Origin of the sequence: Mucilaginibacter sp. KACC 22773, from assembly GCF_028736215.1 — a bacterium.
Lineage (GTDB): Bacteria > Bacteroidota > Bacteroidia > Sphingobacteriales > Sphingobacteriaceae > Mucilaginibacter.
The window spans coordinates 3,287,278-3,402,620 of sequence record NZ_CP117883.1 but is presented as its reverse complement, the minus strand read 5'-3'; the positions used below and the strand labels follow the sequence as shown (position 1 = coordinate 3,402,620).

Sequence of the window (115,343 nt, the reverse complement as noted above, 5' to 3'; positions counted from 1 at the left end):
CCTGGTTTTTAATTAACTCGCCCAGTACCAAAACAGCATGTACTCCATTCACGTAAGACACCTGCTGTCTTGAACCCGAAGCAAATATATTCCACTCGTCCATCGCAATGGGCTTTTGAGTGACACCAGCCTTTTGAACGGAATTATTAACCCAACTTAACATCGAAGCTGTAACTGCCGATGGTGTTGCCAGGATAACGTCGGGCGTTGAATTTTGATTAAAAGGCGTATAATAATTATGCACCACAAAAAAATCGGGCGATGAGCCGGCAGCAGATAATACGCCCGAATTCCAGTTTTGCACCCCTACCGAATTGTTTTGGTCATCTCCGTCGGTAAGTACAATACCTATTTTAATGGTGGTGCCTATATCGCTGGCAGCTTTACGCATCGAATCGGCAAAAATCTTAAAATGGGTTCCGTATAGCTGTCCTGTCAAAATTTCGGGCTGGCCATCCTTATTCTTTGATACATCAATGCGATACCCGGCTTCCCAGTTGCCAAAATTTTCGTTGCCAACCTCCCATAATTGGGTTCGCCCTTTATCATTCCTAACCCATTGGGCGGCGTAATGCGCGGCAGTTTCAACCGGGTTATCGCTTAACCCATAACGGGCGTACCCATAATTTACGGTGATTATATCGGTGCTATTGGTTTTTTGTAACAGCGAATAGTAATTGCTAAGACTTATCGACCAGCTATCGGCTACCATACCACTCCAATACCCACTGGTAGGATCGGCACTGCCATCGGCCTTTAATAGTTGGGCAGGCACATCTGCAGGTTTACCGCCCGCAGGCAGATCATAAAAATAAACATCAGATAAACTGCCCCCCGGCGCCCTGATAATATTAGGCGATAGATTAGTAATGTTTTTTACCAGGCCGGCATCAGTATATTGACCGGTAAATGGATTCATATTATTGCCAAACAAGTTTTTTGAAACTTTTGACACCACTTGTGCAAAATCCGCGGTTACAGTTATTGAAGATGCGGTTGGCTTAGCCACATTTTGCGTAGCCGGCTTTGTAAATGTTTTAGCTTGCCAGCTATCTAAAAAAAAACCTTGCGAAACCGCGATGCCAGGGTCGGTTGGTGATATAATTGGGCCTGTTGCCCCACCGTTTCCTGTATCAACAGCTGTTGTGTCAGTTTTTTTATCCTTTTTGCATGCCGTTAAAGTTATAAGGGCCAATAATATTGTAAATACACTATTTATTATTACTCTCATTTTCCTGTTTTTTACCATCGCGGTATTTATTGGGCCTTTTTTGTTTGCCTTTAGTTTTGTATAAATTAAGCTACTGATGCTTTTAAGCTAACGTGCGGACCATGCGTAAAGCTTGCAACCATATAGGTTGATCTGAACTCGTTGGGTGTAAATTGTTTTTTGCGTTTAAAAATCCTGTTAAAATTGGATATGTTGTTGAACCCACACTCATAGGCTATCTCGGCTACCGTAGTGGTGGAGTCAATGAGCATCCGCGTGGCATGTCCTAACCTTATTTCGTTTAAGCTATCGGTAAAAGTTTTGCCGGTACGCTTTTTTATAAACCTACTGAACGATGCTTCGGGCATGTGAACAACGCGGGCAACCTCGGCAAGGGAAACCTTGCGGTTGTAGTTGCTATTCATATGCTCAAATACTTTTTCGATACGACGGCTGTTATGGTAAAATTTCTGGTTAATAAAGCTCGGATCCGACAGGGTTTTCATATCTGCCGAAGTTGAGAGTTCGTGCAATATGGATAGCAATTCTAAAACCGATGTAAAGCCGCTTTGCTTATTCAGCGCCAGGAGCCGGTTTTTAACCGCCAGAATTGTTTTGGGCGAGAAAAGAACCCCCAGCGGCGCACGCTGCAGCATTCCCTTTAAAAAACTAAGCTGGTTACGCTGTAAAAACTTCTCGTCAAAAAGGTCTTTATGAAACTGGATAACAATCTCGGTTATCTGCTGGCTTTTGCACTCGTTGGTAAACCAGCCATGATAAAGGCCGGGGCCTACCATTACCAGTTCCAAATCGTCAATTACATCTATATGTCCGCCAACAACGCGTTTGGCCCCTTTAGCGTTTAAAACCAAATGAAGCTCATAATCGTCATGGTAATGAAGCTGGCCTTCAAAATTATTATCAACCTTCGCAAAAACAGTAAAGCAATCGCCTGCTGTCAGCGGGGTATTTTCGCGCATTACATTGCTTGTCGTCATAAAATAATCTGTATCACAAAATTCAAAAACAAGTTAGTTAGGCTAAGTAGCTATATAAGATGGTTACTTTATGGCAGGCTGTTCAATTAGCTCTTTAGCTGCAACATCATCTGCTATCATGGTACCCGAGGCGTTACCCATCGCAATCAAAACTTTAAAACTTACGGCCCTTTGGGGTATTTTAATCACTTTGGTGTAAAGCGTCCATTGCTGGTCGCCGGTTAGGCGGGCAATATTGTCGCCGCCATTTATTTCTTTATCATTGCTATCCAAAAAAGCAACGCTAAACAGGGCTCCTTCCCAATCATTTTTGCCTTTAACAACATTTAAGGTTTTTAGCCAGGCGCTAAATTCAATGGCTGTAGCTTTTTTAGGAATCCGGACGGTTTGGTCAATACCCACCCACTTATCGGTATTGGTGGTTACAATGGCGCAGCTGTTTTTGCCGCTTTTAATATTCCATGGGGTAACCTGCCCGCCACCATTATTCCAGCCGTAAAAATCATCTTCAAAGCCGCCGTTGGTTAACAGATTTTTTTGCGCGTTGGCTTTTAACATCAGCAATATCAAACCCATGCTGAATATTATTTTAATCGCTTTCATCAGTCAAATGAATTTAAAATATCGTCGCCAGGTTTATCCTGGCGACGATATTGATTAAGCCTGTTATTTTACATCTACAAGGCCAACATCATCCATACTGAAAGTAGATGAGTTGCCGCTGAATTCCTGGAAAACCAGGGCGGTGATACTTGAAGGTACCGGATTACCAGCGTCGGCCCAGTTAGCAATTGGAATTTGATAATCAGTCCATTTGCCTTCTGTCAGCGTTATCTGCACAGCGGTGTTAAAATTGTAATTGAGTACCAGGTGTATATTTTTACCTGTAGTGCCCTTGCCGCCAAATATTGAAAACTTAAGAGCAGTATTGGCACCAACACTGTTTCCGCTGCCAGGCTGTATTACATAACCATCGTACCCGCCGGTATAGCTGTACGTCCTGGATTTTGTCCCTCTCCTGAAATTGGTATTATCATCTTTCGGTCCGCCACCCCAGCCATAATCGCTCCAGCCGTTTTCGTACCCGTCTTCAAAAATTGCTGTGTTGAAACCAAATATTGAATTGGTTTGTTTGGCCGACGAAACGTTGTTGGATAATAAGCTTGTGCCCGAAGTTACAACCGGTCCTGTACCTACACCACCGCCTTTAGTAGCTGATGTGGTGACCAATAGATGTGCAGCAGTTACGCCTGATGGCACTTTTATGGTTATTACAGTAGGCGATTTGGTAAGTACCGTAGCCGGTACCGTACCAAATGCCACACTGGTAAGGCCATTGAATGTTGTACCTGTGATGGTGATAACATCGCCGGCGTTGCCTGCAAGCTGGCTAACCGAAGTTATGTCAGGGACAGGCTGTTCAATTATAAAAGGGGTACTAACTTTTCCGTGGGCAGTAACAACAGTAAGTACATTACTTGTGGTGTCGTTGCTAAACGGCACCGTGGCAGGTACTGAAAACTGAAGCGTGGTGTTTGATGAATAAGCTATGTTAAAGTATATAGAAACACCATTAATATAAATAGCTTTAGTTGTGCTTAAATTATCACCTATCACTGCATATAAGGTTCCTATACTCCCGTCGGTTGTAGTTGAGTCAAAAGCAGTAACGGTTTGCGAAGTTTGGGTGCTTTTATAAACCGTGCGTATCCTGGTTATAACCGGAGGGCCATCTCCACCGCTATCATGTTTTTTACAGGAACTGATACTGAATACCACCACGAGCGAAAGTATGCAGTAAGAAAATATCGATTTTAAATTTTTCATAGCTGTATTTATTTAAAAGTGTATGGTACTGCTGGTTCTAATAATTTAGGATCGGCGGTTGTTTCATTTATTGGTATAGGCAATAAAAAGTCGGTGCTTTTTGGTGTAACCGCGCTGTGGTAAACAGTTTTGCGGTCATTGGCATAAGTGCCTCGTTCCTGCTGGCTTATAAATTGAGTAGCAAGCGGGTGCGAGTTATTCAATATACCATTCCATCCATCAATGCGGCAAAGGTCAAACCAGTAGTCGTTTTCGATAGCAAATTCATGCCTTCTTTCAGTTAAAATATCATCCTGGATAATAGTTTTAGTAACAGCATTGTTAAACGTGGCATCATAATTAGGATTAGGAACTACGTGATTACGTTTTATTACCGTTAATGGCGCTAGATTTGCCCTTTTCCTGATTGTATTAATATAAGCCAGCGCCTGCGCATCTGTCGAGGTAGAGTTTTTGCCAACAATTGCTTCTGCTGCAATTAAATAAACTTCGGCATAACGCATTAAATAAGTGTTATTTGCCGCAGATTGCGACGCGCCAACACCGCCATTGTCTGCAGGTGTACCAACCACATATTTTTTAATAGCAGCATCAGTACCCTGGGAATTAATATTATCAGGCACGGTGTAACCTCCGGCCGCTGCCGTAATTTCGGGGTAAAAATCCTTGGCTTGCATAATAGTAGCATGCAGGCGTAAATCGCCCCCTTCGTAAGAGTTTTGTAAGTCGATAGTGGGGCCTAATACGCTATAGCCATCACCCGTGCCTGTAATAATACCACTTGCCGCAAAAAAAGCCTGAGCCGGGTTTCCGTGACCATAAGATGCACCGCCAGCCCATTGTATCTGGCAAATGCTTTCTTCGTTGTTATTATTGGCTGTTTTAAACAGATCGTTGTAAGTTTTATTAGGCAGATCTATCCCATATAATTTAAACTCTCCGCTGTTGATTACTTTTTGTGCCTCTGCAAGCGCATTAGGATAATCCTGCATATACAGGTATAATTTGGCCAGCATAGCCGAAGCTGAACCACTTGACACATGGCCTTGAGTGATAGCTCCTGTCCTGATCATCTTGGTACAATTTGCTTCAGCAAATTTCATATCCTTAACCATCAAGGTGTATATGTCTTCTATCCTGTTGCTATTTACCTGGAAATTGGTCAAAAAGTTACTGGCATCCTCAATAATAGGCACGGCTCCCCATAACCTCACAATATGAAAATAAGCCATGGCACGCATAAAATGTGCTTCGCCCAAAGCATTGTTTAAGACAGCTGGGGTTACGCCCGCGCCTGCTCTTGGGGGCATTAAATTGATCAGGGCATTAGCTTGCGCCACAACTGTCCATAATGATGACCACGCGGCATCATTTTGCGAATTGAGGTTGGTAACGGCGCCGTTCAGGTTACCAAAATCGGTAACATCTGATGAATAGCTGCGGCCGTTACCGCCGGTCATCTCGCATACTGCCCAGCCCGGTTTGGCGCAATAATTAAACCAGGGAGAATTATAAAGATTAAGTGTGCTTGATGCTACCTGGGCATCGGTTTTATAAAAATTGTCAATAGCTATCGCATTTTCAGGCGGCCTGTTGAAGAAATCTTTTTTACAGCCTGTCATGGTAACAAAACCAATAACCGTTGCGCTGATTATATATTTAATATTTGCTTTCATTTTAAATCTTTTATGGTCAAATTAAAATTCCGCGTTTATTCCAAAAGAAATAACCCTTGGCGAAGGATATCTTCCCAAATCCACATTGGTTAAAAACACGTTTTGGTTTTGCTGGCCAACTTCGGGGTCAAGGCCTTTATAACCTGTTATTACGAACAGGTTTTGTGCACTGCAATACACTTTTAAACCGCTAAGTGCAATACGTTTAGCCCAAGCTGCCGGTACATTATATCCTAAACGTACATTTTGAAACCTTAAAAAAGATGCGCTTTGCAAAAACCTGGTTGACATGTTGAGGTTTGGGTTAACGCCGCCCTTTGGAGCAGGAATAGTGGAATTAGGGTTAGATGGGCTCCAGTAATTTGCAGCTTCGGCAAGTTGATTGGTGTATAACCCATTCAGGCCTTCTATAGTGTAATCCAGGTAATTCAGCACTTTGCCACCATAAGATCCATAAAGGAATATAGACAGATCAATACCTTTATAACTGAAATTATTGGTAAAACCATAAGTAAAGGTTGGGTTAGGATTACCGATAGCACTCATATCGCTTGCATCAATCTTGCCATCATGATTGGTATCAACATATTGTATATCACCTAAAGTTGTTGCACCAGGGGCACCCAGCGTAGTGCTTGTTGGCTGGCCAAATTGTATTGGCGCATTTTGCAACTGGTCTTCAGTTTTAAATATTCCTTTAACGGTGTATCCGTAAAACTCGCCTATAGGGCCGCCAACTTGCGTACGTGTAACCGGGATCTGCAAAAAGCCCGAGGTAACGCTGGCATTAATTATACTATTGTTGTAGGTAGAAACAACTTTGTTAACGTAATGGCTAAATGTTACCGTAGTATTCCAGTTGAAATTCTTTGAAACAATGTTTTTTGAATTAATACTGAACTCAATACCCTTATTGCTAACCTCTCCTCCATTTACATAAAGCGGGCTGATCCCGCCAAGATAATTGGGGCCGCCGGTTAAAAACTCGGGTAAGGGTGCCTGGAAAAGGAATTTCTTCGAGGTTTTATTATACCAGTCGACAGTTGCGTTAACCCTGCCGAATAAAGTGAAATCCAAACCTATATCAGTTTGTATAGATGTTTGCCAGGTAAGGTTAGGATTGTTATAATTTGACACATTAAAACCTGTACCTAAGCCTGTGATTGTTGGATTAAGCGCAGAGCCGTATTGGTAGCCCGGTATGTTCTGATTACCTACCTCACCGTAACCAATTCTGAATTTCACATTATCAGCAACGCTTTTAATGCCGGCCATAAATGATTCGTTTGAGATCGTCCAGCCAAGGGCAGCAGATGGGAAATAACCTGTTTGGTGACCTTGTGCAAAGTTTGATGACCTATCCGACCGGATAGTTGCAGTTAGGCTATACCTGTTATCGTAGTCATAAATTGCACGGGCATAAAAGGACTGCAAGGTGTTAGACGACTTGTTTTCGCCAATTGTAGGTATTTTAGCACCCCCGAGGTTAAGTGTCGGTAAGTCGTTACTTAAAAAAGTATTAGTTCCGGCGCTCATGCTGTTGTAGTTGCTTTCATTCAATTCATAACCTGCTGTTGCAGTTATATTATGTTTTTGGGCAAACGTATGATTGTAGGTAATGTACTCCTTCCAGTTCCATCCTAAAGCCTGATCAGTATATTCACTCAAACTTGCTATAGGGTTGCCATATATAAGCGAAGGATTAGTAGGAGATGTTACGGTGTATGATGGGAAGAACAATACACTTTTTGAAAAATTATCATAGCCGCCAATTTCCGATCTTAACGTCAGATTTTTCAAAAAACGGATGTCGGCGTAAAAATTCGCATTTATTTGGCTCCGCACCAGGTTATTGGTATTTAAGGATGCCAATGCAACTGGGCTTATAAAAACACTGCTACCGTATGATGCGGGGGCAACAGTATAACTGCCATCCGGATTGCTGGCCGCCTGATCGGGAGCATTCAACAATGCCTGGTAAACGATACCACCGTTATCACTCGCACCTATATTTTGGTCGGTACGGTTTAATGTCATATTTGAACCAAGTTTAAACCAATCCTTCAATTTTCCCTCAACGTTTGTACGGAAAGAGTAGCGTTTGAAGTTTGACGCTATGATGGTACCGTTTTGTTTAAGGAAGCCGCCTGAAATATAGTAATTTACGTTTTCGTTACCACCGTTCATCGAAAGGTTATGGCTTTGCATTGGCGCGGTTCTGAACACCTCTTTTTGCCAATCGGTACCCGGACCAAGTACGGTGGGATCTGCAAACTCGCCCCTGCGGCCTATGCCGGTAATATCGGCTATCGCGTTTTGTATAGCGGCGTATTGAGGTAGGTTCATCATTTTAAGGAAATGTCCTTGCTGCTGAATGCCGTAATAACCATCGTAATTTAAATGAGCCGAACTGTTTTTACCCTTTTTTGTGGTAATAATGATAACACCATTTGAGCCACGGCTACCGTATATAGCTGTAGCGGATGCATCTTTCAAAATATCAATAGATGCAATATCATTTGGGTTAATATAGCTTAGAGGGCTAACTGTATTTTCGCCATTATTTTGATTTTGGGTGGTATAGGCAGAACCATCAATGTATACACCGTCAACTACATATAAAGGCTCATTTGAACCCGAAAGAGATGTTATCCCCCTGATGTGCACAGAGGCCGAACTACCCGGCGCGCCTGTACCGTTGGTAACGGTAACACCTGCGGCTTTACCCTGTAGCAATTGGTCGACGCTTGTTTGTGGGATATTCTGAATATCCTTGGCGGTTACCGATGATATGGCGCCATTTACGTCCTGGCGCTTTTGCTGGCCGTAACCAATTACTACCACATCGGTTAATGCGGTAGACATGTTGACTAATACAACATTAATAATAATTTTTTTGCCTATCACAACGTCTTGCGGTTTCATCCCGATAAACGAGAAAGTAAGTTCGGTACCGCCACTGGGTACGCTGATGCTGTAATTACCATCCTTATCTGTTATAGCCGAAGCCTGGCTATTTTTTACCCTGACAGAAGCCCCGGGCAAGGTTATGCCTTTGTCGTCTGTTACTGTTCCTTTGATTACTGTCGCCAGGTTTTGCGCCCCTGCCCGGAAGCATACAAAAAGAGACAAAAACAGCAATGCCATTCGTAGAATTTTTCGCATAATTGATTTACTTAGTTTATTTGGTTTTTATTTGATTTATTGGTTCTGTTACTATGATTGCCATCATCTTTTTTTAACACGTGCAGAGTTATTAATGAAAATCATCAATGTTTATGCGCCTGTTGTTCCCATCAATAAATGACAAACAATTGCTTTAATAAAATTGGTTATATACGCTTATCAGGTTTATACTAAACTGGGCAATATTATTGCCGGGCATTAATACATGTTTATAATGAGGGTAAAATTATATGCGAAACCAAACCCGGTTGTGGATAAATAGGGGTACAAATGTCAACCTTGTATATGATATTGATTATCAATTATTTAATTGATTAAACTAAAGATATTTATTGAAAATTGACGTGCAGAAGTTACAAATGTATCCCCATAAACGATTTAGCATTACATTTTGAACTGAAAAAATAGTATCACTTTAACGAGGTCAACAGGCTATTTTACGGGGCTTTCGGGATGACGCTTTGTTGCTGATGCGTAAAAAAAGTGTTACATTTTGACACGCGGTATCGCCTTTGAAAAGGTTTATGATTTGATTGTTTGAACTCACTTAGGGGCGATAATTAAAAAAGAGGGTTATTACGAGGCACGATCAGTTAAACCGGAAGAAATTGGGATGAGATGTTAATTTTAGAGCCTCACAACAACCATGGCATTGCACGGAGCAATCCCCGACATGCTAAGTCCCACATAGTTTGGGATTGCTTCGTGCCTCGCAATGACGGTAGTTTTGGACATTGGTTTAACTATATTTCGTTGCTCGTCATCCCCATTTTTTTCAGGATCATCCTGATGGATCCTCGACATATTAAAAACATGTCATTATAAGGCTTACACCACGCTAAGATTCTATCTCTTCAGCAGCCTCAGCGTACTTTGAAGGGATGGTATTGTACTCGGCTTTAAACATCTTTACAAAATATTTCTGGCTTTTGAAGCCTACTTTATGGCAAATCTGCGAGATGGTTAAATGGCCGGTTTCCAATAGCTGGGCGGCGCGTTTCAACCTCATCGACCGAACCAACTCGTTGGGGGTTTTGCCCGTCATGGCCAGGATTTTCTTGTATAGGGTATATCTGCTTACAAAAACTTCGTTGCTCAATTCCTCGACCGAGAAATTGGGGTTGGAGATATTACTATCAATCAAAATTAGTACCTTTTTCATAAACTGCTCGTCCGGCGAATCGATATGCATTTCAGTAGGGCTTACCTCTACCTGTTTGGTATAGGTTTTACGCATGCTTTCCTGCTGGCTCAGTATATTCCTGATTTTTGATTGTAGTATCTCGAAGTTAAAAGGCTTGGTAAGGTAATCTGTTGCACCGGTTTCTAATCCCTTTAATTGCTGGTCTTCGCCTGTTAAGGCCGTTAATAGTATTACCGGGATGTGCGAGGTTCGTTTATCATTTTTTATTTTTAAACAAAGGTCGATACCGTTCATCTCGGGCATGCTGATATCGCTTACAATCAGGTTAGGGTGTTGCGCCAGGGCCTTTTGCCAGCCCTTTTTTCCGTTTTCGGCCTCAATCACGTTGAATGCCGACTTTAAATTGTCTTTAATGTAAAACCTGAAATCGTCATTGTCTTCAACCAATAACACTGTTGGCCTTTTGCTATCCCTGTTGTCTTTTAGGGAGTCGATTTTGGGCAAACTATATAACGGAGAAAGTTCAGTGGAATGTTCAAACGGCATCATCGTATCTGTTAAAACACTGATATCCAATTGCACCAGCGGCAATAATACCGTAAAGCAACTGCCTTGGTTAAATTCGCTCTCAACATATATCTCCCCCTCGTGCAGCTTAACAAATTCTTTGGTTATAGATAGGCCTATGCCGCTGCCCTGGTTAAGCATTGATCCGGGTAGGTCGTTCTGAAAAAAGGGATCGAAGATCCGGTTCAGCTTATCGGCAGCAATGCCGATACCTGTGTCAATAACCCTTATTTCTAACAAATGCTCACCAGTATCCTTTTTATCAATCAGGTTAATTAAAACGCTTACCTGCCCTCCCTCATGGGTAAACTTATAGGCATTTGAGAGCAAATTGAACATGATCCGCTCTATTTTATCATGGTCAAAGCTTGTGTAGTAGGTATCTATTTCTGAATCGAAAATAAAACGGATACTTTTTTGATCGGCCACATCGGTAAATGCAAGCGAAAGGTCTTTTATAAAGCCAATAATGTCGCCGTTCATCTTATGCAGTTTTAATTCCTGGTACTCCATCTTCCTGAAATCAAGCAATTGATTTACCAGGTTTAGCAGGCGTTTGGCATTACGGTTTACCAGCATCAGCTGCCGTTGCACTTCAGGTTCGGCAATTTGTTTCAGGATCTTGTCCACCGGGGCCATAATAAGCGATAGGGGCGTGCGGAACTCATGGCTTACGTTGGTGAAAAATTTAATCTTCATTAAATCCAGCTCGTGCATCCGCTGCGCCTCTTCCCGCTCCTTCTCGATAGAAAATTGCGTACGTATTTTTTGGATGCCTCTTCTTCTTAGATATAACAATGAGCCTACCGCCAATAATGTATATAAGATGTAAGCCCAGGTGGTTTTCCAAAATGGCGGCGATATATTGATATTTAACGTAAGTTCCTTCCCGTTCCAGCTTTCGTTGTTGCCAGCGCGAACTCTGAACACATAGTCGCCCGGGTCCAGGTTGGTATAAGTGGCTTTGCGAACCTTGTTATCGGCGTTTATCCACCGCTTATCAAATCCATCCATTCGGTATTGGTAATTTATTTTATTGGGGTTAAAATAATTAAGAGCCGCAAATTCTATAGCAAAAACGTTGTCATTATATTTTAGCTTAAGGTCTTTTAAATCCACGATAGACTGCGTTAATATTACCGAACCGTTCACCTTATCACCAACCTTTACCGACTGGTTAAAGATTTGCAAATCGGTAAAGACCAAATTTGGCGGATTGGTGTTATTTAGGATATTTGAAGTTTTGAAAATATTAAACCCATTGCCGCCTCCAAACAGCAGCTCCCTTGTCTTGGTTTTGTACGATGAGTTTTCGGTAAACTCCCGCCCTTGTAGCCCTTCTGTTTCGTTATAGTTAACAAAACGAAACTTGAGCTTGCCTGCCGAACGATCGATAAAAATGCTTGATAAACCATTAGGAGTACTTACCCATATATTATTACGGCTAAACTCCTGCATATCAATCACTGTATTATCGGGCAAGCCATCAAGCTTATTAATATTGGTGAATTTTCCGGTTTTATAATCAAATATGCTGATGCCTTCGCGGGTGCTTATCCAAATCAGGCCATCTTTGTCTTCCAGTATATTATTGGTGTTGTTGTTAATGAGGCTGTTGGGGTCCTTTTCGTCATGTAAGTAATGCAAAAACTGGTGATCTTTTTTTACTAAAAGATCTAAGCCGTAGGCCGTAACAATCCATAAATTTTTACGCCTGTCTTCAATAACCGAACTGATGTAATTGGAGTGGATGGAACTTTTGTTCATGTCTCCGTCAAACCGGTATGCGGCAACCACATTCCTGTTTTTATCAAGCACATTTAAACCAGCCGATAAGGTACCCACCAACAAGTTATGGTCGCTATCCTCAGTTATGGCGCAAACCCTGTCTTCAGATATGCTGTTTGCGTTGGCATCGCTATGCCTGTAATGCTTAAATACCTTGCCATCAAAGCAATCAAGGCCGCCATAGTACGTGCCTATCCACAGCTTTTGTTCGTGATCAATAAATAGCTTTACTACAACATTATTGGTAAGGCTGTTTTTATCGGCAGCGTTGTGCAGGTATTGTTTAAAGCTACCTGTCTTCCTGTCCCAGTAAATCAGCCCTCCGCCGTTGGTGCCTATCCATATATTGCCCAGTTTATCTTCAGCAAAACTATTTACGTCGCTAAATGGCAGGCTGCTTTTATCCGACAGGTGATGCGTGTAGCTGGCAAATTTTATAATGTTTTGGTGATAATAACTTATCCCCCGCTTATAACTGCCGCACCAGATAATGCCTATATCATCCACATAAACACAGGTGATGCTGTTTTGACCTACCGTTTTATCATCATCTTCCCGATTAAGCAGGTATTGCGTTGTAAAATCCTGTTTGTTAAGTATGTTAATCCCCCCATGATCTGTGGCAATCCAAATCCTGTTTTTATCGTCCTGGATAACATCAGATATGACATCGGTATTTATACTGCCCGTCGCTTTTAAAATATGTTTAATTACTTTGGTTTTGGGGCTAATGAAAAATACACCCTTTGAATAACTGGGCACAAAGGCCCAGATATCATCCTGCTTATCAATAAAAATTTTATAAGTGGTACTTAATGCCGCCGGCAGTTGCTCAAGTTTCAATCGGTAATTAACCTTATAACTCTTAGGATCCAGCCGCTCCAATACGCCGGCGCTTGATATGAGCCATATATTTCCTTTTGAATCAACCGACAGATCGGTAACCAGGTTTGAATAAATAGATGTGTTATCACCTTGTTTATGAAGCAGGTTAATAGTTTCTTTTGTTACAGGGTCATACTTAAAGAGCCCCTGTGTTTTGTGATGCTCCAAAAACCAGAAATTGCCTAATCTGTCTTTTTTTATGGCTAAAATGTAGGTGTCGTATACCTTAATTTTGTACATGAAATCCTTCAGGTTTTTGCTGAACTTTTCGGTAGCGGGGTCATAAATATTAAAGCCCGTACGGGTTTCTATCCACAGCTTATTTTCGGGCCCTGGGTTTATGCTTACAATGTAATCATCATCTAACGTAGTAGTATCGCCGGCAACATGCTTAAAAGTTTTAAAACTGTAACCATCATACTTATTTAAGCCCGATAGGGTACCAAACCACATAAAACCCTTGTTATCCTTATAAATACAGTTTACCTGGTTGTGGGAGAGGCCTGCATTAATATCGAGATGGGAAAACCGAAACTGGTTATTTTGCGCGTTTACATAATTTAATGTAAACTTCATTAACAGGAGTGAAAATAAAGCCCTGAGCTTCATGGTGGTATTCGGCGTAAATATTGGTTTATGATTGCTGGTAAATAATCTTAAAGATATCATTAATAAATCCCTAAAAAGAAATTTAATTGTTTAAAATACAATTTATTAGCAATGCAGGTTCTGTTATTTAACCGCATTTTAGGAAACTAAACTTGGGCGGTTTGGGAAAAGAGTATTAGGAAATAGGCCAGAGATGGTAATAGTACCAACGACATTGAAAAACAGGGTAAATTGCTTCAACATGTTTACCGGTCACAAAAACTTCGTTTTAGACGTACTTCCTTTACCATTTAGGCACTCACCGAATTCGCCCCTTTTTTGTTGCGAATTGGTGCATAAAATGCTATTTTGATAAAAAAAATGCAATTTTTTGATTTTTAGGTTTTTAGAATCTTTCGATATTGTTTTTAGTAGCCCGATGTGTAATCCCCGGTTGGGGGGAAATTCAAACAAGTACTTCAAATTGTGAGGGGGGACCTTACGCCGCAATTTTTCATTATTCCAGACCCAATCGGAGAGGGCTCTTTGTAATTGTTCGTGAAATTTCCCGGCATAATACATTCCACAAAATGATGAATACATTTTAAAATACTAATATTTTTAGCATAAATTTGTAAGCATAATTGAGGGACTATGGCTGATCAGGTTTTAACAGCGGATAACAGGACGGTAATTGCGGACACCGATTCCGATCTTCGGATATCAGTGAATGACCGGAAAGAAGTAAAAATAGCGGAAGGAACCGCTTATTGTTTGGCAACGCTTTATCGTATCAAGGGCGGATTTATCTCCGATAAAGTTTACGTTTTCCAGGCAGTTGAGGTTGATCTCGTAACTTTAAAAAATGCGGTAGATTTCTTTTTTACCACTTTACTGGAAACGGAATTGTATGTGAAACAGGTGCCACAGGATCCAGCTTTATTTCCACAGGAGGCTGCCAGAATATACGGAACTGTTATTTTAGCGGCATGAACGAGACTTTTGTCATACGGGTTGCTTTTCAAGGCACGGAGCACGAGTTTAAAGCGCGCTTTGAGCGTTGGGGCTATACCCACCGGATTGCCGTATTGATTGATGAGACGACCTTTACTTTTGAGCCGGATGAAGAAGGCGGTTATCGGGCGCTGGCCGAAGGACCGGCAGCTACGGTCAATACAGGCCTGTTACAGGTTGTAGCTGAAAAGTTGGCCAAACTCCGTGACTGACACCGTCGGGCTGTAAACAGGATTCACAATTGAAGGGTAATTCATCTTAATACGATGCTATGAAAACAGCAAATGGTTTGACCTTATTAGGTCGTCTTTTAGACAAAGTATGCGCTGCTGATCTGCTTCACCGTGAACATCGGTTGGTTTTAGGTGCCCGTATAGATCATTTGTTTGCTGAAACCGGCTTGAACCGTTTGCAATTCGGCGACCGTATACGGGTGGAAATGAACGAACTGCTGGCCTGGTTGTCCGATACCCGCGACCTGACCCTGGAAACATTGACCGAGATCTGCGGGCTGTTCCACATCAGCATTGGTGACCTGGTAACTGAGCAGCCTTAGCTATGCATATTGGCGAGTTGCTCGACCAGTTCTTTAATATCTCCTTTGATCCGTTGATAATTCATTTGGATCTCGGTATTGGAAATCTTTCTGGCGTCAGGGATGGCCCGGTAGGTGCGTTCCTCCAGCGAAATGGCTTCGTGGTCATTTTGGATCTGACAATGAAAGGCTTTGAGGTCGATCTTGTTGGTGGGGTCATCAGCGACCATGCCGACAAATTCACCCGACGATAAACCTGCTATTTTGGAAGCGGGGATGGCATAATCTAATTGCGTCGACCGGCTCACCGAAGTGTCTGTGGCATTAATGGAGATACTTTCTTTAACCTGGTTGATCTTGCCAAATCTTTCCGAAAGTTGTTTGGCGGTATCACCGGTGACTTGGCCGCAAACAATATTGCCGACAATATTCATGATGACCTCTGCTTGTTCGCGGCCGTAGTCTTTTTTGAGCTGGCTATAATCTTGTACCGCCAAAGTCACCGCCACTTTATTTGACCTTGCAGTCGCGATCAGGTTATCGATACCGTTGAAATAGATGGTCGGGAACTCATCGAAGATCAGGCTGCATTTCTGCTGATTTTTTCTATTCACGAGTTTATTGATTCGGTTAATGTACAGCGACAATACCGCGCCATAGACCTGCGATTTCTGCGGGTTGTTCGCCAGACAAACGATCTTCGGGTCGTCCGGATTATTAATGTCCAACGAAAAATCATTACCGCTAAGCACATAATACAATTGCGGTGATGATAGCCGGGCCAAACTGATCTTGGCGCTGGCGATCTGTCCCTCCAACTGCTCGTAAGCTTCATTCTTCCAGGCCGAGATAAAGGGATTGATCAATACTTCTATTTCGGGTTGGCTCTGTAGCACTCCGAACAAGTGTTTGTATTCTACTAAGGATAACTCAATGACGTGCGGTAAAGTGCAATATTTACCGCCCTGGTATTTTTTAAGGAACCACATCAGCGCCGTAACGAAATTGATCGGTGATTCGACAAAAAAGTCACCCTGCTTCTTGATCCATTCCCGGTTCAAACCCAGCATGACCGTCCGGCTGGACTCTATGGCATCCGTAATATCCAGCATGGTATCCGGTTCCAGGGGATTGCTGCGGTGCATGATATTTTCAAAGTTAATCACATAAAATGAGCGGCCACCGTGTTGGCGTAACGCGTTATAAGCGATGCGGGACAAATCATCATACTTAAAGTCATAGATCAGCATACTAAAGCCCTTTTTGATATGCTGGGTGATGAGGTGCCGGATCACGAAATAGGATTTACCGGCACCAGGGCTGCCGCCGACCAATGTACCCCTGAACGGGTTAATGATATTGATCCAACTGTCCCGCTCTTTGCTTTTCAATTTGTATTTGGCCGGCAGATTGATGGAGTACTCGTTTTCGAGCAGCCTTTCTTCCTGTGGGAACGTTTCGTTCTCCTTATTGAAAATATCCCCGCCCAATTTGACTTTTAGCATCCGGAACAATAACCCGCCGCCCGTCATAAATAAGAGGTAACCAAATGCGGTGGCTCCGATATAAAGCCATGGCCAGCGGAGTAGATAGCTGCTGAAAAAATAAATAAGCAAGCCGGTCAGGCAATAGGTAACAATAGTTTTGGGCCTGATTTTTTCATCACGCTTGCCTTTGCTGCCGACCAGCGATACTATGAGCAATAACAACGCGCTAGCTTTGGCAATAAATGCTGTTTTGAATACGGCCATTTTGGATAGCGGCACCAGGATATGGTCGACGACCTTATGCGTTAATTTCAGTTCCTGAAATGCTGAATAACAGGATAGGTAAAAATGAATGATCAGTATGGCGATGCTTAGTAGCCTGGTAAAATCAATGATCTTGCGCAATGCCTGTTCGTTTTCTCCGGTTTGCATAGTTTTAGAGATTAAGTCCTTTACGTTTTTTGCGTTTGAATTTATTTAGCGCCGCCAGGTCTTCGCGCTCAGCGGCAAACAACACATCGATCAGTTCGTCGCCTGCGGATGTCTGGCTGGACTCATTGCTCTGCTGAGCTTCATGTTGATATGGGAATTTAGGTTTAACGGAATCGGGTAATAATAGTGCGCTGAGTTGATTGGCACTATACGCCTTACCTAAATCGCTGCCGTTGAATACCGCCTTGTTTTTCTGGTCGATAAAAGTTACGCCGTAGATACGCCCTTCCTCATTTTTACGAAGTATACACTGAACACCTTGTTCCCGCAACGCTTTTTGAAAATCACGCTGAATCAGCGGTTTAGTTAATGTCGTTGCCAGTATCTTGATGAGGTCGTCTTTAAAGGGCTTGCGCAGTTGCGCGTTGAGCCTGAATTTTTCCTCCAGTGTTTTCAGCGTCGGTTTACCATAGATCGTGCTGGCTTTGACCGGCACACCGATTTTGTTGCCCTGTTTATCCAGTATCCAATAAACTAATCCTGCATGCGCATACATGCGGGAATCTTTGCTGCCCCGACCTGCCTGGATGTTATATTGCCCGAGAACGGCATTGAGTTCGGGAACACTGGTGAACTTATAAGCCCTTAAGACGTAAGCCAGGATATTGGTGATCGTACGTTTGGTTTCAGTTTTGCCATATTCGGCAGCTGAAACATCAGCTTTCAGATCAGGCTTTGGTTTGGCCTGCTCTTCGGCCCGGATCAGCTCATATTTGACCTCGATGGCCCTGCGCGTTTTTTCCGATTCGTTCTGTCCCAGGTAATGCAGGCTGATGCGGTGGCCGTCGCTTTTGATATTGGTGGTCACGATATGACAATGCGGGTGCCCGGCATCCATGTGCCGGTAAACCAAATAGGGCTGGTTTTCAAAGCCGATCCCCTGCATATAATCTCTGGCAATCGCCTGCAGCTTTCCCGCGGGCAGCGCTTCACCATTAGCGAAGTTCAGCGAGATATGTACGGTGTTGGTTTTAGTACGTTCATTTCTTTCAGCGAGATCGGTCAGCCGCAGGAGTTTATCATAGAAGCTGAGGTCGGCCGGGTCTTTGATATAGCCCGCCGCATCGATCAGTTCGGCTTTATGCTGTTTTACTTTGTTCTCGTTATAGTTCAGCGCACCCATCAGGCTTTTACCGCTTTTAATTTTTGCGACCATAGATCCGCGTATTGGTTCATTCTTTCTTTGATCTGATTGATGGCCGGCTCGACCTGGCTATGAATGGTATGGAGCAGGCCGGCCCATAGCCGTCCGTCCGCATTGCCGTGCGCCGCATTGATCTGGTAAACAGCCTGGTTCAGGTTATTACCGATCGCATTCAGTTCGCGCCGCAGCAGGACGAGTTCTTCCAGCACCTCATCCATCGCTTTGTCCCGGTAATTGACGGTGACGGGTTTTTCCAAAAGCACGCTGCGCATATATTCGCTTAACTTGCGGAAGCGCGTCTTTTTGAACCGTGTTTCGAGCAATTGGTACTCTTCCGGTTTAAACCGCAGGTTCTTCCAGCGGATGCGTTTATCTTCCTGTTTATCCATTGTTTCCTGTTTTAAAAAGCCGACTCCGGAGGCTTTTTGCCTGGACCGTGGCCGACTGCGGAGGCCGGGGCAAGATTCAATTGTGACACAATTGTACATCTTGCTAACTGCTGCGAAGCGGGCAGTTTTATCCTGCTGTCAGTCTTTATAGGGCATCTTTTGTTGTTTCTTCCGGCTTCGCCTTATGGCTGAGATAAAGCTCAAGTGCACGGATATTGATATCTTTTAATGAGAGGTCATGCTCCACACCATATGTTTTGATCCGCTTTAACAGGCTCTTGGGTATCCAGTTATTAAACTGTACCTCGGCCACCTTAACATTCGCTATCGTCTTTACAGGCTGGACTTCCTGGATAGGCGTTCTCGGCTTTTCCTGTTTCAATTTGACCGCCAGGCCGCCTAATTTATTTTTATAGTTTTCCATCGCGTCGGGTTCTCTACTTATAGGATTCTATAGGATATCTATCACCTATAGAGTTGTAGAAGTATAGGTTTCTACCTTTTTAGATTGCTATATAGATAGAAAGCTAAAATGTTATAAATGCAGGTCTTTATAATTATAGCATGACAGCTAAATAAAAAGGTGGCGTTAAGCGCTGATCAATTCCACAACTTCTTCCGCCAGCGCGGTGATCTCAGCTTTCGCTTTCCGGTCACTGCTCTGCAAAATCCCGGAGGTCATGGTTGAGCGCGCGATACTCACCCGGTCATGGATAACCGTTTTCAATAATTGCACGTCCATGCTTTCGAGTAAGCCGCATACGTCCTGGGTAATACCTGAACGTGGTTTGATCATATTGAGCACAATACCGGCCCTGACGCCCGGCGTGGCGGCTATAGCCTCGCTGATCAGGGCAATGGTCGAGCGGATCGCCATCACATCAAAAAATCCTGCTTTGGTAGGCACCAGGATAAAATCAGAATGACGAAATAGCTCAGGTAAACGATTGGACAGGTAAGGCGGTGTATCGACAATAACCAGGTCATAGGCCAGTTTCTGAATATCGGTAAACTGATCTGCGCCGATGATCGCCAGGTCCGGGAAGTCTGCGCGCATCTGGTATAAACTTCCCTGAAGGTCGGTATCCACAAGCGCCACCGATAACTGATCCTGAAAACATAAAGCCAGGTTAATCGCTAATGTGCTTTTGCCTACGCCACCTTTTTGGTGGGCTATGGTGATGATCTTTGCCATGCTGATAGATTTATATAATTGTTGATTTTTGTAATTATAGAATGACAGTTAAATAGAAGGTCGGACGGTGCCGGCTAACATGTTCTCCCGCAGACGCTTCCTTAGTTTTTGTTCCTGTTCATAGCTAAAGATCCAATCTCCGGCCAGCAACTTCCAGTTGCGGTAGGGCGTACCCTTCGGACTACACCATTGGGCCATTTCATAGAAATCATAGAATGCGCCGGCCTGTCCCGGAAAACCTTTCTGATCGAAATAGATATCGACCAGGCATTTTTGCGGCGGCATCTCTGTGCCGAAACCTTTTTGAGTGATCCCTTCCGGCTGTGGAACGGTTCTGCGTTCAGCAGGTATCCTTTTTGCTTTACGTTTAAATAACATCGTATTGAATTTAAAAGCCGGTCTGCTATTTGCAGAACCGGCTGGTGGTCACTCAGGCGCTTTTGTTGGCCGACATCATAAAGGTGATATCCTCATAATCGTAATAAATGGAGCCGCCGATCTTAGTGAAAGGCAGCACACCGCTATCCCTTAATGATTGCAGGAAGCCGTGAGAAATCCCTAGGAGCTTTTTCACCTCAGCGGACTTGAGCCACTTTTTGCCGGGCGCACCGCTAACGCATTCTTTCATGATACGCTTAACCTCCTGCAGCATATCTTCCTTAAATTCTACGAGGTCACCGAGTGTGAGTATTTGGTTCCGGTTGGGAACCATAGCGGACATCTTTGCCCGTTCTTGTGTTGTTGTATCCATAACATTCTGATTTATCGGGCTTCAAAATTGCGATTAACCGAAATGATAAAATGACAACCTGAGCGGACGTTGTATTATTTAATTATAACAAAATTATTTTTCACCAGGCAGGCGTCTGTAACTCGTAGTTTGAGTGTAACTAAACTGCGTGAAGCAGACTAATAAGGGTGGGGTGCCGCATAAAAGAGGTGTGCAGAGGGATTCAAAAAACCGTTAAGAATAGATCTTGAGGACATGGCTTTTCATCAGGCTTTTTCAAATGCCCAGCCAACAATCTGGTCGATCGCACGCATAACCTCCGTCTGCGCACTTTGAGAACTGATATCGAGGTCACAGAATTGACCGCCGTTGGATTGAATATGCAATACTATATAATAAATTCCACCCACCAGTAGCGCTGCTATAGCCCGGAAATTTACCCGTTTGTCTTTAAAATGTTCATCTGTCATTTCCAACAGACCTTGCCCGGCCGCCTCGCGGGCATTGTGGATGCTTTTCATTAATGCACTGCTGGTAGATATTTCCCATAAAATTAACCTCTGCATCTCTTTTTCATTAAGGAAATAATTGAACTGGTTCTTTAGCAGATTCGCGATAAAAGTCTGCGTAGTGGGCGGCGCTTCCTTCTTTACCTGTTCAAGGAGTTTTTTGGAAAAGGTTAACCAGTAATCGTTTTCAATAACATAGGTTTCAATAAGATAATTAACATTACCAAAATATCTGTAAATTAATTTCTTGTTAACGCCGGCTTGTTTGGCGATGCGATTGACTCCCAATCCTTTATAGCCCTCAGATTTAAGTATTTCCCCGACGGCAATTACTAGTTTGCGCTTGGTAAGTTCTTTATTTTTTATATTATCATTGACAGTCATTGTGCGCATTAACGACAGTTCCTATTAAAAAAGATGTTAAATACAAGTGCTTTTAATAAAGGATTTGTATTAAATCCTTTATTAAAAGCACAATTACTTACACGGTATGTACTCTATAATAAAATTTTCTTCAGGGCTTCGTATTTTTAGATTTTACCGAGGCGTGTATTTACAAGTACTGGTCATAAAATTCATTCAGCTTTCCAATCGCCTGATCCACGTACTCCGGTGTATCGTACATTGAAATATGTGTTGCCCCATCAACTACGAATAATTCCTTCTGTCCCTTGGCAAGTTTATAGGCCTGGTCACTGAAAAGCTTGGTATCGGCCTTACTTCCGGCTATTAAAAGCATGGGTTGCGTAAGAAGTGTGCTTATTTGATCGAAGGCGGAAAAGGCAATCATCCGGTCTGTGCTGCTGAACAGATATTTATTCACTGAATTTGCATGCTGTCCGCGAGGGGTTTTATAGTAATCGTGTCCTTCCCGCCATAGGTCGGGCGTGTTTTCATTAATCACTTCTTTTGTCTCCGGTACCCAATGCATGTAAAGGGGTTCTGCGCCGTTAGCCTCGGCACTCCGTTGCTCACCCGTTTTTTTCAGCATATCCAACAACGTGGGTATCGGTGTTTCAATCCCAAGAAAATTCCGGAACCCTTCGCCCATGGGGGCAGCGCTGACTGTTGCTACTGCTTTAAAACGATGTTCAGTTTGTGCAACACTAATGGCGTAGCCGCCACCGGCACAAATCCCGAATACCCCCACGCGATTCATATCAATATAAGAAAGGGTCGATAAATAATCAGCGCCGGCGCGGGCGTCCTCCACTCTTGCTGTCGGCTCCTCTAAATACCGCGGTTCACCTTCGCTGGCGCCCTGGTACGAAGCGTCAAAGGTCAATACTACAAATCCACAATCGGCCAACCGCGAGGCATATAGCCCGATAGTTTGTTCCTTAACTCCGCCAGCCGGGTGAATGCAGACGATGGCCGGGTATTTTTGGCTCTCAGTGAAATTATCCGGAAGATGCAGTTCAGCTGCAAGTTTCAGGTCTTTGTTTTTAAATGAAGTGGGCTTTTTCATAATGTCAGGTTCTGTATTTTTAGCGTATGATCTAATTATTTCCGATTGTAAATGCGGCTACCCGTTCTCCAAATAACTCTCCTGAACGTAAATCTTCGGCATGGATCAGGTTCGTATCATCGTGGACAGATTGAGCCATACCACCGAGCCAGGTTCCGAGACGATTTATGCCGTTAGGCTGCATAGGCAGTTCGCCCGAACCGATCCAGATCATACCGTGCTGCATAGCCAGCGTCTGCAGGTATTGCAGGGTGCTCAATTTGTCACCGCTGGGCGTGCCCGATACGGTGAAACCAGCTGCAATTTTATTTCGCCATTTCTGCTGATACCAGCTTGCGACGGTCGCATCGGCAAAAGCTTTGAATTGAGCTGCGCATCCGCCCATATAAGTAGGCGTTCCAAAAATGATGGCACTGCTTTCGTCCAGATCATCAATTACCTGGTTGTTGGTGTAGCGGCCATTCACAATGTCGGCACTATCGATAGCAACTAATTTTACATCTGCACCCGAAACCGATGCCGCACCCCTGGCGACCGCTTCCGCGAATTTGGCCGTGCTGCCCGAACCCGTGAAATAAATAATGGATATGCGTTTCATTGCTATGTCTATTGGTTCAAAGCAGCTAATAGCGCCTTTCCTACACCCGAGGCCGATTGCGGATTTTGCCCCGTGATCAGGCGGCCATCAACAACGGTATTATTATTCCAATTTGGTGCATACTGGTATAATGCACCGTGGGATTCCAGGGCGTCAGCCAACAGAAAAGGAACGATGTTGGTAGATTGCACTTCCTCCTCTTCGTCATTGGTAAATGCGGCCAGCTTTTTACCATCGATCAGGTAGCTGCCATCGCTCAATTTCGCATTAACCAGTGCAGCGGGGCCATGACAAACAGCAGAAACGATCTTACCTGCTTCGTAAATCTCCCGAATCGCGTTCTGTACTGCCGGCGTTTCCGGGAAGTCCCACATCGTGCCGTGCCCACCGGCAAAGAATATGGCATCATAAGCTTTGGTCTCCACAGCCTCAAGTTTAAGTGTGTTTTCTATCCTGTTGTGAAAAGCCGGGTCTGCCCAATACTTGGCTATGATCGGATCATTAAAATCTTCCAGTCCATCCAATGGCGCATTCCCACCTTTAATAGACGCTATATCTACATGGACACCATCTTCTTCCAACACAGCCAATGGGTGGGTAACCTCGGCCAAATTATATCCTGTCGGAATTTTTGTATCCCCTTTTTCGTTACAACTCGTAACAACGAATAATACTTTTTTCATGATTTAGAATTGTTTTTCTAAAAGTGTGTATTCGGTTTTTTCAAAATGAGGGAACAGTGGCAATTGAGAGACCAGCGCTTGTACTTTGGCCAGATCAGTTTCGTTAAAAACCAATACCGCTCCACCCGCGGCTTCCTTAATAAAAAGATGTGCTAAAATGCCTTCTTCTTTCCATTTGGTCACTACGGCAAACTCTCTTGGTAAAATCTCCTCAATGTGCTCCACTTTACCTAAAGTGGAATTAACTAATATCGTGTTCATTATTTTATGCTATTTCTTGAAGCAAAACTACACCAGCCGGACATTGGAGTGTTAAGAGGATTCACACCAAAATTTATAAATTTCAAACCATTTTGCTTGAAATTTAAAACAATGATTCTTCCCGCTGTGGTTCCTGCGAATTTGGGGTGGTACTGATGATACTATCAGGTGGGTAATAATTCAATACCAATGTCTATTTGAATGTAAAAAACACCTGGTTACCGAACTGCTTTCGGGAATACAAACCATAACTACTATCTTTAAATATGGAAATTTTAGCCGATGGAAAATCTTGAGGATTTATATAAAACAATTGAAAAAGATACGAGTCTTGGCATGCACGAAATCTTGCCCGCTGATATTAATAAAGACATTGGTCATTTCAACGTCTTTTCTGTAAAGGAATTAATGCAAAGAACCAAGAAAAAACCAATCAGACCTTACGACAAGCGGACTTACTATAAGATTAATCTTATTAATGGACGCGTAAGGACCGAATACGCAGATAAGGTTATTGACATTGAGCATAAGGCGCTATTATTTGCGAGTCCCAAAATCCCTTACAGTTGGTGCCCGAAGGATTTGAATCAGGAAGGTTATTTCTGCGTTTTTACAAGCGATTTTTTAAACTCAAACAGGAATAACGTAGGTTTAGATAGCTTACCCATTTTTAAGCCCGGCGGTTATCCCGTTTTTTTCTTATCTGATGATGAAGCTGACGGTGTTGAATTAATATTCAAAAAAATGCAAGCGGAAATTGGGTCCTATTATCCTTACAAATATGATCTGATTCGGAATTACATGTTAGAATTAATTCATTTCGGACAAAAGCTACAACCGTCAACTACCTCGTATATACCGAATAAATCTCTGGAACGGGTATCATCTCTTTTTATTGAATTACTGGAACGCCAATTTCCTATAAATTCACGCAATCAGCAGCTGCAGTTGCGATCCGCAAAAGATTATGCAGAGAGATTATCCGTACATGTAAACTATTTAAATAAGGCTTTAAAAGAAAATACAGGCAAAACAACAACTGAGGTCATAGGCAACAGAGTAGTCCAGGAGGCTAAGATGCTATTGAAGCAAACCGATTGGAGTGTGTCTGAAATTGCCCATTGCCTGGGTTTTGAAGAAATATCCTATTTTTCCGGCTTTTTTAAAAAACAAGCCCTGTTAACACCACTTCAATTTCGATCTTAGTTTGAATTTTATAAAAAATGGATTCAAACTTATAAACAGCTAAGGTATATGACGTATCACCTTTGTACTATAAATGCTAAAAGAAATTATGGTACTGAGTGAAAATATAATTCTTATAACCGGTGGCTCCAGCGGAATAGGGTTTGAGTTGGCTTCAAGGCTGTCAAAACTTGGTAATACGGTAATTATCACCGGCCGCAATTTGGCAAAACTTGAACAGGTTAAACTACAATTTAATAAACTACACATTATTCAGAGTGATGTAAGTAATCCTGATGATATATTGAAACTTTATGAAACTATTGTAAAGGATTTTCCCGGGCTTAATATTATAATAAATAATGCGGGAATTATGCGAAACCTTAACCTGCATGACGAGAGTATTAATCTGCAAGATATCAATCGTGAGATAGTAACTAACCTTTCTGGCCCTGTGCGAATGGTGCAACAATTTCTTCCACTTTTAAAGACCCAACCATCAGCGGCTATAATCAACGTATCCTCCGGACTGGCGTTTGTCCATTTTCCAATATCGCCTGTATACAGCGCGACAAAAGCCGGCTTGCACGCATATACGCAAGCATTACGTGTTCAATTAAAGAATACCCGTATTAAGGTGTTTGAAATAGCACCACCCGGCACAGACACCCCGCTGCAGGACAACTTTGTAGGTTCGGCCGAAACCGGACCGATGATGAAAGTTGACAAATTGGTAGACGTCATACTGAAAGGGCTACAAAATGACAAAAAGGAGATACGGCCGGGACTAGCAAATCTTTTGAAAATAATTAGCAGAGTTGCACCTCAATTTGCTCTGAAGATGCTTAGTAAACCGGTAGATCAGATGTTATCAAATCAGTAGTCACGGGGAATACCTGAAGTCCAACTACCCAGCTAACAACTTAAGTTAATTAAATGAAGAAAATAATTTATGAACAATACGGCAGTGTAGATGTTTTACATTCCGTTTATATGAATAAGCCCATCCCAAACACTAACCAAATTTTGGTTAAGGTGAAGGCGGTTTCTATTAACCCCATTGACTGGAAAATTGTAATGGGTGAGGTTAAACTGATGTCGGGCAGAAAGTTCCCGAAATCCATTGGTTGTGATTTTTCCGGAACAATAGAAAGTATAGGGCAAAATATACAAAATTTTACAGTTGGAGATGATGTATTTGGCGTAATAAATCCTTTCAAAGAGGGGGCTCTTGCTGAATATGTAATAGTAAACGAAAAGCAACTTGCTAAGAAGCCTGATTATCTTTCATTTGCCCAGGCCGCCGCATTACCAACAGTTGGACTTACAGCTTTACAGGCACTCAATACAAGCGGTAAAAGCATTAAAGGGAAAGAAATTTTGATAAATGGTGCGTCTGGCGGGGTGGGCATGCTTGCTATACAGATTGCTAAAAGTCAGGGAGCTATTGTTACAGCTGTTTCAAGCGTCAAAGGGCATCATCTTTTAAAAAAATGGGGCAGTGATTTTATAATTGATTACAACAAAGAAGATGTGGCGAAAATAAACAAGCAATTTGATGTTATTATTGAACTCTCTGCAAAATTATCGTTCAGGCAAGCTAAAAAAATAATGAAGCCTGAATCAAACTATATTTCCGTAACCCCATCTTTATGGAATTTCGTACATTCATTTTCAAATAATATTATTTCTAAAAAGAAATATAAAATTCTCTTAATGCAATCAGACACAAATAGCTTAAATGAATTGGCCAATAATATATTAAAAGGTGCTGATATCTACATTAGCAAGACTTATCCCATGTCAGACTTTAAGGAAGCATACAACAGTATAATTAAACACGGCGCTTTGGGTAAGGTAGTTTTCTCTATACCATTTTAAAAGGTCAATGGCATCTGCCGTCACTCCTAAAATTTGAGCGGCCGTTTTTAAGACCTGATCCTTAATATTTTCGCTCTGTTTGATGCGTGACTCTGTTTGTTGGCTTACGCCTGATCCGGCCGACAGTGCTTCTTGTTTAATACCACACATTTCAAGAATGCGGCCAATTTTCCTGCCCACAGGACTTTTTAAGGGTTTAGCAGCAAGGTAAGGGATTTATGGTTGTTTGTTTAGAATTTTATTAGACACCTTAGGCTTTAGGTATTAATCATATGTTACAAACGTAATAATTTCTCTGCATTTTTATATGCGATTTTTTCTTTCGCTTCATTTGAAATCGATGCATTTTCGAGAAAGCTCTTCGTCCTTTTATCAATCAGAAATGGATAGTCGCCTGAATAGATGATCTGATCTGCTCCAACTTCAGAAATAGCAAATTGCAATTGTGATTCAGAGAAGAGCCCGCTTGGGGTTATGTAAATATTGCTTCGATAATAATCAGAGATTTTACGATCCAATTGTAAGGTTTTTCCTAACTGATCGTCTAACCGGTTTAAGAAAAAAGGCACCAGTTCCCCCCAATGACCTGAAATTATTTTAAGATCGGGTAATTTATCAAATATTGCCGAGGCTATTAATCTCAGAATACCGATCCCGGAGTCTAAATGCCATCCATATCCAGCTGAAGCAAACATAGCACCTGCAACAGCCGGCCAGTTTTCGCTTTGATAATAATGTTCGGCGATGGCTTTAGGAATAATCGCCGGATGCATATATATGGGCACACCGAGGACCTCGGCTTTTGAGAATATAGGAAAGAAAGCAGGCTCGTCAAAGAAACGGCCATTACAAGTTCCGGATATCATGGCCCCTCTTAGCCCCAATTCGTTTACAGCTCTTTCTAACTCTTCGCATGCAGCATTTACGTCCATCACTGGTAAAACAGCAAAGCCGCCAAACCTTGCAGGGCGCTGTTTTATAAAATCAGCTAACTCATTATTAGCTTCTTTGCATAATTCTATAGCCAATGCTATGTCAGCAACATTCTGAGGACTGCTGCCACCATACGATAGCAGCTGCATATCTATACCGCTTTCGTCCATAAATTTTATCCGGCGCTCACCAACATCTTCAATATCATCTGGTGTGGGCAACACCAGGGCCATTAACTCTTTTTGAATGCCGTTGGCGGAAGAATTTCCGCCAATTTGTTTAGTGTTAAAATCAATGACCCGTTTTGAGATTTCTCTCAAAGTAAAATGTTCCTCGATAGTGATTATTTTTTTTATCATAGCGTCGATGTTGCAGACATGCGCTTACCCTTGTGGTGGCTCATTGGTCTGGCTTTGGATATCAAAAATTTAATGCCCTTATTTACCCCCCTTGTTATTCAGTGCGCCCTGGTGCCAATAGATCATATAGCGCGCATCATGCAGTTTGTAAAAGGGTATCAGTTCCAGGTTTTTAAATTTGTCAGGACTGATCAGTTCAGGCGCAATAAAGGTTTGAGGTTTTCCGGTAACAGGTTTCAGATAGTTTTGAAGATTAGCCTCGTTGCTTGCCAATATAGGTGCCTCATTTAGCGGGTACATTTTGCCGCGTGCACGATAGCCGCCAAACTGGTCTCCATCTGCAATTAAGTTATCAAGATCCGTAGTATCAGTTTTGGCTGCCAATACGATAGGCCCATTCAAAAATGCTACATAGTGCGAACTATCCGGCAAAGCCTCTGTACTTAATTCCATTGGCAAACGCACTTCTATTGCGTCGCCTTTTTTCCATGCACGGTTAAGCTTTACGTAGGAGCCAGGCTGAGCATCAACAGGTACATTTGTTCCATTGATTTTGATTTGCAGTTTGCCGGTTTTTACCCAATGAGGATAACGGATGTTAATATCAAATTTGCCGGGTTTTACTGCCTCGACTGTAAGTTTGGTAGTTTCTGTATCCGGGAATTTGGTTTGCTGCGAAAGGACAAGTCCTTGCGCCGCCCAGTTTAGGCGGGAAGCAATAAACAGGTTTACATACAGGTTTTTTTGCTGATAGTTATAGATGAGCTCGCCATATTTGCCATGGTTTTCCATGCCCGAACCAACACAACACCACATATCAACCTGTGGCTGAGAATAAACGCGGTAGTGCCGCGGGCGCATGGAGGTATAATAAACAAAGCCGCCATGCCCCGGATGCTGGCTGGAAAGGATGTGGTTATACAATACCCGCTCATAAAAATCCATGTACTTAACGTCGGCCCCTTTTTCAAAAAGGTGGCGGGTTAGTTTAAGCATATTATAGGAGTTACAAGTTTCCGGGCCAGCAATATCCGTGATCATTTTAGTGAAATTGCCCGTTGGGTTAAAATGCTCATTTACACTGTTGCCGCCTATTACTACCGAACGGTTATTTACTACCGTTTCCCAGAAAAACTGAGCAGCCTTGCCATAATCGGCATCGCCGCCAACTTCGGAGATGCGCTGGAAACCTACGGCTTTCGGGATCTGCATATTGGCGTGCAGTCCATTGAGCTCGTCATGCCCCTGGATCAATGGGTTTAGGATATCTTTGTGCGAAAACCTTTTGGCTAATGTGAGATATTTATCCTGTCCGGTTATAACTGATACATCGGCAAATACTTCATTTAAGCCGCCCTGTTCTGATATGAGCATGGTTTGGATCTGCTCATCAGTCAGTTTGAGCGAAACACCATAGATATAATCTGTTAGCCGTACCAGGATCTCTTTTGCCTGATTTTTGCCGGCAATCACGTAAGCATCGCGCAAGCCGGCAAAAAGCTTGTGGATATTATAAAGCGGCACCCATTTTTTATTAAGGGCGAAGGTATCAGCTTCAATCTTACCTGCGGCTATATCCTTCCACATAGCGGTACCACCGGGAGTGCCTCCCAGGTAACCGCTGCCTGTTTTATCCTGGGCGCGTTTTAACTCGGCCAGCATATAATCCAGTCGCCTGTTTAACTCCGCATCATGGGTGGAGGCGTACATAAATGACAAGGCCGATAAATAATGCCCGCCGATGTGGCCATCTAATCCTGTATTTTCCCAGTTTGCGTAATTTTTCTTTTTGGGCTTAATTCCCGCTTCGGTGAGATAAGGGGCCAGTAAACGATCAGGATCTAAAGCCAGTATGTATGCCTTGTCTGTTAGCTGTGCATCTTTAAACACTCCGGAAAGCAGCGTAACCTGTTGCAGCTTAAATGAATGCAGTGAAGATTGCGCCCGCGTGTAAAAAGGAATACAAAAGCAAACTATTGCAATGAACAGATTAACGCAACGCCTGTCTCGGGATGAACTTCCGCCAATTTGTTTAGTATTAAAATCAAGGACCCGTTTTAAGGATTCTTTCGAAGTGAAATGTTCCCAGATAGTGATTATTTTCTTTATCATAGCGTTGATGTTGCAGATTGTCTGTAAGCAGATGTACCAATTTCTAAATTAAGGCCCGGAGTTCACCTATCGATGAAATGCTTTCTATTAATTCCGGTTTCCTGTAGCCATTCGGGTTTACACCTGTAATTTTTTTAAATACCTTATCGAAGTATGAAACATATTCAAAACCAAGGGCGTAGGAAATTTCGGATATGCTCCAGTCCGCATGATATAATAAGATCTTCGCTTCTGTGATGATTCGCTCGGTTATTATCTTTTGTATTGTTTTTCCGGTTTCCTTCTTAACTGCCCGGTTCAGATAGTTGGGGTGTACACCTAAGCGGTAGGCGAAGTCTGCCGTTGTCGTCAATCGAATCGGGGTAGTCTTATCATGAATTGGGAACTGCCTGTCAAGCAATGTCAGAAATTGGGAGTAGATTCTTTCGGATGCAATTTTGCCACCCGATAGTTTGGTACCGTTGGTAGCAGCATTCAATTTTAGTGCTTCATGTAACAGAATACTAATAAAACTCCTGATCATGTCATTTCTGTTAATATATTCGCCAATGCTCTCTTCGATGATCCGGCTAAAGAAGAATTCAATTTCGCCTATTTTCTTCTCGTCCGTCAACGTATAAACCGGAACATTCCATGCGTTAAAAATGGATTGAGATTGAATGCTTTCGGAATATTCTGTGCCCCTCAAAAAACTTTCTGTAAACAAACACCCGTACCCGCTTTGCTCTTTCGAAACGACCTCCCACGAATAGGGCGTGTTAATATTGCCAAAAAACAAACATACCCCATCTATATCGATAATTTTATCAGAAAAATAGAATCTGCTTTGACCTTTAACAAAACAGATTCTATACACGTCCTTCCTGGAAAAGGAAGGTTTGTAATTATCAAGACTTTCTATTTTAAACGCCCTAAATTCACCTGTTCTCATTAATTTTCGGCTTAGTATTAATTTGCAAAATAGTCTATTACAGGATGTTCATCATATAATTGCCTTTTCGAACCTATTGTGCAATGATTTTCACCGTTGCTTCAGCAGCCCGGGTGCTTACCATAGTTGCCAAATAAGGGCTGCCGTAATATTTTTTTTTATAGGCATCGCTGATTTTTGCATTGATGTCACCTGTCACCGGTTCAAAAGCCACTTCTTTGATCATTCCGGCTGCATGTATGCGGCCCGCTTTTTGTTCCAGGGCGGCCGTATACCATGTGGAACGGACGCCATGATAGGCTCTTACATACAACTCGCCGTCAACAACAACTGCCCAAATCCAGGTTGGAGTTCCGTATGTCTGACCGTTCTCACGAAAGGGAGATATATGAAGGTCGTCTGCCTGATCTATTTTATTTAATTCTTCTGTTTTCATGACTTTACAACGGTTATCATCGATTCGTCAACTTACTGCTTTCTAAATCTTCTGCAGAAAACTTTGCCCAAGTATTGGGTTAAACCATTAATTTCTCCCATGACCCGCGTGTATCGACTCCGGCCTTTGATGCCAATGTCTCAATTTCATCAATCTCATCCTTGCTTAACGAGATTTTTGAAGCGATCAGCGCCTCCTCAACTTGCGGGACCTTGGTCACGCCTATAATGGGTAATGTGTTTTTTGCGATTGCCCAGGCCATGGCTATTTGCGCTACGGATGCGTTTTTACTGTTGCCGATATCCCTCATGGCATTAGTCAGGTCTTCCAGCTGGGCAAGCACTTTATTATAGGTCTGCCCCCTGCCACTGCCTTCCGGAAGCGGATTCCGGCTATTGTATTTTCCGGATAAAGCACCTTGTTCTAAAACCATGTATGCAAAAAAATTGATATCATTTTCCTTGCAATAATCAAGGATACCAGCTTCTTCTGACGACCGGTAAAGTAGGCTATAGTGATTTTGAACGGCTGAAATTTTACAATCTGCCTCAGCCAGGATACTGTTTGCCAGCTTAATTTCTTCGAGGTTATGGTTGGATACGCCTACACTTTTTACTTTTCCGCCTTTTATGAGCGGAATTAATAGCGGTGTCCATTTTCTTACATCAGTCGGATTGTGAATCCAGTAAATATCGATATAGTTGGTGCCAAGACGTTCCAAACTACTATCTAACATTTCCTCAACAGCGTTATCAGAAGGACCGGCTACCTGTGGTGTAAATTTGGTTGACAACAGGATTTCCTCGCGTCGATATTGCTTGATGAATTTACCCAATATGGTTTCGGAGGATCCCATCCCATAAACTGCAGCAGTGTCCCATAAGTTAAGGCCTGCGTTCATCGCGGCGTCAAAGACAGGTTTTAGATTTTCAGCATTACTGTTATTTCCAAAAACCTGATCTCCTCCGGCCACACCTGCTCCCCACGACCAGGTACCTAATGCTATCGATGGCATATTTTTCATGTTATTCATTTTTTAAATTTTCGTCTATAGATTTATAACCCGGTCATTTTTTCAGCAGCTTCAGGGTAGCGTGCACCTTGTATCGTAATCCTGGCTGCGGCTTCTTGTATCTTTTGAAGATCTGTTGCTGTGAGTTCTATTGCTGCTGCTCCTATATTCTCTTCCAAACGTGGCAATTTAGTTGTACCCGGGATAGGCGCTATCCAGTCTTTTTGCGCCAGCAACCATGCTAGGGCAATTTGCGCCGGAGTTGCATTTTTTTCCAGACCAATGGTTTCCAATAAGGCAACCAGCGCCCTGTTAGCAATGCGGGCTTCAGCCGCAAAACGCGGTGTTATACTGCGTATATCACCGCTTTCAAAGCTGGTGTGCTCGTCAATCTTGCCCGTCAGGTAACCTTTTCCAAGCGGACTGAAAGGCACAAAACCGATACCCAATTCTTCCAGAGCAGGAATGATTTCGGTTTCCGGCGTTCTGGTCCACAGAGAATATTCACTTTGCAGAGCAGTAACCGGTTGCACGGCATGTGCACGGCGGATGGTATTAACGCCTGCTTCCGACAGACCGAAATGTTTGACCTTACCTTCCACAATCAATTCTTTTACGGTGCCCGCGACATCTTCTATTGGCACCTGCGGATCAACACGATGCTGGTACAGCAAATCAATCACATCCGTGCGCAATCGCTTTAGGGAACCTTCAACGGCTTTTTTTATATGCTGAGGTCTGCTGTCTAAAGCGTTCCACTTGCTATTGGATTCACTTTCACCAGCAGGTGCAAAACCAAATTTCGTAGCGATAACTACCCGGTTGCGAAGTGGTTCCAACGCTTCTCCAACCAATTCCTCATTATTATAAGGGCCATATACTTCTGCTGTATCAAAAAAAGTAACGCCCATGTCCACCGCCTTACGGATCAAAGTAATCATGTCCTTTCTCTCAGGAAATGGCGCGTACCCGAAGGTCATGCCCATACATCCCAGGCCCAAAGCGGAAACTTCGAGCCTGCTTTTTCCCAATTTTCTCGTTTCCATAATTTCGTTTAAATAATCTATAATCCTGGTTGCTTTGCGCTCCCGATGAAATTCAGGTCCACCAGTTCGAGCTTCTTTACCATGTGCTCCACGGTAGTCTTATACTTTTTGAAATGAGTTGTTGCGATGTGTCTTTTATAAGCCGCACTGTCGGCATAAATCTCCATAATCGTTATCTTCGACGGATCTTTTTTGTCTGCTACCGCATAATAGCTCAATACTCCCGGCTCTTTCCTGATGGCGGTATGCATCTGCTCCAGGAGCGCCGCATGATACGCCTCAAGTTGATTCGTATCTACTTCAATTTTGGCCATACGAATCATACGTTTATCTCTTTGCGCGTAAGCATCGTGAGTAAAAAAAAGTAACATTGCAATACAAAATAGTCTGCTTAATAATGCCCTGAAGATTGGTTTGTTAAAATGGTAGGTGGTTGCCATAGATGATGTAATTTATGCGTCAATTCGTTGTCTTTAACCTTACCAGTACAGATCGGGCTATGTCAGCCTGCTGTTTACCAATAGCCGCTTCGAGGCATTTAAATACCTGTTCCAATTTGGCTTCTGTAAGACCGGCGTTCATGCCCATGCCAAGGTGCGCCTGCAATTGCGCTTCCAGTCCGGGGAGGGTTGACAATGCAGCAATCGTAACCAGTTCGCGCTCAACATATGTAAGCACGCCCCTGCCGAAAATGTCTGCAAACAGGTGCTCTTTAAGGAAAGCGTCGATGCCTGGTGCAAAAGCGTTAGCTCCGGTCAAAGGGCCGTTCTGAGCCCGTCCTGTCAGGACTTCCAGCGTTTTCTTGCCGGTGTTATATCTGCTGTCATTTGTGCCGATAACGGGTGTCGGCGGCTCTCCTTCCTCATCCTTTAGACCCTTTGATTTTCGTTCTTCCAGCACTGACATTAACGTGGTTATGCCGTTCAGACTACGCGGAAAACCGCAGTAGGCGTATAACTGAACCAGTTCTTCCCTGATCTGGTTAATGGTTAATCCTGCATCAAGCCCCGCATACAGCGCGTTTTTCAGTGGTGCCAGATTGCCGCTTGCCGTATAAGAAGCTACTAATACGATATATTGTTCTTTGACATTCAATTCGGTAAGCTGTACTGTATTCATAATATCATTCAAAAAGGTATTGTAATAGCTGTTATATTATTCATAAGTGGCGGCGTGACCATGGTTTCCAGTAGAGAAAATATGCAATTCAATTGCCTGATACGTCTTCTTCTTTTCTATACAGTGTCTTTCACCGCCTGTGTAAAGACCCAATTTGTGAGAGTAAGCGCATTTAATAAAGGCAGCACAAAAAGTTTTATTGGCATGGCATTTTATTTAATTGTTCAAAGGTCTGGCTATTTTTTAACGCGGTACTTATACATATTCCTGAAATAGTTACCATTATTCCTGATTTGAGGGCAGTACACAGCCTTGAAAATATCATTGTAGTTTTGAATATTTAGAAATAAAGCGGTGGATTACGCAAAGGCTTCAGTACCTGACACGATTAATACGGAGCGGGGACAACAAACACTGTATCCGCTCGTCACAGCACTGGATCAGTCCAAATCAAAGCCGGTCACTAGCTGGAAATCCAGTTCAGTACTGTATCGTTTTTTAAGAAGAAAAATGTGTTGACCTGGATTTTGGGCGAGGCCAGGATGATTACCTGGGGGAATCGCTCATATTTATTGCGCCCGGACAACTAGCTTGCTTTAATGAAGATTGGGATATAACCATACAGCCCATTTAGCCACTTAGTGAAATTTTCTTCAAAAGCTTGTCGAGTGTGATCGGATAGTCGCGTACCCGCACGCCGGTCGCATTGTAGACTGCATTAGCAACAGCCGCAGCCACACCAACTAATCCCAACTCACCAATACCTTTCGCTTTCATAGGCGACATGGTCGGGTCAGTATCTTCCATAAGGATCACATCCAGGTGCGGAATATCTGCATGAACAGGCACTTCATAAGCCGCGAGATCATGATTGACAAAAAAGCCTGCTTTTTTATCCACTACCAGTTCTTCCATCAGTGCAGCGCCAACGCCCATGGTCATCGCGCCGATCATCTGGCTGCGGGCCGCTTTAGGATTTAAGATCCGGCCGGCGTGCGCGACTGCGAGCATTCTCCTTACCCGGATTTCGCAGGTATAAACATTAACCGCTACCTCAGCGAAATGCGCACCAAAAGTGTCCTGTGCATATTGTTTGGACAGGTCCCCATAGGTCATTTGATCCTCACCAACCAATTCGGCTGTACGTGCGGCATCACCGAGCGGAAAACTACGGCCGCCCGAACTCACACGGCCGCCCTCAAACTGGGTATCTTCAATTTTAAATTCAAATGTTTTGGCGACTTCCTCACGCAGCTTTACACATGCTGCATACACGCCGGATGTCGACGAGGCTGCGCCCCATTGACCACCAGAACCCGACGACTCAGGAAAATGGGAATCGCCCAGTTTTACGACAACTTTATCCAAACCTACACCGAGCATCTCCGCTGCAGTCTGTGCAATGATGGTATACGTGCCGGTGCCTATGTCAGTCATATCGGTTTCTACTGTAACCGTACCATTTTGATCAAGCCGCACTCTTGCAGCTGATTTAGTGATTGGGGCACCCCGGATAGCCGAAGCTACGCCGATCCCGATCAGCCAATGGCCATCGCGCACCGCTCCGGGCGTAGTGTTCCTTTGTTTCCATCCGAAACGCTCGGCCCCGGTTCGCAGGCATTCGACCAGCAGGCGGGTCGAAAAAGGGCGGCTAGGCTTTTCCGGATCGACCCGGGTATCATTTTTTATCCGGAATTCGATGGGATTCATTTGCAGTTTCTCCGCCATCTCATCCATAGCTATCTCCAACGCCATCATCCCTGATGCTTCTCCCGGGGCGCGCATTGCATTACCCTCTGCAAGGTCAAGTACAGCTAAACGCAGGTGGGTCATCCTGTTGGCACCCGCGTATAGCAGCTTTGTTGATGCGGTGGCGGCTTCAATCCGGCCGCCACGTAAATTTCCCGACCAGCTTTCATGGCCCATGGCGGTGATCTTACCGTCCGGGTTTGCGCCGATACGTATTCGCTGGATCGTTGCCGGGCGATGGGTGGTATTATTAAAAACCAGCGGTCTTTGCAGCGTCACTTTCACCGGACGGCCGGTAGCCCGTGCGCCGAGGGAAGCGGCCACAAGATCAGACAACACCGTGCCTTTACCGCCGAATCCGCCTCCAATGTAGCTTGAGATGAGCCGGATGTTTCCAGCTGGTATTCCCAGGATATTGGCCAGGTCGCGGACTCCCCAATTGATCTGCTGAACAGAACACCAGCAAGTCAGTTTATCGCCTTCCCACTTGGCGATAGCAGCATGCGGTTCCATCATGGCGTGTGACTGGTCTGGCGTTTTATAGGTTTCATCCAGTTTCACCGCTGCAATCGCGAAAGCACCCTCAAAATCACCGGTGGATGTTTGAGCAGGGGGGCGGAATTCTCTGGGTTCAGGAGATACTGCCGAATCTTTCGCCGCTTCCAGGTCAAAAGATCCTTTGGTCGCGATATAGTCAATTTTTAACAGTGATGCGGCCGCTCTTGCCTGCTCAAAAGTCTCCGCTACTACGATAGCAACCGCCTGGTGATAATGATCGATCTCCGGTCCCGCCAGCATCTTGTCCACATAAAACTTACCCGGCTGCAAGGGCCCGGCGTTAGCAGCGGTAACAATTGCCAAAACACCCGGAGCCATTTTAGCCTTCAATTGATGGATCGCCCCGATTCGTCCTTTACCTATAGCAGCGCCAACGATAAAACCGTAAGCAGGCCCCGATACCTCTTCATTATATTCATAGGCATATTTAGCCGTGCCTGTGGTTTTAAGCGGCCCCTCAATACGATCCGTGGCCCTACCGATAACTCTTTGCCGGTCAGTGGGATTTGGCCCTGCAGGTTTGTCAAATTTCATATTAGTTCCTCCCTTCTTTTAAAACACCCGCCAGCGTCCGTTCTACCAGTGCCAGCTTAAACTCATTTTCTTTTGTCGGGTTGGCGCCGGCCAAAAGTTTGGCCGTCACCGCTTTTGCGCCGTCCGGCAGCACTTTTTCTGCCTCCTGGTCTCGCCAGGGTCTTGCCGCCACTCCGCCCAGCGCTACACGCCCGGTGCCGTCTTTTTGCAGGATCATGCCTACTGAAACCAATGCAAAGGCATAAGACGCACGGTCGCGAACCTTATAATAAACATGTTTACCTCCAATTGGTGCAGGAAGGACTACGGAAGTGATCAATTCGTTTTTGGAGAGTGTAGTTTCAATATGTGGTGTATTTCCTGGCAAACGGTAAAACCCAGCGAGTGGGATTTTTCTGACCTTTCCTTTGGCGTTTATTGTTTCGACCACGGCGTCGAGCGCCATCATCGCTACTGCCATATCGCTGGGATGTGTGGCAATGCAGGCGTTACTCGAACCGATAACGGCAAGCGAGCGGCTGAAACCTCCGATCGCGGCACAGCCACTTCCGGGAGTGCGTTTATTGCAGGCCTGGTTGGTATCATAAAAATAAGGGCAACGTGTGCGCTGAAGCAAATTTCCGCCAGTAGTGGCTTTATTGCGCAGTTGTCCGGACGCGCCAGCCAACAGTGCGCGGGATAACAGCCCATAATCACGCCTGATATTTGTATCGGCAGCAAGGTTCGTGTTACTAACCATAGCGCCGATGCGTATGCCGCCATCAGGAGTGGGTTCAATATGATCTAATGGCAGCTTTCCGATATCGACGAGATGCATGGGTGTTTCGATCTGTAATTTCATCAGATCAAGCAAATTGGTTCCGCCGGCAATGAACTTGGCACCGGGCACACGGGCCGCTGCGGCCGCTGCTTCAGCAGGCGTGTGAACTCTTTCATAGGTGAACGCTTTCATAGTTTCCTTTTGATTAAAGCTTATTTTTGATAAACTGTTCAGGAGTTGCCGGCAACTTCTGCAAACGCTTCGGCAATATTGGAGTAGGCTCCGCAACGGCAGATGTTTCCGCTCATCCTTTCACGAAACTCCATGTTACTGATCACCGGCTGAGTATTCAAATCCAGGGTGACATGGCTTGGAATGCCCGCCTTAATCTCCTTCAATACACTCACAGCCGAACAAATTTGCCCCGGTGTACAATAACCGCATTGATATCCGTCATATTTGATAAAGGCGGCCTGCATAGGATGTAATCTATCCGGCGTCCCGAGCCCCTCTATAGTAGTAATGTCATCTCCCTCGTGCTGCAGCGCCAGGGACAGGCAAGAATTAATGCGCAGACCATTTACCAGCACAGTACATGCACCACATTGACCATGGTCACAGCCTTTTTTTGTACCCGTCAGGTTCAAATGTTCCCGTAATGTGTCCAGCAGCGTTGCCCGGGTATCCAGCATCAATTCAACCCTCTTCCCGTTTACACTGAATGTGACATCATGCTGCACCAACGTTGGTTCTGGCTTTCCTGCAACATCTGCAACCTTTTCTATTGTGCCGGATGTCAGCGTAACGGTCAGAACCGCAGCCGTCCCGACGATCATCTCCCGCCGTGTAATGTTCAATTTATTGGAGTCTTTCATGATCTTTATCAGATTTGCGGTAAATAAATGCACTTATGAATAAGCAAACATTTTTAAAATTGCGTTTAGGACCGATCGGGATGATTTGCTCTTTGAATTAACCGGTCCACAGCATATTTCCCGGGGCCTGTCAAAAAAAGGACGATATACACCAGCAAAAAATGCAATGCCGGCTCCATTCTGGCAAACGGTTCTCCGCGATGGATGACGACAAGTGCCACCAGCATGGTAGCGATCAGGGGTACCAGCGCCAACCTCGTCACGATGCCGAATAAAACCAGCGCAGAGCACACCACCTGGGCAAACAGGGTGAGCGTCAGTGAAACCGATGGAGACATGCCGAACACGGTAAAAAATTTTACAGGTCCGTTCAGCAGCATAGGTACCTTCGGAAGGCCGTGATTTAACATCATGCCGGCGATCACCACGCGGGCGATCAATAAGGCGGAATCAGTCAGTCTTTGCTGGTTAGCTTTCAATAACTCTTTCATAAGCTATATTTTAGCGTTTGGGTTTTTCACCGTTAGCATTACCAGTTGATGCCACTTTTCTATTTATCGTTATTTGGCGCTGCCTGAGCATCAGTATTTTCCAACAGCCGTAAATGATTGCTGGTAGTTGATTTAATTTGCAAGCTTCAGGTTGTACGGAAAGAACCAATGTTCAATTGCTTTTCCATTCAGATACTTGGTTACCTCCATGCCCTCGATGACATTTACCGGATCGGAACCGGTATAACGTATCCAGTCGGAGACATATTCGTCATCGGCAAATTGCCTGATCAATTCTGTTTTTACGGTTTTCATCCGGCCATGAAACTGACCGATACTTATTTTCAAGGCATCGATACCCCTTTGATTTCCAGTGTGATTATAAAAATCAGGTGAGATCACAGCATCGAGCTTACTTACATCCCCGGTTTCAAAAACGTTTATTAAAATGTTATCAGCTTCGATATTTTTTTGTCTTTCCCGGTCCTTATTATCGCTTGTCGAGCTCGTAATGGTCTGCGCATTCGCTTTCAATGCATCCGCGCAGGCGAATGTTATAAGGAGGACAATGGTCAAATAAAGCAGTTTTTTCATTGTCGTTGACTTGCTGTTTTAAAAGCATTATTTATTTGTTGATAGCTCCGGACAGAAAACCCTGATAGGAAAGCCAATTCTTGAATAAATCCATCCATTGATCTGATAATTTATTTTGATGTTTCGTTCCAAAGCCATGGCTTCCGCTTGAGAAAATATGCAATTCGACCGATTGCCCCAACTTATGCCAATCCTCGAAAAGCCTTGCCGACGATATTGGTGCTACGCTTTTATCATCGTTCGCAATCGCTATAAACAATGGCGGCACGTTTTGGGGAACAGGGCTTACAATTCTGTAACCTGCATAAATAGCCCCAATAAAATCAGGTCGGCTGAGGCTGTCAGACCGTAAACCAGCGTTAACCGAAATTCCCCCGCCGGCAGAAAAACCCATAGTGCCGATCTTATGAGGGTCTATTGAAAAATCCTTAGCGTGCTGACGTATAAATCTTATTGCCTGCCTGGCATCTTCCTCACCCCATAACCGTGCCTCTTCAGCGCCGGGATGGCTCATTGGCGGATAAATTTCCCCCATGCTGACCTTCGGCAATTCGCTGAAGGTTTTCGCCGCGAATTTTTGCCATTCGGCATCATCTGCAGGGGTATGCTGTACCCGGTATTTAAGTACGAAAGCGGTCATTCCTAATTTTGTAGCCCATCTTGCCATCGTATAACCTTCATTGTCCATCATCAATACGTGAAAAGCGCCCCCTGGCGCAATAACCAGTGCTGTTCCATTGGCAGTTCCTTCCTCAGGTCTAAATACAGTGACCGTCGGGATTACGACGTTCCTTACCATCTTGTCACCGGGAGTATGACTTGTCTGTTCATGTAAAGCCCATTTTTCGGAACCCGGCGGAACCCCGTTTGAGCCATAAATGGCAAATATGCCCGAAGCATCGGCAGGCTTTTCAATGTAGTCCGGTAGCTTGGGGGCATCGCGTATGGCAATTGGTTGGCTTTTATTGTCCTGGCCGAAAGCCATCATGCTGCACGTGAGCAGGCTTACAGTGGCAATTGTTTCAAATATTAAGCATCGCATAGCGGATAAATGGTTTACAATTAAAAATTGGGGTATATTCGAGATTCTCTAATTCTTTTTTAAGGACTTGAGCTTAAATGGCTCACCCGGTGCTAGCACTTTAATTCTCCCGGGATTGACCACGAGTTTCATCAGCTTTGCGGGATCTCCGTTGAACGGTGCAAAATCCGGCGCATCGACGAAGCCCCAGTGACCCAATAACACAATTGCGTTTGGATACGCATTCAGCAATTTAGCCGAGCCCTCCAATCCAAGATGCCATTGTGCGTCTTCTGAATAATCTAACAGAATAACATCGGGGGCGGGCATGTGCAGCTGTTCTTCCATTGGGCGCGAATCTCCCGTCGCGTAGATGGTACCATCAGGAGTAGCAAACCAGAAACCGCAGGCATCTCCAGGCTCGAAATGCCTGTTGCTTGCTCCCTTATACGAATTTTGCCAGGCATGGTCTGCCGGTATCAATTTACATACCGTGTTCCCAAACTTAAAGGTTCCTCCAATTTTATGTCCAAAAGAATGAAGCCCCTCATTTCTCATTAGGGAATCAACGTAGATGGTAGAATGGTATTCGCCTGTAACGGCCGACAAATCTTTGAAAGTTGCAACACTATAGTGGTCGTTATCACTATGTGTTGCCATAATTGCGTCCAAATGCGGAACGTCTTTGGGCAAGATCGGAAACTTCATTAATAATGGCATGTCATACCCTTCCAGCAAGGGATCTATCATAAAGGTTGTACCACGGCTGTTTACCAGAAAACCAGCCATGCCTAACCAACGTACCGTTGTGTTCTTTGAGGCAGCAAAAGCCTCCTTACCAAAGGGTATGGTTTCCGGCGCTTTTGCCTGGTACTTCTTCTTTTTTTTCTGTACAGTGTCTGTCACCGTCTGTGCAAAGACGTAGTTTGTGACGGCAAAGAGTATTAATACAGACAGTACAAAACGTTTTATTTGCATGGAATTTTAATTAATGATTCAAAGGTGAGGCTATTTTTTAACGCGGTACTTATACATATTCCTGAAATAAATACCATTATTCCTGATTTTGAGGGCGGTTACACAGGTGTTGAAAATCTTGTTGTAGTTTTGAATAAATAAAAAAACACAAAGCTGTGGAATTAGCCGAAAAGCTTCAAAGTGTGACACAATTTAATACGGAGCGGGGACACCAAACTCTGCATCCGCTCGTCACGGTGCTGGATCAGTCCAAATCGAAGCCGATTACTATCTCGAAATTCATCTCAGAGCTCTACATTGTTTTTTTAAAAGAAGAAAAATGCGCTGACCTGCGTTATGGGCGAAGCCACTATGACTACCAGGGGGAATCGCTCGTATTTATAGCGCCCGGGCAACTCGCCGGCTTTGATGAAGACCAGGGCATGACTATACAACCCAACGGCTGGGCACTAGCTTTTCACCCTGACCTCATCAGAGGAACTTCGCTTGGCAGAACAATTAATGATTATCATTATTTTTCCTATGATGTCAGGGAATCGCTTCACGTCTCGGGCCGCGAAAAAGAGTTATTGCTGGAATGCTTTGGCAAGATAAGTTATGAGTTGGCACATCCAATTGACAAACACAGCCGGAAATTAATTGTGAGCAGCATTGAATTATTGCTCAATTACTGCAACAGGTTTTACGACCGGCAATTTATTACACGCGAGCATCTGAACAAAGATGTCCTTACACGGTTCGAAGCCCTGCTGGATGATTACTTTACTTCAGAAAAACCTGGTCATATTGGTTTACCAACAGTTGCTTATTGTGCCCAAGAACTTCATTTGTCAGCCAAGTATTTCGGTGACCTGATCAAGAAAGAAACAGGGCAATCTGCCCAGGAATATATTCAAATGAAGCTGATTAACAAAGCGAAAGAGCAGATGGCCGGCACTGGCAAATCTATTAGCGAGATCGCCTACGATCTTGGATTTAAATATCCGCAGCACTTTACACGATTCTTTAAACAGAAGGTTGGACAATCACCGCACGATTACCGGTTGCTCAATTGATTGCTGAAAAGCGTATCCATTAGAAAGTCTTTCGGATGTTATTCCTGTGCATCGTTCCCCATTCGCTCAGCGCTTTCAATACATCATACAGCGTATCGCTGTAACCTGTCAGCCCGTATTCTACAACCACCGGGTTCCCCGGAATATTTGTTTTTTTGATAAAGCCATTGATTTCCAGTCCCTTTAACTCATTAGACAGCACTTTGGCCGATATATTAGTAACCGTTCTTTGCAGTTCGTTAAACCTTTTATTTCCCTCAGAAAGGCTGATGATAATCGGTAGCCGCCATTTTCCCCCAATTACATACAGAGCATCGGTAACGGCGGCCAAACTGGCGGTGCATTGTTGCGGCGAAGGTATAGTTACTCGTTCTGTTATTTGTGTTTCCATTTCATTTGCGGGCGCCTGCTAACCCCGACGTTAGTGCTTACGTTGAGGTAACCAGGGATTATTAAAGACTAAAGGTAAGTAATTTTGTGCCCTGTAATAGAACATAGTATATATGAATAAAATATTGATAACCGGTGCAACCGGGCAATTAGGCAAATTAGTTGTTGATGAATTGCTGAAGAAAGTAAGTGGAAATGATATCTCCATCCTGGTGCGCCAATTTGAAAAGGCCGATGATTGGAAAGATAAGGGAATACGGGTTCTGCAGGGTGATTATAACGACTATAGGTCCTTATTATCTGCTTTTCAAAATACCGAGAAATTGTATTTCATTTCTTCCAACGATAAGGAAGATCGCTTTGGACAACATACGAATGTGGTCAATGCAGCAGTCGAGGCCCGCGTGGGACACTTAATTTATACCAGCGCTCATCGTAAATCAGATAACATGGATTCTTTATTGACTGGCGACGCACATTGGCAAACTGATGCCCTGATCAAAAGTACCGGCATTACCTTTACTATCCTGAAGCATAGCTTATATACAGAATTGCTTCCTCTTTTTATGGGAAGCGAGGTGTTAAAAACCGGCTCGATCGTCCTTCCGGCTGGGAACGGCCGCTCGTCTTACGCCACCCGACCGGATTTAGCCGCTGCAGGCGCTATCGTGTTAACCTCCGCCGGTCATGAGAATAAAACATACGATTTGAGCAGCCCCGTTTCCATTTCATTTCAGGACGTTGCGGCGATCATGAGCGAATTATCCGGTAAAAATATGACGTATAAGGACGTCTCCTCAGAGGATTACCTGCGCCAAGTTCAGGCTCAGGGGGTTCCGGACAGATTTCTGAAGGGTGTAATGTTATTTTGTAACGCCTTGAAACGCGGTGAGTTCGACTTTCCATCATTAGATCTGAAACTTTTACTGTGCAGAGAGCCACAATCCGTAAAAATGTTCCTGAAGACGGCGTACAACTTGTAACAGAAGAAATATTATCGTTTTTGGGCCAATTTCAGGTATTTATAAGAGATTACGAATTGTGATATCTTGAATTTTCTTCGATTTTGATTTTTGCTTCAAATTGAGGTGTCGCAAAATGCGACACCTCATATGGGTTAATTACGATCACTCCTGAACGGTTAATTGCATTCGGCCACCCAGCACGGCCTCAATCAATTTTCTGATTACAGAGATCTTCACATTATCTGCCTCCGTTTCAATTTTATTGATTATGCCCCAGCCAGTTGTTCCTGCGTTGTTGCTTTATCCGGCCTCGCCCGGTGAATAATAGCACCGATATTATTTAAGTCAATGAGGACGGTGTCTTTCTTTGATGTTTCCATTTTATTCGATTTGTTTTTTGAGTTCCTCTTTGCTTGGCAGGTAGAGTTTATATTCCCGGCTGAATATCTGCTCGTTGTCCAGCGGCAGTGTGAATTCGACTACGGCGCGGTTATCCTCCTTACAAAGTATGATTCCTAAAGTCGGCTTTTCTTCCGGCTGTTTGATCTTACGGTCATAGTAATTGACATACATTTGCATTTGACCGATGTCCTGGTGCGTGAGTTTACCGATCTTCAGGTCAAAGAGGACAAAGCATTTTAATAACCTGTTGTAGAAAACCAGGTCTACCCAGAAATGGTCGCCGTCGAGTGTGATGCGCCGCTGACGTCCTTCGAACAAAAAGCCTTTACCCAATTCCAGCATAAAGTGCTCCAGTTTATTAATAATGGCAGTTTCCAGGTCATTCTCCGAATAACCACTGTCCTCCTTTAAGCCCAAAAACTCCAGTACGAACGGGCTTTTCAACGCCTGAACCGGCTCCTGGCTTGTTTGCCCTGCCTCCGCACCATCCAGTACGCTTTTTTTATCGCGGCTTAAGGCCAGCCGCTCGAACAGGGAGGAATTGTACTGGCGCTGCAATTCCCGGACGGACCAGTTATTCGTTACCGATTGCTGTTCATAAAATTCCCGCTCACCGGGATCGGAAATCTTCATTAACTGGATGTAATGTGTCCAGCTTATTTTGAACAAGCCAGAAAACGAAATCAGTGATTGCGGAATATTCACAGCGGTATCAGATTGCGCAATCAGTGATTGCGCAATTCGTTCCTGGTATAACAAGTAGAACTTTTTGAAATAGTCCAGATTACGATGCGAATAACCTTTGCCGTATTCACGCGTCAGCGCTTCGCTGAGGTCTTTGACGATGGTTTCCGCATAAGCGGCCCGCTGATTACCGGCCTGCTCTTCTTTGACGATCATTTCCCCTATATGATAGTAAGTGAAGACCATCACCGTATTCACGTTCCGGACGATCTCACTCCGTGATTTTTCGATCAGTTCCCGGACTGACCGGAAAAGTTTATCATTGGTTAACTGTTCCATTAGCTTATACGTTTAGTCCCCGGTTTAACATTTGATTTTCGTTCCGCCGGACGTTTGGGCTCCGGCTTCAATTTTTCTTTCAGCACGCTCATATCGTCGCTGATCTTTTTGAGCAGCACACGGGCATAGATCTGCGTCGTAGCGATCTTGGTATGGCCCATCATTTTGCTGACGGTTTCGATGGGGACGTTATTGGCTAAGGTGATGGTCGTCGCAAACGTGTGGCGGGCAACGCCGAAAGTGAGCGTTTTCCGGATACCGATGATTTTGGCTACTTCTTTCAGGTGCATGTTTACTTTCTGATTGGTAATAGTAGGAAATATCGTTCCCATTATGACTGACCTTGGGTTGTCCTTGTATTTATTCAGGATGGCCATAGCCGGCGGCAATAAGGGGATATTGGTTGGCTCGTTACTTTTTTGACGGAAGAGCTTTAACCATTTTTCGCCATCCTCGCCATTGACCACATTACGCTCCTGCAAATTCATGAGGTCGACAAAGGACAAGCCGGTATAACAGGCGAACAGAAAGTAATCGCGTATAGTGATCAATGATTCCGAGGCGAACTCATGTTTTTCAATCGCCTTCAATTCCGCGCTGGACAAGAAAGCGGTTTCCACCTTTTTATAACGGAACTTATAATTCTTAAACGGATCACGGTTGATCCATTGCAGTTTAAAAGCAAGCGTGGTCATCTTGCGTAAGCGGATGAGGTGTTTCATCACACCATTGTTATTGAGCGGCTGGTGATGATCAGCAGGTTTATAGTTCCGCAAAAAAGTTTCAAAGTCTATAATAAACTTATAATCGATGTCTTTGACGCGGATGTCAGTGGTCTTGTATTTGGCGACCAGGAATTTTTCCAGATAGCGCCGCGTTACCGCATAATGTTTAAGGGTGCTCCAGGTTAGTGCCGCCGAAGCGGTTTCATTATGGTAGTCCATCAGCGCGCTGAGGTTGTAGGTTTCTTCGGTATCTTCTCCCAGGAAGCAGGCTTTAAGTAATAATGGCGTGATTTCCTTTCCCTCCAGGCGCAATTGCTGATAATAGGTCGTGATAGTAAATTTGACCTCATCCAGGTAAGCGTTGGTTTCCTGGGCGTCAGGAGTCTTTGGTTTAAGGCCGCCATGACCCTTGTTCCAATGTTCTACCTGGACTTGCCGCTTGAGTGCAAAGAGGGTTTTGTCTTTATTGACCGTAATAACCACATAAATGCTGGCAATTCCTTCCTTTGCCCTTTCCTTTTTGACGGTGAAGTGTACACCAAATGACTGTGCTGTTCTCATTTTTAACAGTTTTTAGATGAATAAATGATTAATTACAGCTTGAATTCGCTAATTTTTACTCACCGGATCGTGCGCCACTTTCAGTATTTCTGAGTCCTTTTGAGTGCACATTTCACTGGGTTAAGTATCTGTAAAACAAATAATTAGCTCATAAAAGCGAACAAAAATAAAAAGCGAAATCCGTTGGTCGTTTTACTCGTTTAAGTGGTGTATTCAGAAGGATTGAGAAGGATTGCTAAAAAAGCAAAATCCCTGTAAATCAGCAATTTACAGGGATCATCATTGGGCAAAAATGCCGTTTTGTGCGCCCACCTGGGCTCGAACCAGGGACCAAAAGATTATGAGTCTTCTACTCTAACCGACTGAGCTATAGGCGCGGTTATTTGTGTTTATTTAACGGGTGCAATTTTACATATTTGCAGGCAAATAACAAAACCCTTTATGCAAAATATCAAAAATATCATCTTCGATTACGGTAACGTTATCTTTAATATCGATTTCAGAATGGCCCAGCAAGGCTGGAACCAGTTGGGTATCAGTAATGCTGCCGAGTTTTTTGGCCATAAGCAGCAGGACGAAATTTTTGATAAATTTGACAGGGGAGAGGTGTCTGCGGAGGAGTTTAGGGACTATATCAGGCAAAAATCGGGCAATCGCAGCCTTACCGACGACCAAATAAACGGCGCGTGGAATAGCATGTTGCTCGGAATTGAGCCGGGCAACCATGAATTGCTGCTGGATTTGAAAGCAAAATACCGCACATTTTTATTGAGTAATATTAATGAAATTCACTATGATCACATCATGGCATATCTTAAAAAAGATTTTGGTTTTGATGGAAACGGCCATCTTTTTGAAAAGGCATATTACTCGCATCTCATGGGCAAGCGCAAGCCCGAAGCCAGGATCTTCCAACTTGTGCTGGATGAAAATAATCTTAATCCGGCCGAAACTTTGTTTATTGATGATAGTCCGCAGCATCTGGCTGGCGCCGAAAAACTGGGCATTCAAACACTTTTAATGACCAGGCCGGATACTATTCAACAGTTTTTTAAAAGATCGGGCTTGTAAACAGAACTTTTCTAACATCCACAAGGGGTTGCAGAATAAGTTCAACAATCAGTTCAATGCGAATAGCTAAATGGCATTAAATGCAGAGGCCATCAGTTAGTTAGAATGCTGCCGCTGGTATTTATTCCTGTAATCAATAGGCGACAGGCCCGTAATGCGCTTAAATGTAGTGCGGAAAGCTTTATTATCTGTGTATCCAACGTTATACATAACCTCATTTACGTTATCGCGCGATGTTTCCAGACTTACTTTGGCCGCTTCAATTTTAACCCGCTGAATGTATTCGGCTACTGTATTGGATGTTGCTTTTTTGAAGCGACGCTCCAGGTTTCGCCTGCCTAAGGCAAACATAGATGCCAACTGTTCAACGCTTATCTTTTCTGAATAGTTTTTCTCAATAAATTCCTGGGCTTTCTTTATCGGATCGTCTGAATGATCCTTTTGTCCCTGGAAAATAATGAATGGCGATTGGTTGGTACGTTCCATTTCGATAGCAAATACTTTCGAACTTAAAATAGCCATATCCCGGCCGGCAAATTTCTCGATGAGATATAGTATCAGGTTAAGGTACGAGAATGCCCCACCGCTGGAGTAAATGCCTTGTTCATCGGTAATGATTTTTTCAGTCACCAGGTTTACGTCCGGAAACATGGTACGGAACTGGTTGGCAGCCATCCAATGGGTAGCACAGCTTTTACCTTTTAACAACCCTGTAGAAGCCAACAAAAAAGCCCCCATACACAAACTGGCAATTTCGGCGCCGTTTTTATATTGATCTATGATCCATGGAATAAATTCCTTATTATTTTCAATAGCACTCGTTATTTCGCCATCAAGTGCAGGGATAACGATCAGGTCGGTTTTTTTTACCCCCGTCATTAAAAGATGGGCATTTACAGTAAAGCAACCGCCGCTGATGGGCGTTTCAGCTTGCAGGCCAACCAACTCAACTTTAAAAATTGGCTCTTTTCCCATCGATAAAAAAAATTGGTTTACCTGGGTAAATAACTGGCGCGAGCCTTCCAGGCTACCTAAAATTGCCCCCTTTGGTATTAAGATAGATATATGCTTCATATTTCAAAAATATAATAAAGCAATAACGCAAGCAAGATTTAATGCAGGTTATTTGCTGCCGGGATATTTATTGAATATGCTTGTTAGTTAATTGTTTAAATACAATTGATAAATGCTTCGCGCAGTATTTATACTTATGCTATTATTGCCCGCCTGTATATTGTGCTCTGTTGTTTTGCCGTGCCTGGTTTAATGCCAAAACGACGGCCGGGGTTGTTTTGCCTATTATTGATACCGATCACATATAAACTGGTGCTTATTAGTTCCCCATCAAGTTTGTTTAAAATACCGACGGTTTTGCTCCGGATCAAAAAATAGTTTGGCATGGCCATAATTTAGATTGTAAGTCGTTATTTGATACAGAAAACTCTTGCCTGACAGCGTATTGGCAGGTTTTTTTAAGATTTTTTGTCAGTAAGATTGGTGATTGTCATGTGCGCTGACAAATTGACAAAAAAAATATTAAAATGCTAAAGAGGTAAAAATGGGATTCAATAAGCACTATTTTTCCTTTAATATTCAAAATTTGATCATTTTTTTCATCGTTAATATGCTTTTAGGGCTTATTTTTAAATTTTCATCGTTCAATATAGCCGTTTTTATGCTATGTCATGTTTTTAAACCATGATCTTTTAGTTTTTTTCTAATCCGGAATTTTACAATCAAAAAACAAGCCTTATTTTTTTCCGAATGCTCAAAGCATCTTTTTATTTTTCGAAATAACATCTCAATTTTTATAAAATATAAAATACGGCAAATTTTATTTTTGGCCTCTCACACCCTAAAAAACGAGGGTAGATTTATGGCATATTTTTAGTCGATGAATGCTCGGGAGACCGAAAAAGTTTATCACTTAAGTTCATATAAATAAAGGATTTACGCGATTAACAATATACTTCCTGAAGCTATATAATAATATATAAATTATATAAATCACTTAAAAAATTAAAACTATGTTAATCGTATTAGAAGTTGCAGCATTTTTAGCAGTTATCGTGTTACCATTAATTCCAGCTAAAAAAGTTGCGAAATAATAAGGTACCAAGCCCTATCAACAATTCAATCATCATTTAAAAAATTAAGATCATGTTAATCGTATTAGAAGTTGCCCTATTTTTAGCAGTTATCATTGTGCCTTTGATCCCAGCTAAAAAAGTTGCGAAATAATTAGAGGTTTACATTAAGTTGTAAATAAAAGATGGATAGCATTGAGCTACCCATCTTTTTTATTTTAAAAGGATTGCTTTTTTCTGCCGATGTAAATAGATATTAAGCTGCACTATAACTATTGTTGGTTGTTTGCCTGCAATACACTGAAATGGTAATGCGGAATGTTTGCAATTTCAAATTTTAGCGGAAGTAATTCGTATTTTTGTCGACTGATCAAAATCAATGCAAAAGAAAAGTAAGCTTACGCTGTATATTTTTATAGCCCTTATCGCCGGTGTAATAGTAGGTTATATTTATAACACCAATGTAATCAATAAAATTAATGCCAATATAAGTACAGCCGATGCGCATATTAAAGCCATCGATAAAAACTTGTTAGCATCGGCAGATACTACTACAGAAGCTTTTAAATCCATAAAAAAACTGAGGCAGACGGAAGTAAAAGCCCAGCAGGAAAACAGCACCTTAAGGGAGGATAAACTGGAAGGCTTTAATATTTTAAGCAAGATTTTCCTGAATTTGATAAAGATGATTGTGGCGCCGCTGGTGTTTACAACGCTGGTGGTTGGCGTGGCAAAAGTAGGCGATATTAAGGCAGTAGGCCGGATAGGCGGCAAAACGATGCTGTGGTTTGTTAGCGCTACATTAGTTTCTTTATTATTAGGAATGCTGCTGGTTAACTTATTTGAACCAGGTAAAACCATGCACCTGCCGTTGCCAGACAGCCATTTAAGTACCGGTATCAAGAAATCGGCACTGTCGCTAACCGAATTTATCGGGCATGTGTTCCCCTCAAGCTTTATCAAATCGATGGCCGATAACGAGATATTGCAGATTGTGGTGTTCTCCTTGTTTTTTGGTATAGCCACGGCGGCGGTAGGTGAGCAGGGTAAAATAGTTATCAAAGCTATGGATGCCATTGCCCATGTGATATTAAAAATAACCGGCTATGTAATGAAACTGGCCCCTGTTGCCGTGTTTGGCGCTATAACAGCGGTAATTGCCCGGCAGGGTTTAGGGGTACTATCAACCTATGGTATATTTATCGGCGAATTTTACTTTTCGTTAGTGTTGCTTTGGCTCATTATTATACTGGCCGGCTTTATTGTATTGCGCAAACCTGTTTTCAGATTAATAAGCAACATAAAAGATGCTATGCTTATTGCATTCAGTACATCAACCAGCGAGGCGGCTTACCCTAAAGTATTGCTGGAATTGGAGCGTTTTGGCTGCAGTAACAAAATTGTGAGTTTCGTATTACCATTGGGGTACTCATTTAATTTGGACGGCAGCATGATGTATATGACCTTTGCATCGTTGTTTTTGGCGCAGTCGTACGATATTCACTTATCGTTCGGGCACCAGTTGTCGATGCTGCTGGTGCTGATGCTTACAAGCAAGGGCGTAGCGGGCGTACCAAGGGCTTCATTAGTTGTTATTGCAGGAACATTATCAATGTTTAATATTCCGGAGGCGGGATTGTTCCTGTTGATAGGAATTGATCCGTTGCTGGATATGGGTAGATCGGCAACCAATGTTTTGGGCAATGCCATGGCTACTGCAGTTGTAAGCAAGTGGGAAGGGGAACTGGATAATTAGTGAATTAGCGATCTAGTGAATTCGTGATTTTTTAATCGCTGATTCAAATAATTACTCTTATGGCCGATATCCTATATTTTATAATTGATGATAAATAGTGAAAAAATTGATTTTGCAGAGGCATTTAGAATTCGCACAAAAAAGTTTGTTGTAGATAATATTAGATTTTACAAAACTTTACCAAAAACAGAGGAAGCTAAGATAATTGGAAGGCAGTTACTCAGATCGTCTTCATCTGTAGGAGCGAATTATAGAGCTGCCTGTCGGGCAAGGTCGCAAGCCGAATTTTATGCCAAGCTGTCGATAGTTGTTGAAGAAGCTGATGAATCGGCATTTTGGATGGAAGTACTAATTGAAGCTCAAATAGTTAATAAGTCGGATCTGATATTATTATTAGACGAAGCCAATCAAATCCTTAAAATAGTATCTGCGTCAAGAAAAACAGTGTCTACCAATAAAAAATGACAACCAATTTTAAATTCAATAATCACTAATTCACTAACTCGCTAACTCACTAATTAATATATGTCTTCAAAAACAAAAAAAATATTTCTCATCTCCACAATCGTTATTCCATTCCTTTTATACTGTTTTTACTACTACGGTATGATGATTAAAAACGCGCCTTACCGGTTTGCTGATTTTCAGTCCATATCGATCCAGTATGGCGAGAAGGATTCATTGGTTAATAAATTTAACTCAAGCACCGGCGACTACCAATACCTTAACAAGCGCGATTCGCTGGTTAAGGTAAACGTTAAGCTTACTGAGAATGACCTGCTCTATTTGCACCACAAGGCAGCCGGCCTGGGTTTCTGGGATTTTCCATCGAACGAGAGGGGAGATACTGTTAAAGAGAAACCGGTGCGTTATATCATCGAGTTTAAATATAAAACCAAAACCAAACGGGTTGTTTTTGATTCGAACTTTGCGGGCGACCCTAAATTGATAGATGCCAATAAACAGCTGATCAAAGAAATTGATCAAAGTTTAACAACCGCAGAAAGAAGGCTGAAAAAATAAAAGGCGGCGTTGTTGTTTATTAAATAACCAATCCCTATATTTGCACCTCGAATTTTAAAACAATAATTAACAAACATGTACGCAATAGTAAGTATAGCAGGACAGCAATTTAAGGTTGCAAAAGACCAGCAGATCTTTGTACACAGGTTACAAGGTGACGAGGGCGCTAGTATTGAATTTGACAGTGTATTGTTAGCAGAAAACGAAGGTTCATTCAAATTAGGTTCTGATTTGAAAGGCGCTAAAGTATCGGCTAAGATCTTGTCTCATTTAAAAGGTGATAAAGTAATCGTTTTCAAAAAGAAACGTAGAAAAGGTTACAAAAAGAAAAACGGTCACCGTCAACAATTTACCAAGATCGAGATCACTGGTATCACATTATAATTTAAAGTTTTAAACCGAGCCGATTTATCAGCTCATAAAAGATATAAACAATGGCACACAAAAAAGGGGCCGGTAGTTCCAGAAACGGCCGCGAGTCGCATAGCAAACGTTTAGGTATCAAAATTTTCGGTGGTCAGCCAGCAATTGCAGGTAACATCATCGTTCGTCAGCGTGGTACTAAACACAATCCAGGCGTTAACGTAGGTATCGGCAGAGATCATACCTTATTCGCTTTAGCCGAAGGTATCGTAGTTTTCCGCAAGAAGGCCGATAACCGTTCATACGTTTCAGTAGTTCCGGCTACAGAAGCAGTTACTGAAGTTGCAGCAGCGCCTGTAGCAGTAGCACCGGTAGCAACTGAAGAAGAAGCACCAAAAGCAAAAAAAGCAGCGGCCCCAAAAGCAAAAAAAGCTGATACTGAAGAAGCAGCAGCTGAGTAATTAGCAAACGCTTTATATAGACATAAGAGATCCTCGGTCAGTTTGATCGGGGATTTCTTGTTTTAGTGTGTCGCGTTAATCTTGCCAATGCTAAAACTTATTGGCACAGTAAAAAGGCATTTAACTGGCTGGCTATTTTGTATGCCAGGTTTCCAACGTGGAGAACTGCTTACAACCCTTATCGCTTCATCATCCAATTCTTTTGATACACTCCTGATGATCTTTGGGTGGGTTACTGTACCATCTGCCTCGATCATGATCTGTACGTAGACTTTCCCTTCGACACCCGCCTTAAGACTGTTCATTGGGTATCTCACGGTTCTGGCTATAAATTGAAGAAACCTATCATTCCCGCCGGGAAACTCTGGTTGTTGCTCAACAGAAATGAAATGTGCTTGGTCAGGCTGTGTCTTCTCTTCTAATTTAACCGAGTCTGTGGATTGCGCTTTGACGGCTAACGTACTTGTTATGCAAAAAGCAGTAACCAGTATCTTTTTCATTTATTCAATAATTAGTTTCTTTAAATAATAAGTATCCGGATCAATCACCGGCATAGTTTTACTTGTTAGCGTTATTCCTTTTTTATCCAACGTATACCTTTTAGTGACGCCATCGATAGTAATGTCAGTTGGTAATAGCATATCAATGTTTTGAAGCTGAATTAAATACTTATCACCGCGTTTTGCAGTTACATGAACTTCGAGCTTATTGACAGAATAAATATAGAGATCAAATAAGGGTTTTAAATTGATACCTGCGGCTTTGCTAAAATATTCCTGCACGTCGGCCGTAGTAACCATGTTATTGTAGGTGTATTTAGGGCTTGTAACGAAACTTTTAATAGTTGGGAAGAAAAGGCTATCGCCCATGACATATCTTAAAGTATGCATGAAAAAGGCACCTTTACCATAAATATCACCATTATAAGCAGCCTCTTCGTCGATATCTTTTCCTATTACCAAAGGAATTTTGTTGCCAAATGAAAGTGCAGCTTGCTGGAAGTGTTTAATATAGGCTTGTTCGCCTTCCAATTCCCGTATGGGCATGGCATCTCCAAAGGTGCAAATACCTTCGTGGATCCAGTAATCGGCCCAGTCTTTGGCTGTTACTTTGTTGCCCCACCATTCGTGGCCAAATTCGTGATGCATCAGCCAGTCAAAATCCTTTCCGCCGAGTTTACTGTACCTGAATTTGTTGCCATAGGCATTCATGGTTTGGTGCTCCATACCCAGGTGTGGCGTTTCGGCTATGCCTATTTTCTCTTTGGCCCATGGGTACTCGCCGAAATATTTTTCCTGTATGCTGATGGTTTGCTCAAAAATATCCAGGTGGCGGTTGGCCTTAGCGGCATCCTCTTTTAATACATAAAACTGGATGGGCACAGTTGTTCCATTAACGGTTTTATATGGCCTGCTTACCACGGTATAATCGCCGACATTAAACAGGATGCTATAGTTGTTGATGCTATAATTGGTTTTCCAATGGTAAGTAGCTTTATCACCGCTTTTGGTTACTTTTTGCAACAGGCCCGGCCCGGCAACTACCAGGTCTTTAGGTACGGTTATCATCATATCAACACCCTCATTTGGCTCATCCGAAGGGTGATCCTTGCAGGGGAAATAGAGTTTACCACCGGTGCCCTCGGCTGTAATGGCAACCCAGGCATGCCCGGTAGAATCTTTCGTCCAGGTAAACCCATCATCCCATGGCGGGCGACGGGCAACATGGGGTTTGCCTCCATATACTACTTTAACGCTTGCCTTGCCGGCAGGTAATTCTTTTGTTGTGTTTATAGTGATTAGGTTGTTTTGATAAGTGAATGGTTCCTTTTTTCCGTTTACCAAAACGTTGCTGATCTTTAAAGAGTCCAACAGGTCAAAAAGTAATACTTTGGCGGGCTGCGCCATGATTACATCAATGGTTGTATAACCATCTATCGTTTTCTGAACCGGATCAACATTCAAGGCGATGGTGTAATGGCGTATATCCATAATGGCTTGCTCTGGTTTAAGCTTGCCGCCGGATGTTAGGGTTTGGGCGCTGGATACTACTACAGCGAGCAGTGCCAATGTTGTGAGTAATGTTTTCTTCATTATTTGGCGTATTCACTTAATCTGAAATAAATTGTAGCTCTATGTCCATGGCCTCGAAACAAGTTTGATATTGCCTCCATTTTTACAATTTTTTGTAACGTTCAAGTCAACCATAAGAGTTCACTATTCAAGATACGCCAACAGGGTATATACAAATATTGTAGAAAATTGGGTTTCGACAACATTAATAATCGGCAATAAAGAATAGTTTGTTCTTATTCTTTATCGCCGATTCACATATTTCAAGAATAGCATTATATTCTTTTTGCGCATTTAATTCTTCTGTAATAACGAGAGATTTCATATGATCGTAGAATTATTCAAGTCGATCCACCTGCACCTCCCCGTTAAATTCATCACCCCAAGTGTCAAACTCATAGTCAGCAGACCAGCGATATTTGTATATGATACTTTCGCGCGGTAATTCTTGATAGTCAGGATAGAGATCTAAGATCATTCCGAAATATCCTGACCAAAGCACAACTTCAAATACTAACTCTCCAGATTCTGTACGCTCCCTGAAGTAAGCCTCTCGGATCTGTACGATCGATATTTTCTGAAAGTCAGATACAAGATCGATTTTTTTCATAGTTTGTCTTCTTTTGCCTAAGCCACTTAAATAAATAATTTTGGCAAAATTGTATTTTATGTTAGGATGCAACCGTCATATTCACCTTCTTCATTCCCTAAATATAATCAATACTCCCTCACCAACAAATTATCGGCAAACTGCCTTAAATACTGGCGGCGATCTTCCGACAGATTGATCTGATCCAGGGCATTAAAAGCCATTTCTGCATAGGTTTGCATCGCATCTTCTGCATAATTTCTGATGTTCAAACTGTCGTAAATAGCTGTTACCGCTGCAACCTTATCGGAGGCAGTAAATTCTTCAAGATTTAGCCACTTTTCAAGTTCGGTTGCCTGGCTGTCTTTTGCCAGTTCAAGCGCCTTTATCAGCAGATATGTTTTTTTATTGGATAGTATATCACCGCCAACCTGCTTACCAAATTTTTCCGGGTCGCCGTAAACATCCAGTATATCATCCTGTAACTGGAAAGCAATACCCAGGTTTACGCCAAAATCGTATAATAATTGCGCATCTCCTACTGTAGCGCCGCCTATGATAGAGCCTATTTTTAAAGTGCCGCCCAATAACACAGCGGTTTTAAGCCGAATCATATCCACGTATTCGTTTATCTGTACATTGTTGCGCTGCTCAAAGCTCATGTCAATTTGTTGGCCTTCGCATACACCTGTGGCTGTCTCGTTAAAAACATCCATTACCCGGCGCAAAATAGCATCGTCAACCTTCATCATGAATTTGTTAGCTTCTACCATCATGGCATCGCCGGATAGTATGGCTACATTGGCGTTCCATTTTTCGTGTACTGTAATTTTACCGCGGCGCAAGGGAGCTTTATCCATAATGTCATCGTGCATCAGCGTAAAATTGTGGAACACTTCAATTGCCAGCGCTGGCTCTATCGCTTTTTCAACATCGCCTCCAAACAGGTCGCATGCCATTAGCAGCAGGGCAGGGCGCAGGCGCTTACCGCCAAGCGAAAGTATGTAGCTTATAGGTTCGTAAAGATCGGTAGGATATGCCGGAAAAGTAAGTTCGTCTACAGCCTTGCTCACCATGGCATGTAGTTCTGTAAGTTGTTTCATTTTTGTAGTTAACAGTTGATTAAGTTGATTGAGTTGGATTAAGTTGATTGAGTTACCAAAACCCAATCAACTTAATCCAACTCAATCAACCAATCAACTCAATATCAATCCTGTACTAACGAAAAATCAATTTGCTTCTTGGTCAAATCAACATTTTTAACCCTGATCTTCACTTCATCGCCCAACTGGTAAATTTTCTTTTTCCGCTGACCGATGATACAATAGTTTTTTTCGTCCAAAGTATAAAAATCGTCGGATATATCGCGCAGACGAATCATGCCCTCACATTTATTTTCGATAATCTCTACATACATACCCCATTCGGTAACTCCCGAGATAATGCCGGTAAAGATGTTGCCAACCTGATCTCGTAGATATTCTGCCTGTTTGTATTTAACAGATGAACGTTCGGCGTCAGCTGCTTTCTTTTCCATTTGCGAACTGTGGGAACATAGCTTTTCGTAATGTTCTGCATTTACCGATTGTCCGCCGTTTAAATAATGGAATAGCAGGCGGTGTACCATTACATCCGGATACCTGCGAATAGGAGAGGTGAAGTGCGTATAATGGTCAAATGCCAGACCGTAGTGGCTGCTGGTTTTTGTGGTGTATATAGCTTTAGCCATCGACCTGATGGCCAGTTGGGTAAGTACATTTTGTTCTTTTTTGCCTTCCACATCTTCCATCAGGAAGTTTAACGATTTAGCAGTTTCTTTATCCGATTTAGTGTTTATCTTATAGCCAAACCTGGCAGCAAATTGCGCAAAATTGGCTAATGCATCTGGTTTAGGTGAATCATGTGCGCGATAAACAAAGGTATATTTGTGTTTTCCTTTGCCCATTTTACTTACATGCTCGGCAACCTTACGGTTAGCCAATAGCATAAAATCTTCTATCAGTTTATGGGCATCTTTACGTTCTTTTACATAAACACCGGTTGGTTTTCCTGCTGTATCAAGCTTAAATTTAACCTCGGTAGTTTCAAAGCTGATGGCGCCGTTTTTAAATTTACGGTCGCGTAGTTTATAAGCTAAGGCATTTAGTTTAAGGATCTCGTCTTTAAAATCGCCTTCTTTGTTTTCTATTACTTCCTGAACTTCTTCATACGTAAAACGCCTGTCTGAGTAAATGATGGTTTTGCCGTACCATTCGGTTTGGATAAATGCATTCGCGTCCAGTTCAAAAACTGCCGAAAAACATAGCTTTTCTTCTTTAGGGCGCAACGAGCACAGGCCATTTGAAAGGCGCTCGGGCAGCATAGGGATAACCCGATCAACCAGGTAAACAGAAGTAGCACGATCAAATGCTTCTTTATCGAGGGCAGAATCAGGAATGATATAATGCGATACATCGGCGATATGCACACCAACTTCGTAATTGCCATTCTCGAGTATTTTAAACGATAATGCATCGTCAAAATCCTTGGCATCAAATGGATCGATAGTAAACGTGGTGATATCTCTGAAGTCCCTTCTGCGGGCAATTTCTTCTGGGGTGATCACATCCGATATCTCCTCCGACTCATGTTCAACCTCGGCCGGAAAGGATAACGGAAAACCATATTCGGCAAGGATGGCATTCATCTCGGTGTCATTCTCGCCCTGTGCACCTAAAATGTGTTTTATCCTTCCAATGGGGTTTTTGGCCTCAGCCGGCCAGTCGGTAATTTCGGCAACTGCTTTTATCCCATTTTTAGCACCGTTGAGCTCGCTCATCGGGATAAAAATGTCATGCATCATTTTACGGTCATCGGGGATAAAAAATGCAAAACGCTCGGATAGTTTTACAATTCCTGTAAACTCCATTTTGGCGCGCTGCAGTATTTCGATGATCTCGCCTTCTTTACGTTTGCCTTTGCTAATGGCATATACGTAAACTTTAACGCGGTCGCCATGCAAAGCATTGCGAAGCTTGCGCGGGGCAACAAAAATGTCGCTTTCCAACTCATCATCGGTAACTATAAATGCCGAGCCGTCGTTCGTCAGATCGACACGGCCTTCCATAAATGTTTTTAGTTCAAGTAGTTGGAATTTGCCGGGCGAAACCTCTTTCAGTACAGATTTAAAAGCCTCGTCTTTTAGAATATCAAATATAATCTCGCGCGATTCGGGATCGCGGACGTTTAATTTTGCAGAAACCTGTTTATAATTAAGTGGCGTATTGCCGTTTTGTTCAAATACATCAAGTACCATTTGGGTGAGTACCTGAACGATAGAAGAATTATTTTTCTTTTTTTTAGACATACAAAAGTATTTGCGCTAAGATACAGATTTTTGGTGTTTGGGGGTGAAGGCGAAAAAGACAGGGTTAGGGAAATCGATTTTAAATTTGAGGTAGTGAATTTGCTCGATCAGTGGGAGCCCATTTTTTGAGTTAGACACGAATTCCTGACAATCCGGCTAAATTTATCGAATTTCACGAATTTTTGGATTGATAGACTGCATAACTTAAGATATTAAGAATTTGGCGCTGTTTTGATCAACAACAAGCACAAAATGTCGATACGCTAAATTACGGGAAATCTCAATTTAATGTTAACCATGTAAAATTATAAAATGTTTATTTTCAGATATTTATAAATTAAATATCTGAAATATGTTAAGTTATGTTAACCCATCTTAGATGCGTTTGCCCTCTGCCATTACCCCTGCGGTATAGAGGCTATTAAATTCCTGGTGTACTCCTCCTTTGGTCTATAATAAATATCGTCCGGGTAACCTGTTTCAATAATTTCGCCTTTATTCATTACCATCATCCTGTCGGATATGTGTTTAATAACGGCAAGATCATGCGAAATGAATATGTAAGTGAGTTTAAACTCCTGCTGTAGTTCGCGTATCAGGTTAAGCACCTGTGCCTGTACAGACACATCAAGCGCCGACACTGATTCGTCGCAGATTATAAATTTAGGTTGCAGTGCCAGTGCCCGTGCTATCACTATACGTTGCCGCTGACCTCCTGAAAACTCATGCGGGTAACGGTTAAAATGTTCGGGCAGCAGATTTACCCGTTCCAGTAATTCCAATACGTGTTTTTTGCGTTTGATATTATTGGCATAAAACTGGTGTACCTGCAAAGGCTCCATGATGGATTGACCGACGGTTAATTTAGGATTTAAAGATGAATAAGGATCCTGAAAAATGATTTGGATATTGCGCCGAATCTCGCGCAGGTCGTTCTTTTTTAAGCTGCGCAGATCTGTATTTTCAAAACTGATATTACCGGCTGTGGGCTCAATCAGTCTTAAAATGGTACGGCCTAACGTTGTTTTTCCGCAACCCGATTCGCCGACCAGGCCAAGTGTTTCGCCGGGATAAACTTCAAAACTTACATTATTTACTGCTTTAACCACTTTTTTTGACAGGCCCAACAAGCCCGTACTAACCGGGAACCAGGTTGAAAGGTGATTAATCTTTAATAAGGGTTCTTGTTTATAAAGCTGTATCCTTCTTGCTTCTATTTCAGCATCAGGATAATGATACATTGTCCTGATGTTTTCTATAGTGACCGATGATTTATTTTGGATATTTTCTGCATCAAAAAAATCGGCAACTATCGGCAGTTTCTTTAAATGTTGATTTGGTGATGGCCTGCACGCTAATAAGCCTTTGGTGTATGGGTGACTGGGATGATCGAATAAGTCGGGCGTATTGGCTTCCTCAACAATTTCGCCTTTATACATCACCATTACCCGGTCGGCAATTTCTTTAATAACCCCCAGGTCATGCGAAATGAAGATCAGGCTCATTTGGCGCGCTTTTTTAAGGCAGAGCAGTAATTCTATGATAGTTTTCTGTACGGTTACATCCAACGCGGTGGTAGGCTCATCGGCTATTAATATCTCCGGATTACAGGATAGGGCCATAGCTATCATCACCCGTTGCTTTTGGCCACCAGAAATTTGGTGCGGGTAGCTATCAAAAATAGCTTCAGGGCGGGGGAGTTGTACCTCGTTAAAAAGCTCGATAGTTTTCTTTTTGGCTTCGGCTTTGCCCAATCCCAAATGTAGCCGGATAGCCTCGGTTAACTGGAAGCCACAGGTAAGCACTGGATTAAGCGATGTCATGGGCTCCTGAAAGATCATGGCCATACGGTTGCCCCGAATGTCGCGCATATCAGCCTCGGATAGTTTGCACAAACTACTTTCATTTAAAAGTACCTCCCCGGTAATAACGGTTTTATCCGCATCCAACAACCGCATCAAAGCAAGTGAGGTAACTGATTTACCCGAACCGGATTCACCTACAATCCCAATAGTTTCGCCTTTTTGTAAGTTAAAGGAAATATTTTTTACAGCTTTAAATAAGCCATCTCCGGTTTTAAAACTAACCCCCAGGTTTTTTACTTTCAGCATTATTGGCCAACTATAGTTATCATCTCGTCTTTTATTAAATCTTCGCCGCGATAACGCCTTATCAGCTGGGCGGTAGCAACTACATCTTTTTGGCAATAGATGCAAATCCGGTCAAGCTGGTTTTCGTTCCAGTAAACGTGCCCCACCATGCTGCCGTCAATGTCGTCTTTTGGAGTAGGAATATCAAAAATGGCCGTTAGCAAGCTTAATGATGTGAAATTTTTATAATCGCCAAATTTCCATAGCTCCATGGTATCCAGGTGGATAATTTCCCAGGGCTTTTTACCTGCAAGTTGTAGCTGGGGCGGAAAAGGAAGCCCGTTAATTAACAAACGCCTACAGATATATGGATAATCAAACTCCTTGCCGTTATGGGCCACCAAAACCAGGTTAGCAGGCTGGCTAAACAACAAAGCCGAAAAGTTGATGAGCAATTCTTTTTCATTATGCCCCGCGAACGATTTAACCCGCAAACCTATATTTTCTTTTCCCTTAGTGAAAACTCCAACGGATATACATACTATCTTACCAAATTCGGCCCAGATACCCGCGCGTTGGTAATATTCTTCGGGTGTTTCGTCTTTACGCTGATATTGCGTTTTTACCTCCCAAAGCTTTTTAAAATGCTCAGGCACTTCATCATGTGTACCATATTGCGGCACAGTTTCAATATCAATTACCAATAAATTATGCAGGTCATACTGCTCAAGCATCGTGGGTTAGTTTTATGGAGCAATATAATGAATGTTTTAGTTTGATAGGTTTTACGTGGTACGTTTTAGGTTATACGTTTGTAATTTTATTAATGCGTAACAAATCGCTCGATAGCTGGGATAATTCTTTAAAAATTATTTCGCAGAAATAATTTTCACCACTCACCACTCACCACTCACCACTCACCACTCACCACTCACCACTCACCACTCACCACTCACCACTCACCACTCACCACTCACCACTCACCACTCACTTACTCAATATTTCAAATCTAATATTAACGGTATTACCATTGCCATCAACCAGAGTAAGGATGTGCTTGCCTGGCGGCGGATTTAAAGCCATCTGGTGGAAATCTTTGGTAGTACCCATATACTGATCATCCAGGTGCCAAAATATTTTCATGCCCGGCAGGCGATGTGCTGCGTTACAAATCATCCGTCCGCGTGTACCATCGGCTTCAAGGGGGATGTATATTTTTGCGCCATCCTTGGGGTAAATTATCTCCATCGTATTTCCATTCTCTGTCTGGGCGCAGTCTGCCCGGAAGGGTGGAAGTACATGGTATTGATAATTGCGGGATTTATAATAATACTCCATAGACGGTGGCAGCACAAACCATTTTTTGTTAAGCATTTGATCTGGTGGTTCGCAATTACCATTTACCTGGTATTGCCCATCGGCAGACAGATGAATAAGCTGGTGATAAGGGCAAACAGGTGCCCTTAAGCCGGTTTTAGGAACCAGCACCTGGTCAATATCCTGGCAGTATTGCCCGGCACGATAGCCGCTTTGCCTGCAAACGTCAATTTTTACCATTTCGCCGGTTGGCATTGCAAACCAGTCTTTTGATGCAGGCAGTAATCTAAAAATCTCGAACAGGGCAGGGGCAGCGGCGTTAATACCGGTTAAACCCGGCCTGCCTTCGCCATCGGTATTACCAACCCAAACACCTACCACGTACCTTGGTGTAACACCAATGGCCCAACCATCCCGAAAGCCAAAGCTTGTTCCCGTTTTCCAGGCTACACGCTGGCTGGAACTGAATTGCTGCCATAGCATCTCTTCGCCCGGCCTCATCACTTCTTCCATGGCTTGGAAAGTACTATAGATAGAAGCCGCATCAAGCAGGCCCGATTTTTCCAGATCAGATTTCTTAATATCCTGTTTATTATAAACCGGGTTATGAAAATCCTCAGGATCGTAACTACCATTGTATTTATCATAGTGATTAAGCACCCTGGCCATATCCGCATAAGCGCCTGTAAGTTCCCAAAGCGTATTTTCGCCGCCGCCCAATATCAGCGATAATCCATAATGATTTGCCGGTTTGGATAGGGTGGTGATGCCAATTTTGTGCAAAAAGTCATAGAATTTCTCGAATTTATACTGCTGCAGTAGTTTTACGGCTGGTATGTTCAGTGATCTTGCCAAAGCCTTGGAGGCAGGTACAGCGCCATCATACCCCATGTCGAAATTTTCCGGTTGGTAGCCGGCTATTAATGTTGGTACGTCTGGCAGTAAACTGTTAGGCAATATCAACCCATTATGTATTGCGGAAGCATACAATAGTGGTTTTAGCGTACTTCCGGGGCTGCGCAGGGCATCAATCACATCTACATCGCTTTCCATTTGTGGGTCTTCATGATGGGTAATATTACCGGCATAAGCCAGTGTTTCGCCGGTTTCAACATCCAGCACAATAGCGGCTATATTGTTAATGTCGTTTGCTTTTAAAACCTGGTGATGTTGCTCCAAAATATCGTTGACTTGTTGCTGTAGCCCCGAACGAATACTTGTACGAATACGGGTATCGCCCACCGGCTTGGCATCATAATCGTTTTTAAAACGTTGTAATAAATGAGGGGCAAGGGATGGCAGCGGCATGGGCCTTTCAGGAACGGGTTCCAGTTTTGCCAATTCGGCCGTTATACTGTCAATAACACCCTGCTTATATAATCTGTTAAGCAACCTATTTCGTTTGTTCAGCAATGTTTGTCTGTTCCTGCCGGGATGTACTAATGACGGCGCATTGGGTAATACCGCCATTGCTGCCATTTCGCCCCAGGAAAGTTTATCAGGGCTGCGACCGAAATAGCGCCAGGAGGCAGCATCCAGGCCAATAACATTGGTGCCAAATGGCGCATTGCTGGTATAAAGGGCTAATATTTCCTTTTTGCTGTAGGTGAGTTCGAGCCGGAGCGCCATAAAAATTTCCAGTAACTTATTCCAGATGTTGCGCTTGTGTTTGGTAGCCAGCCTTATTACCTGCATAGTAAGGGTACTGCCGCCGCTGGTTATTTTTTTTGAGCTCAGATTTTGTTTGATAGCGCGCCCAAAAGCAAGAATATCAAAGCCAGGGTGGTTTTCAAAACGTTTATCCTCAAAAGCAATGATACATTGTTTGAATTTTTCTGGTACGCTATCATTATAGGGAAAACGCCATTGGCCGTCTTTTGCTATAGATGCACCGAGTAATTGACCTTGATTATCGTCAATTACGTACGAAGTAGGGTTTTTAAATAGAGGTTTTGGCAAACAAAACCAAAACAACACGGTTAAAACGAACAGGAATACAAGCAGAAATATTACTTTTGGTTTTTTTAAGTAGATTTTTATCCGTTTTAATACAGGTTGCATTAAATAATATTTTCAATAAAGATATAACTAAGCTTTATATCACTACCATATCCGAAACCGGATTTTTTGATAAACAACGATAATGGGCATACAAAAACTTTCAATTATTATCCCGGCTTATAACGAAGGTAACACCATACATTTAATTTTGAATAAAATTAAAGCGGTTAACCTGACTAATGATATCCAAAAAGAAATTATTATTGTAAACGACTGTTCAACAGACCACACGGAACTTGCCATTAGTTCCTACCAACAATCCAACACGGATGTAAATATCCAGTACTTTAAACACGATGTAAATAAGGGCAAGGGGGCCGCCCTGCACACCGGTATCTCAAAAGCAACGGGTGAATATCTTATAATACAAGATGCTGATTTAGAGTACGATCCGGCTGAATATAACGATTTACTGAAACCAGTAATCAACGGTTTTGCAGATGTTGTTTACGGATCCAGGTTTATGGGGAGCAATCCGCACCGTATTTTGTTTTTTTGGCATACCATAGGCAACAGGTGGCTAACCTTTGCATCAAACATGTTTAGTAACCTTAACCTTACGGATATGGAAACCTGTTATAAACTGTTTGATACCAGGCTGATACAGGCCATCCCCCTTACCGAAAAACGCTTTGGGTTTGAGCCCGAGGTTACCATCAAAATATCCAGGGTGCCTAAAATCCGGATTTATGAAGTGGGGATTTCTTACTATGGACGCACCTATGAAGAAGGAAAGAAAATAGGGTGGAAGGATGGCGTGAGAGCTATATACTGTATACTAAAATACGGGCTGTTTAAAAGTAAATAGCTTTAAAAAAGTAATAGTAAATGCACAAATCATACATTTTTTGACAAGTTTATTTCAGAAAAATACAATTTTTATGCAGTTTTTTGCAAACAAGGCTTCTCCGTTTTTTTTTAATCAATTTCGGTGCTGCGGGCTTATTAAAACATCATCAATAATTGTTATTGGCGACGTTGGGCTTTTTCCCAAACAGCACTTTGTGTGGTTGTAAAATACCTGATGATGCCGGCTAATACAGCGTAGTTCATCACACAAAAATAATAGGGGATAAACAATACCTTTATGCGCAGCTGCTTTTTCTCCATAATATAACCTAAAAATGCCAACATGTAAAATAGCACCTGGGCAAACAGCAGTAACTGCCATCCGGTTGCGCCGGGTTCACAAGCAAGTACCACATTTAAAATAAAAGACAGGATGAGCAATAAGGGGGTAACCGTCCACCGCAATACCCGGTGACTGATGTACTGGAACGACAGTATTGGGTAAGGGAAAGGATTAAATAAGCTTTTTAACCGCAATATGGATTGGATACCTCCGGCAGCTATGCGGATTTTCCGTTTTAATTCTTCAGATACATTTGCGGATGCAGTTTCGGTGGCATAGGCTTCGGGCTCATAAACAATGCGGTAGCCTTTTTCGGCAATTAGCATTGAAATCATAAAATCATCCAATACCGTATCGGCCGGTACCGGTAAATAAAGTGACCGCCTTACGCTGAACAGTTCGCCTGCCGCGCCAACAACCGAATATAATTCAGAATCCCACTTTTTAAGTGCCGACTCATATTTCCAGTAAAACCCTTCACCGGCGGCGCTTGCATCGGCATTTTCATCAATATGTACACGTTTTTCGCCGGCCACCGCGCCAACGGTTGGGTCGGTGTAATGCCTGCAAATCTTTATCAGCGCATCTTTGTTCAAAAAGGTATTGGCATCGGTAAAAACTACAGCCTCGGTATCTACAAACTCCATTGCGCGGTGAACGGCAGCTATTTTGCCGGCGCGCTGCGGCTGATGCAAAAGCCGGATCTGGGGATACCCGCCAATAATGTCGGGCGTGCTATCAGATGAGCCATCGGTTATAAAAATAATTTTTAGTTTGCCTGCCGGGTAGTTAAGCAGCAAGCTATTAGCAATTTTTTCTTTTATAAAAAACTCCTCATTATACGCCGCCACAACCAGGGTACAGGTAGGGAGTGCGTCCAGGTTTTCGGCTACCGGCTTTTTAGGCCCTCTCACTATTCTTTTCAGTTTAATGATAAAGTATAAAAGGATGCCGTATCCTGCAAATGTGTAAAATACAATAATGAGGCTTAACAGTAAAATTATTTTCATGCTATAGTATTTATAGGATAACCTAAGTTGCTGCTGTTTTTTGAATGGGTAAGGTTCCACCACACTGCTTTAAAAAGCATGGGTATAAAAGCGTAATTTTTGTTTTTTATATAAGCTAATACGTTGCGCGGCACCACCAGCAACAGGAAATAAATAAAAAAAAATATTTTTTTGTGAGCAGGAGCATTACGCCGCGTAAACAAAATGCGATTGCGGTTCATGAAATATTCCTTGAGCTTACTTTTTTTGCCCACGGATATCGATTCTTTATGATAAATCAACGCATCCGTGTTTACCCAGGCTTCGTAGCCGGCTCTTTTTATCATCTCGCACCAGTCTACTTCTTCGTAATACAGGAAAAAGTTTTCGGCCATAAGTCCGGCTTTGTCAATAGCCTCTTTTTTAATCATCATGGCCGCACCATGGCAGTAGGCAGTTGGCCCTATAATATGATTAAACTGGCCCTGGTCTTTTTCCCTTAACCCTATACAACTATTGCGGCATGTGTAATAATCCATGGGAGTATAGCCGGCATATTGAATTACCCCACTATCGCTATAATACTTTATCATGGGCGAAACGATACCTACCTCATCATGTGTTTCCAAAGTATCTACCAGGGCATTTAGCAGGCCGGGGGTAAATTCGGTATCGTTGTTTACCAGAAAGATGTAATCGCCCGTGGCATTTTTAATGCCCAGGTTATTACCACCAGCAAAGCCAAGGTTGGCATCCGACCGGATAGATTTGATATCGGGGTACGTTACGAGCCACCCGGGCACCGGGTTTATTTTGCTGGCATTGTCAACCACAATTATCTCCAGACTGGCGTAGGTATTCGTTTTTTTTATGGATGACAGTAACTCTTCGGTAACTGCCGGCTGGTTAAAGTTTACGGTTACAACAGATACTTTTTTCATCTATGCTGTTAATGTACCTACTACTAAGCGGCAGTATGGTCATGTGTGGTATGTATAAATTTTTTGTTGGCGCCCTTTAACTTAAATAACAACAACAACATAGTGAAAAATATCAGCGGCAGCTTAAGCGCGGCTTTCAGTAATTGGATGTTAAAGTAGGGGCCTGGTATGGCAGCCAGAATGCCGGCATAGCAGCATAGGGTTGCAAGCGCCCACAATTGCCACGACGGCCCTATACCCGGCGTTAACCACCACAGGAATAAGGAAATGAATAACATAAAAGGCATCAATCCCAGCATCAGCACCCTCGGTAGTATCGACATTTGGTATATTTCGTTAAAATAATCAAAGTTGCCCCGCAAAAATAATTCACTAAAGCCGCTCATGCCGTATTTACGTAACAGGTTAAACTGGGCCGAAAGCCATCTTTTACGCTGTTTTTTAAATACTTCGGGGTTGCTTACCTTCTCATCATATACATATGCTTTTTCGGCATAGGCAACGCCAATTTTCTGGCGGGTAAGTATCAGGCCCATTTCTTTATCAAAGCCGCCAACAGCGTCAATCTGGCCCATGGTTGTCTTGAATAAGCTATATTCCAGCGCCATTCCCGAACCAATAATAGCCGCCGAAAGGTTAAACACCCGTTGCGCCTTCCTGAAAATGTGGTTGTTAATCTCTTCACTTATACCATCAAGCACGGCTACCTTGGTATTGCTGTTTTTGGCTATTCTGTGGCCTTGTACCACCTTTTCGCCTGCCTGCAGGTAGTTGTTTATCTGGTACAAAAAGTCGGGCGCTGCAACGTTGTCGATATCGTAAACTATGGCCGCGTCAAATCCGGGCACCGTATTTTCAATGGCTTTGTTCAGCGCTTTTGATTTGGTGCTGTTTTCAAAAAACACTTCAACAACCTGCAATGGCATCTGCCTTAGCTTTACCAAAGTTTCGGGCTTCAGCGAATCGGCTATGACACATACATGGAATTTATCGGTAGGGTAATCAAGCGTTAAGGCGTTCGCTGCAGAATTTAATAAAATTTCATCTTCTTTGTAAGCGCAGATGTAGATAACAAATTTGCTTAATGAAGTAGCAACGGGAGGATATTTTATAGGTACCAGTTTCCCTAAAACCGAGAAGATAAAAAGGTACAGGCAATATACCCCCAGGTATATAAAAGCCGCCCACATGATTACCGAAGCAACAAACTTAATGATCTCCATTGTTTATTATGTTTTATAACTTTTACTGTATTTTAATAAAAAAGTTGCGTTATTATTGATTTATCGCTTTAAGCTTAAGCTCTAAATTTAGTGCCAAAAGTTTCTCTATTTCAACAACCCTGTGTTCCCATGTGTTTTCGGCGGCCACTGCAAGTCTTTTTTTCTGCAATTCAGGCGTATCATTTAAAGCCTCGTTTATGGCGATGGTAAATTCTCCGGCAGTTTTGCAATAAGCAACAGTATCCTTTGTAAATTCTTTTAAATCGGTATTAAAGTTAGATGATACCGTTGGTTTGCCCGAGCCAAGGTATTCAAAAAGTTTTAAGGGGAATATAGAACTGCTTACCTCATCTTTTTTGAAAGGAATAATAGCTACATCAAAACCTTTTAAAACCGCGGGCATTTGCTCATAAGGCACTGCTCCCGTTAAAAAAGCGTTGGGCCGTTCAAATACCGACATATCGGCATAATTACTATCCACGGGACCTACAAAAGCGAAATTCTTGTCCGGGTTTTGGTCTAATAATTCTTTAAGCAAATTATAATCAACCCGGCGCTCAATATTGCCAAAGTATCCTATTATTGGTTTGCCAATACCCGATAAAACCGCTGCGACAGGCAACTCCGGGTCGAGCGCTTTTTGGCTATGGTTAATGTTTGCCGCGTTTGGAATAAGATGTGAGTTATGATTTAACTTAAGCTTTTTGTTTGTTAATTCTTTGCTGGTGCAAATTACCAGGTCTACGTTTTTAACAATAATGTCTTCGGATATTAAACCATGCCTGGTTTGGTAAACCTCAATCAGCGGATCGACGCAGTGGTAAACCGTAAGTAATGGCTTTATTAAATCATGAAAGTTGGGGTAGGTGTAGTTGTAGGAGTTGATGTAAATGTAATCGTTGATGCTAAATTGTTTTATTACCTTTTTTAATCGTGAGGCAACAATCAATTCATTCATTCTTACGGCCAGGCGATATATTTTCCCTTCGGGCAGCCTATTAATAGATGGCACCGGCGGGCAAATCACTATTTTAAGGTTGGGTATCTCTGTTTGGATAATGCTATCGGAAGGGGAGAAGAAATGCGGCTTCCTGATTTTAAAAGCCGGTGTATCTTTATACTTCACATAATCCCTCCAGGTAAAGGGCCTGTCTACATAGTATACGTTATTGTTTTTAGCCAGGTACTTTGCCAAAGTGTAGTTTGTTGATTCCAGGCGGCCATCAAACTGCATCTGTGAAAATATGATGATATTACGGTTCCTAAGCTCCATACTAAATTGCCTGTTTACCTGTTCCTGATTTTTTTATACGATGTACTGATAAGTTCGTTCAGTTCAAGATATCCTAAATAAAACATGTCCTTAACAGAAAACTGTAAATGCTTTTTAAGGGCCCAGTAACCAAAAATAGCCCCCGAAAAGAAAGTAAAAATTGATGCTATGGCCACGCCATATAAATTATGAAAAATGAATATCCCGGCAAAATCGGCAAATACATTGATGGTTAACATGATAAAGACTTTTATCATGTTTAATTGCGGTTTCCCGATAATATCCAATGTTATCCCAAAAAATCTATCAATAGGAAGCAGCATAACAAAACACATGAATATCCTGAAAATGTTGCCGGCATCAGAGTGCTGGTAACTGCTGCCAAATAATAGGCCGATAATAAGGTCGGCCAGTAAAAAGGAGAGTATAGCTACAGGTATTAGGGCGATTGTAAGCATTCCTGCGTATTTTTTCATAATATAGGCTACATGCTTTTTGTCGTCGCGATGTACCGAGGCCGACATAACAGGCAATGCCGTAGCGATAAAGGCCCTTAAGGGGATCTCAAATATTTCCATCAGCCTTTGCGGGATATAATATACGGCCAGTAATTGAGGCGGGAACATCATTTTAATGATAATGGTATCTGAACTGCGCAACAAATAGGAACTGATTGATGTGCCAACACTATATTTGCCAAAGTGTGCCATCTCTTTTATTGATGCCCAGCTTTTACTACCCATTGCTTTTATTTTTGACCAGCCGGTAAAAATTGCAAGTAAGCTGCTGATAATACTATTTAAGCAATAGCAATAAATTGAATTTTGTAAACTGATATAACCAGATAAAATAAGCAATAATATAAAAAGAAAAAAGCCGCCCTGGTTAATTAACTGCACCAAAAACAGCCTGTCAAAACGTTGTTCGGCTTGTAATATCCAGGTGGTTATTGTAGTTGGAAGCGAGCATAGATAAACGATGCCAAGCCATTTTGTTATCAGGAACATATTAGGGCTTGCGCCTGTGTACGAAAGAATAAAAAACAATAATAAATTACCTAACCCAAAAGTGACTACTATTGTTAAACCGATATACCATGCAGATCCTGCTATGTTGGCTGCCCTTTGCGGGCTGGCGCCGGCATAGTATTTTATAAGTGATGTCTGTAAAAAGCCGGTCCTGAACGTATCGGCAAGGTTAAATACCACCAGGAAAAATATGTAATCGCCAAAGTCGGCTTTCGAAAGATGGCGTGCCATTAAACCCAGTATGGCCATACCCAAAACAGGCATAATAGCGTTGCTTGCTAACGAAAGTGTATGCTTATTAATAAGCTTTTGTATAAACCGCATGCTTTGTTTTGTTACGCCTTTTCCCAACAATTTGTTGTGAAATTGTATCTTTTTATAACTTTTGCCGGGTTGCCTACCACTACCGAATAATCGGGTATATTTTTGGTGACAATGCTGCCCGCGCCAATTATAGCGTGCTTGCCAATAGTTACGCCCGCGGTGACCACGCAATTGGCCCCAATCCAAACATTATCCTGAATGATTATTGGTTTGGTAACTACTTTTTGCGCCCGCGGAGGAAGTGTTACATCTTCGTACCCGTGGTTTAAGCCCGAAATAACAATGTTTTGGGCCAGCATTACATAATTGCCCATGGTAACCGGGCCAATGATTACATTACTGATACCGATGCCACAATTGTTGCCTATGATAACATCACCAACACCATTATTGATGGTTGCAAAATCTTCGATAATGCTTTTACTGCCTAACGAGAATTTGTTAAATGGAAAAACATCCAGCCGCGCATAGTACCTTACCACTGCCCCTTTGCCGCGCGGATAATAAAATGGCGTAATAAACCAGCGTACCCAACGCCTTGGCCTCGATTCGCCGGTTGGTATCAGCATCCAGTGAACTAATTTTTTTAACCTTGGGTTTGTTTTTATGGTGGTTATTATCGACATCGGCTCAATTCAATTCGGTTAATGCTATTGTATTTGGATTACTACCGGTTACTATGGCTTTTTGTTGTTCCAGGTCTAACCGCATGCAGGCAACAATAATGGCAATAGATAAGTAAAAAATAATATTGGATGGATATTGCACAATGGCCTGTTGCGGAAAATTGCCTATGTTAAAAGCAAATATAACCAGTACCATGGCCATGCAGTAGTTTTTAAGCCTGGGGTTTTTTATCAGGAAAAAGAAATTAATACCGTTTTTTAATACCACAAAAAACAGGGTACAAAACAACAGAAGGCCTATCCAGCCCATCTCGACAGCTACGCGTACGTATCCGCTGTCGGGCGGAAATTTGGCCAGCATAGAATTGGGGGCGAAGCGCCGGCCCCAAACACCTACCGACCCCAGACCGCCACCTATTGGATGCGATAATATATATGGCTTTATTTTTCTTTGATTTTCGGCCCGCACGTTATACGATGCATCTTTAGATGGGCTAAAAGCCGATTGGAACCTTTTTATCGCCGGGTTTGAAGTGGGCATTACAATCAAAAAAGCAAGCATTAAGCCGGCAACAAGGGTGCCGATAAGTACCTTGCGGTTAAAATTCAGCACAGCCAAAATAAGCAATGAGGCCGGCAACAAAACGTAAGCGGCCCTGGTGCCCGAATAAAGCATCACGGTGAGAAAAAACATGGCCATGCAGCCCAGGATTATTTTTTTGCGGATATCTATATTACTCATGATGAGCGCGATACAAAGCAAGGCGCCAATAACCATGTTATAGGAGAATGTAACCGGATCAGAAAAAATACCCGATTTGCGCATGTGGCCGTTTATAAACAACAAACTTACGCGCTGCGGATCGGAGTAAAGCCATTTTTTTTCAAACGATAGAAAGCCAAATTTCTCCTGTTGAAATGCCGAAATGGCGGCAATAACATCGAGCACAAGCCACAGCTTAAACAAATATTTTATAAAACCAACCGTACGAATGTGATAAACAAACACAAAATACATGAGCATAATAAAGCCAACTGTACGTACAGTATAAATCCAGGCCAGCACCGATGCAGCAGATGGGTTGGCTACCTCAAGCAGGTTGTATATCAGCCACAATATAATTACAATACTGATTGGGTTTTTAAAATAACTCCAATCGTTTTCGCTTTTTTGTTTGATAAAAAAGCCCAGGATAAGCAAATAGGTTATAGCATCAAGTAAAGTGCCTATAGGTACCTGTGCGGGCAAAAATTCCGAAATGTAGTTGATAAAAAACGACGCTACTATCAGTACCGTTATCCCAAATTTTGGATAGGCAACAATACCAACCAAAATAGGTACGCCTGCAATAAGGGCCATAATGGCGCCTGCACCAATAATGCCAAGCTTATAAACAACAACGCTTACAAACAACGCGGCGAGTACTAAAAATATAAGCACAAACGGGTTTGAAAACTTTTGGTGCAGCAGCCTTTTTCCAAATGCTTCGTTCACGTTAGTATTGTTGGTTGTTTCGCGCTGCATCTGCTATGGCCAAAGGTTTACAAAAACAAAATTTTAATTGCCCATACAAATACGCCGATAAAGGCTATTGTGATTGCCGCTTTGCGCGACTTGTTTTGAAGCGGTGTTAAATCTTCAAATGGGTTTCGCTTTGCTTCAATGGGATCTATTCTCATAATACTAAAGCTAAAATTTCCCTGGTTGGAAAATAAACCGGCAAATGCCTTACACAGGGTTATGTTCTCTTTTTATTTGCAGTTGTTTTATTAAGCACCCACCCGCCAAATTTGCTGCCCAGCGTCTTTAAAAATACCAGGTGAGGTTTTTGTGCATTGGTCAGTTCTTTATTTGCCTCAAAAATGGCAATAGTTTTATTAGCAAACAGGAGCCATTCTTTTGATTTATTTAACGCTGTTAGCGGGGCTGTATCAATAATAATAATATCGTATTTTGACTTTAAATCGTCAAAGCGGTTTTTAATAAAGGCTTCGTCGGCAATTTCCAGCAACGTAACATCATTGCCATGGTTGCCCAGCGTAGTAGCTACGCTGCTGTTTATTTCGATACTGCTGTGCGGATTGTCTTTAAAATAATCCTCTAAAAACAACAACGGGTGCAGTGCATTTGTTAAATCCGGCCGCTCAAAGTTTCCATCAATTAATAAAACCTTTTTATTGATCATGGCATAGGAGTAGGCAAGGCTCGTTGCAAAAAGTGTTTTTCCTTCGTGCGGGCTTATGCTGGTAATTGCAATAACTTTTTCTCCACGTAATTCCTGGTCAATTTCAAACCTCACAGATCGCAGCAAATCCTTGTATTGTTGCATTTTATCGCGGTTTTCAATATCCCAAAGTTTCCTGAGGTCAAGGTCGGTGCCAGGTATCCTGTTTAGGTAGCCAAGTAATGGCAACTGGGTTTTATTAACAAGTTCGGCAGGCTCCTTTATGGTATTATCAAAATAAAACATAAGGAACAACACAAACACGCACCCAAATAGCGTTACCACAACGCTTATAACTATTAGCAGCATTTTTTTTGACGGTTGCGGGGCTTCGGGCTCGGCTTTTTCAACCTGTATCAGTTCAATGCTGAAATTGGATTTAAGATTGGTTGCGTTATATTTATTTAAAACATCAAGGTATTCCTGGCTGGCAATATTGATGTCAAAATCGAAAGTTTTTACTTTGGCATCAAACGGAACAAGGCGTGCAAATTTGGCGTTCAAATCGGCCAGCTCTGCGTTAATTGTTTGAATGCTGTATTTGGCCAGATCGCGTGTTATTTCAAGCGCCAGTTTCTGCTTAACCAATTCGTCCTTATGCGTAAGCGGATTCGTTATATATTGATCTGATGAAAGGTTAATTTGAGCCGACAATGATTTTTGAAGCGAATCAAGCGAGGGTTTGTACTTAGGATCGTAATTGCTGCGGATATATTTGTTCTGAACAGCATGAAGTTCGTCCTGTGTTGCAGTAATAGTCTGATTAATTTTGCTTGATACCGACTCGAAATATCTCCTGTCGCCTGGCTCAAACCTGCCATCAATTTTCTTTAAGGCCCCTTCGTATGACGCTATTTCTTTTTCGGCATCCTGTTTTTTATCGTTATAACTAATTATCTGGCTAAAAACAGCTCTTGATTGTTCTTCAAGGTTAATTATACCGTTGTCTATCTTGTATTTTTGTAATTGTGCTGTCTTATCCCGAAGAGCATTTCTTTTTTGAACCAAGAGCTCGGATAAAAATGAAACGGCATTTGATTGGTTTTTCTTTACGGTTTGGGTATAGTAGCTAATAAATTGGGTACATAGTATATTAACAACATCTGCGGATAATTGCGGGTTAGCCGAATCATAAGTTACAGTTATAAAATCGCTGTCTTCGTCCCGGTAAATAATCAGGTCCTTGCGTAATGACGCGTCGTCATATTTCATGGAGTGCAACAAATCGTTCAAAATGCGCTCCTGTTTGTTGTAAAGCAACAGTGGTTCAAAATGGTTGAATTTGTACTCAAAAAGCTTTAATGCGGCATCACGCTCATATTCAGCCATTTCGGAAAGCATCTGGCTTGGTTTGCTATACGGATAGGCGGGGTATTTTAAGTCATGTATAATTAGCGAATAGGAAACCTGGCTAACTATTTTCTTAAGCTTCATGATGGCCATCAGGTTACTAAACTCGCTGAATGCCTGTTGGGCCTGTATACTTGCGTTTGCATCCTTATCCAGCAGGTGCCGCGATGCATCAATTATACCTGTAGCAATTTGCGCATGTGAAATATAGGTATCGGGCAGTTTTTTAACCAAAAAAAATGTACCTATACCTGCGATAAGCGGTATAAAAATGAGTACTAACCGGTATTTTTTTAATAATTTAAAAAAAAAGCTTAACTCCATCTTTACTTTATATCTTCCAGTTTAATCCCCAATAGTTCTTCCAGGTTTGTTTTTGCTGTCCAGGTGGCCAATTCTGCCTGCAACATAAACGCATTTTGATTGTAATACGTGGTTAGTTGTTCATTGTAAATCTGGAATGTAGTCTCCCCCTTTTGAAAGGCATATTTAAGCTGTTTAACGGCCGTGCCGGCATCTGTTACCGCACCCGAGCGAAGCCTTAATTCGGCCATAGCAGCCAAATAAGTAAAATAACTTCTTTTTACCTGTGCTTCAAGACTGAGCATATACTCGGCCTGCTGGTACTGTGCTATTTTAAAGGATTCACTTGCAATATTGGTACTGGCCGGATTTCTAAGTAATTGGCCTATATTAAGCGTTATTGCTAACTGATACCCTTTGAATATGCTTGGTTTGGCCTGGTTAACTAAATTTTGCGGGCTATAAATGTACGATGCTGTTAATCCGTCCAGCCAGGCAAATTTTGTTTGATTGTACGTGCTGTGGGCTATTTTAACCTGGCTTTGCCTTGATTTTACTTCCGGATAATTCTTTTTTGCTGTTGCTATCAGCTTATCCAGGTATGTCATGTTTACAGTATTTATGAAAGTTTCCTGGGCGCGTACCTGCCTGGAAAACAGTGTAATGGATATCAAAAAGCAAACTATTACTATATTTCTGTTCATTAATTTATACTTTTTCTTTTTGAAAGAGGGCCGGTATAGTACCGGCAATTATCCGTAAATCTAACCAAATAGAATACTTTTGGGCATAAAAATTATCCAGTTTTTTTCTTTCTCTTTCAGACATGTCTTCTTTTCCCCGTTTGCTTATCTGCCATAAGCCGGTAAGGCCAGCCGGGCCCAAAAACCTCATCGACCACTCATTAGATGTAAGCATTTCCGCTTCGTAAACAGGTAAAGGACGGTTACCTACTACCGACATATCGCCCCTGAGGATGTTAAAAAGCTGCGGAAGTTCGTCCAGGCTGGAGTTGCGCAAAAAATTACCGAGCCTGGTAATGCGCGGGTCGTTTTTTATTTTTACAAAAGCTGCTTTGCCGGCGCCGCCTTCATTGGCATATTGGTTGCTTTCGGTAGATAGCTTGGCCAATAACTGATCGGCATCGGTACGCATCGATCTGAATTTATAAAAATCAAACACCTTGTATCCCGTACCAACGCGCTTACTCTTGTAAAATACCGGGCCTTTTGAATCCAATTTAATCGCTATGGCTACAAGCAGGTAAATGGGCGACAGGAAGAAAAGCATTGAGCACGATATAATCAGGTCGATAATACGTTTTCCCAAAGGCATCTTGTACGTGGTATCAACCTCTTTTGATAGCTCAAGAAGCTTTGGTTTTATCAGCTTAAAAGTTACCAGAAAATTAAGCCTTTCGCGCAAGTCATCAACAGAAAACGGGACGCTGTAATAATCGTGCACTCTTAATTGAAGCGCCTTTTGCTTAAGGTTTTTATCGTTTTTGGTTGACAGCAGAACAATAATAGACCCGTTAAGTAAAAAGCTTCTTTTTATCGATTCAACCAGCGCAAAGCATTTGCCTTCGGTATCGATCTCTATCAGGATAATGTCTGGTACGGTTAATATAGATTGCTCACCAAGATAAACATCAAGCTGTGTGATAGTATCATTACAAATAATGTTAAAATTATTAAGGCCGCTTAATATGAGGTCTTTTAATTCCAACCCCGCGTAAGCGATCCTGATGTGCGAGCCGGAATTTTCGTTCCAATCAGACGTTTGTCGATTCATAAACTTGTAGAAGTTGGTTAATTGCTGATTTGAGTTCGTTCGGCTTAAAAGGTTTGTGCATGTAAGCGTCAATTTTGAATGGCATATTGCTCACCTGCTCATCCAGGTCATGTGCTGCAGACAACAGCAATACCGGGATATCGCGGTAAAAACCACTTATTTTTACATTTTTAGCAAATGACTGGCCATCAAAATAAGGCATTTGAAGATCAGAAAGGATCAGGTCGGGCAGATGCCCTTCTTCCAGCCAGCTAAAAGCCTCAATGCCGTTGTTCTTAACAACACAGTTGTAATCTTTTGAGAGTATAAAACTAAGTAACTTTAATATGCTTAAATCGTCATCGACAATTAGTAACGTTTTCTTCATATGATTAATTTGGGAATCAGCTCTAAAGCGGTTAAAACACGTAAACTAATAATTTCAGGGGCCTGTATGGCTTTAATTATATACAAATTCCTATATTTTTTATTGGTTTGCAAAATGATCAGGTATACGTTAAAAAGAGGTTTAATGTTCTGTTTTTTACTGATATTCCCCAAAAAACCAATGCTGGTTAACCAGTTTATGTGCACTTTGGCAATTACTGTACCGAAAATACGGATAAAAAATTTACCATAAGCACCAATAATGTTTTTATTTGTTAACAAGCCCATTATTTATATTGTTCGTTTTAATTAAAGGATTGCTATGGTTGTATTTGAATTATTATGGCCAAATATGTCCTGCTGTTGAGGAATTTTTTCCCACTTTGGGAGACCGCTTTTAAAATGGGAAAAAAATTTCCTGACGCGACCTGTTCAATTAAGTAGGAGTTTAATGGGCAGGGGGATATTTTATCGGCATATTTTATATTTTTGGCAATAAGCAACATTTAAAGGCCGTGAATAAGTTTTCAAAAAATAAGCATATCATCATGTATGGTGGTTCGCTGGCTGTACTGCTGTTTTTAATGAAATGGCTGGAATACCGGTTTATTTTAATAGATCATGCATTCGAGATTTATATTGGCGCCATCGCCGTTGTTTTTACTTCCCTTGGCATCTGGCTGGCATTAAAATTAAGTTCGCCGAAAGTTAAAACCATACAAGTTGAAAAAGAGGTTTATATTTATGCCAATGATAATTTTGTTTTAAACGAAACCGCGTTAACCCAACTTAATTTAAGTAAGCGCGAGATGGAGGTGTTGCAGTTAATGGCCGATGGCTTAAGTAACCAGGAGATTGCCGCCCGCTTATTTTTATCTTTAAATACGGTTAAAACACATTCGTCGCGTTTGTTTGAAAAGCTGGAAGTTGAGCGCCGTACCCAGGCCGTTGATAAAGCTAAGAAACTGGGTATCATTGCCTGATAATATTGGTACTTTGGTATGATTTAAGCAAAATCACCCTAAAGTATGACCGCGTTGCAAACCCAAAGCGCCAAATTTGTACCAGAAATTTAAACTTAAAACAATGAAAAAAAATGTAATCGTTTTTGGATTAATTGCTGGTGCAATAGTATCCGGTTTGATGGCTGTTACCATGGCAATGTGTTATGCCAATGGGCACACCAATGGCAGCATGTACTTAGGATATGCTACCATGCTTATTGCTTTTTCCATGATATTTGTAGCTGTTAAAAACTACCGGGATAAATATAACGGCGGCGAGATAACTTTTGGGAAAGGGTTTATGATAGGGCTTTACATCGCGCTTATCGCATCTACCTGTTATGTAGTTAGCTGGCTGATAATTTACTACAACTTTATGCCCGATTTTATGGAAAGGTATGCAACCCAGGTGCTTGCCGAAGCTAAGGCCGCCGGAGCAAGCGCAAAAGAACTGAGCGATGAGACTGCTAAAATGGATTCATACAAGCAAATGTATAAGAATCCCGTTTTTATAATGTTATTTACTTATGTGGAAATATTGCCCGTAGGGTTAGTTATAGCCGTTGTTGCTGCATTAATATTAAAAAAGAAGCCCACAAACAATATTTTGACTGCCCGTTAAGTCATAAGCCTGGAGCCATAAGTACTAAGTCAGTTTTAACTCTTTTTACTTACGACTCCGGGTTTACGACTTCAGGCTATTTTAACCAAATTCTATGATTTGCAGCTTTAGCCTTTAGTTTCTTCAATAACCGACAGGATATTGCCTGCCGGGTCATTAAACCACGCTATCGTTGGGCCGCCAGCTGTAAATATGCCTTTTTCATTGGTTTTGAAGTTCTCTTGATTGTAAACTATAAATTTAACGCCGCGCGCTGTTAATTCATCTACAGCTTTTTCTACATCGGGTACAGGGAAGTTAAGTATAGTAAAAGTGGCTGGCTCATGATTGGGTTTTGGATATATTACAATTGCGTTGCCGCCTGAAATTTCCAGGTGCAATATCCCCGGCATTGTGGTATCATCCTTTACTTCCAGTCCCAATGTTTTGCCGTAAAACTCCTTTGCTTTCCCGATATCATTTACCGAAAAGCCGCTGAATGCTTTGCTTTCTTTTAACATGATGTTCTCTTTATATTATAACAATTAACCATAACGGATTTTGTTTGCGTATTGAAGTTAATCCGTTAATACTTCGGCCCGATAGCCAAAGCGTTTTAAAAAAAGTATCATCGTATTAGCGCATATGGTTCCGCTGCTGCATTGCACCCGCAATATATTATCGCAATCGTCCAGATCGAAATTTGCGCGATAGTCGGCAAAGGTCTCGTGGATTTCGGCCAACAATGCTTTGGCATATTTGCGCCTGTTTACATTGGTTTTAAAAACTTCTACCGTCATAACAGCTTGATTTTTTAATCCGCTCGTATTGTTTATTTTGCTGTAAACAAAGGCGCATATTTATCGCGTTGGGTATAAGCCAGGAATAATACACCAGCCAGCAATGGTATAACCATAGTAAGGCCCGATGGCGACAAAAACGCATTCACTAAAACAATGTTTACCATTACCGGGAATAAAACTACCAAAGCCAACGCCACGTACCTGCCGAATAATAACAGCAGCGCGCAAACCAGCTCGGTTATCTTTATAAGCAGCATTAAATAACCCGAGGCTTCCAATCCATCGTTAAAAACTTTCATATTGCCTGTTACAGGAGGCATGGTAAATGCATGGAAGTAAACCATGGCAAAATAGGTTACCGACGCAAACAAAAACATTAGTGCTACCAGTGTGCGTACAATAATTACAGCGATTTTCATAAAATTTTGTTTTTAGTGTGATTGGTTATAATTCAGTTGATTTTAATTGATTAAACTTTTTCCAGAAATAGTAGACCGCAAACAAAAATACAAGCATGATTATTGGCGGAATGAACTCACTAATGGCATCGCCCGCAAAAGCCCTTGACGCAATGGCACCAAAAAGAGTGAATGAAAAGCCGGCGTAAGCCCATTCTTTAACTGTCTTGTATTTGTTTTGCAGTATGGCTATTACCCCAAGCAGTTTGGCAGTGCCCACTATCACCATAAAATAAATAGGATAACCCAGGTGGTGCAGCACATCAATACCTGCTTGTTGCCTTGTAACTCCGCCAAGGCCATCGCCGGCCATAGCTAAGGCCAGCAAAACTGTTAACACCCGGTAGGTGATGTTAATTGTTTTCGCGCTCATAACCGTCAACGTTATTGTGGGCGGTTGGGTGAATAACTTACCATCCATGATATGCCAAATTTATCGGTAAACCATCCAAACAGGTCGCCCCACTCGGCCATGGCAAGCGGCACCATAACCTGGCCGCCTGCAGATAGCGCCGCAAATATGGTTTCTGCTTCTTCCTTGCTGTCAGCATTGATAGAGACATGATAGTTATTACCCTGTTTGTAACCCATGCCCATTTCGCCAATGCTGTCGGTAGCCATCAGGATGTTTTTGCCTATGGGCAAGGCAATGTGCATCAGTTTGTCTTTGTCTGCTTCGGCTACATTCTCAGACCCTCCCGGCGAATCTTTAAAACGTATCACGGCTAAAAATTCACCGCCAAATACTGATTTGTAAAAGTTAAAAGCTTCTTCGGTTGTACCGGGGAGATTCAAATAAGGATTAATTGTTGCCATGGCAGTTGAGGTTTTAAGTAGTTAAATTTCTGTTGATTGATAATGTAAATCTACAGTCATTAAATATAAACCAAAAGGGTGTAATACGACAATTAAAGGGTATAATTAAGACACTAAATTATCTTCCGGAAATAAACCTGTACAGGTAAGGCGCTTTATGGGCGCCGCCGGTAAATTTTTTTGCTATCCGTTCCAATATGCCCAGGCTTAGCATCTTACGCTGAAAGGCCGCCCTGATGAGTTTTTTGTTCAGGATAGTTTCATACAGGCTTTGTAAATCGCCCATGGTAAAATCATCGGTGAGCAGGTTAAAGCCTATCAGTTTCTGATCTAAGTTTACGCGCAGGGTTTCCAAAGCTTTTTTAATGATCAACTGGTGATCCTGCATCAGTACAGGTAAGTCATCAAGGCCATACCAATCGCAACTATCCGAGATACTATCGGGAGTGGGGATGGCTTTTGTAAAATCTACCAGCGCATAATATCCTATAGATACAAAACGCTTCAGCAACCAGTGGTCGGCCGGGGGGATCTTGCCACTTACAGACATAATCTTTTTCAGGGGCTCCGGATCGTGCCTGCTTCTGTCGCCAAAAACATAAAACTGGTCAAGGAAGATGTTTTTTAGGCCCGTGCGATCAAATAACACCCGTCGTGCAGCTTCATTAACATCTTCGTAATCATGAATAAAGCCGCCTGGCAAGGCATACAAACCGGTGTTTTTATAGGCAAGCAGTAAAACTTTAAGTTGTTTGTCATGAAAGCCAAAAATTACCGCATCAATAGCCAGGCCGGGCAAATAGCCTTCACCTTTTGCATCAGCTTCCTGTTTTTTGAACTCGTTGTTGTCTTCGGACATATAAATCGTGGCAATTAACAAAAAAATTTGTTAGCGGCGTAAATTTAAATTATTATTGTAACATAATGATACAATAGTTATTCTGATGCTTGTATTAATTTCCAATAACCAATTATAAACCACATGAGGAAACCATTTTTAGCAGTATTGCTGCTGGTGCAGCTAACTACCGTGAAGGTAATTGCACAAACAAACCAGGTAACTATCGGGAACGGTACGCTGGAGGGTGTAAAAGAGGCCGGTTCGCCCGTAACTATTTTTAAAGGTATCCCGTTTGCGCAGCCGCCCGTTGGCGATTTGCGCTGGAAAGAGCCGCAACCCGCTAAAAACTGGACGGGCGTTTTAAAAGCCGATCATTTTGGAAGTAACCCTATGCAGCGGCCAGTTTTTGGTGATATGAATTTTAGGGCATCGGGGATGAGCGAGGATTGCCTTTATCTTAACGTTTGGACACCTGCTAAAACCATGAAAGAAAAGCTACCGGTACTGGTTTATTTTTATGGCGGCGGCTTAGTTGCCGGTGATGGGTCCGAATCGCGCTATGACGGCGAAAGCATGGCTAAACGTGGGATTGTTGCATTAACTGTAAATTACCGTTTGGGCATATTCGGGTTCTTTTCTCATCCGGAATTAACTGCAGAATCGCCAAATCATTCGTCTGGTAATTATGGTTACCTCGACCAGCATGCTGCGCTGGATTGGGTGAAAAAGAACATAGCCAAATTTGGCGGCGATCCTGACCATGTTACCATCGCAGGCGAATCGGCAGGTTCGATATCGGTATCAATACAAATGGCGTCGCCGTTATCAAAAAACTTAATCAACGCGGCGATAGGAGAGAGCGGTGCCGGGATAAAACCAACTTTAAATTCTATCCCATTGGCTGATGCCGAAAAAAACGGGGCGAAATTTGCGATCAACATGAAAGCCGGATCTATAGCTGATTTAAGGGCTATACCCGCTGCCGATTTACTCAACGCGGCTTACAGTGCAAACGCAACCCCCAATACGCCAACTATTGATGGATATTTGTTGCCAAAATCGCTGCCCGAAATTTTTGAAGCAGGCGAACAGGCAAAAATCCCGATTTTAGTTGGATGGAACTCGGCCGAGGTGCCTTACCAGTTTGTAATGCGTGCCGACGCACCAACGCTGGATAATTACAAAAAAGCATTAAATACTTTGTATGGCGATAAAGCCGGCGAAGTAATGAAACTTTATCCTGCCTCGACAGACGAAGAAGTTATTAAATCAGCAACCGCCTTATCAAGCGATCGTTTTATCGTGTACAGTACCTGGAAATGGGCCGATTTGCAAATAAAAACAGGTGGCAAACCTGTGTATCGTTATTGTTTTTCGCGCATCCGCCCGGCAATGACGGCACAAATGGGCAACGCAGCCCCGGGGCTTGCAGGAGGTGTTGTGAAAAATAACGGAGGCATGGCTATGCCAAAAATGCCAGCGGCAGTTGGCGCATCGCACGCATCCGAAATTGAGTACGCCATGGGCAATCTTGGCGGCAATAAAGTGTACGCCTGGACACCTGACGACTATAAAGTATCAGAAACCATGGAGAGTTATTTTGCCAATTTTATTAAAAATTATAATCCAAACGGTGCAGGTTTACCAAAGTGGGACGCCAACACAACAGGTAAAAGCCCGGTTAAGTTTATGGACATCGACGTAAAAAGCGGGCAAAAAACAGAAAACGACCGGGACAGGTATTTGTTCCTGGACAAGGAATATATGAAGTAAGATTTTTTTATGGGGTGTTTTAATTGTCCTGGCTGCTGTAAAGTAACCGGGATTTTTTTTGCTTTACCTTTTGGTGAAAGCTATTTTAATACCCATCAGCACAAAAACAACTGCCGAAAATTTATTAAGCCAAATACTAAATAAGGGCTGCTTTTTTAGTCGCCCGGATAATGAGCCGGCAAAAAAAGTGAGCACAGCAAACCAGGCTAAACTCATTAAAGCATAAGTTATACCAAGCAAAACAAAGGGTAGGGCATTGTGAATTTGTGCCGGATGGATGAATTGCGGGAAAAATGCAAGGAAAAATATGGCAACTTTTGGGTTAAGGGTATTGGTTAATACCGCAGATAAATAAGTTTTACGCACAGGCTCAGATAGTATGGCCATATCCTGTTTTAAAATTTCTTCTTTGGAAAGAAACTTACTGATGCCAAGATACACCAGGTAGGCAGCGCCGGCGTATTTTACAAAGCTGAAAGCCATTGCCGATTGTGATAATATTAACGACAAACCAAAAGCAGCCAGCGTAGTATGTACAAGCACCCCTGTAGCAATACCCAAAGTTGCGTAAATTCCCGCTTTTTTGCCTTGGCCTATTGATTTGTTAAGCACGAAAATGGTATCGATACCCGGTGAAATGATAAAAAGGAAAGATGTGACCAGAAAAGTAGTAAAGTTGACAATGCCCATAACATAAAAGTAAACAGATCTAAGCAAAATATAGGCTTTAAAAAAGGAGGCACCTGCGGAGCCAAACAATAGGTATTTATCATGCTATAAACACGTAACTCCGCTGGAGTTAGAAATAATGCGTGTCATTGACTCCGTAGGAGTCGCGTGTTTATAGCATAATAAAACTCAAAAGCAGGGCTCCGTAGGCGCCTCCTTTTTTAAAAGCAATTGCTGAACCAAAATAACTTTATGCGTTAAGCTTTTTGCTTTTTACTAATTTTACCCGGTATGAACACCTTTGCCGATAGAATAATAGCCTTTAACCAACAACTGGAATATACAGGAACGCTGCCAACAGGCATAAGCATCATGAACCCGTTCAGGGATAATGATTTTGCGCTGGATGTATCCACGCGGTTTTACGGCAAATATTATAGCGATAACCATCCCCGCCATTTGATATTGGGTATTAACCCGGGCCGGTTTGGCTCGGGCATGACAGGAGTGTCATTTACCGATCCCAAACGGATGATCAGCAAATGCCAGATACCCTATACCGGGCCAATTACACATGAGCCCTCGTCAGAATATGTGTATGATATGATTGATGCCTTTGGCGGTATAACCGCGTTTTATGAGCAGTTTTACATCCATTCGGTTTGCCCGCTCGGCTTTACCATAACCGGCCCAAAGGGTACGGAGGTAAATTACAACTATTATGATACCCCGGAATTAACCAAAGCGGTATATCCTTTTATCACAGAAAATATTCAAAAACAGATCAGCCTGGGTTTTGAAACAGATGTTTGCTTTTGCTTTGGCACAGGCAAAAACGAAGCCTTTTTGCGTAAGCTAAACGATGAAAAAAAGTTTTTTAAGCAAATAGTAGCCCTGGAACACCCACGGTTTATTATGCAATACAAATCAAAAACTAAACAGGATTATATAGCCAAATACTTAAAGGCCTTTAATTCAGTAATTATCCCAAAAAAAATAGGATCAAGGGAAAACCTGAGGTCAGAAACCAGACCTTAAGCTGTCTTAATTCTTGACTCTCATTTTGTGGTAATATCGCGTTTATGATCGTCAAACTCTTTACCGGTGGCATGATAATCCCTTATCAGCTTGGCCAATTGTTTTAATTCAAAATCGGTAAGTTCGGTGCCACCGGAATAATGATACCCAGGCTCCGTATCATCCAAAAAAATAGCACCCAGATATCCTTTATCAAAGGTTTTTGGGCTGTCTATATCCCTGTATAACTTGTAGGTCCCATTGTTGTTTTCGTCAATCTTATTAGTATCTGCCGGATCAACGGCAATAATAATATGGGTTCCGTCTTCTTTATTAATACCGAATGTTACGCCGCTGGTTATCATAAGTTAGAAACAAGCCGGTTGGATAAATGTTTGAGTACACACGAATTGAGCAGATTAAATCGAATTTCACGAATTGACTAACACGAATTGTACGAATTGAGGCGAATTTCACGAATTTGCATAGTTCGCCAAATTTTAAGCTCAGTATTAGTTGCAATTAGTAAACCAACTTTGAACCCCTTGTTTGCGCTAATTTGCTTCAATTCGTGCAATTCGTGTTAATCTTCTTTAAGAAAATTAAAAAGTTTTAATATGTTTATAAAATTATTGGGATTAGCTATTGTGACACATAAAAAGCAAGGTTTATCATAACTTTGTTAGGCGAGCGGGATAATTGGCGTTAGATAATTTCAGGAAAATATTACTCAAAACACAAACTATCAATGATAGCTTTTTTACGCAAAAATGCTGGCATCAGGCTGGTAACCCCACTCTTGTTTGTATGGTTTAGTGCAAATGCACAAGGCACAGCTAAATTTCCGCTGATACCTTATCCCACAAAATTAATACCGGGTAAAGGAATATTTGTCATAACACCGCGAACCACTGTGAGCGGATCGGCGTTTAAGAGCGAGGCCAAAGAACTTGCCGCACTGTTAGAAAAAGGACTTGGACAAAAGCTAATCCTAACTAAAAATCAATCGGCATCAGCAATAAGCATCATTAAAAGTGCCGATATAACAGTATCAGAAGGCTACCGGCTTACCATCACACCAAAGCATGTCGAAATTTTAGCTAACTCCGGGGCCGGCGTTTTTCATGCTATCGAAACCATCAGGCAATTGTTACCTGTTTCCATAGAAAAAGGCACAACAAGCAAAAAGTTAGTTTTGCCCGTATTGACTATTCAGGACGAGCCCGCTTATGGGTGGCGCGGTATGCACCTGGATGTTTCGCGGCACTTTTTTTCTATCAGCTATCTTAAAAAGTTTATCGACAGGATGGCGCTTTACAAAATGAACAAGCTGCACCTGCACCTGACCGACGACCAGGGCTGGCGCATCGAAATAAAAAAATATCCCAAACTAACCGAAGAGGGTGCATGGCGTACATTCAACGACCAGGATTCGTTGTGCATGAAACTTTCAAAAGATAACCCCGATTTTGTGATCGATAAGGAGCATATCATTCAGCGCGGTGGTAAAACACTTTACGGCGGATTTTACACCCAGCAGGAAATGAAGGGTGTGGTAGCCTATGCCGCGGCAAAGCACATTGATATTATTCCCGAGATAGATATGCCGGGTCACATGATGGCGGCCATCAATTCGTACCCGTTTTTAACCTGTAATGGCGAGAATAAATGGGGAACGCTGTTCACCAAACCCATTTGCCCTTGTAACGAAACAACCTTTGAGTTTGCCCAAAACGTATTTACCGAAATTATGGACATCTTCCCATCCCAATATATCCACATTGGAGGCGATGAAGTTGACCGTACCGATTGGGGTAAATCAGATGCCTGCAAGGCTTTGATGGAAAAGGAAGGGATAAAAGACCTGGCAGCTTTGCAAAGCTATTTTATTAACCGGATGGAAAAGTTTTTTAACTCCAAAGGCCGTAAATTAATAGGTTGGGATGAGATTATTGAAGGTGGCATCAGCCCTACCGCTATTGTAATGTACTGGCGCGGATGGGTACCTAATGCGCCTGTTGAAGCGGTAAAAAACGGTAATACAGTGATCATGACGCCCGGCGAGCCTTTATATTTTGATAACCAGCCCGATCAATATTCGGTTGACCGGGTGTATCATTTTAACCCAATCCCTAAAGTACTAAATAAACAGGAAGCTAAATCGATCATCGGCGCCCAGGCTAACATCTGGTCGGAACGGATCCCATCCGAGCGACGTGCCGATTATATGGCCATGCCCCGGATGACCGCCCTTGCCGAAATGCTTTGGACAAATCAGCCCGATAAATATAATTCATACCTGCAACGCCTGGTACGCCAGTATAGCAGGATGGATGCCTTAGGGATAAATTATCGCCTGCCGGATTTGCCGGGCCTGTTAAACGAATATGTATTTACCAATGAGGGCAAATTAAGCATTGCATCGCCTTTGCCAACTTTAACCATCCGTTATACTACCGATGGAACCCTGCCAGGCGTAAACTCCCCGATATTGCCCACACCATTGGTTATCAAAAAATCAGAGTTGATAAGGGTAGCAGCTTTTACCCAAAATGGCACCCGCGGTGATGTTTACAACCTGAATTATACCCAACAACAAATGCTTGGCCCGGTTAAAATAGCGCCGCCGAAACCCGGCCTGGCCTGTACTTATTACAAAGCTTACTTTAAAGCAACAACTTTTATGAAGGATGCTAAAGTTGATAGTACATTTACCACAGATAAAATTGAAGTACCGGCAACTGTAAAAGCGCCATCATTTGGTATTACTTATAAAGGCTATATTGATGTACCCGCTGATGGTATTTACAGCTTTTACCTTACCTGCGACGATGGCGGAGTTTTAAAAATAGGCCCCAACACGGTTGTAGACAACGATGGCAACCATTCGGCCCAGGAACGCAGCGGGCAGGTGGTCTTAAAAATGGGGGCACACCCTTTTCAGCTTGATTTTATTGAGGGTGGCGGCGGCTTTAAGCTGCGCCTAAAGTATAGTGTTAATGGCTCGGTACCGCAGGAGGTGCCGGCTGGTTGGTTTAAAAATTAAAATGTATTCATGAAAAAGGTTACAGGTATCATATTATTGTTATTGGCCATCGGCCTAAAAGGATTTAGCCAAGGCGCGCCAAAGCCCTACGGCCCGCTGCCAACCAAAGGGCAGCTAAACTGGCAGGAAATGGGTATGTATTGCATTATTCATTATGGCGTTGATGTTTATACCGATAAGGAGTGGGGATATGGCGATGAAGACCCTAAACTGATTAATCCATCGCAGTTTAGCGCTATGCAAATTGTAGGTGCTGCCAAAGCCGGCGGTTTCAAAGGCGTTGTAGTGGTTGCCAAGCACCACGATGGTTTTTGCCTTTGGCCCACCAAAACAACCGAACATAACATATCCAAAAGCCCATACAAGAATGGCAAAGGCGATATTTTAAAAGAATACCGCGAGGCTTGCGATAAATTAGGAATGCAGTTGGGTGTATATTGCTCGCCCTGGGACAGGAATAACCCTAATTATGGAACCGATGAATATATCAAAATATACCGCGAACAATTACGCGAATTATATACAAACTATGGCCCGCTGTTTATATCATGGCATGATGGCGCCAACGGCGGCGATGGCTACTATGGCGGTAAGCGCGAGGTAAGACATATCGACAGATCGACCTATTATGGCTGGGACACTACCTGGGCCATTACCCGTAAATTGCAACCAAACGCCGTTATTTTTGGTGATGTTGGCCCCGATGTACGCTGGGTTGGTAATGAAGAAGGCCATGCCGGCGAAACCTGCTGGGCAACCTATACGCCCCATGCCCCGGTAGAAGGTAAAAAGCCGGGCAATGGTTTTGTAAAAGACTACGAAGGCACTGAAGGTACCCGCAACGGCGATTATTGGATGCCGGCCGAATGCGATGTGTCATTAAGGCCCGGATGGTTTTACCACAAAACACAGGACGACGGGGTGAAATCGCCCTATACATTGCTTGATCTGTATTACAAAAGTGTTGGCCGCGGCGCGGCGCTGGATTTAGGTTTATCGCCAGATCCGCGGGGGATTGTAAATGAGATAGACGTTAAATCCCTTACCCAATTTGGTAACCTGTTAAAACAAACCTTTGCGGTTAACCTGGCAAAGGGGGCTACCGTTTCCGCAAGTAATATCCGTGGCGGTAATAAATTAAGCTTTGGCCCGCAGCTTTTGTTAGATAACGACAGGTACAGTTATTGGGCTACGGATGATAAAGTAACCACCCCCAGTTTAACTATCGACCTGCACACGCCAAAAACATTCAACGTTATCCGCCTACGCGAAAATATTAAGTTAGGCCAGCGGATAGAAGCTTTTGAGGTGGATGCTTTTATGAACGGCAAATGGCAGCAGATTGGCGCAGCCACCAGCATAGGCGGTAACAGGCTGATCCGTTTAACTCAAAACATTACGGCAAGTAAGTTAAGGTTAAGAATAACCAAATCGCCTGTAGCCATTGCGCTTAGCGATTTTGGATTATTTAAGGAACCTGTACATTTAACGGCACCTAAAATTGTCCGAAACAAAAAAGGCGAGGTTAGCATAACAACCGAAGCGCCGGTGAGTGCCATCAGGTATACCTTAAACGGACAGGAGCCAACCCTTACTTCGCCGGTTTACCAGGAACCGGTTTTATTGGCCAACGGAGGGATTGTTAAAGCACGTAGCTTTGAAGGCAGAGGGCAGAAAAGTGATGTTGCTTTTGCCTCATTTGGCTATGCCAAAATAGATTGGAAAATCATTGATGCGACTGCCGAAAATGACGTTGGTAACCGGGCCGAAAATGCGATTGATGAACACACTGGTACATTATACAGCACATTAAGCAAGGACAATGCTAAATTTCCGCAGCAAATATCCATTGATATGGGTGTAGCCCGGCAAATTAAAGCATTTGGATATTTACCAAGGCAGGATAAGCAGGCTGATGGTATTGTTGACCGGTATACATTTTATACAAGCCTGGACGGCAAAGAATGGGTAAAGGTGGCTTCGGGAGAGTTCTCGAATATTAAATCGAACCCGATTGAGCAGCCGGTTGTTTTAAGCACCCCTGTAAGCGCCAGGTATTTTAAATTTGAGGCTGAACATGTTATATCTGGCAATGGTATTACCGTTGCCGAATTAAGCGTTTATTAATAATCTATTATATAGCCGGGTTTATGTTTGTGCAAACCCGTCGCACAATCTATAAGTAACGAATGAAAAAACAGATCTTTTTAGCCGGAATACTGGCTGTCTTAACATCAAGCTCATTTGGCCAGGCCCATAAGTCCCGAAAAAACGGGAAAGCGGTGCCTGTCTCTTTTACCAAATATGTCGATCCTTATATCGGCACCGGCTTTCATGGCCATGTGTTTGTTGGCGCAAACGTTCCTTTTGGTGCTGTGCAATTAGGGCCAACCAACTTATCCGAAGGCTGGGATTGGTGCTCGGGCTACCATATTTCCGATTCAACCATTATTGGGTTTCAGCATACACATTTAAGCGGTACAGGTATTGGCGACCTGGGCGATATCTCCTTTATGCCAACCACCGGTGCCATCAAAACTTACAAGGGCAGTTTGAAAGATATGCAAGATGGCTATGTTTCACTTTTTAGCCACAAGGACGAAGTTGTGAAGCCCGGATACTATAAGGTTAAGCTAAAACGCTACGATATCGGTGTCGAGCTTACAGCCAGTACCAGGGTAGGGATGCACAAATACACTTTCCCCGCTTCAAAAGATGCGCATATTGTGATTGACTTACAGGAAGGTATTGGCTGGGACAGATCGTACGAAACCTACATTAAACAGGAAGATAAGTATACCATCAGCGGTTACCGCTTTTCAAAAGGATGGGCAGCTGATCAGCGCATTTACTTCACCGCCGTTTTCTCCAAACCGATGGAAAAATTTGCCGTTTATGACAGCACAGCCAAAGCAGGTGCTACCAAGTTAAAAGGTGCAAAAGTTAAAGGCGTTATCAGTTTTGCTACCTCAAAGGGTGAGGTTGTCTACGCTAAAGTTGGTATTTCGCCGGTAAGTTCGGCAAATGCCATGCTAAACATTAAAGCCGAAATACCTGGTTGGGATTTTGCAAAAGTTGTTACCGAGGCCGACCAGGCCTGGAATGGACAGTTAGGGAAAATCAATATCAAAGCTGATTCATTATCGATATTGAAAAAGTTCTATACCGCTTTCTATCACTCTATGGTAGCGCCATCTATATTTAATGATGTAAATGGGGAGTACTGGGGCACCGATAAAAAGGTGCATAAAAACGTTGGTTTTAATAATGTAACCACATTTTCGTTATGGGATACTTACAGATCTAATAACCCATTATCAACCATCATCCACCCCGAGCATACTAACGATATGATAAACTCGATGCTGGCTATTTACCAGCAGCAGGGTACTTTGCCAACCTGGCATTTAATGGCTAATGAAACTAACTGTATGGTTGGTTATAGCGCGGTGCCCGTTGTTGCCGATGCATTGCTTAAAGGCTACAAAGGTTTTGATGCTAACCTTGCATATGAGGCTATGAAAACTACCGCCATGCAGGATGCACGCGGCGTTAAATTTGTTAAAAAACTGGGTTTTATTCCTGCAGATAGTACAGCGGAATCTGTTTCGATGGGTTTGGAATATGCTATTGACGATTGGTGCCTTGCACAGGTTGCCAAAAAACTGGGCAAAACTGCCGATTATGAATACTTTAGCAAGCGCGGTAAATACTACAAAAATTACTACGACCCTAAAGCCGGGTTTATGCGTGGCCGCTTAGCCGACAATTCATGGCGCACGCCGTACAGCCCATTCATCTCGATTCATGAAACCGGCGACTTTACCGAAGGCAATGGCTGGGAATATACTTTTCTGGTGCCCCAGGATGTTGAGGGATTAATTAATTTGCTGGGCGGCAAAGATAAATTTAATATCAAGCTCGATTCGTTATTTATTGCCGAGGGCGATATGGGTAAATTTAAATCGCCCGACGTTTCGGGATTAATAGGCCAGTATGCCCATGGCAACGAGCCTGGCCACCCAATGGCCTACTACTATGATTACTCGGGCCAGCCATGGAAAACAGCCGCCAAAGTGCGCTATATCCTGGATGATTTTTATACCACTAAAACCGACGGTATTATTGGCAACGAAGATGTTGGCCAGATGTCGGCATGGTACGTACTCTCGGCTCTTGGTTTTTACCCGGTTAATCCGGCAAATGGCCTGTATGTTTTTGGCAGCCCGGTAATCACCGAGGCAAGGCTGAAACTGCAAGGCAATAAAACATTTCACATCGTTGTAAAAAACAACGGGCCTAAAAATATGTACATCAACGCCATGAAGCTAAACGGTGTAAATTATACCAAAACTTACTTTTCGCACAAAACCCTGATGGCCGGCGGTGAGTTGGAAATAACCATGGGCGATAAGCCAGGTACCGTTTGGGGAGTAGGGGATGCCAATAAAGCGGTATCGGTGTTGAAGTAGTAGTAGTTATTATCAATTAATCGCGTCATTGCGAGGTACGAAGCAATCCCCTACATGCTAATTAGCTTTGCATATCGGGGATTGCTTCGTACCTCGCAATGACGTTTTTTTTGTTTTGTAAATTAATATTCTCTCTAATACTTCCCGCTTCCCGATAATATCATCGAAGCCAGCTGCTCATCTCTGTCGTAGATATCCTGGCGAAAGTTGAGTTTGTTATCTCTATCGGTAAAAGCTGTGAAATAGGCGATGAACACAGGTACTTTTTGTTTAAGTGTTATAGTTTGTTCTTTGCCAAGATGCATCGCTTTGTAAATTCTGTCAGCAGTCCAGGTAGTATCATATTTCAACAGAAAAGCGGTAAGCTTTGCAGGTTCGCCAACGCGGATGCAACCGTGACTAAAGGCCCTGGACGATTCGCCAAATAACGATCGTGAGGGCGTATCATGCAAATAAATACTATAGCTATTCGGGAACAAAAATTTCACAAGCCCTAATGAGTTTTCGGGGCCGGGTTTTTGTTTAATTACCGGCAAACCATTCTCGCGGCCCGTAATGATCATGTTGTGCTTGCTGATATAACTGGAGTTCTTTCGCATTTCGGGTAAAACTTCGTTTCGGACAATACTCTCGGGTACATTCCAGTACGGGCTAAACACCACGTATTGCATCTGGCCATAGAATATAACTGTTTGATGCACCTTTTGGCCTACAACCACATTACAACTCCACAACAAACTATCGGCATGATAAACGTGCAATTTAAATTCGGGGATATTTACAGCCAGGTAATCGGTACTTAAACTAACCGGAAGCCAGCGGCACCGCTCCATATTAACAATAATCTGCCTGATGCGTTTTTTTAAGGGTACGTTCATCTCTGCAAGTGTCCCCGGCCCCGGCAGGCCATCGGCTGTTAAGCCATGCCTTAGTTGAAACTGGTTTATGGCCTGTTGCAATTCATTGTCAAAAACATTGCCTAAGGTGTCGCCCTTAAAATCTCCCAATTTGAAAAGCCGTGTTCTTATCTGCGGGATAACCGCCGACGAGTCGCCTGGTTTTACGCCTTTGGCTGATGGTATCGTTGTCCATTTTTCTTTCGCGTCTAACGCCCGGTATTTGGCGAGGTAGTTTTTTAATAAATCGTACTGCCTGTAAACAGGCTCTGATAAGGTGCTGCCGGCTTTGCCGCTTTGCCTTAATAAAGTATCCAGGTAATCATTATAGGAGATTTTTTTGCGCGGCAAAAACCAGTTAACCGCTTTACTGGTAGAATCGCTCATTCCCTGGAAAGCCAGTTTTGAAAATACAAAATACTGGGCCGTCAGCATTAACTCTGTTTCGATATTGGGTTTTGATGACTTGCTATTAGGCGCAAATATCAATGAGTCTAAAACTTTGGGGTAGGGAGTGGCCTTGTAAATACCCTCATTTTGTAAATTTCCTACTCTGTCTGCCAGGTTACCGGCCTGTTCAATCAACTTTCCTTTGTTGTACCAGGCGTAAGCAAACTTGCGCTTGCTATAAAACAGGCTGATATCCTTAACATAGGGCTCAAATGCAGGGTGGGTTTTAACAAAAGTGGCAAGCAGCGTGCTATCAAAAATTGCGTCGGTTTGATCGCTGAAATTGCCTGGGATGGTTTTATTCCATTCTTTAACAGCTTTTCGTTTAAGCGAGTCGGCTTTTGATTGCCGGCCGGATTTAGAACTATGATTGCAGCCTAATGGTATGTATAAGAGCGAAATAAGTGGTATGGAAATGAATTTGCAAACGCCTTTTAACATGGATGTTTTTATTGGTAAGTTAAGTAACTAAAAGAAGAATAAAAAAAATTATAAAAATGTATACTAATTATATAGACATTATAGTATATTTGTTTCGTTAATTCAAAGGAATGTTAAACAACACAATAAAATACAAATCAAATAACTTTTTAAATCGCCACGATTTAAGAGGGATGATGTGTATGTGTTGCTGCTGTTGAGTTTCTCTCCCTTAAAACCACAGATCCCGCTAAAAGTTTACTGACCTGGTTATTAATAATATATTTTATGAACGCTTACCCGATAAATCCTTTAAAGAAATCATTTTTTGATAGGGTGCTGCATTACCAGCACGTGATTTATGGCTTATGCCGTTGTTGAAGGTGATACCTCTCTCATCTGCGCCAATAAACATAATTTACTACTATTAACCACACTACAAAATGTCAACTACTGCTAATAAATACCCGTTTTTCGATCTTTCAGAAATTGTTCCTGATAACGATATTGCTTTTAAACCTTACCGCGCTTTGCAACCCGTAAAAGCAGGTAATTATATTCCCGATTTAAAGTTTTCCAATGATTATACCCGTTGGCAATCGTTTTTCAACGGTGCACAAACACATGGGCCAATTGCTTTAAGGCAACTGCTCAAAAAACCATTGGTGATTGCATTTTACTCGCACCACTGGAAAGAGCAAGGCTTTGAATTGTTAAATCAATTGAACAATATCCAGCAGGAAATAAGAGCAAACGGCGGTAGCTTGTTGATTATCAGCGATGAGCGTACCGACGAACTGGCAAAACAGGCTTGGGAAAGCAGTTTTACCCTTAACTTTTATCACGACGAGGAGAAAAATATAGCTCACACATTCAGGATTTATTCTGACAACGACCCGGTTTGGAACCGCTTTTCGGGTATTGATGTTAATGTGCCCTTGCTGGCCACCTATATTATCGATGCCAGCAAGCAGGTGATTTACAGCCATATTGATCTTGACTTTTTGGGAACTTTCGATGGTGAAGCTATTGTTTCGTCGGTTTACGAATCGTCATTGATAGCTAACAGCAGGAAATCAGCCTGATAATTTAAAAACGAGGTTTATTCACAAAAATATAAAACTATGTCAAACGCAATTGATGAGCTTCAGCAAGTAAAAAGTAAAGTACACCGGCAGGTACTTAAAGCTAACGATGAATATGTAAAACATTTTGGCGATAAGGGTAATCTTACTATACCGCCGGCACGCCAGTTTGCCATTTTAACCTGTATGGATGCCCGCCTTGATCCTGCCAAATACGCAGGCCTTGCCGAGGGCGATGCACACGTGATCCGCAACGCAGGCGGCCGGGCAAGCGATGACGCTATCCGTTCATTGGTGATATCACATAAACTATTGGGTACCAAAGAATGGTTTGTAATACACCATACCGATTGCGGTATGGGCTTGTTTACCGATGATATCATTCGTAACTTACTATCCAAAAGCCTGAATACGGCCACTATCGACGAAAACGGCTGGCGCAATGCCGACGAAAGCGGCGGATCTGACGAAGCCAATCATATCGCATTCCTCACCTTCAAAAACCTGGAAGCCAGCGTTGTGGAAGATGTGGAGCGCATCAGGCATCATCCGTTAGTGGCTGGCAACATTCCCATTTACGGTTATATATATGATGTACGGTCGGGCAAGTTAATTGAGGTGCCCCAGGCCACGCATGCAGGCGAGGTTTTAAACTAAACAATGTCGGCTTAAAATAGTTAATTTGGGTATCTTAGGGGTATCAACACCTCTTTGCACCATACATGAAGCTTGAAAAGCGCGATTACGATGCGATAATAGTAGGATCGGGGCCAAACGGGTTGGCGGCTGCAATTTTATTGCAGCAACATGGGCTTTCTGTTTTATTGCTTGAAGGTAAAAATGAAATAGGGGGCGGGCTGCGTACAGCCGAACTTACCCTGTCTGGCTTTAAACACGATATTTGCTCGGCCATCCATCCACTCGCAACCTCATCGCCTTTTTTTGAAACATTGCCGCTTGCACAACATGGCCTCGAGTATGTATTTCCAGAAACAGCAGCTGCCCATCCTTTTGATGATGGAACGGCTGCTGTTTTGCTTAAATCAGTAATGGAAACCGCCAGGTTACTTGGCAAGGATGAGCAGGCATATCTTGATTTAATGCAGCCTGTAGTAAAAAACTGGCCGCTAATTGCCGCAGATGTTTTAGGCCCGCCGCATTATCCGAAACATCCCTTGCTGATGGCACAATTCGGCCTTCCCGCCATAACGCCCATCACATGGTTAGCCAAAAAGTTTAAAACCAAAGAGGCAAAAGGCTTATTAGCAGGGATGGCGGCACATTCCATACAGCCTTTGAGCAATATCGCCACATCCGCTATTGCACTGGTACTAATGGCACAGGGGCATTTAAAAGGATGGCCATTACCCAAAGGCGGATCTGAGCAAATAGCAAAGGCCTTGGCTTCGTATTTTATATCGATTGGCGGTAAGATTGAGACCGGGTTTTATGTCGAGTCATTAAATCAATTACCCTCATCACATGCTGTTTTGTTCGACGTTACACCAAAACAACTGTTAAAAATTGCCGGCCATAAATTTTCGCCGCTATACAAATGGCAATTAGAACGCTATCGTTACGGTGCGGGTGTATTTAAAGTAGATTGGGCTTTGGATGCGCCAATCCCGTTTAAGGCCGAAGCAGTTAAACAGGCAGGCACGGTACATATTGGCAACACATTTGCCGAAATTGCCGAAGGCGAGCAACTGATTTGGAAAGGTAAACACCCGGACAAACCCTATGTACTTTTGGCTCAGCAAAGCATCTTCGACACATCACGGGCACCGGCAGGCAAACATACGGCATGGGCGTATTGTCATGTCCCGAATGGTTCAAATAAAGACATAACTGATATTATAGAACGACAGGTGGAACGTTTTGCACCCGGTTTCCGGGACACAATTTTGGCTAAGCATACCTTTAACACCGCCCAGCTTGAAGAATACAATCCCAACTATATAGGCGGTGACATTAGCGGCGGCGCAATAGATATCGGCCAGTTATTTACGCGGCCTGTGCTAAGGGTTTCGCCTTATAAAACATCAGCCAAGGGGTTGTATATTTGTTCATCATCCACGCCTCCGGGTGGGGGGGTGCATGGCATGTGCGGGTATCATGCGGCTAAAAAAGCGTTGAAAGATATATGGGGGATAAAGGTAAAGCCCTTGTAATACAATATATTAAAATGTCATTGCGAGGAACGAAGCAATCGCGAACTATGCAGGGTGGATTTGCACAGTTCGCGATTGCCACGCTATCGCTCGCAATGACATAATAAAATATTAATTCAACTCCAGTGTCACTACCGATTTTGCGGGTAGTGTAACCACCAGTTTATCTCCATCTTTTTTGGCATTGGTAAAGGTTGCCAGGTGCAGTTTGTTTGGCACCGCAAAAGTGTTAATATCCGTAATATTTGCTGAGGTTAACACCTGGCCTTTAACAGCACTCCATTTAACATCCTTCAATTCGGTAGTAATGGTGATGGCATTATGCATATCAAGGTTAACTAATGAAATATGTACCTTGCCTGTGTTATCCTGCGATGCAGACGCATTTACCGCCTCTATTTTTTTGCCATCAACCTCGTAGTTTGGCACATCCAGCTTAATAGGCAGGTATTTGGCATCCTGGTGCACCTTGTACATATCAAAAACATGATAGGTAGGGGTAAGCACCATTTTTTCTTTGTCGGTTAAAATAAGCGCTTGTAACACGTTGACGGTTTGCGCCAAAGCTGCCATACGTATACGGTCGCTATGGTTATTGAAAATATTAAGTGTAGTACCTGCAATTAAGGCATCGCGCAGGCTGTTTTGCTGAAACAAAACGCCGGCGTTGGGGCCTGGTTCAGGGTCTGTCCAAACACCCCATTCGTCAACCACCAGGGCCACTTTTTTTCCGGGATCGTATTTATCCATAATAGCCGAGTGTTTGGTAACAAGCTCTTCCATTTTAAGGCAGTTAACCATGGTGTTAAAGTATTCTTTTTCGCTAAACGCGGTAGCCGAACCTTTTTTGCCCCAGTTACCGGTAGGGATGGTGTAATAATGTAAAGATAGGCCCGACATCATCCCCGACGGGATCTTCTTCATACAAACTTCCGTCCAGTTATAATCGTCGGCATTAGGACCGCTGGCTATTTTTTGCAGCTGCGCACCCGGATAATCTTTGGCGAACGAAGCATAGCGTTTAAAAAGGTCGGCATAGTACTCTGGCGTCATGTTGCCGCCGCAGCCCCAGCTTTCATTGCCCACGCCCCAAATAGTTACTTTATAAGGTGCCGGGTGACCGTTTTTAACACGTTCTTTAACCACAGTGCTGGTACTGTTCGAGTTAAGGTATTCAATCCATTTCGACATTTCTTCTACCGTACCGCTGCCCACATTACCGGCAACATAAGGCTCGCATTTCAGTAATTCGCAAAGTTCCAAAAACTCATGCGTGCCAAAGCTGTTATCTTCTGTAACGCCACCCCAGTTGGTGTTTACCATCCTTGGGCGCAAGGCTGTTGGGCCAATACCATCACGCCAGTGATATTCATCAGCAAAGCATCCGCCCGGCCAGCGCAGGTTAGGGATCTTGATCTTTTTCAACGCCTCTACAACATCCAGGCGAATCCTGTCCTGCTTTTTAACAGGGAGGTTTTTATCAACCCAAAAGCCACCGTAAATTCCACGGCCCAAATGCTCGGCAAATTGCCCGTAAATGTGCTTGCTGATGGTTGTTTTTGAATCGGTACTGATACTAAGCGTTCCGGTTTGGCTGTAACCGGATGCCGAAATTAAACACAAGGCGGCAGCGCCAAGTGATGAGAGGAAATTTCTTTTCATGGAATAACAGGTTTATGCCGTAAAGAAAAGAAAAAATAATTAATAAGTGTTGTTTTAACAATAAAAATTATTGGTGAACGGTGAGTAGAGAGTAGTGAATTGTTATGCCTTCGATAAAATACTGCGGCGAGACCGCATATTGAGATAAGCTTTTGTTTGAATTTTACTTAATAGTCTTTTGTCTTGATTCTTGAGTCTATTTCGCTTCCCTCTCCAAAAACTCATTAAACTTATCGCTGTTGTAATCGGCAGCGCCGGTATGTTTGTACTTTAGCTTGCCATCTTTGCCAAATATCAGGGTTGTTGGTATAGTGCCATCCAGTAAAGTATCCGGAAATTTGCCGACAGACGTATATAATGGCAGGCTGTAATGGTTATTTTTGAGGAACGTTCCTGACTTTAGCTGGTCGTTATCTGTATCAACCATTATAAAGACAACATTGGGGTTATTTTTAAACTTCATGTAAAGCCCTTTTACCGATGGCATTTCGGCAAGGCAGGGCGGGCACCAGGTAGCCCAATAATTTACAAACACAACCTTATTTTTGAGGCCGGATATTGAAATTGTATTTCCTGATGTATCCCGGTAACTATAATCGGGCAGGTTTGCAGGGGCTTTATGGTTACGGGCATAATCATCCGGATCTGGTTTAAAAGCCCCAACGGCCATCAGCCCACGAATTAGCTCAATTTTGGCTGTGGGGTTCACCCAGGTAATCACAGCCAGTACCATGAGCAATGCAAACATGATGTTTGATGCCGAAAAGTATTTTCGTAGTATCATATGATAAGTTTGGTACAAATATGCAAACAAAGTTATATTATGTTAATCATATATAATATAATGAAGGATAGCCCTTCGGGCGAAAGGGTTGAGTTCTGAGCGCCTTATAGGACGTGTCGTGTTTTGTTTGTCCGGCTCAAAACACCTGAAATTTTAAGTCCCTCTCATATCTAACATCTCATATCTGCTTTTCGCAGTACAATTTTTACTTTTATTTGTTTTAATAGTATTGTAACAATATATTTACCGCTAATTATTACCCTAATAGTTAATCTGGAAAAGTGAAAAGGTTTATTGCAATGCTATTACTTAATGTGCACCTGTTCAATTTGGGCGGGTACCAGTTTGTATTTCAGTATTTCATTCACCAATCAGAAATACAGATAGTTAAAGAGATTTACGAAAACAAGATTGACGCAACCAAACTTGTCGAAATCAAAATCCCGGTTCACCTTCCCGGTATAAAAAAATGGGACCACTACGTAAGGGATAACGGCCAACTACAGTTAAAAGGAGTTTATTACAACTATTTAAGATACAAAATGTCGCCGGATACCATGTCGTTCATTTGTATTGCAAATAGTGTTAAAACCCGCCTGGTATCTGCCAACCTGGTCATTGCCAAAGAAATTAATGATGTACCACTTAGTAAAAAGGGGCATGATCAGCTTAAAAAATCCGGCACAGGAAACGATTATAGCTTCCAGGTAACAAACTACCAGTTTGTAGCCTTTTCAACGCTGCTTAAAGCTATTGCAAGCCCTATAGCCTACCATGTGAACGACCCTTACATTGAATCTCCAGGCAAACCGCCAAATTTTACCTGCTAATTATAGCTTATAAATTATGATGTTGAATTGTTCTTTTATCGGAAAAAGATAAAGGCTGTTTAATTTGCTTATCATTTAAATAACTCTTTTTAGTCTGCATAGTGGGCTTCAATCAGATATTTTGATGACACATAATCGTAGGCTTCCGGCTTTTACGCTGAATTAATGTTTAACGTGTTATTTAATGCTTTAAATCATTTTCTGTCAGTTGGTTTATTATTAAATTTTTATTGAATTTCCTTACTTAAATAGAATGAAATATTCATTGCTGTATTTTTACAGATGCTTTATTGTTATGGCTGTATGCCTTACTTTAACTAAACATGTACAAGCCCAAACTGATGCCGACGCGCTGATGATACCCAAAAACTATGTTTGTGTGGCTGGCGCTTACACACACAGCCAGTGGGACCATTACTGGGAAGGTACCTTCAAACGCGATGCGCCAAATATGGGTACGGTAAGTTCAAATGCTTACATGCTTGGTGTTGTTTATGGCTTGTCAAACAAAATCAATATATCTGTTGCGCTTCCTTATATTACAACCAATGCCAGCGCCGGAACTTTGCGGGGCGAGCACAATTTTCAGGATGTAAGCGCCTATGTAAAATGGCTGGCTGTTAAACATGAAATAGGTAAAGGATCTTTGAGTTTACATGCTATTCTTTCGGGCTCGATACCTGCAAGTAACTATGAAGCTGATTTTTTACCATTATCTATCGGCTTACACAGTAAAAATGTCGCTTTACGTGGTTTACTCAATTACCAGATTAGCAGGTTTTTTGTGGCCGGTGCTTATCAGTATGTGCGCCGGAGTAATATTACTATCGACAGAAACTCCTATTACACTACCGAAATGCATTATACCAACGAAGTGCAGATGCCCGATGTTTCTAATTATTTAATCAGTGCCGGTTTCAGGAGCCTGCAATTTAATGCCGAGGCTACGTTTACGCAGGTTGATACGCATGGAGGCTTTGATATCAGGAAAAACGATAATCCTTTCCCAAGTAATAAAATGAATTCGCGGGTCGCGGGGCTCATCCTTAAATATATGTTTACCAAAATACCAGGATTAGAAGTGACAGCGGGCGGCAATTATGTGTTGAAAGGCCGAAATGTTGGCCAGTCGCGCACCTTCTACGGTGGTATTGACTATGTTTTTAATACCAGGAAAGAGAAATAATTTATAATAATTAAAAGAGAATCTGATGAAAAGATCATTACTTTATATAATACCATCAATGTTTATAGGCGTGGCTATATTTAGCTTATCCTGTAAAAAAGACATTGTAGATCGTACTCAACAATACCCCGCGCTGGCCCCCGCTAATATCGACCTTAATGCCGATACCTGGAAACCAGTGCTGGTTAATGATTTTAGTGTGCTTACCGTTGCCGCCCCCGATGCGGTTACTTCGCCGGCTTACCTTGCGGATATTAACGAAATTAAAGCAGCACAGAGAAATTTAACTGACGACCAAAAGGCATCTATTAAATACTGGAGCGCAGGTGCTGTGTTACGGTGGAACGAGATTATGCGCCAACTGGTGGCCAAGCATAACGTTGCGCCATATCAAAATGCTGATGGTACCTATCCCGCGCCAAGTTCGGCCAACCCATTTAATTACCCGGAGTTTCCATTCTCGAACCCGCCATATGCCGCCCGCGCTTATGCTTATGTGAGCGCAGCGCAATATGATGCTTTGTTGGCTGCGTGGCACTTTAAAAACACTTATAAACGTACGGCCCCTTACAAAAATGATGCAGCTGTACAGGCCTTGGTGCCGGTTTCTGAACTGCCATCATATCCAAGTGAAGATGCAGTTGTTGCCGGTACCACCGTTGAGCTAATGAAGCTGTTATTCCCTACCGAACTGGCTTACATCAACCAAAAAGCCCAGGAAGAAAAAGAATACCGTATAATGGCAGGTGCAAATACCCGCGGCGAGATAGCAGCAGGTGAATCATTAGGAAAACAGGTTGCAGCTTTATTTGCAGCCCGTGCCCGTGGAGATCGTGCAGGTAAAGCAATAGGTACGCCGGCTGTTTGGGCCACGCTACAAACAACGGCATTTGAATCAGGAAAGTTTTGGGTGAGTTTAGAAACACCTAAAAGACCACCGATGTTGCCTTTGTTTTCAAAAGTGCTTCCGTTTTTGTTTGATACATTAACTGTTGTTTCACTGCGCCCGGCGCCACCGTATTTATCTACTTCGGCCGAATATAAAAAAGAAGTTGATGAAGTACTATCAATGAGTAAAGATCATAGTCGGGCACATGAAGAGCAGGTTGCTTTTTGGGCTGATGGCATTGGTACCTACACACCGGCTGGCCACTGGAATGCTATTGCTGCCGATGAGTTTGTGAAACAAAATTATAGCGAAGTGCGCTGGGCCCGTAACTTTGCGTTGCTAAATATGGCCGAAATGGATGCCGCTATTGTTTGCTGGGATACAAAATATTTTTACTTTAACCAACGCCCGTCGCAGGTTGATCCGTTGATTAAAACGCTTACGGGGGTGCCAAATTTCCCGGCTTATACATCAGGACACTCTAACTTTAGCGGCGCAGCAGCAACCGTATTAAGTTATTTATTACCTGACAGAGGAACTAAGTTTACTGATCTGGCACAAGCGGCCGCCATGTCGAGGCTGTACGGTGGTATCCACTTCCGCAGCGATTGCGAAGTTGGTTTAGTAACCGGCAAAGCGGTAGGACAATACGCGGTTAACAGGGGTAAAGCAGACGGTGCAGGATTATAACGGGTAGGGAGAGTTTAAGATACAATAACATGTCGCGTTTAATTTCAGATAAAAATATATACTACACGCTCAGGTTTGCGTCAGCAATGTGTTTTATAGGTCATGGTGCCTTTGGTATCATCACCAAGCAAATTTGGTGTAATTATTTTGCCGTAGTTGGCATCGGGCATGATATGTCATACACGCTGATGCCCTACGTAGGAGTGATGGATATTTTGTTTGGCTTATCGCTATTGGTATATCCAACACGTGCGGTAGCCGGCTGGCTGGTGGTGTGGGGGATAATTACAGCCGCCATGCGTCCTTTATCGGGCGAGCCATTTGCCGAGTTTATTGAACGCGCAGGTAATTTTGGTGCTCCATTTGTACTGCTGCTAATGCAGGGTGGGGTTAAAATACCGCTAAAAAAATGGTTCGCCCGGATGGATGACAATATAAACATGGATGCAGGTACCTTAAAAAATGTTTTAAATTGTTTAAGGTTGTTTGCATTCCTGCTGCTGTTGGGCCATGGTTGGTTAAACCTGATACAAAAACAAAGTTTAATTAATCAGTACCATGCTTTGGGTTTTAACGATCCTGATAAAACCGCGCTGGTAGTTGGCACTTTTGAAGTTTTGGCAGCACTTTCTGTACTTATTCGCCCATTCGCAAATATTCTGTTTTTGTTTATCATCTGGAAAATAACAAGCGAACTCTTTTACCCTAAATATGAAATATTTGAATGGGTTGAGCGGGGCGGCAGCTATGGGGTATTATTATCCTTATGGTTTGCTGTTAAGCGATCGCCTACCGGATTTTTATCATGGCCTTTTAAAAAATCAGCCCATTTACAAACTAATTAATTAACCTGATATCCTGTAAAAAGCAGGCTTTAGCTGGGTTTTATCACCCGGCCTTAATACCCAATTATCTAAATAATAATAACCACTAAAAAAAACTATGAAACTAATTTTAAAATTAAGCTGCGTGGCAGCATTATTTGTACTTTTTACAAACGCAAAAGTAAACGCACAAGGCTGCGTAGCCATCAGGAGTACAGGCGGTTTGTGCACCATGGACGAACATCCGGATAGTGCCAATGCTGCTGAAGGAAGCTGGTTGTTAAATAGCAATAGCCGATACTTCAGGTCATACAAACATTTTGTTGGCACAACTGAGCAAAAACAACGTATAGCGCTGGGTACAAATGTTATTAACCACTCCTATACCAATGATATAACACTTACCCGTATTTTTAACAATCGCTGGTCGTTTGCGGTGGATGTACCTATTGTGGATAACAGCCGTTCATCGTTATACGAGCATGGCGGTAAAGAACGTTTAGAGACACATTCATTTGGTTTGGGCGATGTTCGTTTAACTGCATATGCCTGGTTATTAAATCCGGCTAAAGCACGTAAGGGAAATATCCAGGTTGGCTTGGGCTTAAAACTCGCTACCGGTGCTTATAACTACCAGGACTATTTTTACCACCAGGGCACAACCGATGCCAAAGTACTTGGCCCGGTTGATCAGTCTATACAGTTGGGCGACGGCGGTACCGGCATAACCACCGAAATAAACGCTTATTACAATTTTACGCACAAATTTGGTGTATATGGTGGTTTTTATTATCTCGTTAGCCCAAGAGAACAAAATGGCGTTTCAACAGCCCGCGGTGGTACTCCAAGTGCCAAAGCTATTGCAAATGGCAGCGATATTATGAGTGTGCCAGACCAGGTAATGCTTAGGGCGGGTGCAAGCTATGGCACAGGTAAATTTGACTTTTCGGCAGGTGCACGTTATGAGTGCTTACCGGTTCACGACCTTGTTGGCGGCAGTAACGGTTTCAGAAGGCCGGGTAATATCCTTTCGGCCGAGCCCGGGGTTACATTCCGTTTAAAATCACTTTCTATTTATGCATTTGTGCCGGTTGCTTTACGTCGCGAACGTACGCAAAGTGTTGCTGACAAAATTTCAACCAACCTTACCGGAACATACACACAAGGCGACGCGGCTTTTGCCGATTACGCCGTTAACATTGGAATTACGTACAGATTTAAATAAAGTTGATTCATGGTTTAAGCAAAAGCCGGGTTTGAGATCCCCGGCTTTTTTGTTTTTATGGCAAACAGAAACCTACTTTGTTGCTTTTGGGGGTTGTTTTCGATGGTCTTACTACCATATCGTAAGTTTTTAAAATTTTTAAATATGTTTTCTCAACTTTATGAATAGTATTTATAGATTTGAAAATACTATAGTTTTACAATATGAACACTCCCGAAGAAAATTTTGCAGCGCTTGGTTTAAACCTGCCGCCAGCACCAAAGCCGCTTGGCGTTTATAAACCATGTTTAATTGATGGAAAATACCTTTACCTATCCGGTCACGGAACGGTACAGGATGATGGTACCCTGATTATAGGCCGTATTGGCGATACCATAAATATGGAAGATGGGAAGCTTGCTGCCCGCCAGGTTGGTTTAGCCATGCTGGCTACCGTAAAAGCCAACATAGGCAGTTTAGATAAGGTAAAACGTGTAATAAAAGTATTAGGCATGGTTAACTGCACACCCGATTTTGAAAAACATCCTTTCATCATTAACGGGGCAAGCGAACTTTTTGCCAAAATATGGGGCGAAGAAAATGGCATCGGCGTGCGCAGCGCAGTAGGCATGGGATCGCTACCCGATAATATCCCGGTTGAAATCGAAGCTTTATTTGAATTGGTTTGATTTTAGTATCAAGTAGTTAGTATCAAGTATCAAGAATTTTTTAGAGGGGAGATGGGTACGCGGTGAGGAAATAAAAACTATCTTAAGACGACTTGGACCGTTTTTGATGGCGCAAATCAATGGGATTTATTATAAAACAAATGGCAAAATACAGACTTTAGAAAAACTCGTTTGCTATTCATTTAACTGGTCATGACTCACCACTCACCACTCACCACTCACCACTGGTTCACGATAGATAACGTAGATAAACTGGATACACCGGCTTTGGTTGTTTATCCCGATAGGGTACAGGCCAACATCAATCTGCTTAAAACCATGATTGATGATGTAGCGCGGTTGCGCCCGCATATTAAAACCTACAAAAACAAGGAGGTTACACAGCTGTTGCTGGATACGGGAATTAACAAATTTAAATGCGCTACCATTGCTGAAGCAGAATTGCTGGGCATGTGTAAAGCACCCGATGTTTTGCTGGCTTATCAGCCTGTAGGGCCTAAGCTGGATAGGTTTATCAAATTAATAGATACTTACCCGCAAACCCGCTTTTCGTGTTTAGTTGATAACGATTTAGCAGCCAAAGAAATTTCGGATGCTGTAGTAGTTGGTAAAATTACCATTGATGTTTATATCGATTTAAATGTTGGTATGAACCGTACAGGCATTGCGCCCGGTTTTGATGCACTGCAGTTGTATATGGATTGTGCGGTATTGCCCGGGATTACGCCCGTTGGCTTGCATGCTTACGACGGCCATATTCACGATGTTGATGTGGCAAAACGGAAGGAGCGCTGTGATGCCGGTTTTGCGCCTGTGTTAAAGCTGCAACAAGATCTGAAAGCAAAAGATTATCCCGAACCGGTGATTATTGCCGGTGGCTCGCCAACGTTTACCATTCATTCCAAAAGGTCTGTTGTAGAATGTAGCCCGGGTACTTTTGTTTATTGGGACAGGGGCTATGAACTGGAGATACCTGAGCAACCCTTTTTACCCGCTGTATTGGTAGTTACACGGGTTGTATCGCTGCCCGATGCTACTAAACTTTGCCTGGATGTTGGGCATAAATCTATTTCGGCCGAAAATGAACTGGCAAAGCGAATTTACTTTTTAAATGCACCGCAACTGGTGCCTGTTGGCCAAAGCGAAGAGCACCTGGTTGTTGATGCGGGTAAGGGCCATGGCTACCAAATAGGCGATGTGCTTTACGGTATCCCGCATCATGTATGCCCAACAGTGGCTTTATACGAACGCGTTTGTACCATCGAAAATAATATACTTACCGGCGAATGGCTTAACCTGGCCCGCGACCGTAAAATCACCATCTGACAATAAAAGAATATGTTTGTAATTGATGCCCATTTAGACCTGAGCATGAACGCGCTGGAGTGGAACCGCGACCTGACCCGTCCGCTGGCCGAATTAAACCAGCGCGAAGAAGGCCTTACCGATAAACCCGACCGCGCCAAAGCAGTTGTTACCTTGCCCGAATTGCGCAAAGGCAATATTGGTTTGGTGGTAGCCACACAAATTGGCCGTTATGTAGCGCCCGGTAATCCATTACCCGGGTGGCACTCGCCCGAACAGGCCTGGGCGCAAACACAGGGGCAGGTAGCCTGGTATAAGGCCATGGAAGATGCCGGCCAAATGGTGCAGGTGAATAACCTGGCATCGTTAGAGAAACACCTTACATATTGGAACGATGGCCAGTCAACAGAAACTAAGGCCGTAGGGTATATCCTAAGTTTGGAAGGCGCAGATTCGATTATAACGGTACAACATTTGGAGCGCGCCTACAATTACGGGCTGCGGGCTGTAGGACCCGCGCATTATGGCCCTGGCAGGTATGCCCAGGGTACAGATGCCACCGGCTACATGGGGCCAAAAGGGCATGAACTGCTTAAAGAAATGGAGCGTCTGAATATTATTTTGGATGCAACTCATTTGTGCGATGATAGTTTTTGGGAGGCATTGGATCACTTTAACGGCCACGTTTGGGCCAGCCATAACAACTGTCGCGCACTGGTAAACCACAACAGGCAGTACAGTGATGAGATGATTAAAGCTTTGGTTGATCGCGGTGCAGTAATTGGCGCTGCATTGGATGCCTGGATGATGGTACCGGGATGGGTGAGGGGTCTATCAACCCCCAAAGGGATGAATTGCAATATGGAGGTGATGGTAGATCATATCGATCATATTTGCCAGATAGCCGGCAATGCCCTGCATGTAGGTATGGGCACCGATCTTGACGGCGCCTTTGGCCGGGAGCAATGCCCATATGACCTGGAGACCATAGCCGATTTGCAAAAAGTGCCGGATATGCTAAGAAAACGAGGTTATACCGATGTAGATATTGAAAACATGATGCACGGTAACTGGTTAAGGTTTTTGAGGAAGGCCTGGGGGTAAAATGTCGAATAGCAGGTTTATTTAGATGTCTTTTTCACCATCGTGTAAAACATCTCCTACAATTCTGTTAATTATTTCAAATAAGCCTACTTTGCATTCATGAATGCAGAACAAGCAAGATTAAAGGATGCAACCTGGAAAAAGTGGGGCCCCTATGTGAGCGACCGCCAATGGGGTACTGTTAGGGAAGATTACAGTGCCAATGGTGATGCCTGGAACTTTATAACTCATGATATGGCCCGTAGCAAAGCCTATCGCTGGGGCGAGGAGGGTATAGCAGGCATCTGCGACCGTCAGCAAAACCTTTGTTTCGCGATTTCTCTCTGGAATAAAAAAGACCCCATCATCAAAGAACGCTACTTCGGGCTGAGTAATCCCGAGGGAAACCACGGCGAGGATGTAAAAGAATTATACTATTACCTGGATAGTACGCCAACGCACTCGTACATGAAAACCTTGTACAAGTACCCGCAAAATGAGTTTCCCTACGCCTGGCTGGTTAACGAAAATAAGCGCCGTACACGCAACGATCCTGAGTTTGAGCTGATGGATACCGGCATTTTTGATAACAACGAATATTTTGATGTTTTTACTGAATACGCCAAGAATGACCCAAATGATATCCTCGTAAAAATTACCGTCTATAACCGATCCGATAAAGATGCTGCATTAAATGTAATGCCTACACTATGGTTCCGTAATACCTGGAGCTGGGGTATTGATGATTACAAACCGCAAATTTCGGCCCATGGTAACGGCGTAACCGGCATATTTCATGAAGATCTTGGACAGCTTTGGTTGCATACCGAGGGTGATCCGGCTGTATTGTTTTGCGATAATGAAACCAATATGCAGCGACTATACAATTTTGATAGTGGCCACAAGTACCATAAAGATGGTATTAATGATTACATAGTTCATGGGGCCGACACCATCAATCCAAAGAAAACAGGTACAAAGGCTGCTGTTAATTATGATATAAATATTGCTGCCGGGCAAAGTGTTACCATCAGGCTCAGGCTTTCGCCGGATGCTAATTACAGTTTTGAAGACTTTGACAATATATTTGATGTACGTTTAACCGAGGCCGACCAGTTTTACGGAGATATTTATAGTAATAAATATGATGTTGACAAATGCCTTATTCAACGGCAGGCTTTTGCCGGGATGCTTTGGAATAAGCAATTTTATTATTCCGACATTCGGCAGTGGCTCAACGGCGATCCTTCTCAGCCGGAGCCACCTGCCCAGCGTGAAAATGCCCGCAACAGCAAATGGAAACATTTAAATACCAAGGATGTCATATCGATGCCCGATAAATGGGAGTATCCCTGGTTTGCCGCCTGGGACCTGGCCTTCCATTGCCTGCCGTTGGCGACGATAGATATGGCATTCGCAAAAAATCAGTTGATACTACTCACCCGCGATTGGTATATGCATCCCAATGGGCAATTACCGGCCTATGAATGGGATTTTAGTGATGTAAACCCGCCGGTGCACGCTATGGCCGTTTGGAATATTTATAAAACCGATAAGGCAGCCAATAATGGAAAGGGCGACACGTACTTTTTAGAAAGGATTTTCCATAAACTCATGCTCAATTTTACCTGGTGGGTAAACCGTAAGGATGAAGCCGGTAACAATATCTTTGAGGGGGGCTTCCTTGGTATGGATAATATCGGTGTTTTCGACAGAAATACCCGTCTGCCATCCGGGCAACACCTGGAACAGGCCGATGGTACCAGTTGGATGGCGATGTACTCGCTTAACTTGTTGCGGATCGCAACCGAGCTTGCGGAAACCGATAAAGCATACCAGGATATAGCTTCGAAGTTTTTTGAGCACTTTATTTATATCGTGGGGGCCATGTCAAACTTTGGCGAAAGCAATGAAGGACTTTGGGATGATGAGGATGGTTTTTTTTATGACCAGATCCGTTTCCCGGATGATGGCTCTGTAAAAATGAGGGTAAGAAGCATCGTAGGCCTGATACCGTTATTTGCAACCGAAGTTTTGGATGAAGCAGATATAGCCGACAGCCCTATATTTAAAGAACGGATGAAATGGTTTGCCGAAAAACGGCCGGATTTGGCTTCCTTAGTTTCGCGCTGGAACGAGGCAAGTAATAATGGCAAGCATCTTATCAGTTTGTTGCGTGGGTACAGAATGAAATCACTGCTGAAATATATGCTGGATGAAAATGAATTTTTAAGCGATTATGGCATCCGCTCATTGTCAAAATATCACCTGGATCATCCTTATAAAATAGCAGTTAACGGAGTGGATTTTGGCATCGCCTACACACCTGGCGAAAGCGACAGCGGCCTTTTTGGTGGTAACAGTAACTGGCGTGGCCCGATCTGGATGCCGATTAATTACCTTATTATTGATAGCCTTCAGCGTTTTTATAAATATTACGGCGATGATTTTAAAGTGGAATGCCCCACCGGATCGGGTAATTTCATGAACCTGTCCGAAGTAGCCAATGAACTATACAGCAGGGTTTCTAAACTGTTTTTGCCCGATGATAAAGGGTACAGGCCATTATTTGGCGCAAATCACAAAATGCAAACTGATCCGCATTTTAAGGACCATGTACTGTTTTACGAATATTTTGACGGTGATACAGGTAGGGGTTTGGGGGCTTCCCATCAAACCGGCTGGACAGGGTTGATAGCTAATTGTTTGTATAAATAGGCACCTGCTGATGACAGCGCTTTACGAGCGCCAAAATCAAATGTAAATGCCGCATAAAAGCATTTAATTGGGTTAACATAACTTAACATATTTTGAATAAAATATTATATAAGCATTTGGTAGCCAATTATTTGTATTTTATCATGGTTAACATAAAACTCACGTTTTGGGCAAATTAAAGGCCGCCCATTTATGTGCCTGTTGGCCAAAGCGGTTGCTGGTGGTTTGTGTTTTTAACCAGGATCAGGCAGTAAAAACAAGATGTCACTTGATGCTTTTATCTCTCCGACATCATAAGCTTGTGCCTGCCGGGAGATGATTATATGAGCTAATGTGTAAAAAAGACACAATAAGTTTTAATTTGCTGATAATTATTATTTAGATTTACTGTACCACTTAAAACTAAATTATCAGCATGAATTACAACAGGAGAAAATTTATCCAAAGTACCGGGGCTTTGATGCTTGGCGGTATGGCCTTATCCGGCAAAGCTGCTTCCTTATTAAGTAATATGGCTGCTCCGCATGCCATTGGTTTACAGCTATTCACTTTTTTTGGTGTTATTGACGAGGATGTAAAAGGCACGCTGACCAAAATAGCAGCCCTTGGCTTTAAAGACATGGAATCGGCCTTTAGCAAAAAAGGGGGCTACTATGGTATGACACCCAAAGAGTTTAAAGCCATGGTAAATGACCTGGGCATGAACTGGACGTCGCACCACGTGTTAGGCGCACCATTTAAACTTCCTCCCGGAACAAAATTGCCAAACGGCGCCGATGGCAAACCGATGGTTATACCTCCAATGAAAAACCTGCGCGATAATATGCAGGAGTTGGTTGATGATGCAGCCGCAGGTGGTGTTAAATACCTGGTTTGCGCCAATTCGCCAACTGCTACGCTCGAAGAAATCAAATCGACCATAGAAGTATTGAACAAAACAGGGGAGGCCGCCAAAAAGGTAGGTATCCAATTTGCCTATCATAATCATGATATGGAGTTTCATGCCGTTGACGGCAAGGTTCCTTATGATCTTTTATTGAGCGAAACCGACCCCCGGAATGTGAAAATGGAGCTGGAC

104 protein-coding genes and 1 tRNA gene (2 of these 105 only partly in view) are annotated in these 115,343 nt (G+C 42.7%); 35 read left to right on the top strand and 70 right to left on the bottom strand.

The genetic code is table 11. The annotated features are described in order from the left end of the window. The 7 genes from PQ469_RS14235 to PQ469_RS14205 all read right to left on the bottom strand — a co-directional run. Positions 1-1,231, bottom strand: the 5' portion of a protein-coding gene (locus PQ469_RS14235) for an alpha-L-arabinofuranosidase (RefSeq protein ID WP_274213556.1). The gene continues 506 nt to the left of window position 1, outside the view; the window shows 1,231 of its 1,737 coding nt (coding positions 1-1,231); the start codon lies at positions 1,229-1,231; its stop codon lies beyond the left edge, outside the window. A 65-nt stretch (positions 1,232-1,296) separates the two neighbouring features. Next, complete coding sequence (locus PQ469_RS14230; RefSeq protein ID WP_274213555.1) at positions 1,297-2,208, bottom strand: AraC family transcriptional regulator; 912 nt, start codon at positions 2,206-2,208, stop codon at positions 1,297-1,299. Positions 2,209-2,271: 63 nt separating this feature from the next. Further along, positions 2,272-2,811 carry a carbohydrate binding domain-containing protein gene (locus PQ469_RS14225; protein ID WP_274213554.1) on the bottom strand — a complete coding sequence of 180 codons (540 nt, stop codon included), beginning with the start codon at positions 2,809-2,811 and terminating at the stop codon, positions 2,272-2,274. A 63-nt stretch (positions 2,812-2,874) separates the two neighbouring features. Next, complete coding sequence (locus PQ469_RS14220; RefSeq protein WP_274213553.1) at positions 2,875-4,035, bottom strand: IPT/TIG domain-containing protein; 1,161 nt, start codon at positions 4,033-4,035, stop codon at positions 2,875-2,877. A gap of 8 nt (positions 4,036-4,043) precedes the next feature. Further along, entirely contained in the window at positions 4,044-5,711 is a 1,668-nt protein-coding gene (locus tag PQ469_RS14215) for a RagB/SusD family nutrient uptake outer membrane protein (RefSeq protein ID WP_274213552.1), read from the bottom strand. Between the two features lie 21 nt (positions 5,712-5,732). Then, a complete protein-coding gene (locus tag PQ469_RS14210) occupies positions 5,733-8,876 on the bottom strand; it encodes a SusC/RagA family TonB-linked outer membrane protein (protein WP_274213551.1) in 3,144 nt (1,047 codons plus the stop codon). An 859-nt stretch (positions 8,877-9,735) separates the two neighbouring features. Further along, complete coding sequence (locus PQ469_RS14205) at positions 9,736-13,857, bottom strand: hybrid sensor histidine kinase/response regulator (protein ID WP_274213550.1); 4,122 nt, start codon at positions 13,855-13,857, stop codon at positions 9,736-9,738. Between the two features lie 666 nt (positions 13,858-14,523). Here PQ469_RS14205 and PQ469_RS14200 point away from each other — a divergent pair. From PQ469_RS14200 to PQ469_RS14190, 3 genes are read left to right on the top strand one after another with little or no spacing between them, the layout of a single operon-like run. Beyond that, positions 14,524-14,862 (top strand): hypothetical protein, encoded by a 339-nt coding sequence (locus tag PQ469_RS14200; protein WP_274213549.1) that lies wholly within the window; start codon positions 14,524-14,526, stop codon positions 14,860-14,862. Then, entirely contained in the window at positions 14,859-15,095 is a 237-nt protein-coding gene (locus PQ469_RS14195; RefSeq protein ID WP_274213548.1) for a hypothetical protein, read from the top strand. Before PQ469_RS14200 ends, PQ469_RS14195 begins: the two co-directional genes overlap by 4 nt. Positions 15,096-15,154: 59 nt before the next feature. Next, the gene (locus PQ469_RS14190; protein ID WP_274213547.1) at positions 15,155-15,439 is read left to right on the top strand and encodes a hypothetical protein; all 285 of its coding nucleotides are present in this window, start codon (positions 15,155-15,157) and stop codon (positions 15,437-15,439) included. Here the strand turns inward: PQ469_RS14190 and mobC are convergent. The 12 genes from mobC to PQ469_RS14130 all read right to left on the bottom strand — a co-directional run bounded on the left by mobC (position 15,436) and on the right by PQ469_RS14130 (position 24,374). Further along, complete coding sequence (gene mobC / locus PQ469_RS14185) at positions 15,436-17,337, bottom strand: conjugal transfer protein MobC (RefSeq protein ID WP_274213546.1); 1,902 nt, start codon at positions 17,335-17,337, stop codon at positions 15,436-15,438. The two genes, PQ469_RS14190 and mobC, sit on opposite strands and share 4 nt — an antisense overlap. Before the next feature lie 4 nt (positions 17,338-17,341). Next, positions 17,342-18,553 carry a relaxase/mobilization nuclease domain-containing protein gene (locus PQ469_RS14180; protein WP_274213545.1) on the bottom strand — a complete coding sequence of 404 codons (1,212 nt, stop codon included), beginning with the start codon at positions 18,551-18,553 and terminating at the stop codon, positions 17,342-17,344. After that, entirely contained in the window at positions 18,520-18,930 is a 411-nt protein-coding gene (locus PQ469_RS14175) for a plasmid mobilization protein (protein ID WP_274213544.1), read from the bottom strand. The genes PQ469_RS14180 and PQ469_RS14175 overlap by 34 nt, the downstream gene beginning before the upstream one ends. A 145-nt stretch (positions 18,931-19,075) precedes the next feature. Next, on the bottom strand, positions 19,076-19,354 hold the full coding sequence (locus PQ469_RS14170; RefSeq protein ID WP_274213543.1) for a hypothetical protein: 279 nt from the start codon (positions 19,352-19,354) through the stop codon (positions 19,076-19,078). A 165-nt stretch (positions 19,355-19,519) separates the two neighbouring features. Beyond that, positions 19,520-20,125 (bottom strand): ParA family protein, encoded by a 606-nt coding sequence (locus PQ469_RS14165; RefSeq protein WP_274213542.1) that lies wholly within the window; start codon positions 20,123-20,125, stop codon positions 19,520-19,522. A 48-nt stretch (positions 20,126-20,173) separates the two neighbouring features. Beyond that, entirely contained in the window at positions 20,174-20,503 is a 330-nt protein-coding gene (locus PQ469_RS14160; RefSeq protein ID WP_274213541.1) for a hypothetical protein, read from the bottom strand. A gap of 52 nt (positions 20,504-20,555) precedes the next feature. Continuing rightward, on the bottom strand, positions 20,556-20,876 hold the full coding sequence (locus PQ469_RS14155; RefSeq protein WP_274213540.1) for a helix-turn-helix domain-containing protein: 321 nt from the start codon (positions 20,874-20,876) through the stop codon (positions 20,556-20,558). Between the two features lie 245 nt (positions 20,877-21,121). Continuing rightward, positions 21,122-21,748: a TetR/AcrR family transcriptional regulator gene (locus PQ469_RS14150; RefSeq protein ID WP_274213539.1), complete on the bottom strand. Its 627-nt coding sequence runs from the start codon at positions 21,746-21,748 to the stop codon at positions 21,122-21,124. 169 nt (positions 21,749-21,917) lie between these two features. Continuing rightward, entirely contained in the window at positions 21,918-22,832 is a 915-nt protein-coding gene (locus tag PQ469_RS14145) for an alpha/beta hydrolase (protein ID WP_274213538.1), read from the bottom strand. A 31-nt stretch (positions 22,833-22,863) separates the two neighbouring features. Further along, entirely contained in the window at positions 22,864-23,430 is a 567-nt protein-coding gene (locus tag PQ469_RS14140; RefSeq protein ID WP_274213537.1) for a flavodoxin family protein, read from the bottom strand. An 8-nt stretch (positions 23,431-23,438) separates the two neighbouring features. Next, complete coding sequence (locus PQ469_RS14135; protein WP_274213536.1) at positions 23,439-24,113, bottom strand: type 1 glutamine amidotransferase domain-containing protein; 675 nt, start codon at positions 24,111-24,113, stop codon at positions 23,439-23,441. 3 nt (positions 24,114-24,116) lie between these two features. Further along, positions 24,117-24,374, bottom strand: coding sequence for a hypothetical protein (locus PQ469_RS14130; RefSeq protein WP_274213535.1), 258 nt, complete (start codon positions 24,372-24,374; stop codon positions 24,117-24,119). A 282-nt stretch (positions 24,375-24,656) separates the two neighbouring features. Here PQ469_RS14130 and PQ469_RS14125 point away from each other — a divergent pair, with 282 nt between their 5' ends. From PQ469_RS14125 to PQ469_RS14115, 3 genes are all read left to right on the top strand, one after another. Beyond that, complete coding sequence (locus tag PQ469_RS14125) at positions 24,657-25,580, top strand: helix-turn-helix domain-containing protein (RefSeq protein WP_274213534.1); 924 nt, start codon at positions 24,657-24,659, stop codon at positions 25,578-25,580. A gap of 73 nt (positions 25,581-25,653) precedes the next feature. Further along, positions 25,654-26,442 (top strand): SDR family oxidoreductase, encoded by a 789-nt coding sequence (locus PQ469_RS14120; protein ID WP_274213533.1) that lies wholly within the window; start codon positions 25,654-25,656, stop codon positions 26,440-26,442. A 53-nt stretch (positions 26,443-26,495) separates the two neighbouring features. Next, complete coding sequence (locus tag PQ469_RS14115) at positions 26,496-27,440, top strand: NAD(P)-dependent alcohol dehydrogenase (protein WP_274213532.1); 945 nt, start codon at positions 26,496-26,498, stop codon at positions 27,438-27,440. Between the two features lie 275 nt (positions 27,441-27,715). Here the strand turns inward: PQ469_RS14115 and PQ469_RS14110 are convergent, their stop codons facing one another. From PQ469_RS14110 to PQ469_RS14040, 15 genes are all read right to left on the bottom strand, one after another. Then, on the bottom strand, positions 27,716-28,732 hold the full coding sequence (locus PQ469_RS14110) for an amidohydrolase family protein (protein WP_274213531.1): 1,017 nt from the start codon (positions 28,730-28,732) through the stop codon (positions 27,716-27,718). Between the two features lie 78 nt (positions 28,733-28,810). Beyond that, positions 28,811-30,844: a glycoside hydrolase family 127 protein gene (locus PQ469_RS14105; RefSeq protein ID WP_274213530.1), complete on the bottom strand. Its 2,034-nt coding sequence runs from the start codon at positions 30,842-30,844 to the stop codon at positions 28,811-28,813. Positions 30,845-30,887: 43 nt separating this feature from the next. Next, the gene (locus PQ469_RS14100; RefSeq protein WP_274213529.1) at positions 30,888-31,775 is read right to left on the bottom strand and encodes a helix-turn-helix domain-containing protein; all 888 of its coding nucleotides are present in this window, start codon (positions 31,773-31,775) and stop codon (positions 30,888-30,890) included. A gap of 73 nt (positions 31,776-31,848) precedes the next feature. After that, the gene (locus PQ469_RS14095) at positions 31,849-32,211 is read right to left on the bottom strand and encodes a DUF2255 family protein (protein ID WP_274213528.1); all 363 of its coding nucleotides are present in this window, start codon (positions 32,209-32,211) and stop codon (positions 31,849-31,851) included. A gap of 79 nt (positions 32,212-32,290) precedes the next feature. Next, positions 32,291-33,235, bottom strand: a complete 945-nt coding sequence (locus PQ469_RS14090) for an aldo/keto reductase (RefSeq protein ID WP_274213527.1) — start codon at positions 33,233-33,235, stop codon at positions 32,291-32,293. A 32-nt stretch (positions 33,236-33,267) separates the two neighbouring features. Next, entirely contained in the window at positions 33,268-34,269 is a 1,002-nt protein-coding gene (locus tag PQ469_RS14085) for an aldo/keto reductase (RefSeq protein ID WP_274213526.1), read from the bottom strand. Between the two features lie 17 nt (positions 34,270-34,286). Next, positions 34,287-34,709, bottom strand: coding sequence for a putative quinol monooxygenase (locus tag PQ469_RS14080; protein WP_274213525.1), 423 nt, complete (start codon positions 34,707-34,709; stop codon positions 34,287-34,289). A 19-nt stretch (positions 34,710-34,728) separates the two neighbouring features. Next, positions 34,729-35,388, bottom strand: a complete 660-nt coding sequence (locus PQ469_RS14075) for a carboxymuconolactone decarboxylase family protein (RefSeq protein ID WP_274213524.1) — start codon at positions 35,386-35,388, stop codon at positions 34,729-34,731. A gap of 630 nt (positions 35,389-36,018) precedes the next feature. Then, positions 36,019-38,229 (bottom strand): aldehyde oxidoreductase molybdenum-binding subunit PaoC, encoded by a 2,211-nt coding sequence (gene paoC, locus PQ469_RS14070; RefSeq protein ID WP_274213523.1) that lies wholly within the window; start codon positions 38,227-38,229, stop codon positions 36,019-36,021. Between the two features lies 1 nt (position 38,230). After that, on the bottom strand, positions 38,231-39,181 hold the full coding sequence (locus PQ469_RS14065) for an FAD binding domain-containing protein (protein ID WP_274213522.1): 951 nt from the start codon (positions 39,179-39,181) through the stop codon (positions 38,231-38,233). 38 nt (positions 39,182-39,219) lie between these two features. Further along, positions 39,220-39,864 (bottom strand): aldehyde dehydrogenase iron-sulfur subunit PaoA, encoded by a 645-nt coding sequence (paoA, locus tag PQ469_RS14060; RefSeq protein WP_274213521.1) that lies wholly within the window; start codon positions 39,862-39,864, stop codon positions 39,220-39,222. 65 nt (positions 39,865-39,929) lie between these two features. Beyond that, positions 39,930-40,355: a DoxX family protein gene (locus PQ469_RS14055; protein ID WP_274213520.1), complete on the bottom strand. Its 426-nt coding sequence runs from the start codon at positions 40,353-40,355 to the stop codon at positions 39,930-39,932. Between the two features lie 132 nt (positions 40,356-40,487). Further along, positions 40,488-40,949, bottom strand: coding sequence for a nuclear transport factor 2 family protein (locus PQ469_RS14050; protein WP_274213519.1), 462 nt, complete (start codon positions 40,947-40,949; stop codon positions 40,488-40,490). A gap of 31 nt (positions 40,950-40,980) precedes the next feature. Next, positions 40,981-41,991 carry an alpha/beta hydrolase gene (locus PQ469_RS14045; protein WP_274213518.1) on the bottom strand — a complete coding sequence of 337 codons (1,011 nt, stop codon included), beginning with the start codon at positions 41,989-41,991 and terminating at the stop codon, positions 40,981-40,983. A 48-nt stretch (positions 41,992-42,039) separates the two neighbouring features. Next, positions 42,040-42,948 (bottom strand): MBL fold metallo-hydrolase, encoded by a 909-nt coding sequence (locus PQ469_RS14040; RefSeq protein WP_274213517.1) that lies wholly within the window; start codon positions 42,946-42,948, stop codon positions 42,040-42,042. Between the two features lie 155 nt (positions 42,949-43,103). On the opposite strand from PQ469_RS14040, the gene PQ469_RS14035 reads away from it, so the two are divergent. Then, the gene (locus PQ469_RS14035; RefSeq protein WP_274213516.1) at positions 43,104-44,003 is read left to right on the top strand and encodes a helix-turn-helix domain-containing protein; all 900 of its coding nucleotides are present in this window, start codon (positions 43,104-43,106) and stop codon (positions 44,001-44,003) included. Between the two features lie 19 nt (positions 44,004-44,022). On the opposite strand, the gene PQ469_RS14030 is transcribed toward PQ469_RS14035, so the two are convergent. Then, entirely contained in the window at positions 44,023-44,394 is a 372-nt protein-coding gene (locus PQ469_RS14030) for a winged helix-turn-helix transcriptional regulator (protein WP_274213515.1), read from the bottom strand. Between the two features lie 112 nt (positions 44,395-44,506). Between PQ469_RS14030 and PQ469_RS14025 the strand changes: the two genes are divergently transcribed. Next, complete coding sequence (locus tag PQ469_RS14025; RefSeq protein ID WP_274213514.1) at positions 44,507-45,376, top strand: SDR family oxidoreductase; 870 nt, start codon at positions 44,507-44,509, stop codon at positions 45,374-45,376. A gap of 363 nt (positions 45,377-45,739) precedes the next feature. On the opposite strand, the gene PQ469_RS14020 is transcribed toward PQ469_RS14025, so the two are convergent. The 3 genes from PQ469_RS14020 to PQ469_RS14010 form a co-directional block, all read right to left on the bottom strand. Next, positions 45,740-46,783, bottom strand: a complete 1,044-nt coding sequence (locus PQ469_RS14020; RefSeq protein ID WP_274213513.1) for a PDDEXK nuclease domain-containing protein — start codon at positions 46,781-46,783, stop codon at positions 45,740-45,742. Then, positions 46,783-48,069 carry a site-specific integrase gene (locus PQ469_RS14015; protein WP_274213512.1) on the bottom strand — a complete coding sequence of 429 codons (1,287 nt, stop codon included), beginning with the start codon at positions 48,067-48,069 and terminating at the stop codon, positions 46,783-46,785. The genes PQ469_RS14020 and PQ469_RS14015 overlap by 1 nt, the downstream gene beginning before the upstream one ends. A 303-nt stretch (positions 48,070-48,372) precedes the next feature. After that, positions 48,373-48,446, bottom strand: a tRNA-Ile gene (locus PQ469_RS14010). 64 nt (positions 48,447-48,510) lie between these two features. On the opposite strand from PQ469_RS14010, the gene PQ469_RS14005 reads away from it, so the two are divergent. After that, on the top strand, positions 48,511-49,140 hold the full coding sequence (locus tag PQ469_RS14005) for an HAD family hydrolase (protein WP_274213511.1): 630 nt from the start codon (positions 48,511-48,513) through the stop codon (positions 49,138-49,140). Between the two features lie 96 nt (positions 49,141-49,236). On the opposite strand, the gene PQ469_RS14000 is transcribed toward PQ469_RS14005, so the two are convergent. Further along, positions 49,237-50,214: a GlxA family transcriptional regulator gene (locus PQ469_RS14000; protein WP_274213510.1), complete on the bottom strand. Its 978-nt coding sequence runs from the start codon at positions 50,212-50,214 to the stop codon at positions 49,237-49,239. A gap of 1,392 nt (positions 50,215-51,606) precedes the next feature. Between PQ469_RS14000 and PQ469_RS13995 the strand changes: the two genes are divergently transcribed. From PQ469_RS13995 to rpmA, 5 genes are all read left to right on the top strand, one after another. Beyond that, a complete protein-coding gene (locus PQ469_RS13995; protein ID WP_274213509.1) occupies positions 51,607-52,983 on the top strand; it encodes a dicarboxylate/amino acid:cation symporter in 1,377 nt (458 codons plus the stop codon). 87 nt (positions 52,984-53,070) lie between these two features. After that, the gene (locus tag PQ469_RS13990; RefSeq protein WP_274213508.1) at positions 53,071-53,448 is read left to right on the top strand and encodes a four helix bundle protein; all 378 of its coding nucleotides are present in this window, start codon (positions 53,071-53,073) and stop codon (positions 53,446-53,448) included. Positions 53,449-53,589: 141 nt separating this feature from the next. After that, positions 53,590-54,006 (top strand): hypothetical protein, encoded by a 417-nt coding sequence (locus PQ469_RS13985; protein WP_255369864.1) that lies wholly within the window; start codon positions 53,590-53,592, stop codon positions 54,004-54,006. A gap of 75 nt (positions 54,007-54,081) precedes the next feature. Next, positions 54,082-54,390 (top strand): 50S ribosomal protein L21, encoded by a 309-nt coding sequence (gene rplU, locus PQ469_RS13980; RefSeq protein WP_090650782.1) that lies wholly within the window; start codon positions 54,082-54,084, stop codon positions 54,388-54,390. Positions 54,391-54,440: 50 nt separating this feature from the next. Further along, positions 54,441-54,830, top strand: coding sequence for a 50S ribosomal protein L27 (gene rpmA / locus PQ469_RS13975; RefSeq protein ID WP_274213507.1), 390 nt, complete (start codon positions 54,441-54,443; stop codon positions 54,828-54,830). 62 nt (positions 54,831-54,892) lie between these two features. Here rpmA and PQ469_RS13970 read toward each other — a convergent pair whose 3' ends face one another. The 8 genes from PQ469_RS13970 to pbpC form a co-directional block, all read right to left on the bottom strand. Then, positions 54,893-55,330 carry an energy transducer TonB gene (locus PQ469_RS13970; RefSeq protein ID WP_274213506.1) on the bottom strand — a complete coding sequence of 146 codons (438 nt, stop codon included), beginning with the start codon at positions 55,328-55,330 and terminating at the stop codon, positions 54,893-54,895. Continuing rightward, on the bottom strand, positions 55,331-56,923 hold the full coding sequence (locus tag PQ469_RS13965; protein WP_274213505.1) for a M1 family metallopeptidase: 1,593 nt from the start codon (positions 56,921-56,923) through the stop codon (positions 55,331-55,333). A gap of 316 nt (positions 56,924-57,239) precedes the next feature. Further along, a complete protein-coding gene (locus PQ469_RS13960) occupies positions 57,240-57,512 on the bottom strand; it encodes a hypothetical protein (RefSeq protein WP_274213504.1) in 273 nt (90 codons plus the stop codon). A 107-nt stretch (positions 57,513-57,619) separates the two neighbouring features. Then, positions 57,620-58,594 carry a polyprenyl synthetase family protein gene (locus tag PQ469_RS13955; protein WP_274213503.1) on the bottom strand — a complete coding sequence of 325 codons (975 nt, stop codon included), beginning with the start codon at positions 58,592-58,594 and terminating at the stop codon, positions 57,620-57,622. 104 nt (positions 58,595-58,698) lie between these two features. Beyond that, positions 58,699-60,837 (bottom strand): ribonuclease R, encoded by a 2,139-nt coding sequence (rnr, locus tag PQ469_RS13950; RefSeq protein ID WP_274213502.1) that lies wholly within the window; start codon positions 60,835-60,837, stop codon positions 58,699-58,701. Between the two features lie 398 nt (positions 60,838-61,235). Continuing rightward, positions 61,236-62,948 carry an ABC transporter ATP-binding protein gene (locus PQ469_RS13945; RefSeq protein ID WP_274213501.1) on the bottom strand — a complete coding sequence of 571 codons (1,713 nt, stop codon included), beginning with the start codon at positions 62,946-62,948 and terminating at the stop codon, positions 61,236-61,238. Beyond that, positions 62,948-63,661, bottom strand: a complete 714-nt coding sequence (locus tag PQ469_RS13940) for a 3'-5' exonuclease (RefSeq protein WP_274213500.1) — start codon at positions 63,659-63,661, stop codon at positions 62,948-62,950. Before PQ469_RS13940 ends, PQ469_RS13945 begins: the two co-directional genes overlap by 1 nt. 253 nt (positions 63,662-63,914) lie before the next feature. Next, on the bottom strand, positions 63,915-66,305 hold the full coding sequence (pbpC, locus tag PQ469_RS13935; RefSeq protein WP_274213499.1) for a penicillin-binding protein 1C: 2,391 nt from the start codon (positions 66,303-66,305) through the stop codon (positions 63,915-63,917). Positions 66,306-66,387: 82 nt separating this feature from the next. Between pbpC and PQ469_RS13930 the strand changes: the two genes are divergently transcribed. Beyond that, positions 66,388-67,113, top strand: coding sequence for a glycosyltransferase family 2 protein (locus tag PQ469_RS13930; RefSeq protein WP_274213498.1), 726 nt, complete (start codon positions 66,388-66,390; stop codon positions 67,111-67,113). Between the two features lie 158 nt (positions 67,114-67,271). Here the strand turns inward: PQ469_RS13930 and PQ469_RS13925 are convergent, their stop codons facing one another. The 12 genes from PQ469_RS13925 to PQ469_RS13870 form a co-directional block, all read right to left on the bottom strand. Next, on the bottom strand, positions 67,272-68,447 hold the full coding sequence (locus tag PQ469_RS13925) for a glycosyltransferase family 2 protein (protein ID WP_274213497.1): 1,176 nt from the start codon (positions 68,445-68,447) through the stop codon (positions 67,272-67,274). Then, positions 68,444-69,367 carry a glycosyltransferase family 2 protein gene (locus PQ469_RS13920; RefSeq protein WP_274213496.1) on the bottom strand — a complete coding sequence of 308 codons (924 nt, stop codon included), beginning with the start codon at positions 69,365-69,367 and terminating at the stop codon, positions 68,444-68,446. Before PQ469_RS13920 ends, PQ469_RS13925 begins: the two co-directional genes overlap by 4 nt. A 23-nt stretch (positions 69,368-69,390) precedes the next feature. Continuing rightward, entirely contained in the window at positions 69,391-70,590 is a 1,200-nt protein-coding gene (locus PQ469_RS13915; protein WP_090650812.1) for a glycosyltransferase family 2 protein, read from the bottom strand. 52 nt (positions 70,591-70,642) lie between these two features. Beyond that, positions 70,643-71,863, bottom strand: coding sequence for a glycosyltransferase family protein (locus tag PQ469_RS13910; RefSeq protein WP_274213495.1), 1,221 nt, complete (start codon positions 71,861-71,863; stop codon positions 70,643-70,645). A gap of 14 nt (positions 71,864-71,877) precedes the next feature. After that, a complete protein-coding gene (locus PQ469_RS13905; RefSeq protein ID WP_274213494.1) occupies positions 71,878-73,215 on the bottom strand; it encodes a lipopolysaccharide biosynthesis protein in 1,338 nt (445 codons plus the stop codon). Between the two features lie 11 nt (positions 73,216-73,226). Continuing rightward, on the bottom strand, positions 73,227-73,841 hold the full coding sequence (locus PQ469_RS13900; protein ID WP_274213493.1) for an acyltransferase: 615 nt from the start codon (positions 73,839-73,841) through the stop codon (positions 73,227-73,229). A gap of 4 nt (positions 73,842-73,845) precedes the next feature. Next, positions 73,846-75,366: an O-antigen ligase family protein gene (locus tag PQ469_RS13895; RefSeq protein ID WP_274213492.1), complete on the bottom strand. Its 1,521-nt coding sequence runs from the start codon at positions 75,364-75,366 to the stop codon at positions 73,846-73,848. Positions 75,367-75,580: 214 nt separating this feature from the next. Continuing rightward, on the bottom strand, positions 75,581-77,740 hold the full coding sequence (locus tag PQ469_RS13890) for a GumC family protein (RefSeq protein WP_274213491.1): 2,160 nt from the start codon (positions 77,738-77,740) through the stop codon (positions 75,581-75,583). Between the two features lie 2 nt (positions 77,741-77,742). Next, a complete protein-coding gene (locus tag PQ469_RS13885) occupies positions 77,743-78,423 on the bottom strand; it encodes a TolC family protein (protein WP_274213490.1) in 681 nt (226 codons plus the stop codon). 4 nt (positions 78,424-78,427) lie between these two features. Next, on the bottom strand, positions 78,428-79,513 hold the full coding sequence (locus PQ469_RS13880) for a sugar transferase (RefSeq protein WP_090650833.1): 1,086 nt from the start codon (positions 79,511-79,513) through the stop codon (positions 78,428-78,430). Beyond that, on the bottom strand, positions 79,494-79,880 hold the full coding sequence (locus PQ469_RS13875; RefSeq protein WP_090650835.1) for a response regulator: 387 nt from the start codon (positions 79,878-79,880) through the stop codon (positions 79,494-79,496). Before PQ469_RS13875 ends, PQ469_RS13880 begins: the two co-directional genes overlap by 20 nt. Further along, the gene (locus PQ469_RS13870) at positions 79,877-80,167 is read right to left on the bottom strand and encodes a hypothetical protein (protein WP_274213489.1); all 291 of its coding nucleotides are present in this window, start codon (positions 80,165-80,167) and stop codon (positions 79,877-79,879) included. The genes PQ469_RS13875 and PQ469_RS13870 overlap by 4 nt, the downstream gene beginning before the upstream one ends. A gap of 227 nt (positions 80,168-80,394) precedes the next feature. Here PQ469_RS13870 and PQ469_RS13865 point away from each other — a divergent pair, with 227 nt between their 5' ends. Together PQ469_RS13865 and PQ469_RS13860 are read left to right on the top strand one after the other, a co-directional pair. Continuing rightward, on the top strand, positions 80,395-80,862 hold the full coding sequence (locus tag PQ469_RS13865) for a response regulator transcription factor (RefSeq protein WP_274213488.1): 468 nt from the start codon (positions 80,395-80,397) through the stop codon (positions 80,860-80,862). A 103-nt stretch (positions 80,863-80,965) separates the two neighbouring features. Further along, complete coding sequence (locus tag PQ469_RS13860) at positions 80,966-81,505, top strand: DUF4199 domain-containing protein (RefSeq protein ID WP_274213487.1); 540 nt, start codon at positions 80,966-80,968, stop codon at positions 81,503-81,505. A gap of 107 nt (positions 81,506-81,612) precedes the next feature. Here the strand turns inward: PQ469_RS13860 and PQ469_RS13855 are convergent, their stop codons facing one another. The 6 genes from PQ469_RS13855 to PQ469_RS13830 form a co-directional block, all read right to left on the bottom strand. Further along, the gene (locus tag PQ469_RS13855; protein WP_274213486.1) at positions 81,613-82,005 is read right to left on the bottom strand and encodes a VOC family protein; all 393 of its coding nucleotides are present in this window, start codon (positions 82,003-82,005) and stop codon (positions 81,613-81,615) included. Between the two features lie 57 nt (positions 82,006-82,062). Then, the gene (locus PQ469_RS13850; protein ID WP_274213485.1) at positions 82,063-82,284 is read right to left on the bottom strand and encodes a hypothetical protein; all 222 of its coding nucleotides are present in this window, start codon (positions 82,282-82,284) and stop codon (positions 82,063-82,065) included. A 32-nt stretch (positions 82,285-82,316) separates the two neighbouring features. Beyond that, complete coding sequence (locus PQ469_RS13845; protein ID WP_274213484.1) at positions 82,317-82,706, bottom strand: DoxX family protein; 390 nt, start codon at positions 82,704-82,706, stop codon at positions 82,317-82,319. Between the two features lie 25 nt (positions 82,707-82,731). Continuing rightward, a complete protein-coding gene (locus tag PQ469_RS13840; RefSeq protein WP_274213483.1) occupies positions 82,732-83,118 on the bottom strand; it encodes a DoxX family protein in 387 nt (128 codons plus the stop codon). An 11-nt stretch (positions 83,119-83,129) separates the two neighbouring features. Beyond that, positions 83,130-83,561 (bottom strand): VOC family protein, encoded by a 432-nt coding sequence (locus PQ469_RS13835; RefSeq protein WP_274213482.1) that lies wholly within the window; start codon positions 83,559-83,561, stop codon positions 83,130-83,132. A gap of 118 nt (positions 83,562-83,679) precedes the next feature. Further along, a complete protein-coding gene (locus tag PQ469_RS13830) occupies positions 83,680-84,420 on the bottom strand; it encodes an NUDIX hydrolase (RefSeq protein ID WP_274213481.1) in 741 nt (246 codons plus the stop codon). Positions 84,421-84,543: 123 nt separating this feature from the next. Here PQ469_RS13830 and PQ469_RS13825 point away from each other — a divergent pair, with 123 nt between their 5' ends. Continuing rightward, positions 84,544-86,175 carry a carboxylesterase/lipase family protein gene (locus PQ469_RS13825; RefSeq protein WP_274213480.1) on the top strand — a complete coding sequence of 544 codons (1,632 nt, stop codon included), beginning with the start codon at positions 84,544-84,546 and terminating at the stop codon, positions 86,173-86,175. A 63-nt stretch (positions 86,176-86,238) separates the two neighbouring features. Here the strand turns inward: PQ469_RS13825 and PQ469_RS13820 are convergent, their stop codons facing one another. Next, positions 86,239-86,865 (bottom strand): LysE family translocator, encoded by a 627-nt coding sequence (locus tag PQ469_RS13820; protein ID WP_274213479.1) that lies wholly within the window; start codon positions 86,863-86,865, stop codon positions 86,239-86,241. Between the two features lie 270 nt (positions 86,866-87,135). Between PQ469_RS13820 and PQ469_RS13815 the strand changes: the two genes are divergently transcribed. Then, entirely contained in the window at positions 87,136-87,882 is a 747-nt protein-coding gene (locus PQ469_RS13815) for a uracil-DNA glycosylase family protein (RefSeq protein ID WP_274213478.1), read from the top strand. A gap of 20 nt (positions 87,883-87,902) precedes the next feature. Here PQ469_RS13815 and PQ469_RS13810 read toward each other — a convergent pair whose 3' ends face one another. Beyond that, positions 87,903-88,226 carry a hypothetical protein gene (locus PQ469_RS13810; RefSeq protein WP_274213477.1) on the bottom strand — a complete coding sequence of 108 codons (324 nt, stop codon included), beginning with the start codon at positions 88,224-88,226 and terminating at the stop codon, positions 87,903-87,905. 383 nt (positions 88,227-88,609) lie between these two features. Between PQ469_RS13810 and PQ469_RS13805 the strand changes: the two genes are divergently transcribed. From PQ469_RS13805 to PQ469_RS13795, 3 genes are all read left to right on the top strand, one after another. After that, positions 88,610-90,907 (top strand): family 20 glycosylhydrolase, encoded by a 2,298-nt coding sequence (locus PQ469_RS13805; protein ID WP_274213476.1) that lies wholly within the window; start codon positions 88,610-88,612, stop codon positions 90,905-90,907. A gap of 9 nt (positions 90,908-90,916) precedes the next feature. Next, complete coding sequence (locus PQ469_RS13800) at positions 90,917-93,034, top strand: alpha-L-fucosidase (RefSeq protein ID WP_274213475.1); 2,118 nt, start codon at positions 90,917-90,919, stop codon at positions 93,032-93,034. Positions 93,035-93,096: 62 nt separating this feature from the next. Then, complete coding sequence (locus PQ469_RS13795) at positions 93,097-95,379, top strand: GH92 family glycosyl hydrolase (RefSeq protein ID WP_274213474.1); 2,283 nt, start codon at positions 93,097-93,099, stop codon at positions 95,377-95,379. A 134-nt stretch (positions 95,380-95,513) separates the two neighbouring features. On the opposite strand, the gene PQ469_RS13790 is transcribed toward PQ469_RS13795, so the two are convergent. After that, on the bottom strand, positions 95,514-97,166 hold the full coding sequence (locus tag PQ469_RS13790; protein WP_274213473.1) for a L,D-transpeptidase family protein: 1,653 nt from the start codon (positions 97,164-97,166) through the stop codon (positions 95,514-95,516). A gap of 422 nt (positions 97,167-97,588) precedes the next feature. On the opposite strand from PQ469_RS13790, the gene PQ469_RS13785 reads away from it, so the two are divergent. From PQ469_RS13785 to PQ469_RS13775, 3 genes are all read left to right on the top strand, one after another. Beyond that, positions 97,589-98,230, top strand: a complete 642-nt coding sequence (locus PQ469_RS13785; RefSeq protein ID WP_274213472.1) for a peroxiredoxin family protein — start codon at positions 97,589-97,591, stop codon at positions 98,228-98,230. A 39-nt stretch (positions 98,231-98,269) separates the two neighbouring features. Next, complete coding sequence (locus PQ469_RS13780) at positions 98,270-98,887, top strand: beta-class carbonic anhydrase (protein ID WP_090652654.1); 618 nt, start codon at positions 98,270-98,272, stop codon at positions 98,885-98,887. A gap of 65 nt (positions 98,888-98,952) precedes the next feature. Then, entirely contained in the window at positions 98,953-100,401 is a 1,449-nt protein-coding gene (locus PQ469_RS13775; protein ID WP_274213471.1) for a phytoene desaturase family protein, read from the top strand. 111 nt (positions 100,402-100,512) lie between these two features. Here PQ469_RS13775 and PQ469_RS13770 read toward each other — a convergent pair whose 3' ends face one another. Further along, positions 100,513-102,063, bottom strand: coding sequence for an alpha-N-arabinofuranosidase (locus PQ469_RS13770; RefSeq protein ID WP_274213470.1), 1,551 nt, complete (start codon positions 102,061-102,063; stop codon positions 100,513-100,515). A 196-nt stretch (positions 102,064-102,259) separates the two neighbouring features. Then, positions 102,260-102,847 (bottom strand): TlpA family protein disulfide reductase, encoded by a 588-nt coding sequence (locus PQ469_RS13765; protein WP_274213469.1) that lies wholly within the window; start codon positions 102,845-102,847, stop codon positions 102,260-102,262. A gap of 281 nt (positions 102,848-103,128) precedes the next feature. On the opposite strand from PQ469_RS13765, the gene PQ469_RS13760 reads away from it, so the two are divergent. The 10 genes from PQ469_RS13760 to PQ469_RS13715 all read left to right on the top strand — a co-directional run. Continuing rightward, positions 103,129-103,677, top strand: coding sequence for a hypothetical protein (locus PQ469_RS13760; RefSeq protein WP_274213468.1), 549 nt, complete (start codon positions 103,129-103,131; stop codon positions 103,675-103,677). A 295-nt stretch (positions 103,678-103,972) separates the two neighbouring features. Beyond that, positions 103,973-104,863: a hypothetical protein gene (locus tag PQ469_RS13755; RefSeq protein WP_090652649.1), complete on the top strand. Its 891-nt coding sequence runs from the start codon at positions 103,973-103,975 to the stop codon at positions 104,861-104,863. Between the two features lie 25 nt (positions 104,864-104,888). Next, positions 104,889-106,442 carry a vanadium-dependent haloperoxidase gene (locus PQ469_RS13750; protein ID WP_274213467.1) on the top strand — a complete coding sequence of 518 codons (1,554 nt, stop codon included), beginning with the start codon at positions 104,889-104,891 and terminating at the stop codon, positions 106,440-106,442. Between the two features lie 29 nt (positions 106,443-106,471). Then, on the top strand, positions 106,472-107,287 hold the full coding sequence (locus PQ469_RS13745; RefSeq protein ID WP_274213466.1) for a hypothetical protein: 816 nt from the start codon (positions 106,472-106,474) through the stop codon (positions 107,285-107,287). 97 nt (positions 107,288-107,384) lie between these two features. After that, positions 107,385-108,491: a hypothetical protein gene (locus PQ469_RS13740; RefSeq protein WP_274213465.1), complete on the top strand. Its 1,107-nt coding sequence runs from the start codon at positions 107,385-107,387 to the stop codon at positions 108,489-108,491. 203 nt (positions 108,492-108,694) lie between these two features. After that, complete coding sequence (locus PQ469_RS13735) at positions 108,695-109,159, top strand: RidA family protein (RefSeq protein WP_090652646.1); 465 nt, start codon at positions 108,695-108,697, stop codon at positions 109,157-109,159. A gap of 192 nt (positions 109,160-109,351) precedes the next feature. Next, complete coding sequence (locus PQ469_RS13730; protein ID WP_274213464.1) at positions 109,352-110,485, top strand: D-TA family PLP-dependent enzyme; 1,134 nt, start codon at positions 109,352-109,354, stop codon at positions 110,483-110,485. A gap of 12 nt (positions 110,486-110,497) precedes the next feature. Next, positions 110,498-111,568 (top strand): dipeptidase, encoded by a 1,071-nt coding sequence (locus tag PQ469_RS13725; protein ID WP_274213463.1) that lies wholly within the window; start codon positions 110,498-110,500, stop codon positions 111,566-111,568. A gap of 99 nt (positions 111,569-111,667) precedes the next feature. Next, positions 111,668-114,265, top strand: coding sequence for an MGH1-like glycoside hydrolase domain-containing protein (locus PQ469_RS13720; protein ID WP_274213462.1), 2,598 nt, complete (start codon positions 111,668-111,670; stop codon positions 114,263-114,265). Positions 114,266-114,680: 415 nt separating this feature from the next. Continuing rightward, positions 114,681-115,343 carry the 5' portion of a sugar phosphate isomerase/epimerase family protein gene (locus PQ469_RS13715; protein ID WP_274213461.1) on the top strand. 270 nt of this gene lie beyond the right edge of the window, so the window shows 663 of its 933 coding nt (coding positions 1-663); its start codon is at positions 114,681-114,683; the stop codon falls past the right edge of the window.

What these genes read in the sequence shown, in the direction of transcription:
- PQ469_RS14230 (WP_274213555.1), bottom strand. Translation starts at nt 2,208, where the DNA reads ATGACGACAAGCAATGTAATGCGCGAAAATACCCCGCTGACAGCAGGC.
- PQ469_RS14225 (WP_274213554.1), bottom strand. Translation starts at nt 2,811, where the DNA reads ATGAAAGCGATTAAAATAATATTCAGCATGGGTTTGATATTGCTGATG.
- PQ469_RS14220 (WP_274213553.1), bottom strand. Translation starts at nt 4,035, where the DNA reads ATGAAAAATTTAAAATCGATATTTTCTTACTGCATACTTTCGCTCGTG.
- PQ469_RS14215 (WP_274213552.1), bottom strand. Translation starts at nt 5,711, where the DNA reads ATGAAAGCAAATATTAAATATATAATCAGCGCAACGGTTATTGGTTTT.
- PQ469_RS14210 (WP_274213551.1), bottom strand. Translation starts at nt 8,876, where the DNA reads ATGCGAAAAATTCTACGAATGGCATTGCTGTTTTTGTCTCTTTTTGTA.
- PQ469_RS14205 (WP_274213550.1), bottom strand. Translation starts at nt 13,857, where the DNA reads ATGAAGTTTACATTAAATTATGTAAACGCGCAAAATAACCAGTTTCGG.
- PQ469_RS14200 (WP_274213549.1), top strand. Translation starts at nt 14,524, where the DNA reads ATGGCTGATCAGGTTTTAACAGCGGATAACAGGACGGTAATTGCGGAC.
- PQ469_RS14195 (WP_274213548.1), top strand. Translation starts at nt 14,859, where the DNA reads ATGAACGAGACTTTTGTCATACGGGTTGCTTTTCAAGGCACGGAGCAC.
- PQ469_RS14190 (WP_274213547.1), top strand. Translation starts at nt 15,155, where the DNA reads ATGAAAACAGCAAATGGTTTGACCTTATTAGGTCGTCTTTTAGACAAA.
- mobC (WP_274213546.1), bottom strand. Translation starts at nt 17,337, where the DNA reads ATGCAAACCGGAGAAAACGAACAGGCATTGCGCAAGATCATTGATTTT.
- PQ469_RS14180 (WP_274213545.1), bottom strand. Translation starts at nt 18,553, where the DNA reads ATGGTCGCAAAAATTAAAAGCGGTAAAAGCCTGATGGGTGCGCTGAAC.
- PQ469_RS14175 (WP_274213544.1), bottom strand. Translation starts at nt 18,930, where the DNA reads ATGGATAAACAGGAAGATAAACGCATCCGCTGGAAGAACCTGCGGTTT.
- PQ469_RS14170 (WP_274213543.1), bottom strand. Translation starts at nt 19,354, where the DNA reads ATGGAAAACTATAAAAATAAATTAGGCGGCCTGGCGGTCAAATTGAAA.
- PQ469_RS14165 (WP_274213542.1), bottom strand. Translation starts at nt 20,125, where the DNA reads ATGGCAAAGATCATCACCATAGCCCACCAAAAAGGTGGCGTAGGCAAA.
- PQ469_RS14160 (WP_274213541.1), bottom strand. Translation starts at nt 20,503, where the DNA reads ATGTTATTTAAACGTAAAGCAAAAAGGATACCTGCTGAACGCAGAACC.
- PQ469_RS14155 (WP_274213540.1), bottom strand. Translation starts at nt 20,876, where the DNA reads ATGGATACAACAACACAAGAACGGGCAAAGATGTCCGCTATGGTTCCC.
- PQ469_RS14150 (WP_274213539.1), bottom strand. Translation starts at nt 21,748, where the DNA reads ATGACTGTCAATGATAATATAAAAAATAAAGAACTTACCAAGCGCAAA.
- PQ469_RS14145 (WP_274213538.1), bottom strand. Translation starts at nt 22,832, where the DNA reads ATGAAAAAGCCCACTTCATTTAAAAACAAAGACCTGAAACTTGCAGCT.
- PQ469_RS14140 (WP_274213537.1), bottom strand. Translation starts at nt 23,430, where the DNA reads ATGAAACGCATATCCATTATTTATTTCACGGGTTCGGGCAGCACGGCC.
- PQ469_RS14135 (WP_274213536.1), bottom strand. Translation starts at nt 24,113, where the DNA reads ATGAAAAAAGTATTATTCGTTGTTACGAGTTGTAACGAAAAAGGGGAT.
- PQ469_RS14130 (WP_274213535.1), bottom strand. Translation starts at nt 24,374, where the DNA reads ATGAACACGATATTAGTTAATTCCACTTTAGGTAAAGTGGAGCACATT.
- PQ469_RS14125 (WP_274213534.1), top strand. Translation starts at nt 24,657, where the DNA reads ATGGAAAATCTTGAGGATTTATATAAAACAATTGAAAAAGATACGAGT.
- PQ469_RS14120 (WP_274213533.1), top strand. Translation starts at nt 25,654, where the DNA reads ATGCTAAAAGAAATTATGGTACTGAGTGAAAATATAATTCTTATAACC.
- PQ469_RS14115 (WP_274213532.1), top strand. Translation starts at nt 26,496, where the DNA reads ATGAAGAAAATAATTTATGAACAATACGGCAGTGTAGATGTTTTACAT.
- PQ469_RS14110 (WP_274213531.1), bottom strand. Translation starts at nt 28,732, where the DNA reads ATGATAAAAAAAATAATCACTATCGAGGAACATTTTACTTTGAGAGAA.
- PQ469_RS14105 (WP_274213530.1), bottom strand. Translation starts at nt 30,844, where the DNA reads ATGATAAAGAAAATAATCACTATCTGGGAACATTTCACTTCGAAAGAA.
- PQ469_RS14100 (WP_274213529.1), bottom strand. Translation starts at nt 31,775, where the DNA reads ATGAGAACAGGTGAATTTAGGGCGTTTAAAATAGAAAGTCTTGATAAT.
- PQ469_RS14095 (WP_274213528.1), bottom strand. Translation starts at nt 32,211, where the DNA reads ATGAAAACAGAAGAATTAAATAAAATAGATCAGGCAGACGACCTTCAT.
- PQ469_RS14090 (WP_274213527.1), bottom strand. Translation starts at nt 33,235, where the DNA reads ATGAAAAATATGCCATCGATAGCATTAGGTACCTGGTCGTGGGGAGCA.
- PQ469_RS14085 (WP_274213526.1), bottom strand. Translation starts at nt 34,269, where the DNA reads ATGGAAACGAGAAAATTGGGAAAAAGCAGGCTCGAAGTTTCCGCTTTG.
- PQ469_RS14080 (WP_274213525.1), bottom strand. Translation starts at nt 34,709, where the DNA reads ATGGCAACCACCTACCATTTTAACAAACCAATCTTCAGGGCATTATTA.
- PQ469_RS14075 (WP_274213524.1), bottom strand. Translation starts at nt 35,388, where the DNA reads ATGAATACAGTACAGCTTACCGAATTGAATGTCAAAGAACAATATATC.
- paoC (WP_274213523.1), bottom strand. Translation starts at nt 38,229, where the DNA reads ATGAAATTTGACAAACCTGCAGGGCCAAATCCCACTGACCGGCAAAGA.
- PQ469_RS14065 (WP_274213522.1), bottom strand. Translation starts at nt 39,181, where the DNA reads ATGAAAGCGTTCACCTATGAAAGAGTTCACACGCCTGCTGAAGCAGCG.
- paoA (WP_274213521.1), bottom strand. Translation starts at nt 39,864, where the DNA reads ATGAAAGACTCCAATAAATTGAACATTACACGGCGGGAGATGATCGTC.
- PQ469_RS14055 (WP_274213520.1), bottom strand. Translation starts at nt 40,355, where the DNA reads ATGAAAGAGTTATTGAAAGCTAACCAGCAAAGACTGACTGATTCCGCC.
- PQ469_RS14050 (WP_274213519.1), bottom strand. Translation starts at nt 40,949, where the DNA reads ATGAAAAAACTGCTTTATTTGACCATTGTCCTCCTTATAACATTCGCC.
- PQ469_RS14045 (WP_274213518.1), bottom strand. Translation starts at nt 41,991, where the DNA reads ATGCGATGCTTAATATTTGAAACAATTGCCACTGTAAGCCTGCTCACG.
- PQ469_RS14040 (WP_274213517.1), bottom strand. Translation starts at nt 42,948, where the DNA reads ATGCAAATAAAACGTTTTGTACTGTCTGTATTAATACTCTTTGCCGTC.
- PQ469_RS14030 (WP_274213515.1), bottom strand. Translation starts at nt 44,394, where the DNA reads ATGGAAACACAAATAACAGAACGAGTAACTATACCTTCGCCGCAACAA.
- PQ469_RS14025 (WP_274213514.1), top strand. Translation starts at nt 44,507, where the DNA reads ATGAATAAAATATTGATAACCGGTGCAACCGGGCAATTAGGCAAATTA.
- PQ469_RS14020 (WP_274213513.1), bottom strand. Translation starts at nt 46,783, where the DNA reads ATGGAACAGTTAACCAATGATAAACTTTTCCGGTCAGTCCGGGAACTG.
- PQ469_RS14015 (WP_274213512.1), bottom strand. Translation starts at nt 48,069, where the DNA reads ATGAGAACAGCACAGTCATTTGGTGTACACTTCACCGTCAAAAAGGAA.
- PQ469_RS14005 (WP_274213511.1), top strand. Translation starts at nt 48,511, where the DNA reads ATGCAAAATATCAAAAATATCATCTTCGATTACGGTAACGTTATCTTT.
- PQ469_RS14000 (WP_274213510.1), bottom strand. Translation starts at nt 50,214, where the DNA reads ATGAAGCATATATCTATCTTAATACCAAAGGGGGCAATTTTAGGTAGC.
- PQ469_RS13995 (WP_274213509.1), top strand. Translation starts at nt 51,607, where the DNA reads ATGCAAAAGAAAAGTAAGCTTACGCTGTATATTTTTATAGCCCTTATC.
- PQ469_RS13990 (WP_274213508.1), top strand. Translation starts at nt 53,071, where the DNA reads ATGATAAATAGTGAAAAAATTGATTTTGCAGAGGCATTTAGAATTCGC.
- PQ469_RS13985 (WP_255369864.1), top strand. Translation starts at nt 53,590, where the DNA reads ATGATGATTAAAAACGCGCCTTACCGGTTTGCTGATTTTCAGTCCATA.
- rplU (WP_090650782.1), top strand. Translation starts at nt 54,082, where the DNA reads ATGTACGCAATAGTAAGTATAGCAGGACAGCAATTTAAGGTTGCAAAA.
- rpmA (WP_274213507.1), top strand. Translation starts at nt 54,441, where the DNA reads ATGGCACACAAAAAAGGGGCCGGTAGTTCCAGAAACGGCCGCGAGTCG.
- PQ469_RS13970 (WP_274213506.1), bottom strand. Translation starts at nt 55,330, where the DNA reads ATGAAAAAGATACTGGTTACTGCTTTTTGCATAACAAGTACGTTAGCC.
- PQ469_RS13965 (WP_274213505.1), bottom strand. Translation starts at nt 56,923, where the DNA reads ATGAAGAAAACATTACTCACAACATTGGCACTGCTCGCTGTAGTAGTA.
- PQ469_RS13960 (WP_274213504.1), bottom strand. Translation starts at nt 57,512, where the DNA reads ATGAAAAAAATCGATCTTGTATCTGACTTTCAGAAAATATCGATCGTA.
- PQ469_RS13955 (WP_274213503.1), bottom strand. Translation starts at nt 58,594, where the DNA reads ATGAAACAACTTACAGAACTACATGCCATGGTGAGCAAGGCTGTAGAC.
- rnr (WP_274213502.1), bottom strand. Translation starts at nt 60,837, where the DNA reads ATGTCTAAAAAAAAGAAAAATAATTCTTCTATCGTTCAGGTACTCACC.
- PQ469_RS13945 (WP_274213501.1), bottom strand. Translation starts at nt 62,948, where the DNA reads ATGCTGAAAGTAAAAAACCTGGGGGTTAGTTTTAAAACCGGAGATGGC.
- PQ469_RS13940 (WP_274213500.1), bottom strand. Translation starts at nt 63,661, where the DNA reads ATGCTTGAGCAGTATGACCTGCATAATTTATTGGTAATTGATATTGAA.
- pbpC (WP_274213499.1), bottom strand. Translation starts at nt 66,305, where the DNA reads ATGCAACCTGTATTAAAACGGATAAAAATCTACTTAAAAAAACCAAAA.
- PQ469_RS13930 (WP_274213498.1), top strand. Translation starts at nt 66,388, where the DNA reads ATGGGCATACAAAAACTTTCAATTATTATCCCGGCTTATAACGAAGGT.
- PQ469_RS13925 (WP_274213497.1), bottom strand. Translation starts at nt 68,447, where the DNA reads ATGAAAATAATTTTACTGTTAAGCCTCATTATTGTATTTTACACATTT.
- PQ469_RS13920 (WP_274213496.1), bottom strand. Translation starts at nt 69,367, where the DNA reads ATGAAAAAAGTATCTGTTGTAACCGTAAACTTTAACCAGCCGGCAGTT.
- PQ469_RS13915 (WP_090650812.1), bottom strand. Translation starts at nt 70,590, where the DNA reads ATGGAGATCATTAAGTTTGTTGCTTCGGTAATCATGTGGGCGGCTTTT.
- PQ469_RS13910 (WP_274213495.1), bottom strand. Translation starts at nt 71,863, where the DNA reads ATGGAGCTTAGGAACCGTAATATCATCATATTTTCACAGATGCAGTTT.
- PQ469_RS13905 (WP_274213494.1), bottom strand. Translation starts at nt 73,215, where the DNA reads ATGCGGTTTATACAAAAGCTTATTAATAAGCATACACTTTCGTTAGCA.
- PQ469_RS13900 (WP_274213493.1), bottom strand. Translation starts at nt 73,841, where the DNA reads ATGTCGATAATAACCACCATAAAAACAAACCCAAGGTTAAAAAAATTA.
- PQ469_RS13895 (WP_274213492.1), bottom strand. Translation starts at nt 75,366, where the DNA reads ATGCAGCGCGAAACAACCAACAATACTAACGTGAACGAAGCATTTGGA.
- PQ469_RS13890 (WP_274213491.1), bottom strand. Translation starts at nt 77,740, where the DNA reads ATGGAGTTAAGCTTTTTTTTTAAATTATTAAAAAAATACCGGTTAGTA.
- PQ469_RS13885 (WP_274213490.1), bottom strand. Translation starts at nt 78,423, where the DNA reads ATGAACAGAAATATAGTAATAGTTTGCTTTTTGATATCCATTACACTG.
- PQ469_RS13880 (WP_090650833.1), bottom strand. Translation starts at nt 79,513, where the DNA reads ATGAATCGACAAACGTCTGATTGGAACGAAAATTCCGGCTCGCACATC.
- PQ469_RS13875 (WP_090650835.1), bottom strand. Translation starts at nt 79,880, where the DNA reads ATGAAGAAAACGTTACTAATTGTCGATGACGATTTAAGCATATTAAAG.
- PQ469_RS13870 (WP_274213489.1), bottom strand. Translation starts at nt 80,167, where the DNA reads ATGGGCTTGTTAACAAATAAAAACATTATTGGTGCTTATGGTAAATTT.
- PQ469_RS13860 (WP_274213487.1), top strand. Translation starts at nt 80,966, where the DNA reads ATGAAAAAAAATGTAATCGTTTTTGGATTAATTGCTGGTGCAATAGTA.
- PQ469_RS13855 (WP_274213486.1), bottom strand. Translation starts at nt 82,005, where the DNA reads ATGTTAAAAGAAAGCAAAGCATTCAGCGGCTTTTCGGTAAATGATATC.
- PQ469_RS13850 (WP_274213485.1), bottom strand. Translation starts at nt 82,284, where the DNA reads ATGACGGTAGAAGTTTTTAAAACCAATGTAAACAGGCGCAAATATGCC.
- PQ469_RS13845 (WP_274213484.1), bottom strand. Translation starts at nt 82,706, where the DNA reads ATGAAAATCGCTGTAATTATTGTACGCACACTGGTAGCACTAATGTTT.
- PQ469_RS13840 (WP_274213483.1), bottom strand. Translation starts at nt 83,118, where the DNA reads ATGAGCGCGAAAACAATTAACATCACCTACCGGGTGTTAACAGTTTTG.
- PQ469_RS13835 (WP_274213482.1), bottom strand. Translation starts at nt 83,561, where the DNA reads ATGGCAACAATTAATCCTTATTTGAATCTCCCCGGTACAACCGAAGAA.
- PQ469_RS13830 (WP_274213481.1), bottom strand. Translation starts at nt 84,420, where the DNA reads ATGTCCGAAGACAACAACGAGTTCAAAAAACAGGAAGCTGATGCAAAA.
- PQ469_RS13825 (WP_274213480.1), top strand. Translation starts at nt 84,544, where the DNA reads ATGAGGAAACCATTTTTAGCAGTATTGCTGCTGGTGCAGCTAACTACC.
- PQ469_RS13820 (WP_274213479.1), bottom strand. Translation starts at nt 86,865, where the DNA reads ATGGGCATTGTCAACTTTACTACTTTTCTGGTCACATCTTTCCTTTTT.
- PQ469_RS13815 (WP_274213478.1), top strand. Translation starts at nt 87,136, where the DNA reads ATGAACACCTTTGCCGATAGAATAATAGCCTTTAACCAACAACTGGAA.
- PQ469_RS13810 (WP_274213477.1), bottom strand. Translation starts at nt 88,226, where the DNA reads ATGATAACCAGCGGCGTAACATTCGGTATTAATAAAGAAGACGGAACC.
- PQ469_RS13805 (WP_274213476.1), top strand. Translation starts at nt 88,610, where the DNA reads ATGATAGCTTTTTTACGCAAAAATGCTGGCATCAGGCTGGTAACCCCA.
- PQ469_RS13800 (WP_274213475.1), top strand. Translation starts at nt 90,917, where the DNA reads ATGAAAAAGGTTACAGGTATCATATTATTGTTATTGGCCATCGGCCTA.
- PQ469_RS13795 (WP_274213474.1), top strand. Translation starts at nt 93,097, where the DNA reads ATGAAAAAACAGATCTTTTTAGCCGGAATACTGGCTGTCTTAACATCA.
- PQ469_RS13790 (WP_274213473.1), bottom strand. Translation starts at nt 97,166, where the DNA reads ATGTTAAAAGGCGTTTGCAAATTCATTTCCATACCACTTATTTCGCTC.
- PQ469_RS13785 (WP_274213472.1), top strand. Translation starts at nt 97,589, where the DNA reads ATGTCAACTACTGCTAATAAATACCCGTTTTTCGATCTTTCAGAAATT.
- PQ469_RS13780 (WP_090652654.1), top strand. Translation starts at nt 98,270, where the DNA reads ATGTCAAACGCAATTGATGAGCTTCAGCAAGTAAAAAGTAAAGTACAC.
- PQ469_RS13775 (WP_274213471.1), top strand. Translation starts at nt 98,953, where the DNA reads ATGAAGCTTGAAAAGCGCGATTACGATGCGATAATAGTAGGATCGGGG.
- PQ469_RS13770 (WP_274213470.1), bottom strand. Translation starts at nt 102,063, where the DNA reads ATGAAAAGAAATTTCCTCTCATCACTTGGCGCTGCCGCCTTGTGTTTA.
- PQ469_RS13765 (WP_274213469.1), bottom strand. Translation starts at nt 102,847, where the DNA reads ATGATACTACGAAAATACTTTTCGGCATCAAACATCATGTTTGCATTG.
- PQ469_RS13755 (WP_090652649.1), top strand. Translation starts at nt 103,973, where the DNA reads ATGGCTGTATGCCTTACTTTAACTAAACATGTACAAGCCCAAACTGAT.
- PQ469_RS13750 (WP_274213467.1), top strand. Translation starts at nt 104,889, where the DNA reads ATGAAAAGATCATTACTTTATATAATACCATCAATGTTTATAGGCGTG.
- PQ469_RS13745 (WP_274213466.1), top strand. Translation starts at nt 106,472, where the DNA reads ATGTCGCGTTTAATTTCAGATAAAAATATATACTACACGCTCAGGTTT.
- PQ469_RS13740 (WP_274213465.1), top strand. Translation starts at nt 107,385, where the DNA reads ATGAAACTAATTTTAAAATTAAGCTGCGTGGCAGCATTATTTGTACTT.
- PQ469_RS13735 (WP_090652646.1), top strand. Translation starts at nt 108,695, where the DNA reads ATGAACACTCCCGAAGAAAATTTTGCAGCGCTTGGTTTAAACCTGCCG.
- PQ469_RS13730 (WP_274213464.1), top strand. Translation starts at nt 109,352, where the DNA reads ATGACTCACCACTCACCACTCACCACTCACCACTGGTTCACGATAGAT.
- PQ469_RS13725 (WP_274213463.1), top strand. Translation starts at nt 110,498, where the DNA reads ATGTTTGTAATTGATGCCCATTTAGACCTGAGCATGAACGCGCTGGAG.
- PQ469_RS13720 (WP_274213462.1), top strand. Translation starts at nt 111,668, where the DNA reads ATGAATGCAGAACAAGCAAGATTAAAGGATGCAACCTGGAAAAAGTGG.